Here is a 115,343-nt window from a genome sequence, read left to right on the forward strand (position 1 = left end):
CATCAGGAAGGGAATTGCATGCGACATTTGTGGGGAAGCATGCGCGCCATGAACTCTGTCTGCGACAGCTCAGCTATGGACTCAGCGCTAGAGCATCAGCGACAACACGAGAGACGAGTCAACGACGACCGAAGAGACCGCTCGCGACCAAGAAACACGCGCCGGCGACGAGGCCACTGACAGCAGCACCCATCAGCCGCGCGGGCGCAGCAACGCTACTCAAACCACTGGAATAATCTGCCGTCTTGCTCGCTACAACTGATACTTCGTCCGACCCAACAGACTTAGTCAGATCATCGACAACATCAGGAGGAACTTGCAAACTTACGGGCGAGGAGTCAGTTCTAGGTTCACATCCATCAATACACTTATCAAGTGATTCCTTTTCTGTACTAAAAGAGACGGGACGATCACAGTGATGTGGGGAAGCATCAGAATGTGTCACACCTTCACACTCACTTTCGCCAGACAACTTGCGTATAGAAGTACGAATAGAAGGAGAGACGATCCCAAACACGAACATTACAGCTAGAGCAGCAGCGTAGGAGACAGCCATTTCAAACAGCACGATACTACCGAGCTCACCTTCGCCACATTGCACCTCGTAGCAGTGAGCACGAAGCAGTGAATAGGAATCAAGCATTTTCGGAAGCAGGATTCCCACAATAATAAGAACACCACCGTGAAGCATATTCATTTCAGGACGTCGAGCTTCATTAGAAATGAAGGTAATTTGAAGCCCAGCTCCTACAACGAAAAGCGCCCATATAAAGAATGCTTCATAAACCGATACAAGTCCTAAAGTAGATGCTCCGATAGAAAACGCAAGGCTCTCTCCACCAAGCACATCAAAAACGATGCGGTATATTACTAGAAATATAGTAAATACCAGCAATTGCATCGTGACACAAAGACGCCGCCGCCCCCGACGAATCGACAATCCAAAAAAACAACAAGTCGCACTGAGAACAACAGAAGTCACGTACATCAACACGCAGGCTTCAGCAATCTCCCCATCAGCACGATGCGAAATAGCAGTGAGAGTTTTGCGGAAAAATACTGCAATTAATCCAAGCGAGAAACACCATAACACTCCATACATCACTGCAACTCGCCGTTGACGCAGCCACCCAAGAATTCGTTTACCCATTCGCCCAGTGTACCGCGGCGCACTTTACACTCTGAAGCCCGCCCCGTTGCTCACCGCCCCACGTCGGGCAGATTCGCCTCCACAAGAACAGGGTTTAAGCGCACCCACGCCACCGCCAGCTCCGTGATGTCGTCGACGGCCTGGTAGGACATCGAACGGGACTTGAGGGAGGCGACGGCGGCCTCGGCCCGAGCCACGGCGGCAGGCGGCATCGGCAGGCCCGAACGCACGACAGTCAGATACTGGTCCAGCAGCTTCCCGAAAGAGCGATCCCAGTTGATGCCACCGTTGTCGTACACCTCGTGGCCGACCCGCCCCGCAATGCGGATGACCTCGCCCTGCAGCGTCTGACACTGGCCACTGTCTGGGACCAGCTGGTCCCAGAGTCGGCTAAACATCTGGGTTGGCGTCGCACCCGCGTCGAAGGTAAGCCGCTCCCCCACGACAGGCGCGCGTTGCGCCTGGCGCTGCTCCACCCCGAACATGGCGCACAGCTCCGCCAACGCAGCCGAGGCCTCGTCGACCTGCGACTGCGAAAGGTGGTCCGGCAGCCCGTGCGTGATGAACGTGCAGCGCATCCGGTCCATGGCCCGCAGCGCGGTCGGCACACGCTCGCCGACAGGTGCCCCAACGGACAGAAGCAACCGAATCACCGCGAGTGCGCGCGGGGCGTCCAGGAAGTTGTGCCAGGACACCACGTTCTCGACAAGCGTCGCCTTCCCGTAGACCCGCGAGTCGGCAACAACCAGCGGATCCGCGCCCCACGAGATCATCCGCGACACGTCGGCAACGGGAAAACGCTCGACGACGCCGAACAGCGCCGTCTGGTCGGAGGTATCGCGCGCGTTAATGTCGCCTCCGCGAGCAATCAACAGCGGGATCTGATCGAGGCGCCGCGACCGCACGCGCGCGTGAATGGGAGTGCGCTGATACCGGTCACGCGAGTTGATGTCCTCGCCGCGGGCCAACAGGAAGTCCGTGATCTCCTCGGAGGCCGGGAAGTGCATGAGCCTCGGCTCGTAGACGGCCCCCCGAAGGTACGCGCCGATCTCGCAGCGCGCGACCGCGCGCGCGACGGCCTCGACGTCACCGGAGGCGATGATCTGCTCGATGTCCGCGGGCAGGGTCTTGCGCAGGCTCACACCCACCACTCTCCTCTCTGAGTTCCTGGCGCCAGTCTAACCGCGGACCTACTCCCCCTCAGACGACCCGACACCGTGCTTCGCGCGCTCCGTGAGCACGCGCTCGACGACGCGCGGCAGGCGGGTGGGGGTGTCGCGGTGGCGGCTCATGGCGAGGAACAGGCGGATGCGAGTCAGGGGCGAGACGCGCACGGATTCGGGCCAGCGCGCGGCCACGTACTGCACGGCGTCGGCGACCTCGAGGTGCCGCGTCGAGTTGCCGACGCGCACCCACAGCTCGGCCTCACCCTTGCCCTTGGGGCCCTTCAGGTACACGGGGCGCATGGACGGCGGGATCGTCACCCGGCATACCTCCTGGGGCCCGTAGCCCTCCTGGGGGTCCGAGGCCTCGGCGAAGTCAAGCAGCGGCAGCGCGGCCGCGTTGGTCCCCAGGCGCTGGCCCCACAGGTCGCGGATCCACAGCTCGAAGCGGTCGGCGTCCGGTGTCTTGAGGGTCGCGTAGTCGGGGCCCAGCCCGATGAGTCGCCCGTCGTCGTCCACGCCGATGAGCAGGGTGCCGCCGCCGGAGTTCATGAACGCGGCGACCGTCTTCGCAATGACGGTTTCCATGGCGTCGTCGCGCTTGCCGACGCGCATGTTCCAGCGGGCGCTCGACTTGAATTCGAGGGAGTCGGATTCGCCGCGCTTGGCAACCTCGGCGATGGGCTCGAGGCCGGGGCGCGGGTGCAGGTACGCGACGATCAGGGAGACGATGACGACCACGACGAGGGCCACCGCCGCGGCCACACCAATCATCGCGGGGCGCCACATGTCGGAGGAGGAGAAGATCCAGCCTGCGACCAGCAGGCCACCCCACAGGCCCCCGAGGCCGGTGAGGGTCGCCGAGGCCGTGGACATCGTCATGCGCGAGGCCAGGAGGCGCCGCACGACCATACCAATCACCCAAGCCAAGACAAGAAGCAGGACCTGAATGCCGATCCACCGCAGCAGGTCGGGGTTCTGGGGCGTGGCGCTAAACTGCGGCCCTCCAGCGGTCATAAGCGCTCCTCACAGACAAGTCGGCGGCGGGATCGGATGCAATAACCCTATCCCACCGCCGACTACCCCTCAGCGCATCACGCCATCAGCGCAAGGACGTGTGCTTCTCGATCGAGCGGGAGGCCCACGCGCCCAGGATCAGGGCGAACAGGGGCACGAGGACATAGGAGCCGATGCCGATGACGTTCGGGTGGCCGTCGGTTCCCATCGTCGCCCGGTACGAGGCCCACATGATCTCGGTGGAGAAGTGGCCGTCAGTCGTGACGGACAGCGGAAGGAAGAACGTGCCAACCGCGGAAAGCACCTGGTTGACGATATACACCAGCACGAAACCGATGATGGGCGCGCCGAAACCCATATGATTGAAGCGTCCTTCCGCGCCGATCGTCATAGCGGCGCAGGCCTGCACGACCCACGACATCGCAAGGATGAGCTGCGCGGCGATCATGAGGACCACGGTCAAGGTGGGCATTCCGGCCACGAGCGAACGCGGTCCGGCCGTGTACTCCGCGAGGCTGATGCCGTCGCTCCACGCGGCGGCCGACGCGACGGCGAGGATTCCGCCGACGGCCAGGGCGAGGGCCAGGAGGCACTCGATCGCGATGCGGGTGTTCTTCGCCCAGAAGATGACCTTTCCGGAGATTGGCAGGCTCATCGTGAAGTAGCCGCGCTGCCCGTAGAGGGTCTTCCAGTAGTCGGCCAGGGCCGCGATCGCGCAGGCGACCGGCGTGAGCGCGCACAGCGCGTAGGCGAGCACCGCGGTGGAGCCGCTGATCCCCGGCAGCCCCGCGGCGACGATTCCCGAGGCAACCGCGATCACAGCGATAAACGCCCCGAAGGAGCGCGCATCCGCCACGGCGCGCGACCGGATTTCGTAGGCTAGCAGTTTGGCGTACATCAGCGGTACTCCTTCCGGAAGATGGCGTCGAGGGAATCGCCGTGGGTGGCCCGCAGGTCGTCGGCGTCGCCTTGCAGGAGGACCTGTCCGTCCTTCATGAAGAGCGCGTAGTCGACGAAGTGCTCGATGTCGGAGATGAGGTGGGTGGACATGATGAGCAGTGAGGCGGGGTCAAATTCGCGCAGGATGCCGTCGAGGATGACGTCGCGCGTCGCCGGGTCGACGCCGCTGATGGGCTCGTCGAGCAGGTACACGCGGGCGCGCCGGGACATGATGAGGCTGATCTGGAGCTTCTCCCCCATGCCCTTGCTCATCTCACTGAGGCGGCGGTCGGTGGGCAGGCCGAAGAAGTTGATCATCGAGGCGGCCTTGTCGGCGTCGAAGTCAGCAAAGAACGTGGAGTAGACGCGGATGGCGTCCGCAGCGGTCCAGTCGGTGTTCAGGAAGTCGGCGTCGGGCAGGTAGGAGACGATCGCCTTGGTGGCGACGCCGGGTGCGTGCCCGTCGATGGTCACGGTTCCCTCGTAGTCGGAGAGGACACCGGCGAGGATCTTGAGCAGCGTGGTCTTGCCGCAGCCATTGGGGCCCATGAGGCCGACGATGTGGCCAGACTCGAGGCTCAGGTTGTAGTCGCGCAGGGCTGGGGTCGAGCGGTAGCTCTTCGTCAGGCCGGTGACCTCGACGAGGCCGGCGCCAGCCGCGCTCGCGCCTGTGGGTTGGGTGGTCATGAGAGTAGTTCCTCCTGGTTTACAGGTCCGCATTCCAGCGTTCATCGACGAGGCCGTGGGCACCTTCAACATCGACGCCGAGGGCTCGGCAGGCGCGGATGAATGCGTCGGCCGCGGCGCGGGCGTCCTCCTGGCGGAGGGTGCGCAGCGCGGTGTCGTCGGTGGCGACGTATCGTCCGGCCGTCCGTTTGGGGACGGTGAGTCCTTCGTCGTCGAGAGCGGCGAGGGCTCGTTGGACGGTGTTGGGGTTGGTGCCGGCCTCGATGGCGAGGTCGCGGACGGAGGGGATCTTCTGGCCAGGCTTCCACGTGCCGTCGGTGATACGGGCGCGGAAGCTGTCGGCCAGCTGGATCCAGATGGGGCGGGTGTCATCGATGCGCATCGATGTGTCCCTCCTGTCTTGCTGTATTAATACACTAATACAATGACACAGATGCCTAACTGTGTCAACCCACTAATACAGTTGGTTCACAGACCGATACAACCACATGTCTTCACGCAACAAGGGAGGCCCGGAACCATGCGGTTCCGGGCCTCCCCTACGCGATTGCGTCAGTCGATCGGCTCACCCTCGATGTGCCAGACCTCGCGAGCGTAGTCGGAGATCGTGCGGTCCGAGGAGAAGCGGCCGGAGCGGGAGATGTTCGCCCACACACGCTTATTCCAGGCCTTCTGGTCGCGGTAATCGGCGGCCATGCGATCCTTGGTCTCGCGGTAGGAGGCGAAGTCGCCCAGGACGTAGTACACGTCGGCCGGGTCGTATCCACCCTCGAGGATCGAGTGGCGGATGTCGTGGAACCAGCCGGAGTTGTTGTCATTGAGCGTACCGTCGATCAGGGCGTCGATGACGCGCTTGAGGCCGGGGACGTTCTCGTAGTGCCAACGGGGGTCGTAGTGGCGACGCAGCTCAGGCAGCTCATCGTCGGTCGCACCGAAGATGTAGGCATTGTCCGCACCCACGGCCTCGAGAATCTCAACGTTCGCGCCATCCAGCGTGCCCAGGGTGAGCGCGCCGTTCATCATGAACTTCATGTTGGACGTGCCCGAGGCTTCCTTACCAGCCATCGAGATCTGCTCGGAGACGTCGGCGGCGGGGATGATGTGCTCAGCGGGCGAGACGTTGTAGTTGTGGACGAAGACGACCTTGATGCGGCCATTGATGTCCTCGTCATTGTTCACCAGCTCCGCAATGGCGTTGATGAGCTTGATGATGGCCTTGGCGCGGATGTAGCCGGGGGCAGCCTTCGCACCGAAGATGAACACGCGGTTGGGGGTGTCCAGCGTCGGATCGTCCTTCATGCGGAAGTACAGGTCCAGGACGTAGAAGGCGTTGAGCAGCTGACGCTTGTACTCGTGCAGACGCTTGATCTGAACGTCGAAGATCGAGTCGGGGTCGATCTCGACGCCCTCGCGCTCCTTGATCCACGCGGCGAAGTCGACCTTGTTGGCGTGCTTGATCTCGCCCAGGCGCGTGAGCACGTCGTCGGTGCCGGCCTCGGTGAAGCCGGAGAGCACGGTGAGGTCACGGACCCACGCGTCGGAACCGGTGACCTCGTCGAGGAGGGCGGCCAGACGGGGGTTGCACTGCTTGAGCCAGCGGCGCGGGGTCACGCCGTTGGTCTTGTTGTTGAAGCGCTCGGGCCAGATGGCGTACCACTCCTTGAGGGTGTCGCGCTTGATGATCTCCGTGTGGAGGGCGGCGACGCCGTTGATGGAGTAGGACGCGTAGCAGGCAATCCAGGCCATGCGCACGGTGTTGCCCGAGACGGGGGCCATGTAGTCGATGGTGCCCTGGTCGAGGCCGCGCTCGGCCATGTCGATGCGGAAGCGGCGGTCGATCTCGCGCACGATCTCGGCGATGCGCGGGAACAGGCGGTCGAAGATGTGAATATCCCAGGTCTCGAGGGCCTCAGCCAGAACCGTGTGGTTCGTGTAGGCGAAGGTCTTGGAGACGACCGCCCAGGCCTCTTCCCAGCCGAGGCCGTGCTCATCCATGAGGATACGCATGAGCTCGGGGATAGCCAGGACCGGGTGGGTGTCGTTGAGCTGGACGGCGTTGTACTCGGCGAAGCCATTCAGGTCGGTGCCGTGGTGACGCACGTAGTTCTCGACGATCTCCTGCAGCGAGGCGGAGCAGAAGAAGTACTGCTGACGCACACGCAGGACCTTGCCCTCGAACGTGGTGTCGTTGGGGTACAGGACTCGGGAGATGTCCATGGTGCGCTCACGGTCGATGATTGCGTCGGTGAAGCGCTGGGAGTTGAAGGCGTCGTAGTCGAATTCCTCGATGGGCTCGGCCTTCCACAGGCGCAGGGTACCCACGTTCTTGGTGCCGTAGCCGGTGATCGCAATGTCGTAGGGGACGGCGCGCACGGTCAGGTCGGCGTAGGAGACGATGCGGGAGCGCTCTTCGCGGCGGGTGACGAAGGGGTAGCCCTCCTCCATCCACGGGTCCGGATGCTCGGTCTGGAAGCCGTTGTCGAAGAGCTGCTTGAACAGGCCGTAGCGGTACAGGATGCCGTAGCCACGCACGGGCAGGTCGAGGGTGGCGCAGGAGTCCAGGAAGCAGGCGGCAAGGCGGCCGAGGCCACCGTTACCGAGGGCGGCGTCCGGCTCCTCTTCGAGGACCTGACCGAGGTCGAGGCCGTAGGCGGCGAGGGCTTCGCGAGCCTTCTCGACGAGGCCGAGGTTCGACAGGTTGTTGAGCAGGGCTCGGCCCATGAGGAACTCGGCGGAGAAGTAGTGTTCCTGACGGCCCTTGGCGTAACGCTCCGTGGTGGCGGCCCAGTTATCCGCGATCTGATCGACGATTGCGGCGGACAGGCCCTGCCACACCTCCATCAGGGTCGAATCTTCAACGGGGCGTCCAGAGGTCGCACGCACATGAGAGGGCAGCGACTGCGTCAGATCCAGCGTCATACGATTTCCTTTTTTGTATCTGTGCCCTCTCGCCTCGCAGCGAACCCCAGGTAGGGGGCGGGCCTCACCTTAGAGATTACCGATACCTGCAGCTAATTCCCCGTTGTGAATCCCCTCTGGGAGATTCACCACCCCCGCCCACGTGACCGACTACACCACCACGAGACCCCCTATGACTAAAGACCCACCCAGCTCGTCGTGCGTCACACTGACATGCGATAACAGCTGCATCAAGACACGCGATTCACAGGCTAGAGGGCACCACAGGCCACCCAGACTCGTCCCACGTGACGACAACGGTCCTGTCACGAAAGATCCGTTCCAACAGATCGCATCGCCCGGCACCAGACGCCACCCGGATACAACATCACAAAAGATGCCAGGCACAGCACTCGACTCGGCGACCAGACCCGGACACGGGCGACAGGGAGCGCCCCTGCGGGGGCACTGCCCGCAGGGGCGCATACAGGAAAGTGGCACCCCTCGATGGAGCGGTGCCACTTTCCATCACCGGTTCAACATGAGGGCTCAATTCATGGTGACTTTCGGTACTTCCATTGTGCCTGTGACGCACGCATCAAATCAAGGCGAAACGGGTATCTTTCGGTGCAAATTCGGGGTTCTTAGGTGCACATTTGTGCACAAATCATCGTCGATCTGCGCAAACTAGACAAAACGCGGGCCCGCTCTTATCGAGCGGGCCCGCGATGCTTGTCAGGCGAGGACGCCTCAGTGACGCTTGCGAGCAATCACGAGGGTCACGCCACCAGCCAGTGCGATGACGCCAGCGCCAGCGGCGATCGAAGCGGCAGAACCGGTGTTCGCCAGGGTCGGGGCAGCCCCACCCTGGGCGCCGGACGAAGCCGGGGCGTTCGTGTTGCGGATGCCGCCACGAGCGGAAACGGGGGCCGGGCCATTGCCGGTCGCGATCTGGCCGCGGGTGGAGACGCCAGCGTTGCCGACGGGGCCGGAGGCCGCGCCTGCGCCACCCTGATCGGCGACGGGGGCGGGAGCCGGAGAATCGTTGGAGGGGGTCGGGGTCTCAGCGGAGCCACCGGTGTTGTTGTCGGCCGGGGTGGAGGGCTCGGGGGCCGGGTCCTCGGTGGCCGGGGTCGAGGGCTCGGGGGCCGGATCCTCGGTGGCCGGGGTCGAGGGGGTCTCGGTGGAGGGGGCCTCGGTAGCCGGGGTCGAGGGCTGCTCGGTGACGGGGGTCTCGGCGGCGAAAGCAACACCAGCCGAGGCAGCGATCAGGCCGAGCGCCGCAGTCGCGGCGAGCAGAGACGAGGTCGTCTTCTTCATTGTTACTCCTGGTACGGATGTGGTGAGGGATGAATGCGTGACCCTGACCAGTGCAGGCCGTGTCGTGTCACGGCGTTCTCCCCCACCCTACAACACTTCCTGACCGATACGCACAGATTTTCGCAAATCACCCCTCGGCGCGTCGCATACCACAGTGACACGGGAGCTTGACGGGCTCGAAACAACATGAAAATGCCCAGGTCAGCCCAGGTGAGCAGCCGCGATGAACTGGAAGATTCCCTCCATGATGAGCTGCGTCGCAATGGCTGCCAGCAGCAGACCAGAGATCTTTGTCAGCAACATGATGCCGCCGGGCCCCAGGAATCTGGAGACCACCAGGGAAAAACGCATGGTGAGCCACATGACGACATGGGCCAGGACAACGGCGACAATGACCGCAATCCACGAGCCGACGTTGGTGCCGGCCTGCCCGACGGCCACCATGACCGCGACGATCGAGCCGGGCCCCGCCAGGAGCGGCGTCCCCAGCGGCACGAGCGCGACGTTCACGCCCTCGTCCCCCGTATCCGGCGTCGACGAGTCGGTACCCATGAGGAGTTCCATAGCGACCAGGAAGAGCAGGACGCCGCCTGAGAGCTGCAGGGCCTCCATAGAAATATGCAGGAGGCGCAGGATCTGCCCGCCGAGGATCGCGAACGTCAGGATGACACCGAAGGAGACCAGCGTGGCTTGGACGGCGGCGCGACGCTGCTTCGGCTGCGTAAAGCGCGAGGTGAGCCCCAGGAAGATCGGGACGGTGCCGACGGGGTCCATAATGACCGTCAGCGTCGCGAAGGCGGTCGCGAAGAGGGTGACGTCGAAGAGACTCACGGCTCGACCACCTCAATGCAGCCCTGCGCGACAACCTCCGCGATGACCTGCGGGTCCGTCGTATTTTCGCCGATGCGGTTCGGCTTGCCCGTCCCGTGGTAGTCGGAGGAGCCGAACATCGCCAGGCCCATCTCCCGGGCCATGCGCTCGACGTCGGCGCGGTCCTCGGGCGCGTGGTCGCGGTGGTCGCGCTCGATGCCGAAGAGGCCCGCCTGGGCCATCTCGGCGATGACGGCCTCGGGAAGGAGCCGCTGGCGCTTGCGCGCACGGGGGTGGGCGAGGACGGGCACTCCCCCGGCCTCGCGCACGCAGCGCACGGCCTCGACCGGGTCGGGCGCCCAGTGGTGCACGTAGTACGGACCCGACGGGTGCAGGGCATGCACGAAGGCGGCGCTACGGTCAGGGAAAGCACCGGCGGCGACGAGCGCGTCAGCGATGTGCGGACGCCCCACAGGCCCGCCCTCGGGCGCGAAGGAAAGGACGTCCTCCCACGTGATCGGGTAGTCCGCGCTCAGGTTCTCCACCATGCGCGCGGCGCGCGTCTCGCGGTCCTCGCGGGTCCGACGGAAATTATCGACGAGGCCGGGGCTGGTCGGGTCGAAAAGGTAGGCCAGCAGGTGCACGGTGATCCCCGAGGACGAACACGACATCTCAGCACCACGGATGAGGCTCACGCCGGTGCTCGAGACGGCAGCTGCGGCCTCGTCCCATCCCGCCGTCGTATCGTGATCGGTCAGCGCGATGGCGTCCAGCCCGGCCTGCGCGGCGATCGCCAGGAGCTGCGCGGGCGTATCCGTCCCATCGGAATACGCGCTATGAGTATGGGGGTCAATTCGCTTCACCATTTGAGATTACCCCATTAATCCCATCACACAACCGCGCACGAGAGACGCCCCCACGAGCGCCGTCGTGCCTCGTCAAAAAACCGGTTTTTGCCCGATCTTGACCGTGTTTTCTGCACGTTCTCTCACCGCGGCCCACACGATGGTGGCCACCGGATCACCTGCAGCGATCAGCTGCCGACTGTAGGAAACTGACATCACACGGCCGTTTGGCCTCCCTCAACACCGATTGGAGTACATGCGTGTCTGACAAGGATCAGACCCAGGTGTCCACCGCGACCGACGCGGGAGATGCCGGGTACAACAAGGCTCTGAAAAACCGACACATCCAGATGATCGCCATCGGCGGCTCGATTGGCACCGGTCTGTTCCTGGGTGCTGGCGGCCGTCTGGCTCAGGGCGGCCCTGTGCTTGCGCTGTCCTATGCGGTGTGTGGCGTCTTCGCGTTCCTGATGGTCCGCGCCCTCGGCGAGCTGGCGGTCCGTCGCCCCTCGTCGGGCGCGTTCGTGTCCTACGCCCGCGAGTTCCTGGGCGAGAAGGGCGCGTTCGTCACCGGCTGGTTCTTCTTCCTGGACTGGGCGGTCACCGTCATGGCTGACATCACCGCGGTCGCCGTCTACATGCACTACTGGAATATGTTCAAGGCGGTCCCCCAGTGGGTCATCGCCCTCATCGCGCTGGCCCTCGTGTTCGTCCTGAACATGCTCAGCGTCAAGGCCTTCGGCGAGGCTGAGTTCTGGTTCGCGCTGATCAAGGTCGCCACGATCCTTATCTTCATGGGCGTCGCCATCTGGGCAATCCTCACGCAGGCGCCCGTCGGCGATTACTCCGCGGGTGTGCACAACATTGCCGAGTCCGGCGGCTGGTTCCCCGCCTCTCTGCCCGTTGTCTTCGCCCTGACCCTGGGCGTCGTCTTCGCCTTCGGCGGCACCGAGATGGTGGGCGTCGCGGCCGGCGAGGCCAAGAACGCCGCGACAATTCTGCCCAAGGCCATCAACTCGATGGTCATCCGCATTTTCTTCTTCTACGTCGGCTCCGTAACACTCTTCGCATTCGCGCTGCCCTACACCGCCTACTCTGGCGACGAGTCCCCCTTCACGACGTTCTTCTCCGGCATCGGCGTGCCCCACGCAGCTGACATCATGCAGGTCGTCGTCCTGACCGCCGCCCTGTCCTCGCTGAACGCCGGCCTGTACGCGACCGGTCGCACGCTGCGTTCGATGGCGCTCGTGGGTGAAGGCCCGCGCTTCGCGTCGCGTCTGAACAAGAACCACGTGCCCTACGGCGGCATCATCATCACCGCGTCGCTCGGCCTGCTGGGCGTCGTGCTCAACGCCTTCGTTCCTCAAAGCGCATTCGACATCGTCATGAACCTGGCGGGCATCGGCATCGCCGGCACCTGGGCGATGATCCTCATCTCGCACCTGGCATTCCTGCGCAAGGTCAAGCGCGGCGAGGCGGAGCGTCCCTCGTTCCGTATGCCCGGTGCCCCCTACACCAACTACCTGGCGCTGCTCTTCTTCGCGGTGGTCGTCGGCTCGAACGTCATGACCTTTGAAGGCCGCGCAACCCTCGCACTCTTCGGTGTGGTCGTCGTCCTCATGGTCGCCGGCTGGTACTTCGTGCGCGGGCGCGTCGGCAACCTGACCGACGAGGCCGCCGCCTCGCTCCAGGGTGACGAGACCCTGGTGTCGGGCGACTGATCGAAAGGACTGACCGTGCGTCTTCACGTCACGTATGCAGGTGGAACCATCGGCATGGTCGATTCCCCCGAGGGGCTGCGCCCCGGCGCTGACCTGCAGGGGTGGTTTGGATCCCAGCTGGAGGGCATCGAGCTGGCGTCGAACATTTCCATGTCGACGCTGGACCCGCTCATCGACTCCTCGGAGGCTACCCCCGAGGACTGGCAGGCCATCATCGACGACATTAACGCGCACGCCGACGAAGCAGACGCCTTCTTGGTCCTGCACGGCACGGACACGATGGCTTACTCGGCCGCGGCCCTGTCCTACGCGCTGGTGAGCATGGGCAAGCCCGTCGTCCTGACCGGCTCCCAGTACCCGCTCGGTGTCGTCGGCTCGGACGCGTCGGCGAACGTCACGGGTGCGCTACGCGCAGCGATTTCGCCGCGCGCTCGCGGGGTCATGCTGTTCTTCGGCCACAAGCTCCTGGCGGGCAACCGCGCCACGAAGACCTCGTCGTGGGCCTTCCGCGGCTTCGAGTCGCCCTCCGTGTCCCCGATGGCACGCACGGGTGCCCCCTGGCGCTGGTACGGCGCTCCCCATCCGGGTACCGGCTGGACCGATCCCAGCCCGTACACGCGCCAGGATGTCGCCGTCATCGACGTGGTTCCCGGTATGAGCGCCGCACGGCTGCGCGCGATGACGACGCCCCACCCCGATGCGGTCATCCTGCGCACCTTCGGCGTGGGTAACATCCCCGCGTCCGAGCCGGGCCTGGTGGATGTCCTGACCGAGCTCGCCAACGCGGATGTGCCGATCATCGTCGCCTCCCAGTGCTACCAGTCCGAGGTCATGCTCGGCCACTACGAGGCCGGCAACGCCCTCGCGCAGCTGGGCGCGATCGGCGCGCACGACATGACGCTCGAGGCCCTCTACGCCAAGACCGTCTTCCTGCTCTCGCAGGGCAAGCGCGGCGCGGACTTCAAGCGCTGGATGGACCTGTCCATCGCAGGAGAGCTCACCCTCCAGGACTGATCCTCTCCTACCTGACCTGCCCCGGCCTCGTCCCAGCGCCCACCGCGCGACCTGGGAACGAGGCCGGGGTTTGTCATGACCATCGGGTCCTCCCCCGGGACGAAGCGGCCGTAGAATAGTGACCATGAGTGAAGAAGCGTCCCAGTCCATGGCCGACCGCGGCCAAAACCGATCCCGCCAGCCTCAGTCCTCTGCCTTCCGCGACTTCATTGGCACCGGGTGGGGGCCTCGCCCCTCCGAGCTGCCCGAGCGCGAACGCGTCGCCGACTTCCTGACCGACCGCGCCCTCAAGGCCGGTGCCCCCTTCCCGGGCGAGCGCCTCGTCGTGCCCGCGGGGCCCTACAAGGTCCGCTCGAACGACTGCGACTACCGTTTCCGCGCGCACTCCGCCTTCGCGCACCTGTCGGGCCTGGGCGGCGAGAAGGAGCCGGACACCGTCCTGGTGCTGGAGCCGAACGAGGATGGCACGCACACTCCCCTGCTCTTCTTTAAGCCCCGCGCCTCGCGTTCCTCCAAGGAGTTCTACGCGGATCCGCGCTACGGCGAATTCTGGGTGGGCGCGCGCCCCTCGCTCGAAGAGGTCAGCGCGCAGACCGGCCTGGAGACCCGCCACATCGACACGCTGCGCGACGTGCTGGCAAAGGACGCCGGGACCGTGCAGCTGCGCATCGTGCGCGGCGTGGATGGATGCGTCGAGGCCATGGTGAACGAGGTGCGCACGCAGGCTTCGCTGCCCGCGGGAGAGGATGCGCGCAAGGAGGACGAGGCCCTCGAAGAACATCTCTCGGAGATCCGCCTCATCAAGGACGCCTTCGAACTCGAGGAGATGATCCGCGCGGTCGAGGTCACCAAGGCCGGCTTCGAGGACATCATCCGCGTCCTGCCGCGCGCCGTGGGGCATCGCCGTGGCGAGCGCGTCATCGAGGGCGCTTTCGCTGCCAACGCCCGCGAAGAGGGCAATGGCCTGGGCTATGAGACCATTGCGGCGTCCGGTAACCACGCGAACACCCTGCACTGGATCGACAACGACGGCGAGGTACGCGACGGGGACCTCGTGCTCGTTGACGCCGGCGTCGAGGTCGACTCCCTCTACACGGCCGACATCACGCGCACGCTGCCCGTCAACGGCCGTTTCACCGAGGTCCAGGCCCGCGTCTACCAGGCCGTCCTCGACGCCTGCGAGGCCGCCCTGGCACGCGCGAACGAGCCGGGCTGCCGCTTCAAGGACGTGCACGACGCGGCCATGAGAGTCATCGCCGCCCGCCTGCATGAGTGGGGCATCCTGCCCGTCACCCCGGAAGAGTCGCTGTCCCCCGAGGGCCAGCAGCACCGCCGCTGGATGCCGCACGGCACCAGCCACCACCTGGGCCTGGACGTGCACGACTGCGCGAAGGCGCGCGCGGAGCTCTACCAGGGCGCGCTGCTGGAGCCGGGCATGGTCTTCACGATCGAGCCGGGCCTGTACTTCCGCGCCGACGACCTGCTGATCCCCGAGGAATACCGGGGCATCGGCGTGCGCATCGAGGACGACGTCGTGGTGAACGCCGACGGCACCGTCACGCGCATCTCCGAGGACATTCCGCGTACGATCGCCGACGTCGAGGAGTGGATCACGCGCGTTCAGTCCCGCTGAGCCACGCGAAGACGCTGAGGTTACGCCTCGGTCTGGTCCTCTCGGGACGAGGCCGGGGCGTCCTCGCGTGCGGCGGGCGCGCTCTCGGGGGTGGTCACCGCGGGCGCTGGCGACTCGGGCGCGGAAGGCGTGGCCACGGCCTCGTGCGCATCGGTGTCGGGCGAGCCCCCGGGCACCTCCCCGTCCTTGGTCGCCGCGCCGAAGCGGGGGCGGCCATCGGGGAAGAAACCGACGGAATCCTTCTTCGGGCGCGCCTGCTCGCTGCGCGGGCGCACGACGCGCGCACGGTTTCCGGGGGTGCGCTGCAGGATCTGATAGGCGCGGTCGATGTCGGCCGAGGCCAGGACCGCGTAGCGCTGCGCGACAACCTGCTGGGAGGACACAAGGTCGCGGCTGCGTCCGCGAACGATGAAGGACAGAGCGGACAGAGCCATGCCGATCAGGGCACCGACGATGATGCCGCCAGCGACCCACGTTCCCGTGCCGCCCGCGCTCTGGCCAGCGGACATGAGCATGCCGCCCAGGGCTCCCCACAGGCCGCCGCTGGAGGCACCCGAGAGGGACGCGCGGGCAATCGTCAGGCGTCCTTTGACGCGCTCGACGAGGTGCAGATCGGAGCCAACAATCGTGATCGCGGAAACGTCGAAGCCGGCGTCCGACAGGAAATCAACGGCCGCACGCGCCTGGGCGTAGGTCTGGTAGGAAGCCACCTCCGTGCCCGTGGGCATCTGCGGGTCCGTCACGACAGCCATTTCTTCTCCTTCGTCCCCGGCCTCGGTGGCATGGAACGCATTGTTCATGCGGCGACCGGCTCATCAGTACGCATCTGTGGTCACCAGCCTAAGATGTAAGGGTGAGCATTGCATCTATTGAACTAGGCACCAAGGGCCGCCGCGTTTACATCGGGAAGCTCGCTGGCACTAGTGTTTTCGACCCTTTGGGCGACCAGGTCGGCAAGATTCACGATGTCGTTGTCATCTTTCGGCTGAAATCTGAAGCCAACGTCATCGGCTTCGTCGTCGAGGTCGGCCCGCGTAAACGCGTCTTCCTGCCGCTGACCCGCGTGACCTCAATCGAGTCTGGGTCGGTCATTACGACGGGCCTGCTCAACATCCGTTCGTTCACGCAGCGTCCCATCGAGACGCTCGTGCTCTCCGAGCTCTTCGACCGCGTCGTCACGATGAACGACGGCTCGGGGCAGGTGCGTATCCTCGACGTCGCGATGCGCCAGCGCCGCCCCAAGGACTGGGTGATCTCCACCCTGCACGTCCAGCGCGTGCGCACGTCCTCCCTCGGTTTCACGCGCAGCGGCGAGACCCTCACCGTGGACGTGTCCGAGGTCTCCGGCCTGCTCAAGACCGACTCCAACCAGGCGGCGACCGCACTCGTGCAGTACACGGAGGACATGCGCCCCGCGGACCTGGCGGACTTCATGCACACGCTCCCCCAGGACCGCAAGATGGCGGTCGCCATGCAGCTGACGGATGCCCGTCTGGCAGACGTGCTCGAGGAGCTGGGCAACGACGACCGTATCGCGATCGTCTCCGCGCTGGAAGCCGCCCGAGCCGCCGACGTTCTGGACGTCATGCAGCCCGACGACGCGGCGGACCTCGTCGCGGAGCTGCCGGAGGCACAAGCGCAGTCCCTGCTGGCCCTCATGGAGCCCGAAGAGGCCGAGGACGTGCGTCGACTCATGACCTACGACGAGTCGACAGCGGGTTCGCTCATGACCACCGAGCCCGTCATTTTCGGTCCCAACGCGACCGTCGCGCAGATGCTCGCAGCCGTGCGACGCGAGGACATCCCGGCCTCGATCGCGACCGTCGCCTTCATCGCACGCCCGCCCCAGGAGACGCCGACCGGCCAGTACCTGGGCATGGTCCACATCCAGCGCGCGCTGCGCGAGCCCCCACAGACGCTCCTGGGGACGATCCTGGACCGCGACATCGAGTCCGTGGACCCCAACGCGCACATCGCGACCGTGACGCGTCTGCTCGCAACCTACAACCTGACCGTCCTGCCCGTCGTCGATGAGGACGGGCACCTGCACGGTGCCGTCTCGGTCGATGACGTCCTCGACGAGCTGCTGCCCGAGGACTGGCGAGACTTCGACGACGACGTGACCGACCGCATGATGGCAAGGAGCATCGATGGCTGATCGTCTGGATAATCCCCTCGACAAGCGTCGGTCTTTCTTCCGCCGCTCCTCCGGTAGCGGCGACGGTTTCGGCCGCTTCGCCGAGGCCACCGCCCGCTTCATGGGTTCGCCCAAGTTCGTCCTCTACATGACGATCTTCGTCGTCGCCTGGATCAGCGCGAACCTTATCCTCGCGGGAATTAGCGAGAAGGCCGCCTGGGACCCCTACCCCTTCATCCTGTTGAACCTCGCGTTCTCGACCCAGGCCTCGTACTCGGCCCCGCTGATTATGCTCGCGCAGAACCGCCAGGATGCCCGCGACCGCGTCGTGGCCGAACAGGACCGCATTCGCGCCGAGCGTAACCTCGCCGACACCGAGTACCTCGCCCGCGAGATCGCAGGCCTGCGCCTGGCCCTCCAGGACGTCGCCACGCGCGACTTCGTGCGCTCCGAACTGCGCGACATGCTCGAGGACCTGCGCGCCGAGATCGCCGCGGACGCTGCCAACGCCTCGGCGCATGAGGATGAGACAGAGAGCGATCACGAGTCCGACGAAGCCCTTCGTCCCCTAGAAGATGGGCACACCGGCCAGTAGAGTGGAGTCCATGCCAGTCACGCTTGATTCCGTCATGGCGGCTCTCGGTGAGGTCATCGACCCCGAGATCCGCCGCCCCATCACCGACCTGAACATGGTGACCCCCGACCTGGTCACCATCGACGGCTCGTCCGTCGCGATCAAGGTCCTGCTCACCACGGCTGGGTGTCCTCTGCGCACCCAGATCACGAAGGATGTCACCGAGCGTGTCGGCGCCCTTGACGGCGTCGACAGCGTTTCCGTCGAGATGGGCGTCATGGACGACGCTCAGAAGAAGGCCCTGCGTGAGAAGCTCAACGGCGGTCGTCCCGAGCGCGAGATTCCCTTCTCACGCCCCGACTCCCTCACGCGCGTCATCGCCGTGACCTCCGGCAAGGGCGGCGTCGGCAAGTCCTCCATGACCGCGAACCTGGCCGCCGCGCTCGCCACGCAGGGCCTCAAGGTCGGCGTCATGGACGCGGACATCTACGGCTTCTCGATTCCTCGTATGCTCGGCGTGGACCACGACCCGCAGGTCATCGACGGCATGATGATCCCGCCCGTGGGCGCCGGCGGCGTTAAGGTCATTTCGATCGGCATGTTCGTGCCCGACGGCCAGGCCGTCATCTGGCGCGGCCCCATGCTGCATCGCGCGCTCCAGCAGTTCCTCGCGGACGTGTTCTGGGGTGACCTCGACGTTCTGCTCATCGATATGCCTCCGGGCACGGGCGACGTCGCGATCTCGATCGCGCAGCTGCTGCCGAACTCGGAGATCCTCGTGGTGACGACCCCGCAGGTCGCGGCCGCTGAGGTCGCCGAGCGCGCCGGTTCGATCGCCGCCCAGACGAACCAGAAGGTCATCGGCGTCGTCGAAAACATGTCCTTCCTGCCTCAGCCCGACGGCTCGCGTCTGGAGATCTTCGGCGCGGGCGGCGGCGAGTCCGTTTCGCAGCGCCTGACCGCCCAGCTCGGCTACTCCGTGCCGCTGCTCGCTCAGGTACCCCTCGATATCGCACTGCGCGAGGGCGGCGACCGCGGCGAGCCCGTCTCCGTCGCCTCCGGTCCCGCCGCCGAGGAGCTGACGGCCCTCGCCAAGCAGCTCTCCTCGGCCCATCGCGGGTTGGCGGGCCGCCCCCTGGGCGTCTCCCCCATCCAGCACTGAGCCCGCGTGCTCTTCCCCGGCCTCGTCCACCTGACGAGGCCGGGGTTTTGACTGCTCGTCACGCGCTGTTTTCGCTGGGAATCGGAGTGCCACCGCGCCCTGACGTCACGCCGCCTGTACGCTGATGCGTGGGGAGGGCGCAGCGCGTGCGTGCCTCTCGCCGAGGCGACCAATACGACGTGAGGATCAAGGCGATGGCGGACAAGGCCCAGACGTGGGTGTACACCGAGGACTATGTTGCGGAGAGCGACGCGCTGACCGCCGCACGCGCCGTCGCCACGGAAATGGGTGCCACTCCTGTCTCCCCGGGGACGGGTGCGGCCCTGCGCATGCTCGCCGCGGTGTCGGGGGCACGCGCCATCCTCGAGATCGGTACCGGTGCCGGCGTCTCGGGGCTGTGGATCCTCGATGGTATGGCCTCCGATGGCGTCCTGACGACGATTGACTCCGAGTCCGAGCTCTTGGGGCATGCGCGTCGCAACTTCGCCGCAGCGGGACTGTCCTCCCACCGCACGCGCTTGATCGCCGGGCGTGCCCTCGATGTTCTGCCGCGCATGGCCGCTCGCGGTTACGACATGGTCGTTCTCGACGGTGACCTGGAGGAGACCCCGCAGTACCTCGATCACGCCGTCCGTATCCTGCGCCCCGGTGGCACGATCGCCTTCGTGCACGCGCTGTGGCACGATCAGGTTGCCGATCCGGCTCGTCGCGACGCGCACACCGTTGTCGCGCGCGAGGTCATCAACTACCTGCGCGACTCCGAGGAGTTCGTGCCCGCACTGCTGCCCGTCGGCGACGGCCTGGCGGTCGCGGTCAAGCGCTGAGCCCACAGACAACAAGGAAGCGGTGGGACAGGAGAACCTGTCCCACCGCTTCTATGTATTGGATCAGATGGCTGCGCCGAGCGCTCTGGCGAGTTCCGTAGCTTCGTCCGGAGTCATCTCGATGACGAGACGCCCGCCCCCTTCCGTGGGAATCCGCATGACGATGCCGCGACCTTCAGCACTGACTTCCAGGGGGCCGTCCCCCGTACGAGGCTTCATTGCTGCCATGAGAGTACTCCTTCTCAGAGTTATGCCCGCGCCTCCACAGGCGGGGTAACATATCCATTTTACCGGAAAAGCGCCGTTTTTCCTTAACAGCTCGCAAAGAGAAATCAAAAGAAAATAGGCCGTCCGATCAATTAGGCCGATTATCGCAGCATTGAGCGCAATTCTCGGACCCTCAGAAAGAGGAACTAACTACTAGGCACCCGTCGCGAGACGAACCGCTTCCTCCGGATCATCAACGACACGCAGCAGGTCCACATCGCCCGGAGAGATCATTCCGGCCTCGACCATCGAGGAACGGATCCACTCCACCAAACCCGACCAGTACGCAGCGCCCACGAGAACTAACGGGAACGAACGAATCTTCCCCGTCTGCACCAGCGTCGCGGACTCGAAGAGCTCATCCATCGTGCCGAAGCCGCCGGGCATCACAATGAAACCCTGGGAGTACTTCACGAACATCGTCTTACGTGCGAAGAAGTAACGGAAGTTAACACCCAGGTTCACCCACTGATTCATCCCCTGCTCGTGGGGCAGCTCAATACCCAGCCCCACGGACGTGCCACCGGCCTCCCAGGCGCCCCGGTTCGCGGCCTCCATCATGCCGGGACCACCGCCGGTGACGACCGCGTAGCCACGCTCGACGAGCAGGTGGCCGATCCGCTGAGCGCACTCGTAGAGGGGCTCCTCGGGACGCGTCCGTGCGGACCCGAAGACGGAGATGGCGGGACCGACCTCGGCCAGCGCCTCGAAGCCCTCAACGAACTCGGACTGGATGCGCAGGACGCGCCACGGGTCCTCGTGCTTCCAGTCGGCACTCTGCTCGGACTGAAGCAGGGACGCGTCTGCCGTCAGGCGCGGAATCTGATCCCCGCGCAGGACGACGGATCCGCGGCGATAGGTGTGCGTCGGCTTGGTCATTCATGCCTCCTCGTGTGTGTCGGCGTCATCGCCGATCGATGCGAGCACGAACGCGCGCAGCGTGTCGTGCACTCTGACAATATCCGATACGGGCGCGTGTTCGTCGCGTGTGTGCGCCAGCAGCGGATCACCGGGGCCAAAGTTCATGGCGGGCACGCCGATCTCGCCAAAGCGCGCGACATCGGTCCACCCGACCTTCGCGCTGAGCTGGAGCTCGCTGCCCTGCGCGCGGGCCACGGAGCGCGCGACGGACAGGAACCGCTGGGCCAGGGGCGAGTCCGCGCCCGGCCTGGCGCCCTCACACAGGTCGTCGACCTCGATCGTGACGCCCGTCCCCTCGAAGAGCCCACGCACCCACTCCAGGGCATCCTCGGCACGCGTGGAGGGGGCGAAACGGTAGTTGACGGTCATCGAGGCCGCCTCGGGGATGACGTTGTTCGCGATGCCGCCCTCGACGCGCACGACCGACAGGGATTCACGGAATTGTAGTCCGTCGACCGTGACGACGGGGTTTGCGTACGCGGCGATGCGCTCAATGACGGGAGCCATCGCGTGAATCGCGTTGACCCCCATCCACGCGCGCGCCGAGTGAGCCGCGCGGCCCGGGAAGTGCGCGATGACGCGCAGCGTGCCATTGCAGCCGCCTTCCACGTGAGCGGCGGTGGGCTCACCCAGCAGCGCCAGGTCGCCCGCCAGCCACTCGGGATGGTTGCGCTGGACGCGCCCGAGGCCGTTGAGATGGGAGGCGACCTCCTCATGGTCGTAGAAGATCCACGTGACATCGGCATTCAACATGGCGTCGTTACCCTCGCGGATGGCCGCCCCGACCTCGCAGGCGAGTGCGAGGGCCGCCGCGCAACCGCCGAGCATGTCGACCGACCCACGCCCCCACAGGATCTCCTGCCCGTCGCGCTCCTCGAAGCGGCCGGGAACGTTGTCGGCAATGGGAACGGTGTCGAGGTGGCCGGCGAGGACCACGCGCTGGGTGAGGCCGAGCCGGGTCCGCGCACACACGGCATCCCCGTCGCGCAGGATCTCCAGGGCCGGAACCGACCCGAATCCGGCGCTTCGGAGGGCCTCTTCAACGCCGTCAGCCAGTGGGCCCTCATCTCCCGACACCGAGGGGATGTCGATCATCTGGCGTGTCAGCTCAACGGCATCCATCACGTTCGTCAGCTGCATGATTCCTCCTTCGTGGATGCCTCCAGGATACCGGCGCGGCCCCCCACCTGCGTCTTCCCGCCGTTGCATCAGGGCACGCCCACGCCTCGTTCCTGATACCGGTTTTTACGCAAGGCACCCACAGTGTTACCCTCAGCACATGACACGCTGTGCTAGCCCGTCGCTGTTTGCGGGTATCGCTTCTTTCCTGTCCGCGCGCACCGGCGGCCGTTTCCGCCTCATCATCGGCTTCGAGGCCCCCGAGGATCAGGACAGCGCACGCGACGGCGCGGCAATCATCGAAGCAGCCGGCGGACACGCCCTCCTCATGCCGCGCGCGCTCCCCGCTCCCCTCACGGCGTTTTCGGTGCGCATGGTCATGGCGGACGGCGCCGTGTACGTGCGCGCGTCGGGCGAGGCGCTCATCTACCTGGGCGGACGCGCGATCGACCGCTCGCGTGAGGGCGCGCTGGCCCCCGACGCTGAGCTCGCTCTCATTGACGAGGCCGTGGCCACGTTCGGGGATGAGGCGTCCCTCCCGCGTGCCGAGGACGGCTGGGAGTCCGTGGGCGATGGGATGATCGGTGCTTACGTCGACCGCTGCGCATCGCGTATCGCATCTGTGGAGGCGTCCGGCACGCGTCCGGCATCCGTGTCGGTCGACGAGGCCTCGGGCCTGCTGGTGACCCTCCTGGAGCGCCTGGGCGTTCCGGTTGTCGAGGAGGGTGCCACCCTGTCTCTCGCCGTCTCCGCAGATGGACGTACCCTTACGACGTCCCTACCTGAACAGGATGTCCGCACGGCGCTGGCCGATGCTTTGACCACCTCACCGGCCGTCCCACACGGCCCGGGCCTGTACTGCGTGGACCCGGCCTTCGTCCTCGACGCGGACGCACTGTGCGCGGGGGCCGCGCTGGCCACACTGGGAGACTAAGACCGCACTGAACAGTTGTGCCCCGGGGACGCGTCCCCGGGGCACAACGATCTCTTCGATCAACTCACACGTCGAAAGGCGTGGAGATGACCATGCCGCCCGTTTCGATCTGACCGGCCATGTCGGACAGGCCCAGCTTCAAGTCGGAGGACAGCATCGGCGTGTAGGCACCGAATCCGGTGAGGATGACACCGCCCGAGGCCAGGGAGACCGGCACGACGGACGCCTGAGCGCCCGCGTTCGCCTGCTCGATGAGCGTCTCCATCGCACTCTGGTAGTCGACGACGATGCCCGTCAGCACGGGCGCACCGATGGCGGAGCGGACCTCGTTGGAGATCTGGATGTAGCTGAACGCATCCGCGAAGGACTGCGTGTCGGCCTGCTGCGTCGCCGTCACGCCGGATTGACCGGACATCGGCGCGGTCTCGGCCGACTGGGCCTCGTCGCGGGTCAGGCCCTTGAGATCGGCCTTCGTCAGGCCCGACCACACGAGGCGAACCATCGGGTTGGCCGCCTCGGTGACGGCGCGCGCGGCACCCTCGTTCGCATCGCCAGCGAAAGGCACGATGATGTCAGCCCCCCGGGCGATGAAGTCGGCAGCCGCGCCGCGTACCTCGTCCGCGCTGCCCGCGTAGGTGCCGTCGCTCGTCGCCGGGTTCCAGCCGAGCACGCTGATCGACGTTCCGTTCGCCAGGTTGTAGGCGTCCACGCCCTGCGAGAACGCGGACATCTGCGAGCTCGTCACGTTGTCGCGCGCACCACCGATGACCGCGAGCGTGCCCGTGGTCGTCATGCCCGCCGACGCGTAGCCGGCCAGATAGGCAGCCTGCGAGGCATCCACGTCGACGATGGACCCGTTCTTCAGGGAGGTTGCGGCTCCCTTGCTATCGACGAAGGATGCGCCCACGAGGGCGAAGCGCACCTTCGGATTGGCGCGCGCGGCCTCGGAGATCGACGATGCCGTCGTCGAATCCGCGCCCACAATCAGCGTGCAGCCGGAGGCGACGAGCGAGGCGGGTGCCTCCGCGCCACTAGCAGCCTCGAAGGCGACCGATGCGTCGTTAGCAGCGCCCGCGAGCGCGGCCGCGACGGGGTCCGCGGCGGCGTCGCCGTGGGCTCCGGAGATTGCGGCGCAGACCTTCGCGGAGGCCGCGGGTGTGGCGGCGGGCGTGGTCGAGCAAGCTCCAAGGGCCACAGTAACCGCGGTCGCGGTGGTTACGAGGGCGGCGATGGTCCGCTTGTTCACGTGTGATGCCTTTCGTCGGGGCTTCTTGCTCCCAATCACGCTACCAGCCCCACGCCCCCACGCGGTGGGCGGGGCGGCGCACCTCACCCGAGAGCGAAGGCGGCGCGACGAGGCCGGCCCCTCATGGGAGCTGCGCCGACGGTTGCGGGGGCGGCGCGGAAACGACGCGTCAGAGCAGGTCGGAGCGTCCCTGTTCGGCGAGTTGGTCGACGACTGCCTTGACGGATTGAGCGTGGTCGCGGCGCGTGACGAGGATCGCGTCGGGGGTGAGCGCGAGCGCTACGTCGGGCACGCCGACGAGCGCTACGAGCGGCCCCTCGCTGTCGTCTCCCAACGAAGCGAAGACGGCCGCGCCGTCGGAGTCGACGCGCAGCGCCTCACCCAGGTTGCCCGCCTCCGCGACGATGCCGGTGAGGGCCTCGAAATCACCCAGGTCCGTCCAGCCCAGCTGCGCGTCGGCGGGAACGACGGCCACTCCCCCGTCGGCGGCGACGGGTTCGGCGATGGCATGGTCGATCGCGATCTTCGTCAGGTGCGGCCAATTCTCCGCCAGCGTCTCCTCGAACGCGGGGGTGCCCCACGCGCGCGCAATGGTCTCCAGGCGCGCGTGCATGTCGGGCAGCAGGCGGGCCAGATGGGAGGCGAGCACGCCAGCCGACACGATGAACATGCCCGCGTTCCACAGGTAGCCCGCCGCCACGTAGCGGGCAGCGGTATCTGCGTCCGGCTTCTCCACGAACTCGGCGACCCGGCGGGCGCCACGCTCAGCGTCGGCAGCCCCGGCCTCGTCGCCATCGTGAAGCGCAGGGCCGGGCGCGATGTATCCGTAGGCGGTCGAGGCCTCGGTGGGCGTCAGGCCGATCGTCACAACGTAGCCGTCGCGGGCGGCGCCGATCGCCGTCTCGACGGCGTCACGCAGCAGCTCCGGACGGGCGATCAGATGATCGGCCGCGAAGGAACCGACGATCGCGTCGTCCCCGAAGCGCTCGCGCACGACGTAGGCGGCCAGGCCGATCGCGGCCATGGAATCGCGGCCCGACGGCTCGATGAGGAGCGTGCGATCGTGCGAGGAAGCAAACTCGGGCAGCTGGGCGAGTACGCCGTCACGGTGCGCCTGGCCGGTCACGATGCTCACCGACGAGGCCAGCTCCTCCAAGCGGTCCACCGTGCCCTGCAGGAGGGTGCGTCCCGTGCCCGCCAGGTCGAGGAGGAACTTGGGACGACGGCGCCGCGACAGCGGCCACAGGCGGGTGCCGGCTCCGCCGGCGGGAATAATCACGTGGAGGTCACTCATGCCCCCAGTATCGCAGATACGACGAGGGGGCGAGGCACCAGCCCCGCCCCCTCGTGGAAAGCGTGTGCTACGCGAGTGTCACTCGGCGTCGCCCTCGGCGGCGGCCTCAGCCTCGCCCTCAGCGGCTTCCTCGGCCTCCTCAGCGGCGGCTTCCTGAACGGACACGATGACCGTCTCGGGATCGAGCTCGACCTCAACGCCAGCGGGCAGCTTCAGGTCGGAGACGCGCACGGCGGAGCCGGCCTCGAGACCCTCGATGGAAACCTCGAGATTTTCGGGGATGGAGGTGGCGGGAGCCTTCACCAGGATGGTGAACTCATCAAGCGAGTGGACGGTGCCGGGGGTGGGCTCGCCGACAACGACGACGGGGACCTCAACGTCGACCTTCTCGCCGGCCTTGACGGCCAGGAAGTCGGCGTGCAGGATGTCGCGGCGCACGGGGTGAACCTGAACGTCCTTGACGAGGGCCAGCTGGGTCTTGCCCTCGATCTTCAGCTCAACGAGCGCGTTCTTGGTGCCGCGAACGATGAGGAAGAGGTCGTGGCCGGGAACGTCCAGGTGACGGGGCTCGGCACCGTGGCCGTAGAGGACCGTGGGGACCTTGCCGGCGCGGCGGGCGCGGCGGGCAGCACCCTTACCAAACTCGGAACGAGCTTCGGCAATCAGGACGGGGTTGTCGCTCATGTGTCTTTCCTTCGTTTCTCAGGCCCGGCGTCGGTGTCGGCAGAGTGAAGGAAACGCGCAGCATTTCGATTCAGGCCCTGTCGATAACGGCGGATACGGATCCGCCCTCGCCGGAGCAACCCCAATAGGTTACCTCACGACGAGGGCGGATGTGAAGCGGGAGCCGCTCAGTTAAAGAGCGATGTGACCGAACCGTCTTCGAAGACCTCGCGGATCGCGCGAGCCAGGAGCGGCGCGATGGAGAGGACGGTGAGCTGATCGAAGCGCTTCTCAGCGGGGATCGGCAGAGTGTCGGTGACGACAACCTCGGCGGCGCCGGACTCGGACAGGCGACGGGCCGCCGGGTCAGAGAGGATACCGTGCGTGGCCACGACGATGACCTTCTTCGCACCGGCGTCCATGAGGACCTTGATGGCCTCGGTGATCGTGCCGGCGGTATCGATCATGTCGTCCACGAGGACGCATTCCTTGCCGGCAACGTCGCCAACGACGCGGTTCGCGACGGCGACGTTCGGGCGCGTGGTATCGCGGGTCTTGTGGACGAAAGCCAGGGGCGTGCCACCCAGCTTCTTCGACCACTTCTCGGCGACGCGGATGCGGCCCGCGTCCGGGGAGACGACAGCGGTGTTGGACAGGTCGACGCGGCCGCGCACGTAGTCCACGAGGACCGGCATGGCGAAGAGGTGGTCGACCGGGCCGTCGAAGAAGCCCTGCTCCTGCGAGGCGTGCAGGTCGACGCTCATGATGCGGTCGGCACCGGCAGCGCGGTACAGGTCAGCCATGAGGCGAGCGGAGATAGGCTCGCGGCCCTGGTGCTTCTTGTCCTGACGCGAGTAAGGGTAGAAGGGAGCGACGACGGTGATGCGCTTGGCGGAGGCACGCTTGGCAGCATCGATCATGATGAGCTGCTCCATCAGCCACTTGTTGATGTCGCCCGCGATGGACTGCAGGACGAACACGTCAGCGCCACGAACGGACTCGTTGAAGCGCACGTAAATCTCGCCGGAGGCGAAGTCGTAGGCCGTCACCGGCGAGACCCCACATCCGATTTCCTCGCCCACGGCGTGAGCCAGGTCCATGTGAGCTCGTCCAGAAACGAGGACGAGGTTCTTCTCTCCGGTGGTCACCAGTCCGCTCATGCGGTTGTCTCTCCTTGTGTTGGATCAGGCGCGGGGCGCCGCGATCAATGTGCCGATGGTGCTATATGGCGCAACCATCGTATCGGCTGCGACGCAGCCCTGACCGATCCACGCGGTGGGAACCACACTGCGGTCCCCGATTTCCGCATCAATCAGCGTGGCGCTAGGACCGATTTCACAGTCGGACCCAACGACGGTCGTCCCCCGCAGGCAGGTGCCGGGGTAGATGGTGGTGTCCGCGCCGACCGTTACGTCGACGTCGATCCAGGTGGAGGCCGGGTCGACGATCGTCACGCCGGCGCGCATGTGCGCCTCGCAGATGCGACGGTTCATCTCGGCGCCCAGCTCGGCCAGCTGAACGCGGTCGTTGGCGCCCGCGCTCTGCCAGTGGTCGGTGAGCTCGAGGGCACCCGCGGTGCGTCCGGCGGGGGCGGCTGCCGCGAGGACGTCGGTCAGGTAAACCTCGCCCTGATCGTTGTCGGTGCCGAGTGACGCCAGGGAGGCGCGCAGGAAATCGGCGTCGAAAGCGTAGATGCCCGCGTTGATCTCGTTGATCGCGGCCTGCTCAGGCGTGGCGTCACGCTGCTCGACAATGGCGGTGACGGTACCGGAGGCGTCGCGGATGATGCGGCCGTATCCGGTGGGGTCCTCGACGCGCGAGGTCAGGACGGTGACAGCGTGGCCGGCGGCCTCGTGGGTGGCGACCAGCTCGGCCAGGGTGTCCGTGGAGAGGAGGGGAACGTCGCCGTAGGTGACGACGATGGTGCCGGAGACGGGCTCGACGGCCTGATCGAGCGCTTCCAGGCCACACTGGACGGCGCGGCCGGTGCCGGGGATCTCGTCCTGATCAGCGATAATCGCGCTGGGCAGGACGCGCTCGATTTCGGCGGCGACGACGTCGCGCTGGTGGCGCACCACGGCAACCAGGTACTGAGGGTCGAGGCCATGGGCGGCGCGCAGGGCATGTCCGATCATGGACAGGCCAGACAGGGGGTGAACGACCTTCGGGAGAGCGGATTTCATGCGCGTTCCCTGACCTGCGGCCAGGACGATGACGGCGGCGGGGCGAGACATGTTCCTCCTCGGGGTCTGCGGTCCCATCGGGACCGGTCGCTCCGCCCCTAGGATTCGAACCTAGACTAAAGGCACCAAAAACCTCTGTGCTGCCGTTACACCAAGGCGGAATGCGTCCACTGTGATGATACCTGCACCCCGCGTGCGCTTTCAAACGCGGCCACGCGCCCGCGGCGTGGTCTGCACATGGCCCAGCCCAGGCCTCGTGTGATACTGGGGTCATGGCTGAGAAGAGGACACGAATGAGCGGCTTCGCGCGCCGCGAGCAGCTGGTGGCCGTGGGGCGCTCTCTGTTTGCCGAAAAGGGCTTCGGCGCGACCAGCGTCGAGGAGATCGCAGCCCGCGCGAAGGTCTCCAAGCCCGTCGTCTACGAGCACTTCGGAGGAAAGGAAGGACTGTACGCCGTCATCGTCGACCGCGAGGTGCAGGCGCTCATCTCTTCCCTGCAGACGTCCCTGGAGTCCTCGCAGCGCCCACGCCTCATCCTGGAGAACGCGACCCTGGGCCTGCTCGACTACATCGAGCGCAACACGGACGGCTTCCGCGTGCTCGTGCGCGACGCCCCCTCGGATCGCGCGGCGGGTTCGTTCTCCTCGGTCATGGGCGACGTGGCGACCAGCGTCGAGCACATCATCGCCGAGCAGTTCAAGCGCTCGGACTTCGATACGACCTGGTCCCCGCTGTACGCGCAGATGCTCGTCGGCCTTATCGCGCAGGTCGGCCAGTGGTGGCTCGATGACCGGCGCATGAAGAAGGACGAGGTCGCCGCCCACGTCGTCAACCTCATTTGGAACGGCCAGCGCGGCCTGCGCCCCCACCCCACGCTGCGGGTGCGCTCGGGCGAGGGACGCTGACTTTTTCTTTCTTTCCATACGACGAGGCCGTGGCGGGTCATCCCTGCCACGGCCTCGCCGATGAGTGAGACTCAGCGCGCCTCGAAGGAGAGGCAGTCAGCGGTGCCCGCGCCGACCGAGATGGCGGCGGCGGTGCACTCGAGTGCGGAGTTGTGGACGCAGTCGGCCTTCTGGCAGGCACCAACGAAGGTCTCGGACTTGCCGAGGCCGCCCTTGACGGTCAGCGGGATGAAGGTCGTGCAGGAGGTCGAGTAACCGACGGTGATAGCGGCGGCTCCGCAGTTCTTCTCCTTGTTGTAGGAGCAGGAGGTGACGGAGCAGTCGAGGATGCGGGGCATATCTGCCATGAGAGTGTCCTTTTCAACGTGGCCCCGTGGGGCCTGAATGTAGCCGGTCGCGACCAGGTTGGCCGCGCTGTTGACACCAGTGATACGCCTTTTCGCAACACTTCCCAAACGTGGCGAGTTTTCGTTGCAATTCCAACGATGCTCTCGGGGTATGACGGGGTTATTTTCGCATTCACACCGTCACTAATTACGCAAATAAATGCGGCATTTCCTTTGCGTAATTCGGGTAGGTGAGCCTGCGCTGCACCGGTATGGCACACCTACCCCGATGCACGTCAGGGCAAGGAAACGCCCGCGCCACCACAAGGCAGCGCGGGCGAATCCGACACAGAGCCGCTGGTCAGGAAGCGATCACTTCGCAGACCAGAAACGGACCACAATCGTGGTGCCATCGTCGGCCGGCTGCGAGCGCTCCAGGTCCGCAACATAGTTGTAGGAACCGGAGAAATCGGTCGTCGAGACGGGCAGGTACTCGGGCAGGTCGCCGAGCGTCACGTTGTAGACCCGCTTGCCGCCCTCCACGGAGTACTCCATGTCGGGGGTGATGGTCAGGCCATCCGCCTTGGACACCCAGTAGCGGTTGATCGTGCCGTCATTGCCGCGCTCGTCGCGCTGGTACCAGTAGAGGCTGTAGTTCTCAGACTCGGGAACGGTACGCACAACCTGGTCGCCCACGAGCACGTAGTTAACAACCTTCGCCTGCGCGGTGTCCATGGCCTCGTCGTCACGCTTGTTATCGCGCAGCGTGATGCCGCGAGCGGACAGGGCATCCTGACCCAGACCGAAGTCCGCGCGAATCTCCTCGGCGTAGGGGCGCACGATGAGATTGTCCGAAACCGTGACATTACGGATTTCGCCCTTCGCTTCCTGGAAATCAATCGCGCCGCGAGTCTTTCCATAGAAGTCATCCGTCGTACCGGAACGCACCAGCTTGTTGTGGGCGATCGTAATGCCCTGATCCGTGTTGAGGTCGAAGTTATGACCATCGAACACAGTGTTCAGGCGAATGCCCGCGCCGGAGAAGTTGTTGACAATGAGGTTGTCCTTGATGACGTGGGACTTGCCACCGAAGATGCCAATGCCCGAGGCTCGCCAGCCCAGTTCAACCGTGTTGCCAATGAAGGAGTTACCCTCGGCCACACGTGCCTCACTGTGCGAATACGTGTCGATGCTCGCCCAGGAAGCCAGACCATCGTCACCATTGCCACGCACGGAGGAGTTACGAACCGTGGAGTCCTTGGTGCCCTGCGCGAAGTTCACGCCATCGGCCAGGTTGTTACGGATGCGAGCGTTCTCAATGACCATGCCGTTGGTGTAGAGCATCTGGCTGGCGTCCACGTAGTCGCCCATCCAGAAGCCGCACTCGAAGTGCTCGACCCACACGTTAGCAACTCGGGTATTGTCACCGGCTTCACCGGAGAATCCCTTGTACTGAGCCTCCTGGTTGTAACGAGACTTCAGGTTCGAGGACATGGCGAAGTCGGTCAGCGTCTCTTTGCTCGCACCATGATTGAAGACGATGCCGCCACCCTTCGCCTGATCGGAGGTGAAGAAGATGTTGGTGTACCACAGGCCCGCGCCCTGGAAGGTCAGACCGGGGTGGCTAATGCCAATCTTGCCAGAGAATTCCCAGGTTCCTGCGGGAATGTAGACCGTCTTGGACGCGGTGTTCGCAGCCGCGTCCATGGCGGCGGCGAGAGCCGCGTCGTCAGCAACGCCATCGCCGGGTCGCGCATTGTTGTAGTCGGCAATGCTCACGGCGCCTTCGGGGCGCTCGATGGCCGATGCGGCCTGCTCGAGCTCAATGAAGTCGATGCCGTAGGAGTTCTGATCGTCGCCAACCTTGACGATCTGAATATGATCACCCTTCTGGACCTGACGGCCGAGCAGAGTGTGAACCTCGTCGAAACGGAAGCGCGCCCTCAGGCCGGCTCCCGACTCGTCGTACACGCTGCTGCCGCCAACGTACTGCCAGGCGCTCTCGGAGGAGAGGTCGAGGGTAGCGACCGTCTCGTTGTTGACGCGCACATCAACGCGACCGGAGGTGTGATCCGGCAGCGTGAAACGCAGATCGAGGGCATTGGCAGCAGCCGACGCCGTGAAGTCGACAGAGGAGTTCTTGTCATTCAGGGCCACGTAGGACTGGCCCGAGGCCTCAATAGCCGTCGATTCGAGGTCATCGGAGCGCTCGAGCGTCGTCCCGTCGGAGCGGCTCGCCTCCTCGGCCTCGTATCGCGTGTAGGGGACGCTCGCACCGTACTGATCGTTGGCGGCAACCGCACTGGGGACGAGTGCAGGCACCAGCGCGACAACGCCGAGCAGAGCCGCCCCTGCGATGAAGGGTCCTCGTTTCATATGTCTCTCAAGCCTCTTTTCATGCCCTGAAGCGCGCTCACGGCGTCACTTCGCTCCTATGCTCCGCCCTATCGGCGGAACCCGGGCACATAGTAGCCGATTTTTACCACTGTCAAAGAGTTGCTGAGAAATTTTCGCGGTGAAGAAACGCGGAATACTGCTGAATAGACCGACAGCCAACATTTGCACTGTAATTATAAATATGAGATTCCGATAGCGTGGCAGGGATTGAAGATGAGGCGCCGAAGCCTCGGCTACTGCTATGCCGAAGGCGGTTGCTGGCGGCGCGACGCGTCAGCGACGCCCCTCCTGGCACGATTGCTATCACCTCAGATAGCGACGCCCAAGCCACTGACGAAGCAACGGCCCACCGTCGGGAAGCATGTACGCGTTGAGCAGCTCGGAGGGAGTCACGTCGTAGAGCCAGGCAAGGGACACGCAGTAGGACGGAGCTCCCGCCTCGAAATCAAGACGCTCCCCATGAGGACCATCCAGCCGGTCGTAACGAGCAGCCGCCGCCTTATGCAAAGACCACCCCTCCGGGAGCTCCTCAACTTTCGTCGGAACACCCAACGCTGGGAAGCCCAAACTATGGCGCAAGATCGAGACCGTGTAGTTGACCATTACCTTCTGCGTCAACTCAATCGATGCCGACGCAATAATGCCCCCCTTGACCACCTTTCCACGTTCTTCCTCGTCGAAGCAGTATTGCCCGTCCTCCAACCATAGAAGCATTCCTGAACCGAAGCCGTCATCGATCGACAGGCCGGTGCCCCCTCGTTTGAAGCCGTTGTACACCTTCAGTCCGGTATGCCGGTTCATGACCGCCGCATACTCGTCCAGGAAGGCCATCGGGGCATTCCTATCCCCTGAGCCTCCCCTCCCGAAGAGCCGTCCCAACGTGTTCAGCACTGTCTTCCTCCTCTGGGGTAGAAACTACAGATCTTCTCGTCTGCGACACCACACCTTCGCTCCGATACGTATGCTGGCCCGCTTCAGCATGATCTCGCCATAGTCACTGAGTTCATCATCGAATATACGGACGCCCGAGCCAGCGACGAAGCAATGGGCCACCGTCGGGAAGCATGTACGCGTGCAGCAGGTCAGACGGAGACACACCATCGAGCCAAGCGAGCTGGACACACAGTCGAGCATCTGCAGATTCGAGTTCTACCATCCGAAGACCATCCTTCATCAGACAGTCGTAATAAGAATAGGACTTCTTGTGCAGACTCCATCCATCCGGCATCTCATCAATAGAAATCGGCACCCCGATAGAAACAAATCCGAGCGAGTTACGCAAGATTGACACGGTATAGTTCAGCATAACTTTCTGAAGCTGATCGAACGCCCCAGAGTTGAACATTCCACCACTCTGCACACTACCGCGTTCCTCTTCATCAAAACAATAGACACCATCTTCTAACCACAACACCGATCGCGCACATGGGCTATAGGTCAGCACAAATCTATCTTCACCCACATCAAAACCATTATATGCCCTAACTTGGGCGTAGCGGGTCAAAATTTCCGCAAATTCATTTAGGAAGTCCAATTGGCTTATCCTTTCCCTTTAGCATTCCCTCATCAAGCAGTTTGCTAACTGGAACAGCTCTCTAATTTTTGTCAAAAACTTGCAATCGAGTCGCTCCGTCCGGCTTCCCAGCCGCTCCAGCCGGACGCTGAACTCTTTTGTAACGACCACGCGATACTCTCAAAATCAGACCCACGATCACGCATTGCAGCTATCCACACACGGATAGCAGCGGGATCAGCAACGATTCCAGCATTGAGCGCGTGGTCCGCAACGTCATTCAGATTCCCAGTCGTATCTTCCTCCGCCGCTACGAGCACTTCATCGATCGAGATCAGATCCTGCATAGCGCGCTCCAGGTCAGCCTCGCGCGTGTTTCCGCCCTCTCCCCGCTTGTGCCGAGTGCGACTAAGAATGGATAAATACAGTCCACTCACTCGAGCAAATCCGCCGCCTCGAGCCAGGCTTCCTCCAGCTCGTCCATCTCGGCCAGGACGTCCTGGTGGGCCGCCGAGACCTTCGTCAGCTCGGACACCGCCGAGGGGTCCGAGGCCACCTGGATCGACAGCTTCTCCAGCTTCGCCTCCAGGTTCGAGGCCTCGGCGCGCAGGCGCTCCAGCTTGCGTTCGATGCGAGCCACTTCCTTCTTGGCCGCGCGCCGTGCCGCAGCGTCACTCACGCCGCCGCGAGCGCTCCCCTGCCCCGCACTCTCCTCTCCCGAGGAGGCGTCCGCGGGCTGCGCAGCGGAGCGGGAGGCGGAGCCGGCCTCGTCGGCGCGAGCGGAGGCACCAAACGCCCCGAAGTCGCCGGAGGCGCGCATCTGCAGGTACTGCTCGACGCCGCCGGGCAGCGCGCGGATCTGGCCGTCGCCGAGGAGTGCGACCTGGTGGTCGGTGACGCGCTCGAGGAGGTAGCGGTCGTGCGAGACGACGACGAGCGTGCCCGGGAAGGTGTCGAGCAGGTCCTCCATGGACGCCAGGGTGTCGGTGTCGAGGTCGTTCGTGGGCTCGTCGAGGAGCAGCACGTTCGGCTGACTCATGAGCAGGCGCATGAGCTGGAGGCGTCGGCGCTCGCCGCCCGAGATCTCGCTGATGCGCGTGTAGGCGCGGGCGCGCGTGAAGCCCATGCGCTCCGTCATCTGGGAGGCGCTGACCTCCTTGCCATCCACGATGACGGTCTGGGCGACGTCGGCGACGGCCTCGACGACGCGCATGTCAGCCAGGGCGTCAAGCTCGTGCGTGTCCTGGGAGAGGGTGGCGACCTGGACGGTCTTGCCACGCTTGACGCGCCCCGAGGTGGGCTCGAGGTCGCCGCGCAGCAGGTTGAGGATCGTCGTCTTGCCGGCACCGTTGACGCCAACGATGCCGACGCGCTCGGCGGGAGCCAGGCGCCAGGTAACGTCCTGAAGGATGTCCAGGCGCGACCCATCGGGGCGCGTGAAGGACACGGAGACGTCCTCGAGATCGATGACATCCTTGCCCAGACGAGCGGTCGCCATCTTGACCAGCTCGACGGTGTCGCGCGGGGGCGGCACGTCGGCGATGAGGGCCTCGGCGGCGGCGATGTGGAACTTCGGCTTGGAGGTGCGGGCGGGTGCCCCGCGGCGCAGCCACGCGAGCTCCTTGGTGAGCAGGTTGGCGCGCTTAGCGGCGGCCACGTCAGCCTGGCGCACTCGTTCGGCACGGGCCAGCGTGTACGCGGCGTAGGAGCCGTCGTAGATTTCGACATGCCCGGCGATCTGCGGACGGTCACCACCCGGGTCGACGCCGGGGACGACCTCCCAAATGTGCTCGCACACGGCGTCGAGGAACCAGCGGTCGTGGGTGACGGCCAGGAGCGCGCCGGACGCGCCGGGGCGGGCGAAGCGGGCGTTCAGGTGCGCGGCCAGCCAGGCCACGCCCTCGACGTCGAGGTGGTTCGTGGGCTCGTCCAGGCACACGATGTCGGCGGGGGCCGCGAGGACTCGGGCGAGCGCGACGCGGCGGCGCTGACCGCCCGACAGGGTACCGACAAGGGCCGCGGGGTTGATGTCGGCGAGGAGGCCGGCGTGGATGTCGCGCACAGCCGGGTCGGACGCCCACTCGTACTCCTCCATGCCGGGATGCACGGCCTCGATGACGGTGTCCTCGGGGTTGAGGGTATCCGCCTGGGTAAGGACGGCGACGCGCACGCCGTCGCGTCGGGTCACCACTCCCCCGTCGGGCTCCTGCGTGCCGGCGACGATGCGCAGGAGCGTAGACTTTCCCGCGCCGTTCGGGCCGAGGATACCGACGCGGCTGCCGTCGTCGAGGCCGACCGTGACCCCTTCGAGGAGCTTGCGCGAGCCCGCGAGGGCGCCGACGTTCTGAGTTCCGAGCAGGTGCGCCATCAGATGGCCTCCGTCGATTCAATGCGGGCGCCACAGACGGGCCCGTGGGTGGGGATCGCGCGCGCGACCGTGGGCGTGTCGCTGAGGGTGGCGGCGAGCGCTCGGGCGTGTGCGGCGTCGCGCGCGAGGGCGGCGACGGTCGGGCCGGACCCGGACAGGGTGACGGCCAGGGCTCCCGCACCCTTCGCGGCGGCGATCGTGTCGGCCAGTTCGGGGCGCAGGCGCAGGGCGGGGGCCTGCAGGTCGTTGACGAGGCAGTGGCTCAGCTCCTCGGGTCCCCCACACAGGGCGGCGACGTCCTCGGGCGTGGGTTCGGCGAGGGCGGGCGCACCGACCGCGTCCACCCGGTCGAACTCGCGGAACACCTCGGGGGTGGACAGGCCTGCGTGGGCCAGGAGCATGACCCAGTGGTGCTGGCCCTCCTCGTCCCCCTCGCGCAGGACGCTCATGTGGTCGCCGCGCCCGGTTCCCAGCGCGATGCCGCCCGCTAGGCAGGCGGGGACGTCAGCGCCCAGCGAGCGGCCGATCGCCTCGAGCTGCTCGGCGCCCAGCCCCAGCTCCCACAGCTCGTTGCAGGCCACCAGGGCGGCGGCCGCATCGGCCGATCCGCCGGCCATGCCACCGGCGACGGGGACGCGCTTGTCGACGCGAATGCTCAAGCCCGCGGCGGTGGACGCCCAGGGGCCCGCGGCGGCGAGGCGCTGGAGGACGCGTGCGGCGCGCACGGCCAGGTGGGTCTGCGGGTCAAGGTCAGCCATGGCGCGGGTCGTGGCCTCATCGATGCTCCCGTCGGGCAGGTACGCGGTCGTCTCGACGCGCACGCCCGGCGTCTTCGAAGTGCGCACAGTAACGGTCTCGCGTAGGTTCAGGGCCTCGAAAACCGTGACGAGCGGATGGTAGCCGTCGGGCGTGGGCGCGCCGACGCGCAGGGTCAGGTTGACTTTTCCGGGCGCACTGGCGCGCACTTCACGCATGGCGTTCCTTCTTCCTGCCGATTGTCTTCCCAGCGGCCGTCAGCGGGCCGCGGTCGACGCCTCGAGGGTGCCGTTGGCGCGGGCCTCGATGACGGCGCGCCCCAGCTCGACGAACTCGTCGATCGAGAGAGTCTCACCGCGGCGCGTCGGGTCAATGCCGGCGGCCGACAGGAGAGCCTCGGAGGCCTCGGGGCCGCCCGCCCAGTTCTTGAGGGCCGCGCGCAGGGTCTTGCGACGCTGCCCGAAGGCCACGTCGGTGACCTCGAAGGTGGCGCGGCGCAGCTCGTCGTCCCCGCGCGGGGTCTCAAGGCGCGTCAGGCGCACGAGGGCACTATCCACGCCGGGCACCGGCCAAAACACCGAGCGACCAATCGTCCCCGCGCGCTCAACCGAGCCATACCAGGAGGCCTTCACGGAAGGCACCCCGTACGTGCGCGATCCGGGGCCGGCGGCCAGGCGGTCCGCGACCTCGGCCTGAACCATGACGACGACGACCTGGATAGAGGGGAAGGCCTCGAGCATATTGAGCAGAACCGGCACGGCCACGTTGTACGGCAGGTTCGCGATGAGCTTCGTGGGGGCTGGCCAGTCCACGCCGAAGTCATCGACGCCGCTGATTTCCGTGGCATCCATGGTGACGACGTGGAAGCGGTCGGCGGCCTCGCCCATGCGGGCGCGCACAGTCTCGGGCAACGCGGCGGCCAGGGGCGGGTCGATCTCGACGGCACGCACGCGCGCGCCCACTTCCAGGAGCGCGAGCGTCAGGGAGCCGAGGCCCGGGCCGACCTCGACGACCTCGTCACCTTCTTCGACACCGCCGACTGCGACGATCTTGCGTACCGTGCCCGCGTCGTGCACGAAGTTCTGGCCCAGCACCTTCGTGGGGCGGATACCGAGCGCCTCGGAGATGGCCTTCACTTCGAGAGGGCCGAGGAGGCCCGTCTCAGAGGGGACGGCACCCTCGGGCAGGGTCGGGTCGAGGCGGCGGCGCGCATCGCGCTGGTTGCGGGGAGTGGAGGATCGGCTCACGGTGGCAAGTCTAGTGCACGGAATGGACGAGGCCGGGGCTAGGCACCCTGTGGGGCGCGGCCCGCGTATGGCACGATGTCCGCCCGGTGAGGTTCAGCTCCCTGAGATGATCAGCCCCTTGAGAGCATCAGCCCCTTGAGAGCATCAGCCCCTTGAGAGCATCAGCTCCTTGAGAGGCTTAGAGCATCACTGACGCGTGCCCAAATTTCACCTTACCCAACAATGTTGCATGTAATTTAATCTGGTCAGATTTTAGGCATGGCTTAAAACCGCATGATTCCAACGCCTGAAGTTCAGATCATGAAATACTCGACGGGGAATTGCATGCGAAATTGCGGCAGCACGGCACAGGGAGGCCTCATGAACCCGCGCGACGGGCGATGACAATCGCTCTACGCGGATAGGTTCCAGGCATCCGGATAGGTTAGCCACATCCGGATAGGTTAGCCGCATCCCGATAGGTTAGCCGCATCCCGATAGGTTAGCCGCATCCCGATAGGTTAATAAGCTATCCGGATGCTCATTACCTATCCATATCTTCACAACCTATACGCATGTGCACGCCCCGAGGGCCAGCCCTTCGCGCATCACATCCCTGACAACAAGGACGGGCATGGCGCGAGCCGCAGCGCGAGGCTCCGGCTAGGCGCTCTGTGAGGCTCGGAGCGTCACTGAGCGGGGGCGGGCGGCAGGACGACACGCACCTCGTACTTGCTGGCCTGCTCACCCAGAACGGCGCTGACCTGCTTCTTCGCGACGTCTTCCACACGCCCCTGCGCCTTGTCCAGCAAGCCCTTGGAGACAGCCTCGTCTTTCGCGGCAGCCTCTCGATCAGCCAAAAAGGAGGTAACCTCTCCAACCTCAATCTGGTTAACGGGGGAGAAAGACTGGTCGTAGGTCTCGACCGAGGCAGGGTCAATGGACGCGGAGAGAATTTCGACGGCAGGTACGGTCACCGTCACAACATGACCTGCCTCGTCAACCTCGACCTGAATCTGGCTCACGTCGGCCACTCCAGCCTTGACCTCTCCCGAATACGTGATGAGGTAATGGGAGCCTGTGCCCGGCACTTCCATGCCGAACACCTTGGTTCCCTCCTCAGAGTATTTCCCCACCTGGGTGAAGTTGTAGGACTCTGTGGCAAGTTCGCCAATGTCGGCGAAAGAGTTCTTCACAAGAGTCGTGTCAACGGTAACAACAGGTTCCGTCCCCTGGTCCTGTGCCGACCCCAGGCCGAATACCGGAGCAGCCTTCATGCCACCGGCGAATCCTGCGCCTGCGATCACCAATGATGCAGCCACTTTAGCAACGGTGGAAAAACCCATGATGACCTCACTGACACAATCACGATGAATATTAGGTAACCTTCATGGGAATTGTAGAGTAAGTGTCAAGGTGCCACAACACCGACGCTACGCGGCTAGGCTGCACACCGCGGATAGATTCGCCCGATCCGGATAGGTTAGCCGCATCCGGATAGCTTAATAACCTATCCACATGTTCGTTACCTATCCGGATGTTCGTTACCTACCCACATGCGCATAACCTATCCGCAAACCGACGGCGAGCCAGATTCTCACCTTCCCCAACAATCTCGCACGTAATTTAACCCGTTCAGTTTCTAGCCACGGCTCAAAACCGCATGATTCCAACGATGCGATTTCAAATCTTGAAACAGCTGATAGGGAATTACGTGCGAAATTGCGGTGGGAGTGCACCGACACACCACGACACCGACGCACCGACGCACCACCACACCACCACACCGACGCACCGACGCACCGACGCACCACCACACCACCACACCACCACACCGACGCACCACCACACCGACGCACCTCCGACACAAAGGGCCGGGCCCGACAACCGTCGTTGTCAGACCCGGCCCCAAACAGCTCTCAGACTTAGTACCAGCCCACCGTGTTCGAGTGCGCCCACGCGGAGCACGGCGTGCCGTAGCGGCCCTTGATGTAGCCGATGCCCCAGTTGATCTGGGTGATCGGGTTGGTGCGCCAGTCAGCGCCGACCGAAGCCATCTTGGAACCGGGCAGGGCCTGCGGAATACCGTAGGCACCCGACGACGCGTTCTCGGCGTAGGGATTCCACTGCGACTCACGGTTCCACAGGAGGACCAGGCACTGGTACTCGCTGTCGCCCCAGCCCTGGGCTGCGACGAGAGGCTTGGCCAGCGAACGTGGATCCTCGCCCGAGTAGGTTGTCGGCACAGCACCCGCCGCGGCGGCAGCAGCCGCAGCAGCGGCGGCAGTGGCCGAGTCCGCGTTCTTCGTGTCGGCAGCGATCGCGGCGATCTCTTCCTTCGTGGAGATCGTTCCGAGCTTCGCGCGATAGCGCACGGAGGTGGTGCCGTCCGCCTCGGTCTTCTCCTCAAGGGTGGCCTTGGGATCAATGCCTGCGGCAACGAGGGCGGCCGGGGTCGCTTCCTTCGTTCCTTCACTGCGCACCTGGGTGACAGGCTGCGAGGTCGAATGCTCGGTGATCGGCACGGAGGTCAGGACCTCGTCGCCATTCTTTTCCTGCCACACGGTCCACGTCGTCGCACCATTGACGCCGGCAGTGGTCACCTGGTACTCGCCCACGAACAGGTCGGCGCTGGTCGTCGTCGTCTCGCTGAAGGGGATTTCAACGGTTTCGGTGGCTTCGCCGCGGGTCACGCGACTCACGTTGATCGTGAGTTCGCCGGTGGGGCCGTTGGAGACGGTCACGCGGTCGAGGGGGTGCACGGAGACTCCGGCGGCCTCGAGAATGGCGCGCGCGTCCTGGCCGGGACGTGCGGCGACTTCGCGGGTCGAGCCGTCCACCGTGACCGAGACGTTGCGGGCGCGCGAGACGAGCGGGGTCAGCTCATCGCGGGACGAGGAGCGGTCCGCCGCGAGCGAGACAGCCGAGCCGAGCGGCGCAGCGTCGGCGAGGATGCTGTCCGCTGAGGAGGCCGTGGTCCACAGGGTGCGCGTCTGCCCGTCGACGCTGACCGTGTAGGCCTTCGAGGTGCGCACGACGATCGTGTCGCCGTCGCGCACGGCCTCACCCGGGCCGGGCTGCACGAGGTCGTTGCTACCAACGCTCACGCCGGCGGCCTTGAGCGCATCGCCGACAGTGTTGCCCCACGAGGTGACAGGGCGGGATACGCCGTTGACCTCGAGCATGACGGAGGTGTGCGAGGAGGCGACGCCGACGCCAGCGATAGCGAAGACGCCTGCCGAGGTCAGGGCCGCGGCTCCGAGAACGACGCGCGGGGAGGGTGCAAAGGAGCGCAGCCGGCCACCGAGGACGTGCAGGGCGCTGGCGGCGGACGCACTCAGGGAGGTGCTCAGATGATGGCTCACAATTCTCCAGTTACTCGCTCTTGGTGCTGCTGGTCAGCTTAGCGTGAGCGCCCGCTGGCACGCCAGGGTCCTGGCGCGCCAGCGGGCAATGTCACGTCAGACGAGGCCGAGCTTGTAGGCGCAGCCCCACTGGCCCCAACCGGAGCGCTGCTGGAGCATGCGCGCACGCATGGTCTGCTCCTCGGCGGAAGCATCGGAGGGCAGGCCGGATCCACCCACGGAACGCCACGTCGGCAGCGAGAACTGGTACATGCCGTAGTAGCCGTTGCCCGTGTTGATCGAGGGGTTACCGCCGGACTCACACTGAGCGATGGCGGCCCAGATCGCCGCATCGTCGCCGGAGACGGCGGCAGGAGCAGAGCCGGACGAGGATGAGGAGGAACCTGAAGAATCAGACGAGGAGGACGACTTCGAGGCGGTATCCTCAGCCTTCTTGGCCTTCGTGCCCTTCGACACGATGCGCTTGGTGGGCTCGGTGCGCGTGGTGGACAGGACGGCGGAGACAGTGACGTTGCCGTCGACGGTCTCCTGATAGGTCTCGGTCACCTCAGACCCGGCCACGCCCTCCTGGACGGTCTTCTCGGTGCCTTCTTCGGCCTCGGCGTCCTCACGCTCTTCGGTCTCGTAGGGGATCTCGGTCGTGGAGGACACGTTGCCGCGCACGACGCGCGCGACGCGCAAGGTGGCCTCGCCGCCGTTATGTTCCAGGGTCACGCGGTCGATCGGACCGGCGCTGATGCCGGCCTTCTCGAGGATCGCGGTCGTGCCCTCGTCGGAGGAAGCGACGACGTCGGTCGTGGCACCATCGGCGATGACGTGGATCGTCTCGCCGGCCTCGGCGACGGGCATCTCGGCGCGGGTGTAGGAGCGGTCGGCGGCCATCGACGAGGCGGACGCCGGCAGGGCCGCGAGCACGCCGTGGATGGACGAGGCGGTGGACCAAGCGGTGGTCTGGTTGCCGTCGACGGTCACGTTGTATTCGGTGGCGGTACGCACGACGACGGTATCGCCGTTCGCAACACTCTGATCGGAGGCGGGGGCGACGAGGTCATGAGCGCCGACGGAGACACCGGCCGTGCTCAGGGCGTCGCCTGCGGTCGTGAAGAAGCCGGATACGTCGTGGGTGACGCCGTCAACTTCGACGGTCACGTGACGATAGGAGGTGCCGATGGCGGTAGCAGCGGTGCCGGCCACCAGGAGGGCCGTCGCGGCGGCGACGGAAATAACGGTTGTGCGGGAGGGCTGAACGCTCACGTGTCTCCAGACGTTGAAGGTTCCGCTTCGAGGGTCACATCACCGCATGTGCCGCAGGACGGGGCGCGTACGGGCGAGTCGCTCGAATTGGACTGACACACCCACCGTAACCAATTTGTTATCGTTGTGCGACCATTTTGACGCAATTCACCAGCATGTGGGCACCGTTCGACACGACGCGAAGGCCTCGTCAAACCCGCGTCATCACGGGAGAAAAGGCCCCTCACCAGCTGCCGTAGACCGCCTCAGTGTTCGCGCGTAGCTGGTCGCACGCCGCAGCTTCGCTGACGCCCCACTGGTCCGCAATGAAACGCACGGTGTGCGCCATGACGTAGGAGGCGTTGGGGCATCCGCGCCACGGGACGGGCGTCAGGTAGGGAGCGTCGGTCTCGACCAGGACGAGCTCTCGCGGCAGGACCGCGAGCGCGGCACGCAGGTCGGAGTTCGCGGGGTAGGTGATGGGGCCGGCGAAGGAGGCGTACCAGCCGCGCTCGGCGAGGTGCTCGGCCATGGCAGCATCCCCCGAGTAGCAGTGGAAGACGATGCGCTGGTCCGAGCTGGCGCACTCGCGGAGGATCTCCAGCGTGTCTTCGTGTGCATCGCGGTCGTGGATCTGCAGCGGCAGGCCAACTCTCTGAGCCATCTCGATGTGCGCGCGGAAGGATTCCTTCTGCGCCTCGCGGCCGGGTTCGGCCGTGCGGAAGTAGTCCAGGCCGCTCTCCCCCACCGCGACGACCATCGGGTCGCCGAGGCGCTTCTCGACCTCGACCAGCGCCTCGACGAGGGGAACGTGATAGTCGCGCACGGTGGGAACCAGCCCGTCGGGCGAGGGCTCGGCGCAGCCCGCGTGCAGGGCAGCGTCGTTGGGGTGGATCGCGATCGCGACGCGCACGCCGTTGTGGGCACGCGCCAGCTCGATCATCGGGTCGAAGTCGGGCAGCTCGCAGGCGCTCGAAATCATGCGGGTGACGCCCACCTCGCGGGCACGGTCCAGCTGCTCCTCGAGGCTGAGCGCCACGCCCTCGCGCTTGGGGATCTCACCGACGTGGGTGGGCAGGTGCGTGTGGTTGTCCACCACGGGCGCCGCCAGGGGTGCGGGCACGTCGGGCCAGGGACGAGGCTTACGCGGGCTCATGCGGAAGAAGGGTCCTTTCGAGGGGGGGGGCGAGGCGGGCGTCAGCGCGTGAGCACGACGCCGCGGGAGACCTCTTCGGCGGCCTCGTCGCCCAGGAGCTGGCGCACGAGTTCGAGGCCGAGTTCGAGGGCGGTTCCGGCACCTCGGCTGGTCATGATGAACTCGTCGGCGACGACCGGGTTCTCGTGAACGATCGCCCCGCCGGAGGCGATGGCCTTGACGAACGCGGGGTTGGCGGTCGCGTGGCGGCCGTCGAGGACGCCCAGCTCGGCCAGGATTGAGGGCGCCGCACAGATCGCTGCGATGGGCTGGGACTCGTCGGAGCGACGCAGCACCTCGGTCTGGATCGCGGGCGTGGCCTTCAGGTTCAGGGTCCCGGGCATACCGCCGGGTAGGAAGAGGACGGTGTAGGTGGACAGGTCCACGTCCTCGAGCATGAGGTCGGCGACGACGCGGATACCGTGCGAGCTGGTCACGTGGCGCGCGTCGGTCACGGAGATCAGGTCCGAGCGCACACCGGCGCGGTACAGGACGTCGGCGACGGCCAGGGCCTCGACCTCTTCGAAGCCATCGGCCAACATGATGGCGACGGTGGCGTCGGTGGCAAGCTTCTCGGGAGTGGGCATGATTCCTCTTTCCTCACGGCTACAACAAGCGTTACGTCCAGGTTAGCGCAGGCGAGCCCACCCCGAAAACGCGCCACGGCCTCGCCCCACAGTGGGACGAGGCCGCGTGTCTCACTCGGAGCGCAGGGCCTCGACCGGGTCCTGACGCGAGGCGCGTGAGGCCGGGATGATACCGGCGATGACGGTCAGGCCGACGGAGACGCCGATCAGGACGAGCGCCGTGACGGGCGAGAGCTGGGCGATGTTGTCCACGTTGAAGGAGGAGTGAGCGATACCGTTGGCGATCGCGCACAGCCCGTACGTCACGCCCACGCCCATCACACCGGCCAACAGACCTTCGATGACGGTCTCGGCGTTGAAGACGCGCGACACGTCGCCCTTCGAGGCACCGATCGACCGCAGGATACCGATTTCCTTGCGGCGCTCGAGCACCGAAATGTAGGTGATGATCGCGATCATGATCGAGGAGACCACGAGAGAGATCGACACGAAGGCGATGAGCAGCCAGGAGATGATGTCGACGATCTTGGTCACCGAGCTCATGAGCGCACCCATGACGTCGGAGTAGGTGATGACCTTATCGGTCGCGCCCGCCGCCTTGTTGTCGGCGTTGTAGGCGTCGAGGGCGGCCTTCACCTTGTCCTTGTCCGCAAAGGACTTGGGGTAGATGGAGATGTTCGACGGAGAAGCAATGTCCGCCCAGCCCAGGTTCCTCAGGTTCGTCTCCAGGGTCGGCACGTTCGTGGAGAACATGGTCGCCATGAGGGCCGCGAGGGACTTCTCGTCCAGGTTGGAGTGGAAAGCATCGGCGAACGCCTGCGGGTCCATGGAGAAGGCGCTCGACATGTTGGTGGCGAACTGCTCCATGGTGGCGCCAATCTGGTTGCCGATCGTGGTCGACAGCTGCGTCATCATCGAGGTCATCGCGTTGGTCATTGCTTCCTGCATGACCTGGCCGATGACGGCGCTCACCCCCTTCGTGAGGGTGGTGCCCAGCTGGGCGGCGATCTGCGCGGAGATCGCATTCATGACCTGGGTGGACACGTCGGTGCCGATCTGGGCCAGGGCTGGATCGTCCCCGAGGGCCTTCGTCAGGTTCGCGGCGAGTTTCTGGGAGTCGACGACCTGGTCGGAGGAGACGGCCGCTCGCAGCTGCTCCATCACCTGGGGCTGGGAGAAATAGGCCGAGGCCAGGGTCGCGAAGTCCGTCGAGCCTCCCGCCTCGATCTGCTCGCGGGCGTAGTCCTGGAACCCCTGGGCGATCTGGGACGCCTGCGCGCTCAGGTAGTCGGCGGCGCCATCCTTGACGGCACCGTCGGCCAGGGCCGAGCGAATAATCGTCGGGAAGTCCACGTTGGCCAGCTGCGGCAGGTCCTTGCTCAGCTCCCCGAAGTCGAGGCCGGACAGATTAAAGGTCATGCCCGACTGGGCACCGGACTGTGCGCCTGACTGTGCGGCGAGGGCCGACAGGTCGATGGTGGACAGGTCCAGGCCCGACATGTCGAGGTTCGAAAAATCGAGGCCGGACAGGTCCATGCCGGAAAAATCGAGGCCCGACAGGTCCATCTGCATCTTCTCGGGGTCGATCTGGAAGGCAGCGGAAAGCTTGGACTCGTCCACCGTGAACAGGGAGGACATGTCGAAGCCGCCGGACTGGCTCTTCTGATTGTCCGCCAGTTCCTTGAAGGTCTTGCCAGTGAACACGTCGACGTCGGGCTTGGCTCGCTGCGCCTTGACGATCGGGCTGGCGGCCGCCTCCTCGATGATCTGGTAGGTCAGGGCAGGCGTGTAGGCGATGCCCTGACGCAGGGCGCCGCCCTTGTCGGAGTTGGGCTTGACGATGCCGGAGATCGTCAGCTGCTGGCCACCATCCACGAGCTTCTTCATGAAGTCCGAGTCGGAGGAGCGGTCGGTCCACACCTTGTAGGTGTCGTCCCACGTGTACTTGTCGAAGGCGTTGACGCGGCGGAAGGTGGTGCCCAGGATCGTAGAGTAGTCGTAGGTGGCGGTGCTCGCCCCCGACTGGGTGCCCGACTGCGCGCCGGACTGGCTCTTGCCCGTGAGAGCGCCCTGATAGTACTGACGCATCAGGTCATCGAATTCCTTGTGGTTCTTCAGGCCAAGCGTGTATTCGAAGAGGTTGGGGATATTGCCGTCCTCGTCGAGGACGAGGACCACCTGGTTCGCGCCGGTCGGCCAGGAGCCGGCGACCACGTCGTACGCGGAGGTGTACAGCGAGGTCGTGGCGGGCATCTGGTAGAAGGCGTTGGTGACCATCATCGAGGAGAATGCCCCCGATCCGAAGCCTGTCTCCATCTGCTTCATCGACTGGTCGGGGCTAACCTGCACGGTCTCCTTGGACGTGTCGGACTGGTAGATCTGCGGGACGATGTCGTAGTCGTATTCGATCGCGTTGACCATCGAGTTGATGTCGCCGCCGTTGTTGTCCAGATAGGTTTTCAGCGAGGCCAGGTCGTTCGTCTTCGCGTCGCGGATCGTGTCGGCGAAGGTGCGCAGCTTGGAGACGCCGACCTTGCCGTCGGGCGCGGGCTTGGAGTCCTGGGAGTCCGAGGCCGACACGGACAGCGCGGCGGTCATGTCGATGCCGGTCTTTTGGATTGTCAGCGGATACGCGCCCAGCGTCTCTTCTTCGGTCTTGGCGATGTATGCGTTCGTGCCGTTGGCCAGCGCGAGGATCGCGGCGATGCCGATGATGCCGATGGACCCCGCGAAGGAGGTCATGAGGGTGCGGCCCTTCTTCGTCATCAGATTATTGAAGGAGAGGGACAGGGCCGTCAGGAAGCCCATCGACGTGCGACGCGCGGGCTTGGCCTCGCGCCGGTCTTCGGCGGCGGGCACGAAGGGGTCGGAGTCGTCGACGATGCAGCCGTCGGCCAGCTCGACGATACGAGTCGCGTACTGGTGGGCCAGCTCGGGGTTGTGCGTGACCATGATGACGAGGCGGTCGCGGGCCACGTCGCGCAGCAGGTCCATGACCTGCACGCTCGTCTTGGAGTCGAGGGCGCCGGTCGGTTCGTCTGCCAGCAGGATCTCGGGGTCGTTGATGAGGGCGCGCGCGATGGCGACGCGCTGCATCTGGCCGCCCGACATCTGCGAGGGCTTCTTGTTGACGTGGTCCTTCAGGCCGACGCGTTCAAGAGCGTCGAGGGCGCGCTTGCGGCGCTCGGAGCGGGAGACACCCGAGAGGGTCAGGGCCAGCTCGACGTTCGCGAGAACGCTCTGGTGCGGGATCAGGTTGTAGGCCTGGAAAACGAAGCCAATGCGGTTGTTGCGGTAGGCATCCCAGTCGCGCGCCTTGTAGTTCTTCGTCGAAATACCGTCGATGACGAGGTCGCCGCTCTGGAAACGATCGAGCCCACCGATGACGTTGAGCATCGTCGTCTTGCCGGAGCCAGACTGGCCCAGCACGGCCACAAACTCGTTGTCGCGGAACGCCACGGAGACCTTGTTGAGCGCCACCTGCACGAGGTTGGCGGTCTGGTAGGCCTTGACGATCTCCTTGAGCTCTAGCACGCTTCATCCTCACATCTGCTGTTGATTGTGCCTACAAGTCTAGGCGAGCGGGCGCTCGGCCCGACAGCCGCTGTTCACCCACTGGGCCCTGATCGTCCCCTGACCCGACCCTGACGACAGTTCCGCACGCCACAGTCCCTTGGTCGAAACCCCGCCCCGGCCTCGTTCATCGGGCCCACTCCCTGGAGGCAACAGACCAAGCGAGTAGACTGGTTCCATGACCGACCTCACCCAGATTCCCGTGCCCAACGAGGGTCCGATCGCCGACAAAGTTACGGAAATCTACGAGCGGTCCTTCCCGCCGGAGGAACAGGTCCCCCTTCCCGAGCTGGCGCAGAGCGCCATGCGCGACGAGGTCGATTTCCTTGCCTGGATCGATCCGTCCCTCCCCGCGGGCGAGGACGGGGCCGGCAACGTGGTCGCCCTGACGTTCTCCTTCGCTTTCCCCGACCTGTTCTACCTGGGCTTCCTCGCGGTGGACGGTCGCACGCGCAGCGCAGGCTACGGCTCGCGCATCCTCACCCGCTTCCGCGAGCGCTACGGCGACGTGCCGCAGCTGCTCGAGATCGAGCCCCTCATTCGCGAGGCCGGGAACTACCAGCAGCGCGTGCGACGCCTGGCGTTCTACGAGCGCAACGGCTTTACGGTGACGAACATGCTCACGCACGAGGCCGGCCAGACCTACCGCGTCCTGGCGCGCGACGGCGTCGTCACCCCGCAGCGCCTGGAGGAGGCCCTCAACTCGGTGAGCGAGAACCCGGCTTACGCCTCGCGAGTGACGACGGACTGACGTCTGCACGCTCAGTGGCCGACGCCGCCGCTGGAGACCAGGAGGATCTCCTCGTTGTCGAGTCGCGCGAGAGCGCCTTCCAGTGCCGCCGAGGAGAAGATGCCCTCGTCGCGGGCTTGCAGGAGCGCGTCACGCTGGGCGTGGATCGCCTCCAGCGCCAGTTCACGGATCTGGTCGCGCGTGAAGGAGCGCTCAACCTCTTCCTCGCTCATGTCGACGGTATCGCGCGCCTCGTCATCACCATCACCGGCTGCGTCCTGGAGGACGTCCGTGAGGACACGATCCGCGGCGCGCCCCACCCGCGCATGCTCGTCTATCGCCTCGTCAGTGAGCGCATGTCCCAGCCGGGACAGTGTGCGCGAGACGCCGGCGGAGAGCAGGGTCTGGCCGTCGACCTCGTGGATCGCCTGGGCGAGGGCCGTGTCAACCAGCGCGGAACCCATCACCTTCAGGAGCTTGCCGCGCTCCTCCTCTGAGATATCGCCCGTCGCCATCTTCGGCTTGACGATGCGGATGAGGGCGGGCAAGGTCAGACCCTGGATGACGAGAGCGCCGGCCGCGATGAACAGCGCGATCGAAAGCAGGAACGCACGCATCGGGGCGTGCGTCGAGATTGTCTGCGCGGCCGCCAGGGTGATGGCACCACGCATACCCGCCCACACGATGACGCTGCCCTCGCGCGGACCCAGCGGCTCGTTCTCGAAGTAATCCAGGTCGGAACCGCGCATGGCGTTGCGGCGCGCGCGCCGCTTGAGGCGTCGGCGATAGTGGGCGAGCGCGTTCTCCCAGTGCTCGGGGCTCAGGTCGCGGGCCTCGAGCATGTCAGCGTCGACTTCACTCGCCTCGTGCATGCGCTTTTCGAAGCGTTCGATGCGCGCGGCCTCGGCCTCGTAGCGGCGCTGACGGCGCTTGTGCCGGTGGTCCAGCCAGGCGAGCATGAACGCGATGAACACGGCGCGAATCACCATGATGAGCGCGCCGAGCGTGACGGCGAGGAACGCGGCGAAGGCCAGACCTCCGGAGAACGCGGCGGTCTCCTCGACGATGCCGAAGGCCTGCAGGCCCATCGTCAGGAAGATCCCGCTCTCCAGGACGAGGGTCATGGTCTGCCAGTTCTGCTGAGAGAAACGTCGGTTCGTCGCCGAGATCGTGGCGGCGCGTCGGCGCGAGACGACGAGGCCGGCGACGACGGCCGCGACGAGGCCGGATCCTCCCAGGTGCTCGGCGGGGACCGATGCGATGAAGGGCATCGCGAAGGAGAAAACCGTGTCGGCCGAGGGATCCTTGATGAGGGCGCGCAGACGCACGCCGACCTCGCCGACGACCCAGCCGATGGCGGCCGCGATACCGAGCGCAAGGGCGACCTTGCCGAAGAGCAGACCCGGGTTGAGCGCATGCTCGTCGGCCGCCAGGCCGGCGCTCATCGCTGCGGAGAGCATGACCAGCGAGGTCGCGTCGTTAAAGAGCCCCTCGCCTTCGAGGACCGTAATGATGCGGTGGGAGACGCCGGAACGTTTCGCAATCGAGACGGCGACCGCATCCGTCGGTGACAGCACCGCCCCCAGGGCGACGCCCCAGGGCAGGGAGATGGCGGGAACCAGCCAGTTGATGACGAAGCCGACCGCGAAGGCGGACAGGAACACGAGGGGAATCGCGAGCATCGCGACGGCCTGCATCTCGCGCCGGAAGTCCATGGTCGGCATACGCACGGCCGCCGAGAACAGCAGCGGCGGCAGCACGATCTCAAGGATGAGATGCGGCTCAATCTCGATGGCCCCCACCTGCGGCAGAAACCCGATCGCCAAGCCGACGACCAGCAGGATCAGGGGGGATGCCACGCGCACCTTGGGCGCGATGAATTGGCATGCCACGATGATGAGCATTCCGGCCACGGCAATAAGAAGGGGTTCCACAGGTCAATTGTATTGCGAGCAACCCCACCAGCGCCGTTGCCATCTCACTACAGCGGCTACGCGCGCCGCGAACTCGCGCGGCGTACCACGCCCCGCCCGCATGGCCTCGACACCATCCCCGAATGTCCAACAGATCCACATGAGCAGAGCACGTTGTACAATCGACGCATCGTTTCAAGGAGGTTCTCATGACCGCTTACAACCACTCGTCGGGGTACACCTACGGCACCGATGCCGTCCCCACATCCCCGCTCACACTCGAGGATCTACGCCAGATCGAGGCCGCCGCACACGTCCAGCCCGGTGACGCAGAGCTGCTCTCACGAGCAGAACCCATCCTGGCGCCACACGCTATGGAAATGGTCGACACGTGGCGCGGAATTCTGGCTCAAAAGACGTATCTGGCAGCACATTCCGCGCACCCGGACGGGCAGCCAAACCCCGAGTACGCGCAGGCGTCAAAGCCGCGCTTCGCCCAGTGGATCATCGACATGTGCACGCGCGAGCGTGACCAGGCGTGGTTGGACTACCAGTACCTGATCGGCGCACGGCACATGTCCGCAGCGAAGAACGCGGCGGATGGGGCGGACTCGACACCATTCGTGCCCCTGCGCTACGTGCTCGCCTTCATCGCGCCCACTGTGGAGGTCGGTCACCGTCTCCTCGCGGAGGGCTTCGAGGGTGACGAACTGAGCGCCGTCCGTGATGCCTGGACTCGCGCTGTGACTGTCGCCGTGACAGTGTGGGCGTATGCCTACCGAGAGCACCCCGAGCAGTTCTGATCCGGCACTCGCCACCTACGACTCCCCCATCGGCAGCCTCACGCTGGCCGCGCGGGGCGGTGCGCTCATCGGCTTGTGGGGGGCCGGGCAGCGTTTCTTCGGCTCCCCCTACGGCATCGACGAGGCCGTGGCGCGCTCCGCGCTCAACCTAACCTCGCCCGTTTCCCGGGATGTTATCCTCGCCGAGGCCGGGTGGGGCGAGGCGGACGCGCGGGCTCTGGGCGCGGCGATGTCCTGGCTCGACGGATACTTCGCGGGCGAGGCCCCCTCCCCCGCCGCCGTCCCCCTCGCGAGCGCGGGCACGGACTTTCAACAGCGCGTGTGGGACGCGATGGACGCGATCCCCTACGGCGCGACGCGCACGTACGGGCAGATCGTCGCCCAGCTGCGGTGCGCGGGCATCGCCGCGTCAGCCCAGTCGGTCGGCGGCGCGGTCGGGCGCAATCCCCTGCTCCTCATCCGTCCCTGCCACAGGGTCGTGGCGGCGGGCGGCCCGGGCGGCTACGCGGCGGGCGGCGACGTGAAAGCCTGGCTGCTCGCGCATGAGGCGGCCACGGCCTCGTCGGTCGGCTGACTCAGCCGTTCGCCCGGTCGGCCTCGATCGCTTCCTCAACCAGGGCCTCGTCGACGGGCAGGGCCGCGCGAGCGTAAGCGGCGGCATCATCCTGGGTGTCCGCGATCTGCTCGGCGATCGAGTCGGCCTCGCGGCGCAGCTCGGCCCCGTCAACGACCGAGGCCTGGGCGAGGGTGCGGGCCTGGGCGCGGTGCTCGTCCGTGTACTCCAGGTCGTCGGCGTGCTTGCGCACGAGGACGCGGATGAGCTTGCGGCGCAGGTTCTCCTCGCGCAGGACGGCGGAGCGCTCGCGCAGCCAGCCGACCGCAAGGACGACGAGGAGGGCGACGCCCAGCCAGCCGATGATCGGGTACATGCCGCCGATCAGCTTCTTGAAGCCCATGAGCGAGGCCGCGTAGCCCACGGCGACGACACCGACGAGGACGATGCGCATGCGAGTGGTCGACCCGCCCGAGAAGCGTCGCGCCGTCGAGTAGAACAGCGAGAAGACCGTGTTGTAGATGAGCGCGAAAATGATGAGCGTGTAGACGAAGGCAAAGGCGGGGTGGATCGCGCGGGCGATCTCGAGGGCGGGAACGTTCACGTCCCAGACGCGATCCATGTTCAGGTACAGGCACAGGGCGTCCGCGCCGATGACGAGAGCGATGATGGTTCCGCCGATGCGCCCGGCGCGGCGGGCCTCGCCGATGCGCAGCACCGAGCCACCGAGCACGAAGGCCATCGCGATGCCGTTGACGACGCACAGCGCGAAGTAGTTGATCGTGGAGAGCCACAGGCCCGGCAGCGCCGGGGTGACCTGGGTGGCGGCGGCGTTGAGTTCGGCGACGCCCGGGTGCGGGGTGGCCAGCGAATAGATGGTGAGGATCGTGATCGCGACGATGATCATGGGCGTGAAGACACCGATCACCTTCATGATCCGGTCGAAGTCCAGGAAGGCCGTGAGAATGACGAGCACCGCGCACAGGGCGCTGCCCGCCCACGCGGGCAGGCCGAACTGCTGCTCGAGGTTCGCGCCCGCGCCCGCGAGCATCACGAATCCCATCGCGAAGCCCGAGAAGACGAGCACGACGTCGATGACGCGGCGCAGCGCCGGGTGGGTGATGCGTTCGAAGACCTCGTCGTGGTGGCCGGATCGGTAGTAGGAGCCGAGCTGGAGCGCGACCACGCCGAAGATGACGTTGAGGACGCCCAGGACCGCGATGCCGATCAGGCCCTTCGCACCAAAGGACAGGAAGTACTGGAGCAGGTCCTGGCCACTCGCCAGGCCCGCGCCGATGACGACTCCCACGTAGGCGAAGGCAACAGAGAGGTACTTCTTGGACATAGGGTCCTTCCGATTGCGAACGTTTCACGAGGCCGGGGCCTCGTTCCACGGTAGACGCTCCCCCGGGCGTCAGGTATGTCCGTGGGAAATTGTTCACGCTCACGATGAGTAACAGAGGCGTAAATGTGTACACATTGTACTAAAATGACACTATGAACACACTTGCCACGACACTCTCGACTCGCGAGCTGCGCGCGAACCTCTCCGACGTCCTCGGGAGAGCTTCATACGGCGGCGAGCGTATCGGAGTGACGAAGAACGGCCGCCTCACTGCGATCGTGATCGGCGTCGAGGACCTGCTGGCCTTGGAAGAGCTCGAGGACGCGCGCGACCTCGAAGCCTTCCGCGAGGCGGTTCGCAACGACGACGGGCAGCGCGTCAGCCTGGCAGACCTGCGCGCTGAGCTCAACGACTAGCGATGTACCGCGTCGAATTCACCTCGGCGGCGGCGCGCCAGGTCCGCAAGCTCGATCGCCCGGTGCGCGCACGCCTGCTCGATGCCATCGAATCGCTCGCCACTTCTCCTCGCCCCGACGGAGTCAAGAAGCTCGCGAGCACGGAGAACGCGTGGCGTATCCGCGTCGGCGACTACCGGATCATCTACTCAATCGAGGACGACGTCCTGGTCGTGACGGTCGTGCGCGTGGCACACCGCCGCGAGGTGTATCGCTCGTAGCGTCACTTGCCTTCGAGGAGCTGGATCGGCGGGCGCGGGGCCTGCATCGCGTTGATCGGGGCCTCGGGATCCGCGTAACCGAGCGCAAAACCCGTGATAAGCCGGTAGCCCTCGGGGATCTCAAACTCGGCTTCGACGGGCTCGCGCCAGATGGCAAGGAAGCCGATCGGGCACGAGTCAACGCCGCGCGACTTGGCGGACAAGAACAGGGTTTGGAGCATGAGGCCAGCGTCCATGGCGCTCCAGGGCAGCATGTCCTCGTGGACGAAGACGAAACCCATGACGGGCGCATCGAATGCCGTGACGTTGCGGCGGTTGACACGGTTGCGCCCCTCGATGTCGGCGCGCTCGATGCCGTGGATGCCGTAGAGGAGCTTTGCAACCTCGATCTGGGCGGGTCGCACCTCGTCCGGGTAGCGCTTGCGCACCGGGAAATCACCGTCTGACACGGGGATCTCCACGGTCGGATCCTTGGCCTTGCGGGCGTGGGCCTCGATCTCCTCGTCGAAGAGGCGGCCGTAATGCTCGCGCAGGCGAGCGGCGCGCTCACCCGTGGCCAGGGCGACGCGGAAGGCGCGCGTGTTAGACCAGGACGGCGCGGTCGTCGCATCGGCGAGGATCGCGTCGAGGAGCTCGGCGGGGATCTCCTGGTCTGTAAAGGCGCGCGTCGAGCGGCGCGAGGCGGTCAAGGCGGAAAAGTCGTTCATCTCTGCGTTGAGTGTCATGCAGCCAGGCTAGCCCGGCCTCGTTCCCCGATCCACCCGGCCCACCCACCGGACAGCGACAATTCCTTCCTCGCCGACAACTGATGGCTAGTTGTCCGAACGCTCATAGGGGACCCGGAAGTAATCGAGCATCACCGCGAAACGGTCCTGCGCACTCAGGCACGTATCCATGAGGAAACCATTCTCGTCACCCCACCTCTCCAGACCTCGGTAGTAGAAGGCCTTCAGATCGTCGGTGATGATGAACGGGACGACTCCCGCGGCGAGGCACTGCTGAAGCATGAGGAGCCTACCAACCCGCCCGTTACCATCCTGGAAAGGATGGATGCGTTCGAAGCGCACATGCCAGTCCAGGATCTGCGTGAGAGAATCAACATCGTTGACGCACTCGAACAGAGGCCGCATATGCTCAGCAACATCAGCGGGCGCGCTCGTCTCACGCATTGCGACCTCGTTCGGCAGACGCTTGTAATCGCCGACGGCAAACCAATCAAGATCAGCCTGGATGCTCCCCTGCTTCAGTATGCGATGCAGATCCTTCACATATTCCTCGCCGATAGGAGTTCCGGCGCATTCGATGACGCGATCGATAGCGCGGAAGTGGTTCCGCGCCTCGATAATGTCATCGACTCTCAGGCCCTCGCCGCCAACAGTTGCCGTCTCGAAGATAAGACGGGTCTGTTCCTCGGACAGCTGAGAACCCTCAATGTGATTGGAGTTGTAGGTCATCTCCACCTGTAGGCGGTGGTAGACGCCCCCACGCACACCTGCATCTTTTTCGTCGCGAAGCCGCATCAGCAGCGCCGAACGAGGCGCACCGATCTCAGTTTCGCTCACGACAGGGCCTCCTTTTGCATGACATTATACGTGCAAGACCTCTCGTGAGGCTCATAACAGTAGGCGCATCGGAGGGCCAGCCCATGGCGACACACGACAGCACAATCAACCGGGACTCGCGAGCCTATTGGAATAGACGCGCGGCGACGTTCACGAGAGACGCGACCAGCGACTACGAGCGGTGGCTCATGGATCTGCTCGCGCTCGAGGCGGGCGAGGAGATTCTCGACATGGGATGCGCGACGGGCACGCTCGCCGTCCCCCTCGCCCGCGCCGGGCACCGGGTGCACGGCTGCGACTTCGCCGAGGCGATGCTCGCGATCCTCGACGAGCGCGCGGCAGCAGAGAACCTGCCGATCACCTCCCACCTGCTCGCGTGGGAGGACGATTGGGAGGAAGCGGGCTTGGGTGAAGACAGCGTGGACACCGCTTTCGCCTCGCGTTCCCTCATGAGCGGGGACGTCTTCTCTGCCGTGCGCAAGCTCGATGCGGCGGCACGCTCGCGGGCGGCTGTCGTCGTGCCGGGCAGTCCCCTCCCCTCTCGCGACCCACGCATCCTCACGTACCTGGGGCGCTCAGCGCGTCCCCCGCGCGTCGTCCGCGACGTGACACGAGCGCTCGCTGCCCTGGGACGCGTCCCGGTTTTCGCGACCACGCAGACCTTCCGTCCCATGCGTTTTTCTTCCTTCGACGAGGCACGCGCGGACCTTCGACGTCTAGCTGGCCCCGAGCCGTTCACCGTGCGCGAGCAGCGACTTTTCGACGCGTATGCCGCTCAGCATTTCGCTCGCGAGGACGCCGCTACCACCTCGGAAAAGGCAGGGGAACAATGGGTCCTGGACTACCCTCTGCCCGTCACCTGGGTGTTTATCGGCTGGCGCACCGACGGGAGCGCGTGGGCGTAGGCAGCCCCGGCCTCGTTCTTCAAAGCCGCCTTCTTAGTCCGCGTCCGGGCGGCGCCTGCGCGCCTTGATCTCCGAGCGCCTCTTCTTGTCGGCGAGGCGGCGCAGCTTTGACGCGCGTGTCGGCTTCGTCGCCCGACGAGGCGTGGGCGGGGTGAGCGCTGCACGCAGGACGTGCGCGAGGCGTTCACGCGCGGCGGCGCGGTTGCGGCGCTGAGAACGGTGCTCGGCGGCGGTGATCGTGAGGAGCGTTCCCGTCAGGCGATCCCCGAGAACGGACAGGGCACGCTCGCGCTGCTTCTCGTTCAGAGCGACCGTCGTCGCCAGATCCAGGCTGAGTTGGACGCGCGAATCCGCCGTGTTGACGCCCTGGCCGCCGGGGCCCGAGGCGTGAGAGAAACGCTCGATCAGCTCCCCTGCGGGCACGACGAGGCCGCGCGGGCAGCCGGGCCCGGCGGGAATGCGCAGATCGTCCATGGGACTAGTGTGCACTACCCGCCCGGGCCTCGTTACTTCATCAGCTCAGCAACCCGCTTCTTCAGGTCGGGCAACACGTCAGTGTCGAACCAGGGGTTCTTCTTCATCCACATCTGATTGCGCGGCGAAGGGTGAACCAGCGGGAAGTACGTGGGCAGGTAGTGCTTGTAGTCACGCACGACATCCGTAAGGGAGGCCGAGGACTTCAGGTCCAGGTAGCGCCTGGTCGCGTACGCGCCGACGAGGATCGTCATATCCAGGTGCGGCATGAGCTCGAGCAGGCGCGGATGCCACTTGTCGGCAAAGTCCTTGCGCGGTGCCAAGTCACCGCTCTTACCGGTGCCCGGGAAGTAGAAGTCCATGGGGATGATCGCGAGCTTGCCCGAGTGATAGAACGCGTCGCGGTCGATGCCCATCCAGTCGCGCAGCCGGTCGCCGCTGCGGTCGTTCCACACGATGCCCGTCTCCTCAGCGACGCGCCCGGGCGCCTGGCCGACGATCATGATGCGACAATCGGGGCCCGCGTAGAACAGCGGGTCGATTCCACGCTTCGTAAACGAGGCGTTCTCGGGATCATTTTTGATATCGTCAGCGATTTTCTGGAAGCGCGGATCCGTGATCTCCGGTGTCATACCCCCAGCGTATGCCACGTCCGCAGACAAACCGCTACCAACACGTCGGAGGTCACACGCTAGTCCAAGTCTCCGGCGCGGGCGACATCAGCGCTCGCGCTCGACGCGAGGCCCCCGCTCTCCAGGGCGGCCTCGCGTGCCTTCTTGCCGAGGCGCTCCAACTCGGCCACGGTGTAGCTGAGGTGAGAAACGCCTTCGTTCAGGCCTTGCCTCAGTTTCTTCTCGTCTTTTTCCTTCGCGCCCTTCAGAGCATCAATCGTGCGCTCGTCCGCGTCAATCGCTCGTTCTAAGCGCACCTTCAACTCCTCGATGGCCCTCAGTGCCTGCGCCGGGCTTTCCTCAAGAAGCACCGAACACTGGGCGAGCCACTCGACACACCCCTGCTTCACTCGTTCTGCGTAGTCCTTGCTGAGAGCCTCCACCAGGGCCGCTCCACTCGACGCCGCCGTCAGGCCAAGAACCGCGCCTCCTCCCGTGATGATCGCGGTTCCACCCGCCATACCGAGGCCTCCCGCAGCAAGGGAACCACCGCCTACCCACGCGAGGCTCGCACTCGTCAGCGCAGCACCGCTCAGTCCAACCACGGCCTCGCCGGCTAGGACGGTCGCGATCGCGGGAGCTGCCACGGCCGCCACCCCACCCGTGGCAACGGTTGCAGCCACAGCCGCAGCACCGCGCACCGCCCACTTCGTGTAGGTACCTGAGAGCCACCGGTCGTAGGACGCACGCGCGCTCTTCAGCCGCTTGAGCGTGTCCGAATCGATAACATCCTGGTCGGCGATGAAGACATCGGTGAGCCACGTCTGGGAGAGGGAGAGTTTCTTTTCCGTGGCGTAGGGGCGGTACGCGAGCAATTGCTGGGCAACAGCCAGGCGAATGAGTTCCCCATCCTCCCCTGAGCACACCGCTTCCAACTCGCGGTAGGCATCGGCGGCGTCAAGGAAGTACTCCCCCTGGCTCTCGTCGTGTGCGATACGCTGCCTGCGCACCCAAGCGCCAATCAGCACTTCTTTGCGCTCACGCTGTTTGTCGTTCTTCTCGCGGCGACAGTCGTCCTCGAGCCACAGCATGCGTAGCGACTCGACGACACGCTGAACCTCCTCACCCATGGGCGCATGCACGGCCACATCTGTGCCCATCTTGCTCGCCTGACACCGCTCCCACCACCGTTCGACATCCTCGTAGATGTAGGAGCTGTCTGCCCACAGAGCGAAAGCAAAACGTCCGATCCCGACATAGTTGAGGCGCATGAAGAAAAGCGGGACTGCTCCCACCTCGCCACTCGCAGCCCCCTCGACCGCCGCACGCACAGCTGCGATAGAGGTATTGATGACCACGAAGGAACCGGAGGCAACCGTCAGCATACGCGTCAGCGCCCGGCTATTGAGGGGCAGGAATCGTGAGGGATTAATGCGTCCCAAGTCCTTGACGCTGGACACATCAGCGCGTCTGAGTTCATCGATGAAGCGCGTGATCGTGTAGAAGCCGCGGACAATGCACTCGTTGGCGAGGACGGCGGGAACCTGCGTGAGGATCTGACTCGCCAGGCCAACCTCGGTCCGCAGATCGAAGCGCAGGGGGTTTCCGTCCTGGTCCTTCAGGAGAGTACCGTTGAATGCCTTCGACACCCACTGCGAGAAGGTGGCGACCTTGTCCTCGTGCGCGATAGTCATGTCCCGGAAGAATGGCAGGGCCGAGGCCTCCTTGAGGAAGGAGAGAATCGGGCCAGGAATGCCCGTGCCCGCGCCGGGGGTCGAGCTCGAGCCTGCCATGTCGCTGATGAGGTGGAACACCCATTTGAGGGTTCCATAGAGGAACTTTTCCTCGACATTCCTGCCGAATAGCCTTCGATCCTTCAGAGCCTCGGCAGGCAAGTCAAAGATCGCGAAGCTCCCATCCGTCGTGGTTCCAAACCCTTTGCCGGTGAATTGCATGAGGATGGAGCACACGAGCCCCACGGGCGAGGGATGGTGGGAAAAGTCGCGCAGGTGGTGCTGGAGACCACCACCGAACTCCGGAGTGAGCTTGTCACCAACGAAAGGAGAAGTCTTTTCGAGGAAACGGATCGCGTCTGCGATACTCGGATTTTCCTTCCTGGGATCCAGCCGCTGGGCTACTTCAATGACGATTTTCTCGATTTTTTCGGCCCCGTACTTGCGCGCGTCCGCCAGGTTGAAGTCCTTTTGCCACAGGACACTGAGTGCTCCCATGAGAGTGCCGCTCGCTGCGGCAAAGACGTAATCTCTGGCTTGTGCGGGCGAGGTGTTGGGATCAAATTCGAACGCTTCGACCTCGTCCGCCTCGCCGCCCTCACTCAGGCTGACCTCATACGTCCCCTCGACTCGAACGTCCGTCAGCTGAGGAAGGGGGGTTTCAGAAAACTCCAGGCGCTCGTTGTCGCCACGACGGATCAGGTCCCGGGTCATGTTTGCTCCCATGCAACTCGCGATAGATACCGGGAGACTATCACGGTAACCATCCGCACATGTCGACTCTCACTCAGCACTTCCCTACTCCTCCCCACTCTGCCCCTCCCCCAAATTCCGCACGTAATTCCCCGCGCTCCCATTTCACCAATCCCCCAGAAACCCCGGAATTTCAACGATCACAATTCACATCTTGAAAGATCGGCGAGGGAATTACGTGCGAAATTGGTGGGGAAGGACGTGCGAGGTTCAAGCGAAACGACGAGGGGACAATAAGGGGACGACAAGGGCTAACGACAGGGGGAAGGACCACACCGATTGGTAGCGGCACATCAAGCGGGCATAGAGTGGAGCGCATGAGGACAGCTGAACGCATGACGACGAACGGGCTGAGGCGCAGCCAGTGACAACACGACTCGTACGACAAAACAATAGGTTCCGCATCACCGCCATCATCGCGCTGTGCCTGCTCGCCCTCGCGGGGGTCACGGCGTTCGCGCTCAACCGCTCGGGCAACGGACAGAAAGACCCCACGGCCATTGCCTATGAAGAGGACGAGGACCCCCTGCCCGAGGGCGTCGCCTCACTCATGGACACGGCCAAGTCTCTGCACGGCACGATCGACACGATCACCTACGAGCAGAGCTATGAGGGGACGACTTACACCAAGCAGGCCTACGTGTACGTTCCCGCGTCCTACGCCTCGGACACACCCGCGAACGTCCTCTATCTGACGCACGGCTGGTGGGGGAACGCCGCCGGTCTGGCTGACGGCGTTGCGCCCGTCGTCGACGAGCTGGAGAGCACCGGCAAGGCTGCACCGACGCTGGTCGTTTTCGCGACCTACTATCCGGATCGCTCGTTCGCGACGGATGACTACGAGGAGGACTACACCCTTAATCGCTTCTTCGCGACGAGCGAGATCGATACTCTGATCGACACCGTCGAGTCCCACTACACAACGTTCACCCACGGCGACACCTCCGACCAGTCGCTGCGAGCCTCGCGCAAGCACCGCGCGTTCGGCGGTTTCTCGATGGGCGCGACGACCACGTGGGATGTTTTTGCTTTGCGTCCGCAGTACTTCTACGGGTATATGCCGATGGCCGGTGAGTCGTGGATCGGGCGCGAGGAGGACGCGGATTCCCCGCGCATCGCCGAGCTGGTGACCGCCGGCGTCGAGCGCGCCCACTACGGGCCACGCGACTTCCTCATTCTCGCGTCGGTCGGCTCGGAGGACCCAGCCCTGTGGGATATGACCCCGCAGATTGATGAGCTCCGCGAGGACTATCCCGACGTCATGACCGAGGACAGCCTGCAGCTGTGGATCGACGACGGCGAAACCCACTCAATGACCTCGATCGCCAACCAGGTCGAGCACAACTTACCGCTGCTTTTCCCGGGCAAGTAGGGCGCACCGCCCACGCGGCGTGAGCGCGACACACGCAGCCCCGGCCTCGTTCCTTTTCTCAGGGACGAGGCCGGGGCTGGCTTGCAGATCAGAGGGTCTTATGCGCGGGGCTGGCGCTCCGCCCACTCGCCGAGGCTCACGCGCGGACCCGTGAAGAACGGGGTGTCCTCGCGTACGTAGAGGCGCGCCTCGGTGTAGCGCTGGGCGTGCATGACACCCTCGAGGCGATCCAGGGTGTCGGCCTCGAAAGCGAGCACCCACTCGTAGTCGGAGAAGCCGAAGGCCGACAGGGTTGAGCCCTTGACGTCCGGGTACTGCGCGAAGCCGTTGCGGCCGTGTTCAGCCATGATGCGGGCGCGCTCTTCGGGGGCCTTGAGGTACCAGTCGTAGGAGCGCACGAAGGGGTAGACCATCGCCCAGTCGCGGGGGGCGACGCCGCCGAAGCAGGCGGGAATGTGGCGCTTGTTGAACTCGGCGGGGGTGTGCAGGCCCATGCAGGACCACACCGGGTCGAGGAACTTGCCGAGCGCGCTGGCACGCAGGCGGTGGTAGGCGTCCTGCAGGACCTCGGGGTCGTCGTCGAGCCACCAGACCATCAGGTCCGCCTCGGCGCGGAAGCCGGACACGTCGTAGAAGCCGCGGATTTCCGCTCCCGCGCCCTTCACGTAGTCCAGGGATTCGGCGATGATGCGGCCGCGCTCGCCATCGTCGGCGGGCAGGGACTCACCGAGCGCAAACACGGAGTAGAGGGCATAGTGCTGCTTGTTGTTGACCTCGTCGAAGTCAATATCGGTCGCGTCGCGCGGGTCGGTGACGCGGACGTGAGCGGCATGCGAGTGGGGCGTCGCCTCGGTGCCCGCGTGGCGGGCCTGGTGGCGCGCGGCATGCTCACCGACGCGGTCCGGCACTCCTGCGGGATGTCCCGGGTTTTCCGGGTTCTGCTCGGGCGGCCGGGCGGCGTGGGGATGCGGGGTAGACATGGAGTCCTCCTGGGTTGGGGCTGGTTGACCGGCGGCTCGGGCGGGCGCGCCGGAAGAATGAGGGGCTGTGCCGGGGTGGGTGCTGGCACCAGCGGACGAGGCGTGCCCGGGGCGCGCCGGGGAGAGGCAGCAGTCGCTCGGGCAGACGGTGTGGAAGGGGCCGGTGCCGGTCACGGTGACGGGCGAGGGATTCTCGCCTCGCGCCTGGGCCGCGCGTTCTTCGAGCACGTCGACCAGGGAGGACACGAAGCCCGGGTCGGTGGAGACGGTGTCAGCGCGCTCGTAGGGGATCCCCAGGCGCGCGGCGGTTTCCTTCGCCTCGGTGTCGAGGTCGTAGACGACCTCCATGTGGTCGCAGATGAACCCGATCGGAACGACGACAGTGCCGGTCAGCGGCGTTGTGTCGGCCGCGATCTCCTCGAGGAAATCGTTGATATCGGGCTCGAGCCAGCGGGCCTGCGGGGGTCCGGACCGCGAGCAATAGACGAGGTCGTAGCCCAGATCCGCGCGGCCGAGGACGCGGCGCAGCTCGGGCATGATCGCTTGGATGAGGGCGTGATGCTGGGCGACGTAGCTGATTTCGGTTGCAGGGGTTCCCGTTTGCGACGAGGCCTCACTCCCCCACTGCTCGGCGCGACCGCCCGAGGCCGCCACGGCCTCGTCGATCGAGGGACGGAAGGGGAAGGGCGAGGACCCAGCTTCCATGCTCACGGGGATGGAGTGGGTGACGAAGATCAGACGGATCCCGTCCGCATCGACGCCGCGCGCCGCGAGGGCCTCCCACGCGCGCCGGATGGATGCGATCTGCGCGCTCGCCATGCCGGGGGCCGAGTAGTAGGGGCGGACCTTGTCCAGGATGATGTCGGCGTCGGGGTTGTCGGCACTGTCCTCGGCGCCCAGGACGATGGTGCCCCACTTCTCGCGCAGAGCTTCGGCGGCCTCGGCGAGGTCTTCGCGGTACTGGCGACACCCCGAGTACGAGGCGTAGGCGGAGGTGGGCAGGACGAGGATGCGGCGGGCGCCCGCCTGGGCGAGCTCGTCGAGGCCTTCGGTCACGAAGGGGTGCCAGTTACGGTTTCCCCAACCGACGGGAATGTCGTGCCCACGGCGAGCGAGCTCGGCAGACAAGTCCGCGATCAGGCGCTGGTTGCAGGCATTGATGGGCGAGACGCCGCCGAAGCGCTTGTAGTGCGCAGCGACCTGGAGCAGACGCTCATCCGGGATTCCGCGACCGCGCGTCGCGTTGCGCATAAACGGCAGGACGTCGTCCGGGCCGTTCGGGCCACCGTAGGACAGCAGCATGATCGCGTCGTAGGTATCCATACCTGGCACTTTCAGTCCTCCTTCAGGCCTAGCGTGGACAGTGTAGGGCCGCTTGCCTCCCCCACGCAGCGACAGATTGTCAGAAAAACGCAGCAAATCAGCATTTTTCCCCGGCACACAGCACCGCCTTGCACCCACAAGTTAACACTGTTAACCTTACTCGTGACACAAAGTTAACAGCGTTAACCGATGGGAGATTCACCGTGTCACACCCACACTCACCAGCCCTGGACGCCCGGGGAATCCGCAAGAGCTACGGCTCTCACGAGGTCCTGCGCGGGGTCGACCTGCGCGTCGAACCCGGACAGGTCCTCGGCCTGCTCGGAAGAAACGGGGCAGGCAAGTCCACGCTCATCACGATCCTGAGCGGGCTGCGCCGCGCCGACTCGGGGACCGCATCCATCTGCGGCCACCGCCCCGCATCCGCCGAGGCCGCACGGTCAATCGGGTACGCACCCCAGGAGCTGGGTATCTACCCCGACCTGAGCGTCGCCCAGAATCTGGCGGCCTTCGGCGAACTCAACGGACTCGGCCGACGCGAGGCCGCCTCCCGCGCGGGCGAGGTCATGGAGCTCCTCGGCCTCACAGAGAAACGAGGCCAGCGCGCCTCACACCTGTCGGGCGGACAGCAACGCAGACTCCACGCGGGCATGGCGATCATGCACCGTCCGCGCCTGGTGTTCATGGACGAGCCGACCGTCGGCGCGGACGTGGAGGCGCGCAGCCAGATCCTACGCGCGGTCTGCCAGCTCGCAGACGACGGAGCGGCCGTCGTCTACACCTCGCACTACCTGGCGGAATTCGAGGAGCTCGGCTCCGACATCGCGATCCTGAACGAGGGACGCATCGTCGCGAGCGGCACGCTCGAAGAGATCGTCTCTCGCCACGGTCGGGCCGAGGTCACGCTCGAGTTCGATCGCCCCATCCCCTCGATCGACGGATGGAACACCGACGGCAGGCGCCTGACACTCATCGGGGACGAGGCCGACCCGGGCTCGCGGATCGGCGAAGCCCTGGCCTCGCCCGCCCTCAAAGGCGCGCGCCTGACGGACGTGCGCATCACGCAGGCGAGCCTGCACAACGCGTACCTGCAGATCATCAAGGAGAGTGACCATGTCGCAGCTTAAGCAACTCGGGGCAATGACCCGACTGAACATCCGCCTGCAGCTCACCGACCCGGCACCCACGCTGATCCTGACGGTCATCCCCCTCGTCTTGATTCCCTTCATGATGCCGGCGTTCAAGTCGATGCTTCTGGCCGACGGCTACACGGGCGTCACCGGCGCCGAGCAGGCCGTCCCGTCGATCGCGATCCTCTTCTCGTTCCTGGCCGTGCAGAACATCATCGGCTCGTTCTTCAACGAGCGCTCGTGGGGCACGTGGGAGCGCCTCGCGGCCTCCCCCACCTCGCGCGCGTCCATTCTGACGGGCAAAGCGCTGGTCGCCTTCCTCATGCAGACCGTTCAGATCGCGGTTGTCCTCGCGCTCGGCGCTCTCATTTTCGGCTATCGGCCGACCGGATCCCTCGTCGCACTCGCCGCGATTCTCCTCAGTTTCTCGGCGGTTCTGTCGGCGCTCGGCGTCGCGCTCGCGCTGTGGTCGCGCAGCCGCGACGCGGCCCTGTCGTTGTCGAACATCATCGGCATGCTGGCGGCGGGAATCGGCGGGTCTTTCTCCACGGTCTCCTCGTTCCCCGATTGGGCGCAGCACGCCGCGCGCCTGTCCCCCGCGTACTGGGCGATTACCGCGATTCACGAGGTGAGCCTGGACGGGGCAAGCCTGTCGGACGTCGGGGCGCGGATCGGCGTCCTGTGGGGTTTCTTCGCCGTGATCGCGGGGCTGGCACTGGTACAGTTCCGTTATCACAGGGAGTAACGTCCATCGAAGCGGAGAGTCCATGCCGTCGTCACGCCAGCGCGCACTATCGCGAGACATCATCTTGTCGACCGCGCTCGACCTGGTGGACGAGGAGGGACTCTCCGCTTTGTCTCTGCGGTCCTTGGGAAAGCGCCTCGGCGTCTCCCAGGCCGCCTTTTATCGCCATTTCCCCGACAAGGCGGCGCTCCTGGAGGGCATCGCCGAGCAGGTCTGGCGACTCACGTTCGAGTCCTTCCTGGACCGCGTCGACGACGGAACGGTCGGCGTGGCGGCAACACCGACGAACGAGGCATCGGTACCGACCGAGGGCGCCCCGGCCTCGCCCCTGCTGACCTACATGCGCGCCTACGCGCACTGCCTGGCCTCCACGCTGCGTTCCCACCCGGGCGCGGTCATGCTGCTGCTCACGCACCCGATGTCGACGCCCGAGCAGCTTGCGCTCCTGGCGCGCGTGTTCGTGACGCTCGCACGGCGCGGTTTCACGCCGAACGCGGACATGCTGGGGCTGGTCAACGCCGTGTCGATCTACACGACAGCCTTCGTCGCCGCCGAGGTCGTCCCGCCCGTGGGCGGCTCCCCCGAGCAGCCGGTCGACCTGTCGGCCGCGAGCGCCGCACTCGACCCCGAGGACGCGCAGGCCCTGCGCCCGCTCATCGAGGACCTCCTGGACGGCCGCTACGACTTTAACGCGCAGTTTGAGCGGGGCCTCGAGGCGATCCTGCGCGGCTGGCACTGAGGCTAACGGACCAGTTCCTCAACCTCACGGACGATGCGCGCGGCTCCGCCGAGCGAGGACAGTTCCGCGCGCAGTCCTCGGATTCCCGAGGTCAGGGCGGGTTCATCGACGAGGCGTCGGGCAGCGCGCGCGATGAGCGCCGGCTGGGAAACGCGCACGGTCAGGCCGCAACGCGCGTTTTCCACGGCCTCGGCGTTGAATTGGCGCTCGAAGACGCGCCCCGGGACGATGACCTGCGGGACCCCATAAGACAGGGCGTCCATCATCGAGTTTTGCCCGCCGTGGTGCACGAAGACGCGGGCGCGTGGCAGGAGATCGGCGACGTCGAAGCGGGGCGCGCAGCGCACCGTGTAGTCGCCTGAGGCGTGGATAGCCTCGGGCGCTCCCGCGACGTACACGTCGCATCCGAGGGCTTCGGCGACCTCTCGCCCGGCACGCACGGCCACGCCCGCGGGGACGCTGCCCGCGCCGAGGTAAACGAGGGCGCAGTCGCGAGGCTTACCTGTGGGGGCGGGTGGCTCGTCCAGGAACCCGCAGTAGACAGCCCGCTCCCCTGCCCGCGGTTCCAGGGTCGGGCAGCTCAGGATGAAGCGGCGCCTCATCCCCTCCAGGATTGTCAGGGACGAGGCCGGGGCGGGGATGCCCATCTCGCGCAGCAGGCGTCGAATCCCTGCGGATTTGCGCGGGTTGGAAGCGTAGGAGGGGGTCGTCGGCTGCGAGCCGCTGCCCACGCACGGGATGCCCTCGGCGCGGGCGGCGATGACGGCAGCGAGGCTGAATTCCGAGTAGACGACGTCGGGGCGGATGGCTCGCATATGGGCGCGGAGCGCGTCGACGGCGGCGCGCGTGTAGTGCTCGTCGAGGGCACCGGTCAGCCAGAGGACCTCCTCGAAGCTGCGCACAGGCTTGCGACCCATGAGGCCGAGGCGCGAGGCCAGGGGGAAGGTGTGGCGCGCGATGGCCTCGGGAAGACCGAGAGGCGAGGGCACCGGAATCTCGAGCGTCGGAGCAACGGGATTGGCACAGTTGCCGTCGTCTCCCCACGCGAGCACGACCTCATGGCCAGCGTCGCGGAACGCACGTGCGACGCGCTGCGCGCGCGACCACGGCCCGCCCATCCGCGAGCGCGCCACCATGGGAACGACGAGAACCTTCACAATTCAAGGGTACGCGGACCACAGGCTCTTCAAAACACGGACAGGTAAGCTAAGCGTGGTCACCATCCGAACCCACGCGAGGAGGCATTCATGGACAAGCGAGATCGCATCCGAGGGGCAATGATCGGCTGCGCCGCTGGAGACGCGCTGGGCTACCCGGTTAAAGTGCTATCAGAGGCCGCGATCGTCGAACGCTACGGCCTGCGCGGGATCACCGCCTACGACTTGGACGAGAACGGAACCGCGTGCTTCACCGCGGACACGCAGCTCATGCTGATCAGCGCAAATGGGATCCTCTTCGCTCACACGCGAGGGGCCCTGCGCGGGATCATGGCCCCTGTGTACCAGTATTTCGACGCTTTCTACATGGACTGGTACCGGTTGCAGACAACCGAACGCGCATCCCGAAGTCGGGTGGGATGGATTAACGCCTACCCTGCCCTGTCCGCGAAGCGCGCCCCTTCTCCCACCTCCATGAGGGTCTTTAGTTCCGACAAGTTCGGCTCGATGGACGAGCCCGTCAACGATTCCAAAGGCTCCGGATGCCTGCTGCGGGCCGTCCCCATCGGCCTGTCCTACTCCGACGACCCCGCCTATATTCTCGACTTGGCGGCAAACACGGCGGCCCTCACGCACGGCAACGAAGTTGCCTGGGTGGCATCGGGGGTACTAGCCCTCATCATCTCACTCATCATTCACCAGGAGCTCTCCATCGCCGAGGCCGTCAACGAAACACTGAAGTCTCTGGACAAGTCCTTCCCCGATTCCCGCAAGGCCGTGCACGAACTGTTGTCCTCCATCTGGTCCGCCAGGCCGCTTGCTACCTCAGCCTCAAGCGACCTGGATGCCATCCACGCCCTCGGCGAGGGGTGGGTCGCCAACGAGGCCCTGGCAATTGGCATCCTCTGCGCACTACGCTACGAGAACGACATCGCGGGAGCGATGACGTTCGCCGCCAACCACGGCGGAAACTCCAACGCCACAGCGGCAATCGCGGGAATGCTCGTCGGAGCACGAATCGGTTTCAATGCGATCCCCGACAGGTTCGTTGACAGGCTCGAACTCGTCGACGTCATCCTCGAGCTGGCCGACGACGTCACCACGGATTGCCCAATGTCCGATTGGGGCCCGAGTAATCCTGTGTGGGAACACAAGTACATCTATGAAGACTACGCCTATTGGCGCAGGCGCACCCCGGAGGCCAAGGAAGACAAGGAAGACAAGGAAGGCGAGGCCAAGCAGACTGACTAGTCCAGCGACCCTGTGGAGCTACAACTCCAGCCTCATGTGCACGAGCTCCTGGTAGCCAGCGGCCGCAGACCGGTAGCCTCGGGGGTTGCGCCCATACTCCTCGAACCCCGCGCGCCGATAGAGGGAGACCGCGCGTTGATTGTCAGCCACTACCTCGAGCTCGAGTTGGACATAGCCCGCCCGGCGCGCACAGTCGATGCACGATTCCACAAGTACTCGGCCGATCCCCAGTCCCCAATACTCCTGGAGCACGCTGATCCCGAAACGCGCCCGGTGCGCAACCTTGCGCCGACTGCGCACTGCTGAAACTCCTGCGCTCCCCACGATCCACCCGTCGATGACGGCGACGAGCTCGACCTCATTGCCACTGCGTTCTGCTTCTTCCAGAGAGCAGGCCTCTTGCTCGTCGTCGACGCTCTGCTCATCCGGGTAGGACAGCAGGTAGTCGGTCTCCGCATGGGTACGTTGCGTGGTCTCACGCAACGCGCGGGCGTCCGAGGCAACGGCGTTCCTCACGAGGAGTTCCAGCCCGCACTTTAATTCCACCGCCCTGACATACCTCATTGTCGGCCCCCCTATCCCCTAGGAATTAGCCAAATTATTGTCGATGTGGACAATCCACAAACCCGCACGGGGACTCCCCTGGCGCTCGAGCACGCCTTCTTCCTTGAGCTGTGCGACGATGCGCTCAGCGCTCCTCTTCGAGCACCCAAGGTGCTGCGCGAGCTGGGCGACGGTGGAGCGCGTGTTGTCACGGAAGAAAGCGAGCGCGCGGGCTCGCTCCGCGTCCGCTGCACTCTCTGGCTGTGCGTACGGAAGTATGGCTTCCCTGATTGCTTCGAGCATGAACTCCACGAAACTCTCACACGAACCGTTCGCACCCGAGCGGGCCAAGGCCTTGTAATAGTCCGCCTGCCGCCTCCTGATCGCGGACTCAACGGGCAACCACGCCAACTCCGAACGCCACCTAGACAGGAGCAGAGTCTGCCAGAGACGTCCCGTCCGCCCATTCCCGTCAGAAAAGGGATGACAGAACTCGAACTCGAAGTGAAAGACACACGAAGCGAGCAGCGGGTGCATACGCGTCGTACGCAGCCACTCGAAGAGGCCTCCCATGACCTCGGGGACGTAGGCCGCCGGAGTCCCCGCATGGATGAGGGTATCTCCGTTGAACACGCCGACATTGCCCGACCGAAAGCGCCCAGCATCGGGGACGAGGCCACCCATCATCACGCGGTGAACGCATAGCAGATCCTCTAGCGAATGAGGATCGAGCTCAGGAATAAGGTCGTAGGCGGCGCGCGCGTTTTCGACTTCGAGGATGTCGCGCCGGTCTCCGAGAACCCGCTTGCCGTCGATAATCGCGCTCACCGCGCGCTCATCAAGCTTGTTGCCTTCGATGACGAGGGAGGAATAAATCGTCTGGATCCGCAGCTCGCGACGCAGTGTCGGGCTGGTCGACAGAGGGGCTTGAGGCGACAGCATGCCGACGAGCTCAGCGATCTCCATGCACAGTGCATCGATGAGGTCGGTGCGTTCAAATGACGGTTTGTAGGCCATGACCACCCCCTATTACCGCCATAATTATACCGCCACTGGCGGTAATCAAGGAGCAGTACCCACAATTAGCACCACCCGCTAGAGACAACACCATTGCACATTGACATCAGAGAGAACTAGAATACATTGTATTCAGCTCTAGGAGGCCACCATGCCCACCATGACCATGCGCCTTGACGAAGCAGACGCCGAAGTCGTGCGCAAGTACGCCGAATTTGAAGGAAAAACAATTTCCGACTTCGTCCGAGATGCCGTCTTCGAGAAGATCGAGGACCAGCAGGACCTTGCAACTCTGCGCGAGGCGATCGCTGCAGACAACGGCGTTCGCTACACCCACGAGCAGGTACTCGCGCAGCTGGGCCTGTAAATGTCCTACCACGTCGAGTACAGCGACGCAGCCCTCAAGCAACTGAAGAAAATGGACCGATTCAACGCGCGACTCATTACGTCATGGATCGGCAAAAACCTCGAGGGCTGCTCCAACCCCCGCATCCACGGCAAAGGCCTCAGCGCCAACCGATCAGGCGAGTGGCGCTACCGGATCGGCAACTACCGCGCCCTGTGCATCATCGAGGATAACCGCCTCATCATCGAAGTCTTTTCCGTCGGACACCGCCGACACATCTACCAGTGATCACCCGGCCACACCGACGTCATCCAGCATTACCGCCAGATTTATACCGCCACTGGCGGTAATCGCGTGACTATCAAGGAGAGCTGACCGATAAACGGCAGGAGGCCTCGTCGATTGACGAGGCCTTGGCCGGGAGAGCGCATCGGGTTCAGTCGGTCCCATGAAACGCCCAGGCGCGACCGCGCACGCCGCGCGCGATGTAGCTGGCCCCCGCCAGGGTCAGGGCGAGACCGAGGCCAGTGTAGAAGAAGGCGATGAACCAGTCAGGGAAGAGCCCTGCGGCGCGCATGCCGATACCAAACGACATCATGATCGCCATCATCATGTAGCTCTTGCGGTCAAAGAAGCGGACAACGTGGTGACGCTCCCCCTCCAGGTCGGCGATGCGCTGGGCGTTCTTCTGAACGAGCTTGCTGAACATGGGGTGGAAGGCGCAGAAGATGGCGACCGCGCCGCCCGCGAGCGCAAGGAGGACGATCGCGGCGAGGCCGCGCACGTCGATGGCCGCGCGCACGCCGAGGATCGCGACGTTCAGGCCGGCGAGCAGCCAGACGATGCCGGCGACGGCGATGAGGGGCTGTTTCTTGATGCGGAATCGACTCATGACTTTGTTTCCTTTTCGTGTGCGGTATCGTCGTACAGGGCGGCGTCGAGGAGGGCGAACAGAGTCTCGCACTCGCCGCCATCCATGAGCGAAGCGAAAATACTGCGCAGCACGTAGCGACACAGGGCCTCGGCGCTCATGGGACCGACGAGCCGGGAGCGAACCACGGCCTCGTCCGCGTCGAGGACGCGCCCGAGCCCGCGCTCGATGTGGGCGAGCATGGGGGCGCGCACGGCCTCGAGGGCTTCCTGTTCTGCGCTGGGGAGGCGGCGCATCTCGGCGAACCAGTCGACGCTCATGTCGGCGCGCGCGGCGCACAGGGCCTCGCGGAAACGCCGCAGGTAGGAGGTGAAGCGCTCACCCGGGCGCACGGCGCACAGCTCGTCGGAGAGGTTCTCTTCGAAGAAACGGGTGAGCACGGCTGCGGTCAGGTCTGCCTTGGTTGGGAAGTAGCCGTAGACCGAGCCGACCGCGATGCCGCACGCGGTGGCGACCTTGCGCACGGAGAGCGCGGAGATGCCGTCGCGCGAGGCGATGGCGTAGGCCTGGCTGACCAGTTTCTCGGGGTCGATCACTTGTTTGGGCACGGCTTCCTCTTGTCCTACTACCTACGACAATCCATAATGAACAGTGTTCAGTATAGGCCTGAGCAAGCCCTCGTCAATCGCAGAACCGAGGGATACAGCGCTCCTGACGCCAACTCGTCACATGTCACACGCCTACACGCGACCGTCGTCAGGCATGCCTTCCCGGGATGACTATAGGCTGACAAGCAGCGGCGTCCGCGCAGCTCGACTACCGCACTGCCGTTCCAGCGCACGCCTCTGATGAGAACGAAGGAGCTCACATGGACCTCATCACCCTGAACAACGGCGTCACCATCCCCCAGGTCGGCCTCGGCACTTACCTGCTGGAGCCGGACGACGCACAGTCGGCTGTCACCTACGCGCTGGACAACGGCTACACGCTGATCGACACGGCGAACGTCTACGTGAACGAGCGCGCCGTCGGGCGCGGAATGCGCGCGTCCTCGAAGGCGCGCGAGGAAGTTTTCCTCGAGACGAAGCTCTGGCCGTCGTTCTTCGAACGCGCCAGCGCCGTCGACGAGACGCTCGAGCGCCTGGGCACGGACTACATCGACCTGATGATCCTGCACCAGCCCGCCGGCGATACCGTCGCGGGGTACCGCATCCTCGAGAAGGCGCATAAGGAAGGCAAGATTCGCGCGATCGGCCTGTCGAACTTCGACGTTGCCCAGACGCAGCGCATCCTCGACGAGTGCGAGGTTATCCCCGCGATCAACCAGGTCGAGTGCCACCCCTACTTCCCGCAGACGGAGCTCAAGGAACTCCTCAAGGAGCACAACATCGCGCTGCAGGCGTGGTACCCGCTGGGCGGACGCGGCAACGACTCGATCATGACCGAGTCCCTCGTCCAGGGCCTCGCCGAGAAGCACGGCAAGTCCCCCGCCCAGGTGCTGCTGCGTTGGCACATCCAGCAGGGACACATCGTGATCCCGGGCTCGAAGACGCCGTCGCACATCGCTCAGAACATCGACCTGTTCGACTTTGTGCTGACCGACGAGGACATGGCCCAGATCGATTCCCTCGACAAGGGGAAGCCGTTCTTCGAGCACAACGACGAGGTCTTGGCCGGGTTCCTCGCATACGTGCCCGACGTGGAGGGCCAGAAGTAGTCCCACTACCGCGCACTGAGCTGAACGCACGACTATTTCGGTAGCGACACCAGGCGCACATAACGAGGCCTACCCTGCCAGGCGGGGTAGACCTCGTTACACGACAGCGATGTTATAGTCATCGCGAGCCAATGAAGCCCTATGAAGAAAGCTGCTCATGGACAGAGTCGCACGCATCGCCGCACCGCTCCGGCCAACGCGTAGGACGCCTATCCCTCCATGTTCGCCGCGGTCACTCCATCGGCCAGAGTTCCGTACGCGGTGACGCAGTGGCCGAAGAACATATCGTCGTCATCGAAGTATGCGGAAAATGAACCGTCCGGATCCATCGCGATGCTGCGCAGCTCGATCCGGCGAGCGAAGCTCTCTTCCGTAATCTCGGGGACCTCCTCGTCGGCGGACTCGCGCCACTCGCACGCAAGTTCGGTCAGCTCACGTGCGGCGCTCGTGCGCATGTCACGGTCCCAGCGATCCTGCTCCACCAGCATCACCTTCATCGCCCGCCTGGCATCGGCCCAGGTGTCCTCATCCGCCACATCAACCTCGAGCACCAAGAAGATCTGCTCACCGCGCCACAGGACCTCCCCCTCGAACGTGTCGAGATCCTTGTCGAGAGTGAGTTCTCCGAGCACCTCGTCGGTCACCACGACCGGCCTGCGGTATTCGGCCAGCACCTCTTCCAGGGCGGGGCACGGGGGATCCTCTTCCAGGACCTCAACGATCAGGAACTCGTTCTGCGAGGAGGCGGTCACGCCCTCGGGAACCTCGTGCGGAATCTTCTTGCGGGCCTTGAGGCGGCACACCGCCTCCCGACGGAAGCGATCGAGGATTCCTCCGGCATCGTGCTCCTCGTCGCTGACGGGATAGACGATCCGGCCGTCACCCGTGTGCAGCGCGCCGGTCTGGCAGTCCACATACGCAATGAAGTAGTGCGAGACGTCCCAGAATCCGCTCCTCTTGCCCGCCCCGCCACCGCCGGCGAGCAGGACGAGGATCTCCCTAGCCTCGTCCTCAAAGATGCGCTCCCATTCGGCCTGCGTCATGTTGTTTTGCGAGCGCATGTATTCGAGCAGATCCACGTGCCATCCTCCTTGATTCGGGGTTGCCGCTTCGTTACGACGAACCCTACTCCACCACAAGCATCGCGACGGCCGGATCGACAAGACGCCCCGGCCTCGTCCCACGAATCAGGGACGAGGCCGGGGACACCGACAGCAAATCAGCCCATCTAAGCTCATATAGAACCCAAACCGTACCCGGTTCGGGCCTATAATAGAGGTATCGAAAGGAGCGACCATGCCGACGATGCCCCGCACAGCTGAGGTGAAGACCCGCACGACCGCACAGATTAAGGCCGATGCCGCAGCCGTCTATGCACGCTGGGGAATTAGCCTCTCGGACGCAATCAACATCTTCCTCGCGAAGTCGATCGAAGTCGGAGGCCTCCCCTTCGACATGCGCCCCGAGACTCCTACGTTCGACGGACTCGAGCGCTACGCCTACCGCCCCACGATGGACTCAAACGGCGTTGCGCAGCTCCCGGGAGACTGGGATGACGGCGACTGAGGGAGCACCCACACCATGGGAGATCTGGCACGCGCGCTTTAGCTTCGACGACCGCGGCTATAAGTTTCGCCCCGTCCTAGTTCTAGCTCACTCACCCACCGGGTTCCTGACTGCGATCATCACCAGCTTTACACTCAATTCACGAACAAATTCCTACGCTCTCCAGAACAGGGTGAAACGTTAGCGTAATGAATCTACAGCTCCCGCAGTATGTCACTTAGCTTTCTCGAAAAGATCTCAAGACCTTCTTTATCATCATGATATGAAAATACGCGCCTCGAGCTGAAATCGAAAGGTAACTTGCCAATCGGACCCGCATGAATCAGAATCGGCTTCTTTCCAAGCCCATCCGCAAATCCGAGTTCATACAGCACGTTCGAATTAAGATCAGTAAGATCAACAATCACCCCATATGAAGAGCGAATAAGATTCCTAACATCATCTGGAATATCGGTTGGAGTGTTGAGTTCATCAACACGACGCGCAGTCTTCCCTACCGCTTCAACCCCATTCCGAATAGCCTCAAACACTGGATCCACGGAGTGATGCCCTCTATTAAAAGGCATCATCACTGCAATCATTGTTTCATCAATGGGCAAAGATTGGACCTCTTTCGCCGCTCCCGGAAAACCATCTCCAAGCAAAATACGAAATGGATCCCCTTCAAAAACACTCCAACGTGTACGATGACCAACCCACTCCAGTTGCCTCGGAGTATAGCTCTTATCCCCCAAAACCTGTTTCTCAATCAATAAATCTGAGGAAAATTGAAGAATCGGATTCTTCATTGTCGGACACATAGATGGAGCGTCGATATACCCGATACGTGCAATTTGCTTCCCAGTATCCGGCCCAAACTCTTTCACCATAATAGTAGGCAAATCACAGAGCGCTTCCAGATCCGGTTCGTCATCGCACGTAAATCGCTGCCTGATAGCACGGTTCGTATTCTCGAACATCCTGTCGGATTCAATCTCTCGAGATTCATCATACCTAATGATGAGATTAAAATACATGACTACTCCCACTTAATAGTTAAAAAGTTTCGTATTTTCTTCAGTTTCAATTCCAGTTCGCCATTTTTCGGAATTTTGCGCTGCATGAAACTAAATTCTCGAAAATCCATGTTGTCATATTTCTATCACGAGGCATTTTGATATGACAGACGGTGGCAAAGGTAGCGGGTGGCTTGCAGGCCCGCAGGTGTGAGACCTCCAAACCGCCTGAAGATTTGTCGGGGCAGGGCGGGGTAGAGCGGTCATTGCAAACCCTCCCCTAACCTCTATAGCGTGAACAGTTGGATTACATCTTTAACGAGCTTCTCTGTTCTCGCTGTGATTGCTGCTTCGTCCCAATCGTTTCTTGAAGCAATATCTTCGTTGATCTTCAAGCCGTTGAGGTAGCCAACAGGGTTGCCATCTTTATCCTTCCTGAACTTCTTTTCCTGGAAGGAAAGATTGCTCAAGGTTGAGTTGTAACCAGTCAAAGTTAGGTTGCCGAGCTCATGGACATGATCGTTCTGAATCTGGGCGGCGAGCGCCTTGTCTCCACCGGCAATCATGGTGACCCAAGCGTCAGGTAGGTTCTTCCCCTGGGGAAGAACGTGTTCGATGGTCCAAACGTATGTACCAGAAGGAACGCGCTCCCAAAGGCCCTTCATCTCCTTGGTAACCGACGGCGTAGCCAAGCTCGTCAAAATGAACCTAGCCGTGTCAGGATTGGATTCATAAAGCGGGCCTGCAAGCATCTCGGCAAATCGATTATCGTCTGCCGAGACCGCCAGAAGCTTGGCGCGCACGAACTGCACGAGATCGTCACCAGTTTTCTTTTCATCTTCGATGCCCTCAACGATGTTGATGAAGATCCTGGTAAGGTCGCGCGTTGGAGGAGCGTCGGTAAGGTTACGCCTTACGAAGAACTTGACCAAAAGATCATTTACCTGGACCAGATGCTGATCCGTGAGCGAAAGGCTGTCCGCTCTCCGCATCAAGTGGAGCAGGAGCACATACGAGGGAACGCCCTGAATCCTTGAAAGGTTCATAAGCGACTCTTCCAAGTCGCCAGAGATGCCATCCGTGTCCACAAGCGCGATCTTCGTGTACTCCTCCGCGTTCTTGAGCAACCAATCGAGCATGCCGGCTGCATCGTTCTTAATCTGCTTCTCGTAGATGTGGAGGAGGTTTGACCTGGTTGCTACGGCTCCGAGAGGGTACTGAGCGGTTCCGGTGATGAACGGCTTGTTCACCTCTCGCCTGAACGCAGCGTATGCCTGTCTGAAGAAGCGCTCCTGAGTCTTGTAGTCCTCTCCAAGCAGGGAGAGCATGCGCTGCCACTGGTTGAAGTGGTCGTTCAGGTCCTCCTCGGTTGCGTCCTTAAAGCTGGAGAGCAGGGTGTTCTTGATGAGGTCAACCGCGCTCAAGGCCTGGCCCCTATTGTTAAGGGACTCGAACAGGGTATAGGCCTCGGATGCGTTGGAAACGCTGATCTGGACTATCACTGCGGAAAGCACTTTGTCGAGGAAGTTGCTGAAGGCCTCGTAGGCGTTGTTCGGGTGGGTTCTCTCAGGCGCTTCGACCATGGCCTCTAGTCGGGACTCGAAGTATGCGTATGCCTTATAGATCTTCCTGTTGCCTGCGTACTTGGGCCTCGTGTCCTTAATTTGATTGGAGACCCGCTCTCCCATGAGAGCCCTGTAGTCTTGGAGGTTCTTGCCTTGGACCTGGGGAACCACGCGCGTCTGCCCCTTGGACTTCTTCATGATGAGGCGGTTCTTGAGGTTGATGAGTTCGACGTTGACCTCATCTTCGTCCTCCTCGGCATCATCTTTGTGCTTGCTGAGCTGGTCGTACAGTGCAGCAAGCAGCAAACTGACGGTGGTGAGCCTCTGCTGGCCGTCGATAAGCTCGCATTGGGTCACGCCCTTTTCTGCGTTGTAGCCATGGTCGATGACGATGATAGAGCCGAGGAAATAACCCTTGTCATTGTCGGAAATGTCGTCGAAGAGGTTCTCCCAGTCGCGCTTGGCCCAGGTGTACTCGCGCTGGTAGCGAGGCACATTAAACATGAGGGGTGAGTCCGTAGAGAATAGCTCGCCGATAGTCGGTTTGATTACGTCGTTGATCAACGAGATCACTCCTATTGGCCTGGTCTGGTTTTGTGGACCGGGTGTTGTGAGGGTTGTTTGTTGTTATTGGTGGTGTTGTGCCCATTGGCGTGCGTACTGGTTGGGTGAGAACCAGCCTAGCGCGCTGTGGGGGTGCTCTTCATTGTAGCGCTGGGACCAGGCGCCGATCAGGGCGCGCGCATGATCGGGCCCATTGAACATGTTGTCCTCGAGGAGTTCGTCGCGCATGCGGTTGTGCAAGGACTCCACGAATCCGCCCAGCCACGGCTGGCCCGGGGGTATGAATGCTTGGAACGTGTCGTGCTCGCTGGCCCAGCGTCCCACGGCTGCGGCGATGAATTCAGGCCCGTTATCGGCACGCAGCACCTGGGGTGCACCATGTGCCAAGGCAGCCAGGTCAAGCATTTCGATCACGTCGACGGCTCCCATGCGCCGCTCAACGTGCAAAGCCAGGTGCTGGCGCGTGAACTCATCAATGACGTGACAGACCTTCAAGACACGCCCCTTCCAGTCCGAGTCGAACTGGAAATCAATGGCCCACACCTGCCCAGGAGCGCTAGCCCGCACCAGGTGCTGTAGGTGCGGCGCGGTGCGGGGCTTGTGGGCTTTGCGCGGGCACCCGCGCAAGACGCTGAGAAAACCCCTCCCTGGCCGATCAGGTGGCTTTGCCGTGAGTCGCATACGAAACGAAACTCAGCGGCACGTTGCAGCACTTAAAAGCGCAGGTCAAAGCCCTATCTTCCTACTCCCACTCGATGGTGGCCGGGGGCTTGGAGGTCACGTCGAGGACGACGCGGTTGACCTCGGGCACCGAGTTGGTGATGCGCGTGGAGATGCGGGCCAGGACGTCGTAGGGCAGGCGCGTCCAGTCGGCCGTCATCGCATCCTCGGAGGACACGGGGCGCAGCACGATCGGGTGGCCGTAGGTGCGGCCGTCACCCTGGACACCCACGGAACGGACGTCGGCGAGCAGGACGACCGGGCACTGCCAGATCTCCTGATCCAGGCCGGCCGCAGTGAGCTCCTCGCGGGCGATCAGGTCGGCGGCGCGCAGGATGTCCAGGCGCTCGCGCGTGACCTCGCCGATGATGCGGATGCCGAGGCCGGGGCCCGGGAAGGGCTGACGGTTCACCAGGTAGTCGGGCAGGCCCAGCTCGCGGCCGACCGCGCGCACCTCGTCCTTGAAGAGGGTACGCAGGGGCTCGACCAGCTCGAAGGTCATGTCCTCGGGCAGGCCGCCCACGTTGTGATGGCTCTTAATGTTGGCCGCGCCCTCACCGCCGCCAGACTCGACGACGTCGGGGTACAGGGTGCCCTGGACGAGGAACTTCACCTCGCCGCCAGCGGCGCCAACCTCTTCGATGACCTGCTTCTGAGCGGCCTCGAAGGAGCGGATGAACTCGCGGCCGATGATCTTACGCTTCGCCTCGGGCTCGGTGACGCCGGCCAGGGCGGACAGGAAGCGCTCGGACTCGTCGCACGTGATGACGCGGATACCCATGCCGCGCGCGTAGTCGTTCTCCACCTGCTCACGCTCGCCCGCGCGCAGCAGGCCGTGATCGATGAAGAAGCAGGTCAGCTGATCGCCGACAGCCTTGTGCACGAGCGCCGCGGCCACGGAGGAATCCACGCCGCCGGACAGGGCGCAGATGACCTGCGCGTCGCCGACCTGCTCGCGGATCTTCTCGACCTGCTCATCCACGATCGAGCCAGCGGTCCACGTGGGCTTGATCCCCGCACCCTCGTACAGGAAGTTCCTCAGCGCGTTCTGACCGAACTGGGAGTGGCCCACCTCGGGGTGCCACTGCAGGCCGTAGAGGCGACGCTCACGCGACTCGAAGGCTGCGACGGGGGTCTCGGTGGTCGACGCGGTGACGGTGAAGCCCTCGGGCGCGCCCTGGACGGCGTCGCCGTGGCTCATCCACACGATCTGGTCGTCAGGAGTGCCGCCGAACAGGCAGGAGTCACCGGCAACGGTGGCCTCGGTGTGCCCGTACTCGCGGGTGCCCGTGCGACCCACGGTGCCACCGAGGGCGTGGGCCATCGTCTGGAAGCCGTAGCAGATGCCCAGGACGGGCACACCGGCCTCGAAAATCGCGGGATCGACGGAGGGCGCACCCTCCTCGTACACGGAGGACGGGCCGCCGGACAGGATGATGGCGGCGGGCTCCTTGGCGAGCATGTCCGCCACGCTCATGGTGTGAGGGACGATCTCGGAGTAGACGTTGGCCTCACGCACGCGGCGCGCGATCAGCTGGGCATACTGTGCGCCGAAGTCGACGACGAGGACGGGATGCATGTCAGAAGCGTTCACCCTCCCCATGCTACCCGCGCTCACCCCGCCCCGTCGCGCTCCATTACGCATGTCACCACGGCGCAGCCCGGATACGACGACGGCCCCGCCCCCACAGAGGGACGAGGCCGACTCTCGTTGCGCTGGAGCGCTCGGCTCAGCGGAAGATGGAGCGCAGCACCGGAAAGGCGCCGGTGGCCACGGCGGCCTTCAGCAGGTCGCCGATGATGAAGGGCACGAAGCCCTTCATCAGACCCTGCTCGATCGTCATGTGCGCGAAGGGGATCATCCAGGCCAGGCCCAGGATGTACACAGAGAACAGGGACACGACGGCGGTCGGCGCCATGGTGAGGACGCGGCGGTCGGCGCCGCGCTGGGCGGCCAGGCCCGCGATCGCGGCGACGAGGAGGTAACCGAGGATGTAGCCGAAGGACGCGAAGGCCCAGCCGACGTTCGTGCCAGTGAAGACCGGGGCGCCCGCAACGCCGAGGAGGGCGTACGCGGCGACGGAGACGAGGCCTCGGCGCGCACCGAGGGTCGCACCGACCGAGAGAGCACCAAGCGTGCCGAGCGAGACGGGCACAGGCGTGAAGGGCAGCGGGACCGAGATACGGGCCAGCACGATCATGGCGATCGTACCCGCGGCGATCAGGGCAATCTCGCGAACGATCGTGCCGCCGAGGCGGTCGGCGAGGACGCGGTTCTCGCGCGCGGCGACGGGGGAAGCGGTCAGGGCGGTCATACGACACCTTTCAACTGGGCCAACGGCCTTTAATTCAATACTTGAACGATATGCTGTGTGCCACTCCCTGTCAAGCACACCCGAGCACATCACAGGGGGCGAGCGCCACACCGGCGCTCGCCCCCTGGAGCCCATGAACGGGAATGATCAGTGCGCGAAGTGGCGCGTCCCCGTCAGGTACATCGTGATGCCCGCGGCATTCGCCGCGTCAATCGACTCCTGGTCACGCACGGAACCACCGGGCTGGACAACGGCCTTCACGCCCGCATCGATCAGCACCTGCAGTCCGTCCGCGAAGGGGAAGAACGCATCGGACGCGGCAACCGCGCCGATGGAACGCTGCTCGGGAGCCTCGGCCACAACCTCGGACGCGCGAGCGCCGCCCGCACTGTCCACGTTGGATGCCGCCGCGTCACCCGTCGAACGCGAACCGAGCGTGTTCGCGCGCTCAACCGCCAGCTTGCACGAGTCCACGCGGTTCACCTGGCCCATGCCCACGCCCACAGAGGCGCCATCCTTGACCAGCAGAATCGCGTTCGAACGAACCGCACGCACCGTGCGCCACGCGAACTCCAGGTCCGCCAGCGTCGCCTCGTCGGCGGGAGCGCCAGCCGCGAGCGTCCAGTTCTCCGGGGAATCGCCGGGCGCGTCGATGTCGTCGCGCTCCTGGACCAGCAGTCCGCCGCTGATCTGCTTGAACTCGTACGAGCCGCGAGCCGGGGGCTCCACCTGCAGGACGCGCAGGTTCTTCTTGGCACTGAGCACCTCGAGCGCGCCTTCCTCGTAATCGGGGGCCAGCACGACCTCGGTGAAGATCGGGACGATCTGGCGAGCAAGCTCCACGCTCACCGGGCGATTCACGGCGATCACACCGCCGAACGCCGACACCGGGTCGCAGGCGTGCGCCAGGCGGTGCGCCTCGGCCACATCATCAGCCACCGCGATGCCACAGGGGTTCGCGTGCTTGATGATCGCCACGCAGGGACGCTCATGATCGTAGGCGGCGCGCAGAGCAGCGTCGCCATCCGTGTAGTTGTTGTAGCTCATGGCCTTGCCATGCAGCTGGCGCGCGTTCGCGATACCCGGCACCAAGGCCTCGTCGTCGGCCTCCTCATCCTCGAAGGACTCGTCGATCTCACGGTAGACGGCCGCGCCCTGATGCGGGTTCTCGCCGTAACGCAGGGACTCCACGCGCTCAAACGCGTCGGCCACGAAGACGGGCATACCCGAGGCCTGTCCCTCCCCCTCGGGGACCTCCACCACGTAGTCTTCCTCGGTCTGGTAGCCCAGCGACTCCAAGAACGCCGCGTCGGAGGCGTCCAGGTGGGTTTCGGCAGCCTCGTCGAGGGTCTCACGCACGTCCTCAAGATCCAGCTCGTCGGCAAACCAACCGGCGATCGCCAGGTCGTAGGTCGCCGTGTGCGCGAAGGCCTCGGCGGCCAGCTCGCGGCGCTGCTCAAGGGTGAAGCCCTCCCCCGCCGCAGCCTCGGCGACATCCGCGTAACGCTCCGGCGAGGTCACGACCGCGACCGACGGATGATTCTTCGCGGCAGCGCGCACCATGGACGGGCCGCCAATATCGATCTGCTCGACGCACTCATCGAAGGACGCGCCCGATGCGACCGTGTCCTGGAAGGGGTACAGGTTGCACACGACCAGGTCAAACGCCTTGATCCCCAGCTGCGCAATCTGCTCGCGATGCGCGGCCTTACGCTGGTCGGCCAGGATGCCGGAATGAATGAAGGGGTGCAGGGTCTTGACCCGGCCCTCGAGCACCTCGGGAAAACCGGTCACGTCGTCGACCGGGGTGACGGCCACGCCAGCCGCCGCAATGCGAGCGGCCGTGGAGCCCGTGGAGACGATCTCCACTCCAGCCTCGCCCAGCGCACGCGCAAGGTCCTCCAGGCCCGTCTTGTCATACACAGAAATCAGGGCCCGCTTAATCGGGCGCACGTCAATGGGTTCCAGGTTGTCCAGTGAGACGGACATAGTTCCTCCAGGTTGAGACCAAACCCAGGCGCCCAGGCGGGCGACGCCTCGCGGGAAATGCGGCCGCTCCCCGGTGGTCATCCACCCTCGCCAGTCGCGGCACCTCCCAGTCTAGTTCAGGCCCTCGCGCCGCGTCGCCCTCGTCTCGGGGTCATCCGCGTCACCTTCAACCTGCGCGGACTCATCGTCCACGGGCTCGTCCGCGGCCGTTTCGTCTGCCTCCTCGGGCATCTCGTCCGCTTCTCCCCCTTCGGCCACCGCTTCGAGATTCTCAGCCCCGGCCTCGTCCGTGCCTTCGGCCCCGGCGCTGTCCTCAGCGGAGTCGGAGGCCTCAGCCCAGGCCTCGTCAGTCGTCGAGGCGGCTGTGCCCACACGGGAGGCACGCTCGGCGGCGCGGCGACGCAAGGCCTCGCCCTCGTTGCGCACGCGGCCCGCGCCCTCGCCGAGGAGCGCGCGCGTCGTCGGGTGGGTCGCCAGGGCGATGATCAGCGCGGGCAGGGCGATCTCAAGCACGAGCGCCAAAGTCGCCCACCCGACGCGCGGCCCCATCGACGCCAGGCGCACGGAGCCCATGCTCATCGTCGCGCTCCACATCCACAGAGCCGTCACGGCCGCGACGATCAACGAGGCCAGAACACCCTGCGCGCTCTGGTGCAGCAGGTGCTCACGACGGAACGAACGCGCCGCGACGACGCCCAGGCCGACCCCCAGCGCGATCGGCGCGAGAACCACCCACATGCCGGGAGCCGTCTCCGGAACAGCACCCAGGAGCGGAATGGGCGGGATCGGACCAGTGCCCGCCACCGCGGGAGAATGCAGCGAATCCGTCGCCGTCAGGAAACCCGCACCCGACCACCACGAAGCCGCCCACGCCATGACCGTCGGCGCAAACGCCAGCTGGGCGCCGACAATAAACGCCGTATCCGCGCCCGAGGCCGCCCCCAGAATCTCCTGGATCCCAGCCATCCGACTCCACCCAGCCACAAGCGCAACGATCGACGCAACGAACGACGCGCCCACGAGTACCAGAACCGACAGGCCCCCCAACTTCAGGCCGCCCGAAATCCAGTGCTGCATCGTCGGAGCCTCGTGATCGCGCGCATACCTCGACGCAACAAACCAGACCGAGCCAATCAACGGGATCAGCACGCCGCCGATCGTGCCCGTCCACCAGTGCGCATGAGTGCCCGACGTGCCCGCGAGCAGCCAGGACGTCAAAAGAAAACCGGGCACAGCAAACAGCGCCGCACTGCGCGGGAAACCAGCCGTATTGCGCAGCAGGAGGCGCACGAGGACGATCAAGAGCGCGCCCACCAGCGTCGGGATCGCACGGTAATACACTCCCCCAACCACCGACGTACCGCCAATGACAGCCGCCCACAGGTCGCCGCCCAATCCGAGCGCGTCGCGCGGCGTCGTATCATTCATCCACGTATTCGAGCGCAGCGTCAGGTAGGCGATCATCGCGCACACCGTGATGAGCGCCCAGCCCGCGAAGGCTGCCTCAACACCCGCGATCACTCCGCGCGCCCACCCCTGCGGGACAGCAACACGGATCGTCGCCCGATCCGCCACGTACGTGGTCGTAGTCCGCCGGGGGCTGGGTACTTCTCTGATGCGCTCGCTCACAGGCCCATAGTGTCAGAATCGGCCCGGGGCCGCGACGCTGCGCGCCGACCCCGGGCCGATTCGTGCTGTGACGTTAGCGCGAGAGGATCTCTCGAGCGATCTGCGCCGTCTGCGAAGGAGTGCGACCCACGCGCACGCCCACGGCCTCGAGCGCCTCCGCCTTCGCGGCAGCCGTGCCGGACGAGCCCGACACGATCGCGCCCGCGTGACCCATCGTCTTACCCTCAGGCGCGGTGAATCCCGCGATGTAGGCGACAACGGGCTTCGTCATGTTCTCCTGGATCCACGCGGCCGCACGCTCCTCGGCGTCGCCGCCGATCTCACCGATCATGATGACGAGATCCGTATCGGGATCCGCCTCAAAAGCCGCCAGCGCATCGATGTGGGTGGTGCCCACGACCGGGTCACCACCGATGCCCAGGCACGTCGTGAAACCGAAGTCACGCAGCTCGTACATGAGCTGGTAGGTCAGCGTGCCCGACTTGGAGACGAGGCCGAGGCGGCCCGGTCCTGTGATATCCGCTGGGGTGATGCCCAGGTTCGCCTGTCCGGGCGAGATGATGCCAGGGCAATTCGGGCCGATCAGGCGCACGCCCGCCTCGAGCGCACGCTCAACGACGATGGTCGAATCCTGGACGGGGATACCCTCGGTGATGAGGACGATCGTCTCGATGCCCGCCTCGATGGCCTCGAGGGCCGCGCCCTTCGCGAATGCCGGGGGCACGAAGATGACGGAGGCGTTCGCGCCGGTGACCTCGCGGGCCTCGGCGACCGTGCCGAAGACGGGGACCTCAACCTGGCCGTCCGTGACCTTGTCGGCGCCCGGGCCGTAGCCCTGCACATCGAAGGTGACGGTCGTGCCGGCCTTGCGCGGATTCGTGCCGCCCACGATGGTCGTGCCCGAGCTGAGCATGCGCTGAGTGTGCTTGCGGCCCTCGGCGCCGGTCATGCCCTGGACAATGACCCGGGTGTCAGAGTTGACGAAGATAGTCATGATGATTCTCCTGGAATTCTCGGGTCGTTACTTCGACGAGGCCTGGGCTGCGAGCTCGGCCGCACGCCGGGCCGCGCCGTCCATCGTCTCTTCCATGTGGACGAGCGGGTGCGCGGCCTCGGCAAGAATCGCACGACCCTCCTCGACCTTGTTGCCGTCGAGACGCACGACGAGCGGCTTCGAGGCCGCATCGCCCAGCGTCTCGAGCGCGCCGATGATGCCTCGGGCGACCTGATCGCACGCAGTGATGCCACCGAAGACGTTGACGAACACGGAACGAACCTGCTCGTCGCCGAGGATGATATCCAGGCCCTTGGCCATGACCTCGGCCGACGCGCCGCCGCCGATGTCGAGGAAGTTCGCGGGCTTCATGCCGCCGAACTCCTCACCGGCCATCGCGACCACGTCGAGCGTCGACATGACGAGGCCCGCGCCGTTACCGATGATGCCGACCTGGCCCTCCAGACGCACGTAGTTGAGACCAGCAGCCTTCGCTGCGGCCTCGCGCGGATCCTGCGCGGCTACGTCCACGAGCTCAGCGTGGCCCGGGTGACGGAAGCGCGCGTTGTCGTCGAGAGTCACCTTGCCGTCAACCGCCCACACGGAGCCGTCGGGGCTGGAAACCAGCGGGTTGACTTCGACCAGGGTCGCGTCCTCGTCGCGGTAGACGGTCCACAGGGTTTCGAGGACGGGGGCGATGGCCTCGGCCGTGGCCTCGTCAAAACCGGCTTCCTTCGCGATGCGTCGGGCAACCTCGGCGTCGATGCCGACAACCGGATCCAGCGGGACGCGGGCGAGCGCCTCAGGGCGTTCCTTGGCGAGGGTCTCAATATCCATGCCGCCCTCGCGCGAGCACATCGCCAGGTGGCGGCGGTTCGAGCGGTCCAGCAGGATCGAGAAATAGTATTCGGCGGCGATGTCCGCGCCGACAGCGATCATGACCTTCTTGACGATATGGCCCTTAATGTCGAGGCCGAGGATCGCCTCAGCCTTCTCGTAGGCCTCGTCGGCGGTGTGGGCGAGCTTGACGCCGCCAGCCTTGCCGCGGCCACCGGTCTTCACCTGAGCCTTGACAACCAGCAGCGACGCACCCTCCGCGAGCAGCTCGCGCGCGCCCTCGCGCGCCTCTTCGGGGGTCGACGCCAGGCGGTAGTCGAGCACGGGCACGCCGTGCTCCTTGAACATCTGCCGGGCCTGGTACTCGTAGAGATCCACCTTATTCCCTCCGTTGAACGTGGTGTGGTCAGCGCAATAATTCTACCGTGCAACCGGCACAAACGTGCCATTTCCTGACATTATGAAGGCTTGTCAACTCCTTGACCCGAGCGCACTGTTCCTTTGACGTTGCTTTGCGTTGCGAGGTGGGTTGCCCGGGTGTGGTCCGGGGTGTGGTCCGGGGTGTGTTCCGGGTGGGTTCCGGGTGGGTTCCGGGTGGGTTCCGGGCGTCGTGGGGTCGGGTTGTCGACCTCGTTGGGGCAGGTTCTCGACCTCGTTGGGGCAGGCAGGGCGTTCCCACTGCCCCACTGCCTCACATGCTCACTCCCACGGCGACGAGGCCAGCTCTCACGACGCGACTCGGCCTTATGCGGGTCCTACCAATTTGCACGTTAACCCGCTAATACGAGCCGGGTCCCTCTCATGCGCACGTTAACCCGCTAATACGAGCCTGGGCAGCCCCGCTCACGCTCTCAATAGCGGGTTTGCGTGCGATAGAGCGGGTTAACACTCGCAATAGCGGGTTCACGTGCGAGCACGCACACCATGCCAGACACCGTTGTGCCCACAACGCAGACCACTTCGCCACTAGCAGCCCGTTTTCAGTGTTTTTCACCGAGGTGGTCTGCGATTTGAGCGCCACACCACTGCAAACCACGGCCGCGCCGCTACCAAACGGGGGGAATTGCGCCATGCAAGGGTGCGACACGCTGGCGACACGCCGCCAGAGGGCTTCGCATGGCGCAAAACCCCCACCGCCACCAGTGTCGAGCGCGCTGCAGGGGCCGAGGGTCAGGCTGGGGCGCCGGTGGGTGGCGGAAGCCCGGCAACTGCACACACGGAAGGTGCCACGGCGAAACAAATCTCGCCCAACAAGAACCACGCCGCGCCGCTTCGGTACAAAACTCTCCCAGCACACCCCCTCGCACCGCATGTGCGGTACAAAACTCTCCCAGCACACCCCTTCCCACCGCATGTGCGGTACAAAACTCTCCCAGCACGAGCCGCACGGCCCCACTTCCGGTACAAAACTCTCCCAGCACACCCCTTCCCACCGCATGTGCGGTACAAAACTCTCCCAGCTCACCCGAAATGGCTCGATTTGGCGCTTTTTCTACATGCAGGGAGAGTTTTGTACCGTTGTCACCACCAAGAAGCTGCGCAGGGAGAATTTTGTACCGAACGGCAGAGTTGGGGCTCGCCAACAGCACACCAAGCCCCACCTGTGTGGAGGGCGGCGGCAGGGCCTGGTCCAGACAAATTTCGCATGCAATTCAAAAACACAAGTGACACAACGTCGCAGACCGATACGAACTAGCGCGATGCCGGAGGGGAATTGCATGCGAAATTGACAGGGCGACGTCGGGGCCCGGCTTCGATGGCGGTGGGCGGCGGCAGCGCCTGGTCCAGACAAATTTCGCACGTAATTTCCGACGGTCATTTTTTGAGACCGCCTAAAAACGTTGCAATTCCAACGGCACAAATTCAATATTTGAAGTAACCGCAGGGGAATTACGTGCGAAATTACTGAGCGGCGGGGCGAGTCGATCACAGTGCTGACGAGTAGAGGGACAGCCATAAGCTACACAGGTCCCACCGGTGTGGTGGACACCGACAGGGCATGGTCCAGACAAATTTCGCATGCAATTCAAAAACACAAGTGACACAGCGTCGCAGACCGATACGAACTAGCGCGATGCCGGAGGGGAATTGCATGCGAAATTGACAGGGCGGTGGCGGGGCCTGGCTGCAGTGCCAATGGATAACGGGACCCGGACACAGTATCCACAAACAACAGCAACACCCGGCCCAAGCAAATTTCGCATGCAATTCCCCCACGACACGAATCGATGCACGCTCAAAAACCGCAAAATATCAACGATTAGATTTCAATACTTGAAATACGCTCAGGGGAATTGCATGCGAAATTCAGAAATGCAGTCAGGACTCAGCACCATGCCACGACCAGCCCACAGGCATGGAGGGCGCCGGAGGGTCCGGAGGGCCTGGCTGCGGTGCCCGTGGGCGGTGGCAGGGCCTGGCCGGACAACGAGTCGACGCGCCGAGCGAAGCTCGCGGAGCGGACGGCTCGCGGGCGGGCCGCCGCCCACGGGTGCATCAAGCAGCCCGGCCCAGCAGGGCACACCAAGCAGCCCGGCCCCCTATCAAGGCTCAACAGGGCCCGAAAAACATGCGAGGCCACGGAGCAACACCACGCCCACGGGCGCACCAAGCAGCCCGGCCGACGAGACAGGCCACGCGGTGCCCGGAAAACCGGCAGCGAAACGCTACGAAATCTTTTCCATCGGCGCCATGCGCACAAGGAGGCGCTTCTCGCCCAGGCCGAAACGGATGCGAGCCACGGTGCGCGGCCCCTCACCTTCGATGCCGGTGACGGTGCCGGTGCCCAGGGTGGCGTGCTTGATGCGGTCACCGACCTTGAGGGCCAGGACAGGCTTGTCGTCGGCGGGCTTCGCGGCGGGTGCAACGCCCATGCGCGTCACCTTGCGAACACCCGCGGGCTGGGCGGAGGCACCGCCACGGCCGGAGCCGAAGGCACCCGTATCGGTGTCACCCCACGGGTCGCGCCCCTCGCGGCTGCGCGAACGCCCGTAGGAACCCGAGCCGTAGGAACCGGAACTATACGATCCGGACCCGTAGGATCCGCCGTAGGAGGCTCGCATGCGCTCCCCCGACGTGGCCGCGCGGCGTACGTCGAGTAGCTCGGCGGGGATGTCGTCGAGGAACCGTGAGGGCGGCATCTCCTGCGGCGTCCCCCAGGCGCTGCGCACGGCCGCGCGCGTCAGGTAGAGGCGTTCGCGCGCACGCGTGATCGCCACGTACGCCAGGCGGCGTTCCTCTTCCAGCTCGCTCTCGTCGCCGAGGCTGCGCTGGTGCGGGAAGGTGCCGTCCTCCATGCCGGTGACGAACACGACGGGGAATTCGAGGCCCTTCGCGGTGTGCACGGTCATGAGGGTAACCTGCCCGCCGCGCTCGCCCTCTGCGGGCACCTGGTCCGAGTCGGCCACGAGGGCGACGCGCTCGAGGAAGTCCGCGAGGGTTCCACCCGGAGCGTCCGCCGCGAAGGCTCCCGCGACCGAGTGCAGTTCCGCCAGGTTTTCCACGCGCGAGGCGTCCTGGGGGTCCTCGCTGCGGCGCAGCTCCGCCAGGTAGCCGGTGCGGTCCAGGACCTCTTCGAGGATGTCGGCCTGGGAGGCGCCGCGCGCCTCCGCGGCGCGCAGCGTTTCGATGAGTCCCCAGAAGGCCGCCGCCGACTTCGCGGCACGCGGGGTGATCCCCAGGACCTCGGGCGCGCTCTCAGAGGAGGATGACGAGGCCGGGGCAGCCACGCTCTCAGCCGCAGAACTGCTCTCACCAGCAGTCCCGCCCGCAACCGGAGCCTCCTCCGCCGCCCCACCCGAGGAAAGGGGAGCCGAAGAATCAGCCGAGGCCTCGTCCGCGGAAACGGGAGCGGCGAGCGCGTCGACGTCGATTCCCTCCCCCTCACCGGCCGGGCAGCCAGCGCGCAGCCACAGGTGGCGCAGCGCCGCGCCGAAGGAGATTCCGTAGTGGGCGGCGTGCGCGGCGATGGCCTCTTCGGCCTTCGCGCCGATGCCGCGCTTGGGGACGTTGAGGACGCGGCGGGCCGCGACCGTGTCGTCAGGGTTGGAGATGACCTGCAGGTACGCCAGCGCGTCCTTGATTTCGCGGCGCTCGTAGAAGCGGGTGCCGCCGACGACGCGGTACGGGATGCCCTGGCGCACGAGGAGTTCCTCGAGTGCGCGGGACTGCGCGTTCGTGCGGTAGAAGACCGCGATGTCACCCCATTCGACGCCGGAGTCCGCGAGGCGGTCGATCTCGCCGACGACGAAGCGGGCCTCGTCGTGCTCGGAATCGGCGGCGTCCAGGGTGATGAGCGCGCCGTCGCCCGAGGCCGTCCACAGGTTTTTCGCGCGGCGCCCCGTGTTGCGGGCGATGACCGCGTTCGCGGCAGACAGGATGTTCTGTGTGGAGCGGTAGTTCTGCTCGAGCAGGATCGTGCGAGCGCCCGTAAAGTCGCGCTCGAACTCCTCGATGTTGCGGATCGTGGCGCCTCGGAAGGCGTAAATCGACTGATCCGAGTCGCCCACGACCGTCAGCTCCGCGGGGGTCACCCCGTCGGATCCATCCCCCACGAGGGCGCGCACGAGGACGTACTGCGCGTGGTTCGTGTCCTGGTACTCGTCCACCAGGATGTGGCGGAAGCGCCGGTGGTAGTGCTCGGCGATCAGCGGGTTGTCGCGCAACAACTCGACCGTGCGCATGATGAGGTCGTCGAAGTCCAGCGCGTTCGAGGCGCGCATGCGCTTGTCGTACTCAACATAGGCGTCGGCAACGATGCGCGAGACCGGGTCCTTGCCCGCCGTTTCCGCGTAGCGCACCGGGCCGATCAGCTCGTTCTTCGCGTCCGAAATGCGCGCCGCCACCATCTTCGGGGTGAAGCGCTTAATGTCCACGTCCTGGGCTTTGAGGACCATCTGGATGAGGCGCTGGGAATCCTGGGCGTCATAGATCGTAAAAGACGAGGACAGGCCCGCCGCCTCGTGCTCGTAGCGCAGCAGGCGCACGCACGCCGAGTGGAAGGTCGACACCCACATGCGGCGCGCGTCGTCCCCGACGAGGGCGCCCGCACGCTCGCGCATCTCGGCGGCCGCCTTGTTCGTGAAGGTAATCGCCAGGATCTCCCCCGCCCGCGCGCGGCCCGTGGCCAGCAGGTAGGCGATGCGGTGCGTCAGCACGCGGGTCTTACCGGAGCCAGCACCCGCCAGGATCAGCAGCGGCGAGCCCGCGTGGGTGACGGCCTCGCGCTGGCGATCGTTGAGGCCGCGCGTCAGCGACTCCGGGTCCACGCTCGGACGCGAGGAGCGCTCCCAGCCGGACGAAAAACCACCCGAGGACGCGGGAGGCTCCCACGCCGACGGTGCACCCGACGCCCCGCCCGGCACGGCGATCTCCGGCCACGCGTCAGAACCCAAGGCGTCCTCCACATCAAAGGCGGGCACCTCCGGCGGCACGTAGTCGTCCTGAAAACCCCCGTCGGGGCCGATCAGGAAACCAAGGTCAGGCAAAGAAGTCGCGTCACTCATCGCCTCCAAGGGTAAACCGACCCACCCTCACCTGCGACCCCCGCCCCGGGTGGCGCCAACCACGAAAGGCGGCACACGACGAGGCCGGGGCCTCCCCGCGCTCGTAAGCGACAGACAAGCCCCGGCCTCGTCGAAGCGATTACTTCTTGCGGTACAGCGACTTCGTCGCGTACACCGGCTCGGTCGTCACCTGAATGCCGAGCGAGCGGAAGATGCCCTCGTCGACGGGACCCAGGATCACCGACTCGTGCACGTCGCAGTCGCGCAGCGAGCTGAGCTTATCCAGGGCGCGGCGCGCATTGTCGTCGCCGTTGGCGCTCACCGCGAGCGCGATGAGGACCTCGTCGGTGTGCAGGCGCGGGTTGCGCGAGCCCAGGTCGTGGGTCTTGAGGCGCTGGATCGGCTCGATGGACTGGGGAGCCAGCAGCTGGACCTCGTCGGGCAGCCCCGCGAGCTTCTTGAGGGCGTTGAGCAGCATCGCCGAGGAGCAGCCCAGCAGCGCCGACGTCTTGCCCGTGACGATCTGGCCGTCGGGCAGCTCGATCGCTGCGGCCGGCTCGCCCGTGGCCTCGGCCAGCTCAAGGGCGGGACGCACAACCGGGCGGTCCATGCGCCCCACACCCACGCGGCTCATCAGCAGGGAGATGCGCGCCGACTGCACGGGCTCGCTCATCTCCTTCTTCTCGGTGACGAGCGCCTTGTAGTAGCGGCGGATGATCTCCTGACGCGAGGCCTCCGCGCAGGCCTCGTCGTCCACGATGCAGTGGCCCGCCATGTTGACGCCCATGTCCGTGGGGCTCTTGTAGGGGGAGGAGCCGAGGATCTTCTCGAACAGGCGGTTCAGGACGGGGAAGATTTCCACGTCGCGGTTGTAGTTGACCGTCTTGATCCCGTACGCCTCCAGGTGGAAGGGATCGATCATGTTGACGTCGTCGAGGTCGGCCGTAGCCGCCTCGTAGGCAATGTTCACCGGGTGATCCAGCGCGATATTCCAGATCGGGAAGGTCTCCCACTTCGCATACCCAGACTCGATCCCGCGCTTGTGGTCATGGTAGAGCTGTGACAGGCAGGTCGCCATCTTGCCGGAGCCCGGGCCGGGGGCGGTCACGACGATCAGGTCGCGGGTGGTTTCCACGTACTCGTTCGCGCCGTAGCCCTCATCGGAGACGATGCGCTCGACGTCCGAGGGGTAGCCGGGGATCGGGAAGTGCCGGTAGACGCGGATGCCGAGCTTCTCGAAGCGTTCCTTGACCTCGGCGGCCGCCTTGTTGTCATCCGTCCACTGCGTGATGACGACGGACCCGACGTACAGGCCGCGCTCACGGAACTCGTCGATCTGACGCAGGACCTCGTCGTCGTATGTGGTGCCCATGTCGGCGCGCACCTTGCGGCGCGCGAAGTCCTTGGCGTTGACAGCGACGATGATCTCGACCTCGTCGGCCAGTTCGCGCAGCATGCGCACCTTGTTGTCGGGGGTAAAACCGGGCAGAACGCGCGAGGCGTGCATGTCGTCGATCAGCTTGCCGCCAAACTCGAGGTAGAGCTTGCCTCCGAATTCGCTGCGTCGCTGGGCGATGTGTCGAGACTGCATCTCGACGTACTGATCACTGTCAAAACCGATGCGGTGCATGCATCCTCCGAGGTCGCGGAAATAGAAGAGGCCGTCCGTGCGGGGCGGGCAGGCGCAGTCGCGCCCTCGGGGTTCCATTGTAAGGGCGGCGGCGTGCCACTTTACGGATGGCACGCACGAAAGGGGTCCGACCTCACACGATGTGTCGCTGCATCGCCCAACGCGTCAGCTCGTTGCGGTTGGAGAGCTGGAGCTTGCGCAGGACCGCGCTCACGTGGGTTTCCACAGTCTTAATGGAAATGAAGAGGTCGTGGGCGACTTCCTTGTAGGTGTAGCCGCGGGCGATGAGGCGCATGACTTCCTGTTCGCGCGCCGACAGCAGGTCCAGCTCGCTGTCGGTCGTGGAAACCTCACCGGTCCCGAAGGCATCCAGGACGAAGCCGGCCAGGCGCGGGCTGAAGGCGGCGTCCCCCGCGGCGACGCGTCCGATGGCCTCGACGAGGTCCGGGGTGGAGATCGACTTGGTGACGTACCCTCGGGCACCCGCACGGATGACCTGGACAACATCCTCGGCGGCGTCGGAGACGGACAGCGCGAGGAAGTGCAGGCCCTCAATGTCACGGCAGGAGCTGGCGACTTCGGCGCCGCCTCCGCCATTGCCACCGGGCAGGTGCACGTCGAGGAGGGCGACGTCCGGGGTGAGCGCGCGGCAGGCCGCGATGGCGCCTTCGACGTCGGAGGCGTCCCCGACGACCTCCAGGTCAGCCCCGGAATTTTCAAGCTCGGCGCGCACTCCTGCGCGCACCATGGGGTGGTCGTCGATAACGAGGATGCGGATGGTCACTGTGTCCTCCCGGTGGGCGCTGTTTCTTCCAGGATATCGGAGCGCGGCATGCTCAGAGCAATTTCGGTTCCGCGGGCGAGACGCCTGATCGTGGCGCTTCCCCCTGCTCGGCGCATACGCCCGACGATAGAGTCGCGCACGCCGTGACGGTCGGCGGCGATGGTGGCGGGGTCGAATCCTTCGCCGTTGTCCTTGACGAAGGCCTCGATGGCTCGAGGGCGCACTTCGACGTAGACGGAGACAGGCGGGGCGCCGTGACGCACGGCGTTTTGGCAGGCCTCGGCCAGAGCCGCGACGAGGGCAAGCTCACCGGGACCCGGGCGCATGTCGCCGACGACGACGACGCTGATCGGCACGCCGTAGCGGCTCTCGACGCCGACGACGGCCTCGGTGACGGCTGCTTCGAGGGAATCGGCGGCCTGGGCGTGTCCCGTGTAGAGCCACGCGCGCAGTTCGCGTTCCTCAGTGAGCGCGATGGCGCGGACGCGGGCCGGGTCCTCGGCGGAGGCGCGGATCAGAGTGAGGGCCTGGAGCACCGAGTCGTGCAGGTGAGCGGCAATGTCGGCGCGCTCGGCTTCTCGCACGCGCTGCGCCTGAGCCTGTGAGAGATCCTTCGTGGTGCGCAGCCACAGGGGCATGAAAGCGAAGAGGATACCCGCCACCAGGGCCGCCCCAATGAGACCGCCGCGCAGCAGGATGACGGGCGGGTTATCGCGCGAGGCGACCATCACCACGCCGAGGCTCAGCAGCACTATGCCGCCGAAGACAGCGCCGACGAAGCGCAATGACCGCCAGGAACTCACGTTGCGGCTCTGGCTCCACACGAGCGCAATGCCCGAAATAATCGAGACGATAGCTCCCATGTCGCGCCAGTCCAGAGTGCCCGTCGCGTTCAGGATCGTGCCGACGATCGCGGCCACGATCAGGGCCACGCCGACGACGATCAAGCGATTGCGCGACACCTGGGCGGCGCGTTCCTCACGCAGTCGGACGAGGCCGGGGCTGAGCGCGCCCTCCCCGCTTCGCTCCGGGGAATCCTCGGGGACCGTCACCCACAGCCACAGGTAGACGCCGATGCCGACGCCGAACGCGGCCAGGCAGACGAACAAGACACGCACGAGCGCGACCGGCAACCGCAGGTGCACGGCCAGACCCGAGCACACGCCACCCAGCCAGGGGGGCGGCATGTCCGGGCTCGAGGCGGTCGCGCGCACGAGCGGGGGCCCGCTGGGAGGCACCGGAATCGGCGGAGTCCACCCCGGACGGGGGGAGTTCACGGGTCTGCTCACGTTTCCATTGTGGCATGGCTCGGGGCAGTCCCCGGGATACCCCCAGCATAATCAGGGGTCATTCAGGGGGTCCCCTACTGTCGCGGTGCCCCCATTCTTTGGTTGAGTAGTGGTATCGATCCATGCCACGTGGATCCCATCGAGAGGAAGTGCATGATGAGTTGGTCGAACGGCACAACAGATCCGAGCGCTCAGTACCAGCAGCGCCCGCCCCGCAGCGGTTTCTTCGAGTCCATCCGAGGCTCCGGGTGGTACCGCGCGAAGCCCCGCGTTCTCGGAGGCGTCTGCTCGGGAATCTCCGCCCACCAGGGGTGGGACCTGTCGCTCGTGCGCGTCCTCGTGGTGGTCACTGCGTTCTTCATGCCGCTCGTTGTCCTCGCCTACGGGCTGGCCTGGCTGCTCCTGCCCGAGGCTGAGGACGGCCGTATTCACGTCGAGGAGGCTATCGAGGGGCGCTTCGACATCGCCGTCATCGGCGGCGCCCTGATGATTCTCGCCGCCCTGTCCTCGATGTTCTCCGATGTCGGCATCTTCGGCATCATGGGGATCGGCTGGTTCACGCTCATCATCGTGGCCCTCTCCTTCTCGGGCATCGCAGCCGCCATCGTGGGCCTGTCGCTCTCTCGCAACCGGAACGCGGGCCAGCAGCGCCCCTCCTACGGGGCGGCCCACTACGAGGCTCCACGAAACAACGCCCCGTCGGCTGCTCCCACCCCGAACGCGACGGGCGCCTCCGCCCCTTTTGCGGCGGCTTCCCCGGCCGCTGACGGCACGGGGGCACCGGATCCCGGCCTAAAGCCCGAGCAGGGACCCGCAGGTTTCCCCGCGTACGGCGTTCCGAGCGACTTCCAGTCCACCCCCACCGCCGCCAGCCCGCAAGCCGGACCGCGTCCGGCCGCCGCTACCACCTCCGCGCCCCACCCCGGCTGGACGCCTCCCGCGAGCGCGCCCACGCCTCGTCGATGGAACGTTCCGCCCACGCCGACGCATCGCCCCCGCACCGTTTCCGGTCGCGTGAACCTGGCAATCACGGGCCTGCTGGTGCTCATTACGGCTGCTGTTTTCGCCGGACTGTACTGGGCGGATAAGGGCCTGTCGATCCCCTTCATTACCGGCGAAACGGCCGATCAGACGATCGCCCGCATCATCACCATTGGTGGCGGCGTGTGCCTGCTTGTCGTCGGGCTCTCCCTGGCGGTTGCTGCCCTGCGCGACCGCAGCGCGGGATGGCTCACCGCCCTGTCGGTCATCGGCATCATCATGGCGTTTCCCACCGCGGCCATCGGCACCCAGGCCGCCCGCCCGACCGATTTCCACATCAACGTTCGCCCAGGAATCGTCGGCACTCAGACGACGCTCGACTGGACGGTCGACAAGGTCAGCGGAGGCAATCCGGCCGGCACGACGCTACTCGACCTGAGTGGAGCCCCCGTCGGCACCACGAAGACAATCATCGTCGACTGGCAGGCCTGGAGCAGGCTGACCATTCAGATGGCCGAGGGCCAGCCCGTGCAGATCATCTGTCAGTCCAGCATCGACGACCTGTCCACCAACATGGACGGCGACGGCTGGGCGTCCGCGCTGAACAACTGCGCGGGGGCGACCGCCACCTCCCCCTCCTGGGGAAAGCCCTCCCTCGGCGGCATCACGATCCTCATTACCGACGACGCGGACATCGACACGCTGACGATCGTGCAGTCCCCTGACGCCTCGGGCACCTGGGGTTCCACGCCGACCCAGACTCCGAGCGCCACGCCGTCCGCCACGCCCTCTACGGCCCCGAGCGCTACCCCATCACCCACCCCCACCGGCTCTCAGTCGGGTAACTGAGGAAGGAACACGACCATGACCACCTCGAGCGACGACCTCACCGCTGAACTGCCCGAATTCGACACAACGACACCGCTGCCGACGACCCCCGCGCCGATCGTCGGCGCTGGATCGGACGAGACCACGGAGCTTCCGACCTCTTCGCCGGATCTGTCCTCGGATCCGCTGGCAGTCTTCCGCGAAGCACCGACTGCCCAGATGCCCACCGATCCCTTTCGCTCAGACGCTGGGACTGCGAGCCCGGCGGGCGCATCGGGCACGCAGGGGCCGCATGCGCAGGCAGGCTCTCCTGCCGGCTCCGTAGGGGCGGGCGGGCGCACCGCCTTCGACCCGGCCTCCACGGGTGAGTCCATTCCCGCAGGGCACGAGGCCGGGGCACCCCATCGTCGTCAGGAGCCTCTGGGTGCGACCGGCGCGGCGCCGGGCCCGACCCCGGGCGTTCACGCCACGTGGAGCGCGCCGGCAGGCCCCGTCGATGTGCGCACGCTGCCCGAAGCACCGAGCAGGGGCGTGCGGGTCGGTTCCTTCGTGTGGGCGCTCCTTGTGTGCATGGTGGGGGTTTTCCTCATCGCCGAGGCCTACGTGACGAACTTCAACCTGCCGATCCTCGGGATCAGCTCGATCGCAGCGCTGGGTGTCATCTTGATTCTCACCGCGCTCTTCTCTGGACGCTCCAAGAAGAATTCTCAGAAGGGAGCCCCGTCGGCGACATCGAATCCGGCGGACGCGATCCGCAGGGATTGACGCGGCGTCGCAATACGCACAAACGGGGTGGGCCCGGGAACCGCTTGGTTCCCGGGCCCACCCCGCTATGCGTCAGAAGCGTCGAATCAGAGCAGATCCAGCATCGCCGGAGCCACCAGCTTCAGGACGTTGTCACGGCCTTCCTTCGCGTTGGGCGCATCCACCGCGTAGGCCGCCATCTGCTGGCAGGTCGCCAGGTCGTGCATACGCAGGGCAGCGCGCACGGCGTTGACCTTCGAGGGCGCCATCGACAGGGAGGCAACACCCAGGCCCGTGAGGACCAGGGCCAGCAGCGGGTCGCCGCCGGCCTCGCCACACACGCCGATCGGCTTGCCCGTCGCGCGACCACCGTTGCAGGCGGTGCGGATCATCTCGAGGACCGCGGGCTGCCACGGATCCAAGAGAGTCGCCAGGTTGCCGTCCAGACGGTCGGCAGCCATCGTGTACTGCGTCAGGTCGTTCGTGCCGATGGACGCGAAATCCACGATCGACAGGAGCTGCTCGGCACGCAGGGCGGCCGCGGGCACCTCGATCATGATGCCGACCTTGGGCAGGCCGTAGCCGCGCGCCTTGTCGGCGAACCACTTGGCCTCGTCAGCGGTCGAGACCATGGGGGCCATGACCCACAGCTCAGCACCCGTCGCCTTGTGAGCGGCGGCCAGCGCCTGCAGCTGCGTATCGATGAGGTCCTCGCGCACCTGGCACAAGCGCAGGCCGCGCACACCCAGGGCCGGGTTCTCCTCGGCACCCAGATCAGCGAAGCTCAGCGGCTTGTCCGCGCCCGCGTCGAGGGTACGCACGACCACGCGACGCGACCCGAAGGCCTGCAAGACCTTCGTGTAGGTGTCGGTCTGTTCCTCCAGCGTCGGGGCCTCCGAACGTTCCAGGAACAGGAACTCCGTGCGGAACAGGCCCGAACCCTCGAGGTCAAACTTCGAGGCCTTCATCGCGTCATCGACCGTGCCGATGTTGGCCAGGAGCTTGACGGGGTAGCCGTCGTAGGTCGCGCCCTTGCCGGTCGAGCCCGCCAGGGCGAGCGCGCGGCGACGCGAGCGTTCCTTGAGCAGGTCCACCTCGTTATCGGTGGGGGCGACGATCACCTCGCCGACGCCACCATCGAGGGCCAGCATCGTGCCTTCCTCGACAGCCATGATGCCCGCGGCCTTGACGATCGCGGGAATACCCAGCTGGGCAGCCAGGATCGCCGTGTGCGACGTGGGGCCGCCGACCTCGGTGATGATGCCGAGAACAGTGTCGGGGTCCAGCGTCGCGGTCTCGGCGGGAGCCAGATCGTGGGCCACGAGGACGACGGGGCCATCGAAAGCCGGGACGCCGGGCTCGGGCAGGCCACGCAGCTCGCAGATCGCGCGATCGCGCACGTCGTACAGGTCGGTCGCGCGCTCGGCCATGTAGCCGCCCAGGCCGCGCAGCATCTGCGCGTAGTCCTCAACCGCGTCATGGAGGGCCTGGGTGATACCCAGGCCCTTCTTCAGCTTCTTGTCAACGGCCTTGGCCAGGCCGCGGTCACCCGCGAGCTGGGCGGTGGCCTTCAGGATCGCCTTCGTCTCCTCCGGCGCATTCGCGGCGCGCTCTTTCAGGCGGGTGGAAACCGCAGCGAGCGCCTCGCGGACACGCGCGCCGTCGGCGGCAGCGTCAACGCTGCCCGGCTCCGTCGTGTCAACACCGGGGGCGGGCTGGACGATCGCCGCGGGGGCTGCTGCGGTACCGGCGGAGACGCCGATGCCGTGCAGGACGTCGTGCGTCGCCATCAGTTCACTCCTGGTCGAGGTCGCGCGAGAGCAGCTCGACGAGCGAGTCGAGCACCGCACCCGCGGAATCGTCCTCGGTGGACAGGGTGACGACGTCGCCGTGCTTGGCGCCCAGGGTCATGATTTCGAGGAGCGACGCAGCGTCAGCTTCCTCTCCACCCAGAGAGATGGTCACGTCGACGCCGGAGTCGTCAACGGCCTCGGCAAGAATGTTCGCAGGACGCGCGTGGAGGCCAACGGAGGAACCAATTGCAACGGTGCGGGAAATCATGGTTGTTCCTTTCAAGTGCGGGTATGTCCATCGTGAGACACAGGTGCCCGTAGTGCCCATGGTATCGGGCTGGCATACCCGCGCAAAACCCGATATCACGGACCGTGACATGGGATACATCACCCTCATAAATGCCGATAAACCACGGAATGAACGCCTCGCGCGCCCCCGCGTAACAACACCCTTTCGCGCCCCTCAGCCCCGGCCTCGCCGACGTGACGCACGGCTCCCTCCCAGGTCACCAACTACAATGGAGAAATACCGAGGGAAGGAAAGGAAACCCCGCATGAGTTCGCGCGAACCCACGCTGGCCGACGTCGCCGAGCTGGCCGGAGTGAGCCTGACGACCGTGTCGCGCGTCCTCAACAACCGCGGATACCTCTCGGAAAAGACGAAGCAGAACGTCGCCGACGCGATCAAAACGCTCGGATATCGCCCTAATTCCCTGGCGCGCGCCCTGCACGGCAAGCGCACGCAGACGGTCGGCCTCATCGTTCCGGCCGTGTCTCTCCCCTTCTTTGGCGAGCTGGCCGTCGAGGTCGAAAACGCCCTCGCCGACGCCGGATATCGCATCCTTATCTGCAATTCCATGGGTCGGGCGGACCGCGAGCGCGAATACCTGTCGCTCCTCGTGGGCAACCGCGTCGACGGAATCATCTCAGGCGCCCACAACGAAGGCCTGGGCGAATACGACACGATCCGTATGCCGCTGGTGACGATTGACCGCGAGCTGAGCCCGTCCATCCCGAACGTGCGCTGCGCGAACGAGGAGGCGGGAGCCATGGCAACGCGCGCGCTCATCGAGGGCGGATGCCGCCATCCCCTGCTGCTCACCTCACGTTCGGGTCCGCGCAACCTGCGCGAGGCAGGCTACCGCGCCGAGGTGACACGCGCCGGACTGACCCCGCGCGTGGTCACCGTGCCCTTCGATACGCCGACGCCGCAACGTTTCGCGATGGTGCGCGATGCCCTGGATGAGGCCCGCGCCTCCTCCCCCATCGACGGCGTTTTCGCGACCGACGACCTGGCAGCCGCCGAGGTCCTCGAGTGGGCGCGCACGCGCGAGCTGTCTGTCCCCACGGATCTATCCGTCATCGGCTTCGATGGCACGGAGACGATGCGCCGCGCTCTGCCCCACCTTGCAACAATCCGCCAACCCATCGCCGCGATCGCACAGGAGGCGGTGTCGATCCTCCTCGATCAGATCGAGGGCAAGGCGCCGCGTCCCTCATCCGACGAGGCCGGGGCACCCCACGCCCAGACGGTCGAGTTCCCGGGGACGCTGATTCCGGGGCGCTCGATCAACGTCTGAGTGCGTCACGCGGCGCGAGGCTCCCACCAGCCACGATTGTCGCTGTCCCGCGTCATTTTCTTAACCCCCGCGAGCGCCCGCAGCTACGCACGCGGATAGGTTGTCCGCATATGGATAGGTTATCCGCATATGGATAGGTTATTGACATGCGGATAGGTTAATAAGCTATCCGCATCGTCATAACCTATCCGCATGTTCGGCCCTGATGTGCGAGCAGGCCCCCGTCCACAGGTTCAGCCCTTTGCTGCGGGCAGATCGCCTACCCGCGAGCGCACATCAACACACCCGGTACAAAACTCCCCCAACACGCCCCCGCCAGCAGCCCAACCGGTACAAAACTCTCCCAACACGCCCAAAAAGGCCCATTTCAGCCAGTTTTGCACGAGCAGGGAGAACTTTCTACCGCACCCAGCACCACGACCCCCAGCAGGGAGAACTTTGTACCGCGCCCAGTGCCAAACCCGGTACAAAACTCTCCCAGCGCCCCCGTTCTACAGCGGTTCCGCGAAAAAGTTCGCCCAGCACACCCCACACCACAACAGAACCGCGAAAAAGTTCGTCCAGCACACCTAAAAACGGCGTTATTCGCCTCTTTCGCGCCTGCAGGGCGAATTTTTTCGCGCTCACACCCACATCAGGCCGAGCAGGGCGAACTTATTCGCGCAGAGGACTTGACCGGACGCGATGACGGGGCGACTTTGAAACCGCCAACACCTTTGTTCACCGTCGACAGGCCTCGCAGCAGCCACAGACTGTACGGTCGACACCCGCGCCCGAGAACACGAGCTCCCGACAACGAGTGTCACCACAACGAAACGCGCATACGACTCCGCCGGTTCAACAGACGCGTGGGCGGCACCAGCGCACTGCTGATGCCGCCCACGCGTTATGTCGAGACTGACTCCCGGAAGGCTCAGGCCTCCTTGGGGGCCACGTCGAGCAGCGCGTCGCCGCGCTGGATCTGCCCGCTCGCGACCGGGGTGATCGCACCGAGCTTCTTCTTGTTCGTCACGACGACGGGCGTGATGGTCTCGTAGCCGGCCTCGCGGATCACGTCGAGGTCGACCTCGGCGAGCACGTCGCCACGGCGCACGACGTCGCCCTTGGCGACGCGGGGCGTGAAGCCCTTGCCGTCCAGCTTGACGGTGTCCATACCAACGTGAATGAGGACCTGGACGCCGGAAGCGGACTTGAGGCCGTAGGCGTGGCCGGTCGGGAACGCGACGGTCACGGTGCCATCGAAGGGCGCCACGACGAGGCCGTCGGCGGGCTCGATGCCAATGCCGGGGCCAAGCATGCCCTTGGCGAAGGACTCATCCTTGACCTGCTCGAGCGGAATCGCGGTGCCCGCAAGGGGCGAGGAGACCGAGAGGTCGGCCAGCGCCTCGTCGCTGAAAGACGGGGCGGGCGCAGGAGCAGCAGCCGGGGCAGCAGTGGCAACCGCAGCGGCCACGGGATCGGCAGCCTTGGCGGCGGGCGCGCGGCCCTCCATATCAGCCTTGCCGCGCGTCATGGCGTAGGCGAAGGTGATGCCGAAGGACAGGACGAACACGAGGACCTCGAGGGCCAGGTACGCGGGGATCGACTTGGGGATGATCGACACGAAGCCGACGAAGCCGGCGGCACCCAGGGCCTGACCGCGCACGTTCAGCAAGGCGACGCCCGCAGAGCCGATGGCGGACGCGACCATGGCGCAGTAGAAGGGCCAGCGCAGGCGCAGGTTGACGCCGAAGATCGCGGGCTCGGTGATTCCGAAGACTGCGGAGACGCCACCGGCGCCGGCCAGACCCTTGAGCTTGGCGTCACGGGTCTTGAAGAAGACAGCCAGGGCAGCCGCGCCCTGCGCGACGTTCGCCATGGAGGCAATCGGGAAGATGAAGTCGCCGACGCCACCGTTGGAAGGAAGCAGCGGGATTTCAATGGCGGGGAAGGACTGGTGCAGACCGGTGACGACGATGGCACTGTAGAAGAAACCGAAGATGAGTCCGCCGAAGACACCGAGCGTCGTGTACGCCCAGTTGATGCCGTAGGTCAGGTAGTTGGAGAGCTCGCGGGTCACGGGGCCGACGATGACGAAGGCCAGGAAGCCGGTGATCAGCAGGGTGATGAGCGGGGTCAGCAGGAAGTCCGCGGTGCCCTTAAGGACCTTGTGCAGGCTCTTTTCGATGAGACACATGATCCAGGTAACGACCAGGGTGGGGATGACCATCGCCTGGTAGCCGACCTTGGTGACCTCGAGGCCGAAGAGATTCCACACGGAGGACTGGTCCGTGTAGGCCCAGAACTTGGCGGCGGCCGCGGCGTCCGTCATGGAGTAGGCGGACAGCAGCGACGGGGATACCATGGCTGCGCCCATCGCGGCGCCCAGATAGGTGTTGCCGCCGAAGCGCTTCGCAGCGGAGAAGCCGACGAGGACGGGCAGGAACGCGAAGGCCGCGGAGGAGACGAGGTTGATGAGCGCGTCGTAGTCGGTCAGCGCCGGGTACATCTGGATGACGGACCGCTCGCCAAAAAGCCCCTCGGCCGTCAGGACCGAGTGGAGGGCCATGAGGAGACCACCGGCGATCAGGGCCGGGAGGACCGGGACGAAGATGTCGGCGATCATCTTGATGAAGCGCGAGAAGATGTTGCCGCCGGCCTCGGCCTCTTCCTTGGCCTCGTCCTTGGAGACCTCGCGCACGCCGTGGTTGGCCACCATGTTGGCGTACACCTGGTCGACATCGCCGGGTCCGACGATGATCTGGAACATGCCGCCGGCGGCGAATGTGCCCTTCAGATCTTCGTTGTCGTCGAGGGCCTGCTGGTTGATCTTGGATTCGTCCGCGATCACCAGGCGGAGACGGGTTGCGCAGTGTGCTGCTGCGCTGATGTTGGAGGCGCCGCCGACTGCTTCGACGACTTCTCCTGCCACCTTGGCGTGATCCATCGCTGATCACATTCCTTTCTGAAAACCCCACGCGCAACGCCATTGTTACGCCGCGCTGGGCGGTGTGTAGCAATCGATTGACATACTACGGGTGGCAGAGTCCTCTATGCAAGGCGCGTCGGACATCGTCTCAGGTCAGGGGATGAGAGACCGCACACATACGACGAGGCCGTGGCCACTGTGAGCAGCCACGGCCTCGTACGCGGGTCGCTCAGTCGGCGCGCGCGGCGCTCACGTTCGTCACGGAGGCGGCGCCCACGAGCGTCACGCCGGAGCCGTCGCCGTTCAGGAAGCTGCGGGTCGTGAAGACGCGCGAGCCGTCGCCCAGGTAGATCTCGGTGATCGACCGATCATGGAGGATCTCGACGCGGCCGGCCTCCCCCGGCTCCAGGGTGACGATGCGGCGGCCGCCGTGGGGGTAGCGCGTGTCCGTCAGGTCGACGCTCAGGCGTCCGTCTTCCAGAGTGATCGACAGGCCGGAGCCGGAACCGATCTGGACGGACAGGGGCCCGTCGTAGGAGGCGTCGAAGGCGAGGCGCCACGAGCGCGAGCCGGCGAGTTCCGCGATCCGAGCCCCGGCCTCGTCCCCGGGGGTTCCCTCGAGCGTGGCGGGCGCGAGGGGCAGGCCCGGCAGGTACGGGCGGGCGATGACGCGGCCCCCGCGCAGGGTCAGGGCGCGCGGCGCGGTGAAGCAGTGCACCCAGCCGCCGGTCGCGATGGAGGGCTGGTCGTCCTCGCTGGCGTTACCCGCCCAGCCAAAGAGGAGGGTCGGCGCGTCCGGCGGCGTGGAGGCGGATCGCGCCATGATCTGGGGAGCATAGAACTCGGTGCCGCGGTCAAGCTCCTCGAAGGAGCCGTCGGCACCACGCAGCTCGGTCCCGACGAGCTCGCCGACGACGGCGACGCACGAGAAGATGTTCTCGAAGCCCTCGCGATCAGGCGAGATGCCCTGCGGGCAGAAAATCAACACATCGTGAGCTTGGCCGGTCTCCTCGTCCGTCAGGCGCACGAGGTTCGGGCACTCCCACATGTAGCCGAACGCGTCGAAGGTGCCGCCGGCGTCGGGAAAAGTCATCTCCCCCTCGCACTCCCACGCGCGCAGGTCAGTCGAGCGGTAGAGCAGGGCCGCGCCGGTGAGGTTCTCGCGCTGGACGCCCAGCAGCATCCGATACGAGCCATCCGCATCGCGCCAGACCTGCGGGTCGCGGAAGTGGGCGGTATACCCCTCCGGCTGGTGGCCGATGATCGGGGGCACGCGCTTATCGAAGTGAACCATGTCCGTCGTCGTCACGACGCACTGGGTGGCCTCGCGCTCCCCCGTCTCGGGATCCTTGTAGTTGCCGGTGTACCACAGCTCGACGTGGTCACCGACCTCGATCGCCGTACCCGAGTAGGCACCGTTGGCGTCCTGGTGGGTGTCGGGCAGGATCGCGGGGGCATGGTAGTCCCAATGAGTCAGGTCACGCGACGTGGCGTGGCCCCAGTAGACGAGCTTGCGAGGGTGCTCGGGCGTGTACTGGAAGAACGCGTGATACGTCCCGCCGATCTCGATGAGGCCATTCGGGTCGTTCAGGCGGCCCACCGGGGGCGCGACGTGAAAGAGCGGGTAGTCGGGATCTTGCTGGGCGCGCGACGAGGCCTCGGCAGCGAGGGCGGACGCGAGAAAATCTTCGGCCATGACCTCACGGTAACACCCCGGGACAGACGAGCGCGCGGGCGGGACGCATCCGTCCCACCCGCGCGCGCTCACACGTCCGTCACACTCATCAAGAGTGGCGACATATCACGGAAAAACCAGATCAGGCGCCCGTCACGTCGTCGGGGTGAGCGTCCGCGTAGCGGGCAAGCTCCTCCTCGACGATGGATTCATCCAGCTTGACGAACACCGGCGTGGGCTTGGCGATCGGGGTGCCGGGCGTGATCGCGTGACGCTCCCAGGTGGGCACGTTCGTGTAGTCGCCCGTGATGATCGGGTAGCCGTCGCGCCCCTCGAAGTCGGCGGGCAGGACCTGCGGGTCGAGCTCGGCGACCTCTTCGATGCGAGGCATGGGCGCGATCTCGCCCTCGCCGCCCATGACGCGGTCGATGTCGTTGGCAGCGTGGGGCAGGAACGGGGAGAGCATGAGGTTGAGGTCCGTCACCGCCTGGGCGAGGGTCCACAGGACCGTCGCGAGGCGCTCACGCTGCTCGGGGGCCTTGAGCTTGAAGGGCTCGGTGTCGGTCACGTACTTGTTGGCCTCGCCCACCAGGCGCATGGCCTCGGACAGTGCCGCCTTCTGACGGTGGTGGCGGATGAGGTTGCCGACGGTGGCAAAACCGGCCTCGACGGCGTCCAGGAGCGCGCGGTCGATGTCCTCGAGCTCACCCGGGGTGGGGATCTCGCCGAACTTCTTGGCGATCATGGAGGCCGTGCGGTTGACCAGGTTGCCCCAGCCGGCGACGAGCTCGCCGTTGGTGCGGCGCACGAACTCGGCCCAGGTGAAGTCGGAATCCGAGGTCTCGGGGCCGGCCGCGCTGATGAAGTAGCGCAGGGCGTCGGCCTGGTAGCGCGAGAGGAAGTCGCGCACGTAGATGACGATGCCGTGCGAGGAGGAGAACTTCTTGCCCTCCATGGTGAGGAACTCGGAGGACACGACCTCGGTGGGCAGGTTGAGGACGCCCAGGTCGCCGGGAGCTCCACCCTTCGAGCCCTGGCCGTTGTAGCCGAGCAGCTCGGCGGGCCAGATCTGGGAATGGAAGACGATGTTGTCCTTGCCCATGAAGTAGTAGGACAGGGCCTCGGGGTCGTTCCACCACTTGCGCCAGGCCTCGGGGTCGCCGGTGCGGCGCGCCCACTCGATGGAGGCGCTCAGGTAGCCGATGACGGCGTCGAACCACACGTAGAGGCGCTTGGTGGGCTGGTCCTCCCAGCCGGGGACCGGGATACCCCAGTCGATGTCGCGCGTCATCGCGCGGGGGCGGATGTCCTCGAGGAAGTTCTGGGAGAACTTGATGACGTTGGGACGCCAGGTGCCGGACTTTTCGCGCTCGTCGAGCCAGGCGGACAAGGCCTCGGCGAGGGCGGGCAGGTCGAGGAAGTAGTGGACGGACTCCACGAACTTGGGGGTCTCACCGTTGATGCGCGAGTGCGGGTTGATGAGCTCGGTCGGGTCCATCTGGTTGCCGCAGTTGTCGCACTGGTCGCCACGCGCGCCCTCGGCGCCACAGATCGGGCAGGTGCCCTCGATGTAGCGGTCGGGCAGGGTGCGGCCGGTGGACGGGGAGATGGCGGCGCGCGTGACCTGCTCGATCATGTAGCCGTTGTCGCGCACGGTGGCGAACATGTCCTGGACGACGCGGTAGTGGTTACCGGCGGTCGTGCGGGTGAAGAGGTCGTAGGACAGGCCGAGCGCCACGAGGTCCTCGACGATGAGGCGGTTGTTGCGGTCGGCGAGTTCGCGAGCGCTCATGCCTGCGCCGTCGGCGGCCACCAGGATGGGGGTGCCGTGTTCGTCGGTGCCGGAGACCATGAGAACGTCGTGGCCGGCCATTCGCATGTACCGGGAGAAAACGTCGGAGGGGACACCGAATCCCGCAACGTGGCCAATATGACGGGGGCCGTTGGCGTAGGGCCATGCGACGGCGGACAGAATACGACTCATAGCCCCTAACAATACTGCGTAGCGCTCGCAAACGGGGAACCGGCCGCATTGCGAGGATTTGAAACAGCCCTTGGGCGAGTGTGACCGGGGTGATATTCTTGAGGAAATTACTGAATTTTCTGGGAGGTCCCATGCCCCGCGCTCTCATCATTGTCGACGTTCAGCCCACGTTCTGCGAAGGCGGTGCCCTCCCGGTGACGGGCGGTAACGCCGTCGCCGAGGCCGTGGCCGCCTACGTGGACGCGCACCGCGACGAGTACCAGCTGATCGTCACCACGCAGGATTGGCACATCGATCCGGGCGAGCACTTCTCGGAGAACCCAGATTTCGTGGATACGTGGCCCCCGCACGGCGTGGCAGGCACGGACGAGGCCGAGCTCCACCCGGCGCTCGCGAACGTGAACGCGGACGTGACGGTCAAGAAGGGCCAGTACAAGGCCGCCTACTCGGGCTTCGAGGGAACCACCGAGGATGGGAAGACGCTGGAGGAGGCGCTGCGCGACGCCGGCATCACGGACGTGGACGTCGTGGGCCTGGCCGAGTCGCACTGCGTCGCGTGCACGGCCGTGGACGCTGTCCACGCGGGATTCCCGACGCGTGTCCTGCGCGAGCTGACCGCCCCCGTGACCGAGGAACTGGGCGCGGTGGCTCGCGAGTGGATGACGACGGAGGGCGTCTTGCTCGTCTGAGCAAATTCCCTGACGCCGCCCAGGCCTCGTTGCCGTCCTGGCCTCGTCACTTCGCGGCGAGGGCGGCCTTGTAGAGGTCGTTCTTGCGCGCGCCCGTCGCCGCGGCCACCTCGGCTGCGGCGACCTTGAGGCGCATCCCCTCCGCCGCGAGCGCGAGGACGGCGCCGACGTGGTCTTCGGCGCGCGCGCTTCGCGCATATCCGGCGACGACGATCGTCACCTCGCCGAGCACGTCCTCGGCACCCGCCGCGAGCTCCCCGAGCGTTCCACGGCGCACCTCCTCGTAGTCCTTCGTGAGTTCACGGCACAGCGCGGCGGCGCGGTCGGCGCCAAACACCTCGGCCATGCGTGTCAGCGTGGCGGCCGCGCGACGGGGTGACTCGAAGAAGATGAGCGTGTGCGGGTCGGTGGCCAGGCCTTCCAGGTAGCGCGTGGCATCCCCGTCCTTGCGCGGCAGGAACCCCTCGAAGGCGAAGCGGTCGGAGGGCAGGCCGGACAGGGCCAGGGCGACGAGCGGCGCGGAGGGGCCGGGCAGGACGGAGAGGGGGACGCCCGCGTCGATGGCGGCGCGCGCCAGGCGGAAGCCCGGATCGGAGACGGTGGGCATACCCGCGTCGGACACGAAGACGACGCGCGCCCCTCCCCTGGCGGCCTCGACGATGCCCGAGGCCTTGTCGGCCTCGTTGTGGTCGTGCAGGGCGACGAGGCGACCGCCCAGCTTGATACCCAGGCGCGAGGCCAGGGCGAGCGCGCGGCGCGTGTCTTCCGCGGCGATGATGTCTGCGCCCTGCAAGGCTTCGACGACTCGGGGCGACGCGTCGCGCACGTCACCGATGGGGGTCGCGGCCAGCAGGATCGACCCTCCCGGCTGACGGTAGGGGTCGCTTCCGCGCTCGTCGCGCGGATTCGGGGACGAGGCCTGGGCACTCGTCGCGGGTCGGGTCGAGTCGGTCGCGGCTTCCATGCCCGTATCGTCTCACTGCTTGTCCGCGCGCGCACGGCGCGCCCCGTTCGATCCGGCCACCCATTGGGGAATCCGCGAGGCGAGGACGCACGCGGCGCACAGGAGCGCGATGGTTCCGCCCGCGCTCAGGCGCGCGGGGACGGCGATCGCGAGGCCGGAGATCCCCAGGAGCGCGCCCAGCAGCGGGCAGCCGATGAGGAAGGCGCGCGAGCTGCGCACGAGGGGCGCGAGCGCGGCGGCTGGCGCGGCGATGAGCGCGATCGACAGGATCGTGCCGACCGCTGGGATCGCCACGGTGACCGAAGCGAGGATGAGGCCGAGGATGACGAGCTCGTGACGCCCGGCGCGCGAGGCGGCGGCTGGGTTGGCGGGGTCGAAGCAGTGGGCGATCAGCTGGCGCCCACCCAACGTCACGACAAGCAGAGCGACCACGAGCACTCCACCCGCCCAAGCGACGTCGGCGGGCGAAACCGTCATGACGGATCCCGTCAGGAAGGAATTCACCGCGAGGGGCAGTGGCTTGAACCAGGTCGCCAAGAAGTAACCGGAAGCAAAACCCGCGGTCAGAACGATGCCGGCCGCGCCTTGGCTCGAGATGCCGGGGATCGTGGCGAGCCAGCGCATGAGGGCCACGAGCGGGATCGTGCCAAGGAACGCGCCGACGTAGAGAGCCGCCGACATTCCGGAGTGCCCGAAACCGAAGGCGGCGGCGATGACGACGCCGAGGACCGCGCCCGGGAAGGTTCCGTGCGTGACGGATTCGGCGAAGAAGATGCGTCGGTCCAGGTAGGCGAAGGCGCCGACGAGGCCACCCAGAGCCCCGATGATCGTCACGTGCAGTGCGGGGTACAGGAGGAGGCTGGCGATCACGAGGCATCCCCTCCCCCGGCCGCGATCGTTTCACGCGCCGTTTCACGCGCGGGGACCATGGAGTGCGCACGGCGGGCTCGGATTTCACGCAGCGCCAGTGCGGCGACGAAGCAGACGAGGACCCCCATGGCGACGCACGCCTGCGGGGAGAGCGGGCGGGGAGCGCGCAGGAGTGAGACGCCGAAGCCGCCCCATCCGCCGACGAGCGCGCAGGCGCCGGCCAGTAGCACCATTGAGCGCGGGCCCGCGGCGAGCAGTCGACCGAAGGCTCCGGGCACGATGAGGTATCCGACGACGAGGAGGACCCCGACGGCCGTCGACGCGGCGACGACGATCGCGCCGAGCGCCGCGTTGAACGCGATGTCGATCCAGGTGACCGGGACGCCGCTGACCCGCGCGGCCTCACGGTCGAAGGCCACCGCGACCTGCGCGCGCCAGGTGAGCGCAAGGAGGGCGGCCGCGACTACGAGGACGAGGGCGCTCGTTGCCATGCGCGACGGGGTGATATCCAGGAGACGGCCGAACATGAGGGATTCGAGCTGCCCGGACATGTCCCCGATGCGCAGGGAGATGACGATGCCGAGGGAGAAAAAGGCAGTGAGCAGGACCGCGGTCGTCGCCTCAGAGTGGCGCTGTTTGCGAGAAGCCACCGTCAGTGCCGCCGCGATGAGAGCCGCGCACACTGCGCCGCCCGGGATAATCGCTTCACGCCCGCCAACCGCCATGCCGACGACAATGCCGGGAAAGACGCCGTGGACCATCGTTTCGGCGCTGAACTCGGCGCGACGCAGGTTGACCAGCGTCGAGGCCGGTCCCGCCGCGAGCGCGAGCAGGCCCAGGACGATGATTGGGCGCAGCAGGTAGGGGGAGATCATGACAGGGCCGCAATCGCCTCGTCGGCGCTCGCCCCGTAGGCGCGCGCCAAGACCTTGGGCACCAGGACCTCGTCGGTGGGGCCCAGGGCGACGAGGCGGGAGGCGAGCACGCAGGCCTGGGAGCACACGTCGCGCGCGAGGGAGAGGTCGTGCGTGGACACGATGACGCCGACACCGTCCGCGGTCAGCTTGGCGATGAGGCCCGTGATGATGTCGCGGCTGGGAGCGTCCAGGCCGTTGAAGGGTTCGTCCATCATGACCAGCTCGGGGCGCGCAACGAGGGCGCGCGCGACGAGGACGCGCTGGCGCTGCCCGCCGCTGAGCGTCCCGAAACGGTGGGAGGCCCGGTCACTCAGGTTGACGCGCTCGAGGGCGGAGCTCACCCGCGCGCGCATGTCGGCGTTGATGCGCTTTCCCCACCCGGCCTCGGCGATGAGCCCCATGGTGACGACCTCGGCCGCGCTCACGGGAAAGGTGAGGTCCAGGTCGGCGCTCTGCGGCACGAGGCCGATGCGGGCCACGTCCACGTCGACGGTCCCGGAGAGGACCTGGCAGCCGCCGACGATGCCACGCATGAGGGTGGTCTTGCCGCCGCCGTTGGGGCCGACAAGGGCGAGGGCCTGGCCCCCGAACACGTCGAGGGTCAGGCCGGTCAGCGCTGGGGTATGCGCGTACCCCAGCACGGCATCTTGAAAGGAGACGAGCCTGCCCATCACTGGTCCTTCAGGCGCTCGGGCAGGTCCGGGACGGTGCCGCCCCACGCCTGTGTCACGGCGCGCACGTTGTGGATGATCGAGCCGACGTAGGTGGCTCCCTCGGATCCATCGGGTCCCAGCGAGTCGCCGTACATCGCATCCTCGCCCACGATCGGGGTGACGCCGGCCGCGCGGGCGATCGCCTCGATGGACTTGGAGTTGTTGGAGTTTTCGGCGAAAAGCGCGACCGCGCCGGATTCCTTGACGGCCGCGACGGCCTTGGCGATGTGGTCGGCGGTGGCGTCCTGCTGCTCGTTGAAGTCGGACAGGGCGGCGCCGATGAAGCGGATCCCGTAGTCCCGCGAGAAGTAGCCGAAGGCGTCGTGGGAGGTGAAGAGGACGCGCTGTCCTTCCGGCACGGTCTTGATGGCCTCGGCGGTCCACTGATCGAGGGCGTCGATGTCCTCCAGGTACGAGGCCGTGGCCGCGTTGATCGAGGACGCAGCGTCGGGCGCCGCAGCGGCGAGGCCCGCGCCGAGGTTAGCGACCTGGACGCGGGCGCCCTTCGGCGAGGTCCACACGTGCGGGTCGAAGCGGAATTCGGGTTCCTCGCCCGCTTCCTCCGGCGGGAACGGCCACGGGGCGACGTCCACGCGCTCACTTCCGCGATCAATCGTGTAGGCACCCTCGGGATCGGGAGTACCCGGGTTGTCCACGTCTGCGGCCGTCAGGACGCCAGAGGTGACGACCATGCGTCCCTTGAAGCCGGAGGAGACGACAGCGTCGTCGAGGAAGTGCTCGAGGTCCACGCCCGAGACCGCCATGACGTCGGCCTGCGCAAGCGCCGATGTCTGCGCCGGGGTCATCTCATGCTCGTGCGCGGAAGCGTTGGGGGCGAGCAGGCAGGTCAGGCTCATGGTGAGGGCAGCGCCGTCCTTCTGCGCGCCGACGTGGCTGCTCTTTCCGGCGGCGTCGGTCTTGTCGAGGGAAATATCGGCGGACCGCGCCGCGATCTGAGTGACGTAGTCGCAGATCTGGGTGGTCGTGGCGACCACGCTAAGGCCGTGGGCCGAGGAGGAGGGCGCGCACGCAGCCAGCGAGGCGGTCACCAGGGCCAGCCCAGCGGCGGCTGCTACGCCGCGCGTCGTCGAAGAAAACATTATTGCTCCTGCGTAATTTTCGGGTACACGAAATTATAGCCACAAGCGAGAACAATTCTCAAGAGGCTTTCGCCGCACATCCTCCCCGGGCGCGAGAGCGAATGTGCACCGCAGTTTTTGTGCCGCGAGGAGGCCGCTAGACTCGGATGCGATGGATACAGCGAACGCACACAACGACATGATCGACGAGGCTGCGCAGCCCCTCGAGCAGGGAACGACGGACGGTGCCTCAGTTGAGAAACAGCACCCAGAGGCCCCTGACGCCGACTCGACGACCACGCCCACTTCCGGCAGCCCCCTTCCCCCATACCATCCGCGATGGTCGGATCGCCTGACCACCCCGGCGGCCGGATGGGTCGCCACCGCGATCGCGACGATCCTCGCGGCCGCCATTAGGCTCCCCGGCCTCGATAATGTCCGAACGCTCATCTTCGACGAGACCTACTACGTGAAGGACGCCTGGTCCCTTCTCACGCTCGGGTACGAGGGCACGTGGGCCAAGGACGTCGACGCGGCATTCGCCACCGGCGACGTCTCCGGCCTATCCACGGTGGGTGGCTACCCGGTGCACCCGCCCACAGGGAAGTGGCTGATCGCGCTGGGCATGAAGATTTTCGGCCAGTCAGACCCCGTCGGTTGGCGCATCGCTGCGGCCATCTGCGGCATCATCACCGTCTTCCTGCTATGCCGACTCGCCCAGAACCTCTTCCACTCACCGGCGCTCACTCTTCTGGCCGGCCTCTTCCTGGCGACCGACGGCATGGCGATCGTCATGAGCCGCACATCCATCCTCGACGGCTTCCTCACGATGTTCGCCCTGGCCGCGTTCCTGTGCGTCGTCAAGGACCAGGAGACGTCCCGGCCGCGACTATTGGCCAAGCTACGCGAATGGGACGGCCTGGGCGCGCCGAGGCAGGGGTGGCCAAGCCTGCGCGCCTACCTCACCCGCCAGGACCGACGCCCCTTCGCGATCGGCCCGAATGCGGGCAACCGCCCATGGCTGCTCGCCACAGGAGTCCTGGCAGGCCTCGCCTCCTCCGTGAAGTGGTCGGGCATCTACGCCCTCGCCTTCCTCGGCCTATTCGTCGCACTCCGGGAAGTCACCTGCCGCTGGCGCGCCGGTCACCCCTCCCCCATCCGCGGTGCCCTCCTCGCCGATATCTGGTGGGCATTCATCCTCATGGTCCCCACAGCGATCCTGACATACATCGCCTCGTGGTTCGGGTGGTTTGCTCACCCCGCCGCGCACGGGCATGGTCGATCAGGAATCCCCGGCTTTGCGGGCTCGCTCGCAGACCTGTGGCTCTACCACAAGGAAATGTGGACATTCCATAACGGGCTGAGCACCCCGCACACCTACCAGTCCAACCCCTACACGTGGCTCGCGCAGTACCGTGCGACCTCCTTCCACTGGGCGAACGGACCGGAAGTCACGGGATGCGCATCGGAGAAGTGCGCGACCGACGTCGTTGCGCTCGGCAATCCGCTCCTGTGGTGGATCGGGATCGGCGCGCTCATCATCGTCCTCTGGGCAACGGTCCGTTACCGCAACTGGCGCACCGGCGTTATCACGCTGGGCTACATCGCCCTGTACGTTCCCTGGCTCGCCTACGCACACCGCACGATCTTCACGTTCTACACCGTAGCCTTCGCGCCTTTCGTGGCACTCGCCGTCGCCTGGCTCATCGCCGTACTGGCGGGGTGGGTCACCGCCGACGGCCAGCCCCTCGCTGCCCCACTCCCCCGCCGCACCGAGCTAACCGGCTGGGTGCTCGCGGCGCTCCTAACAATCACGATCCTCGCGTGCGCGGCATACTTTATGCCCCTCTGGCGCGCGGACATCATGGACTACAGCTTCTGGCGCGCACACATGTGGCTCCCCTCGTGGATCTAGTGACGCGCCAGTGACGCCGTCAAGAAAAAGGGTGGGGCCCGGCTTGGTAGCCGGGCCCCACCCTTTCATCCTGAACGCCCCCATCTCGGCTGCGCATTCAACCACTCA

Annotated in this window: 99 protein-coding genes, 1 tRNA gene and 1 riboswitch; of the genes, 29 read left to right on the plus strand and 71 right to left on the minus strand. The window is 65.5% G+C overall.

All coding sequences use genetic code 11. The features are described from left to right. Positions 1–118: 118 nt before the first annotated feature. The 10 genes from O3656_RS02595 to O3656_RS02640 all read right to left on the minus strand — a co-directional run bounded on the left by O3656_RS02595 (position 119) and on the right by O3656_RS02640 (position 10,850). On the minus strand, positions 119–1,150 hold the full coding sequence (locus tag O3656_RS02595) for a hypothetical protein (protein WP_500062499.1): 1,032 nt from the start codon (positions 1,148–1,150) through the stop codon (positions 119–121). Between the two features lie 50 nt (positions 1,151–1,200). Further along, the gene (locus tag O3656_RS02600; protein ID WP_500062500.1) at positions 1,201–2,292 is read right to left on the minus strand and encodes an ankyrin repeat domain-containing protein; all 1,092 of its coding nucleotides are present in this window, start codon (positions 2,290–2,292) and stop codon (positions 1,201–1,203) included. 48 nt (positions 2,293–2,340) lie between these two features. Then, complete coding sequence (locus tag O3656_RS02605) at positions 2,341–3,330, minus strand: AlbA family DNA-binding domain-containing protein (protein ID WP_500062501.1); 990 nt, start codon at positions 3,328–3,330, stop codon at positions 2,341–2,343. An 85-nt stretch (positions 3,331–3,415) separates the two neighbouring features. Beyond that, positions 3,416–4,228 (minus strand): hypothetical protein, encoded by an 813-nt coding sequence (locus O3656_RS02610; RefSeq protein WP_500062502.1) that lies wholly within the window; start codon positions 4,226–4,228, stop codon positions 3,416–3,418. Then, positions 4,228–4,956, minus strand: coding sequence for an ABC transporter ATP-binding protein (locus tag O3656_RS02615; protein WP_500062503.1), 729 nt, complete (start codon positions 4,954–4,956; stop codon positions 4,228–4,230). Before O3656_RS02615 ends, O3656_RS02610 begins: the two co-directional genes overlap by 1 nt. 19 nt (positions 4,957–4,975) lie before the next feature. Continuing rightward, positions 4,976–5,338 carry a GntR family transcriptional regulator gene (locus O3656_RS02620; protein ID WP_500062504.1) on the minus strand — a complete coding sequence of 121 codons (363 nt, stop codon included), beginning with the start codon at positions 5,336–5,338 and terminating at the stop codon, positions 4,976–4,978. A gap of 170 nt (positions 5,339–5,508) precedes the next feature. After that, positions 5,509–7,875 (minus strand): glycogen/starch/alpha-glucan phosphorylase, encoded by a 2,367-nt coding sequence (locus O3656_RS02625; RefSeq protein ID WP_500062505.1) that lies wholly within the window; start codon positions 7,873–7,875, stop codon positions 5,509–5,511. A 729-nt stretch (positions 7,876–8,604) separates the two neighbouring features. After that, complete coding sequence (locus O3656_RS02630) at positions 8,605–9,174, minus strand: LPXTG cell wall anchor domain-containing protein (RefSeq protein ID WP_500062506.1); 570 nt, start codon at positions 9,172–9,174, stop codon at positions 8,605–8,607. Positions 9,175–9,375: 201 nt separating this feature from the next. Further along, positions 9,376–10,005: a MarC family protein gene (locus tag O3656_RS02635; protein ID WP_500062507.1), complete on the minus strand. Its 630-nt coding sequence runs from the start codon at positions 10,003–10,005 to the stop codon at positions 9,376–9,378. Next, a complete protein-coding gene (locus O3656_RS02640; RefSeq protein ID WP_500062508.1) occupies positions 10,002–10,850 on the minus strand; it encodes a PHP domain-containing protein in 849 nt (282 codons plus the stop codon). The genes O3656_RS02635 and O3656_RS02640 overlap by 4 nt, the downstream gene beginning before the upstream one ends. Before the next feature lie 239 nt (positions 10,851–11,089). Between O3656_RS02640 and O3656_RS02645 the strand changes: the two genes are divergently transcribed. From O3656_RS02645 to O3656_RS02655, 3 genes are all read left to right on the plus strand, one after another. Continuing rightward, positions 11,090–12,550 carry an amino acid permease gene (locus O3656_RS02645; protein ID WP_500062509.1) on the plus strand — a complete coding sequence of 487 codons (1,461 nt, stop codon included), beginning with the start codon at positions 11,090–11,092 and terminating at the stop codon, positions 12,548–12,550. A 15-nt stretch (positions 12,551–12,565) separates the two neighbouring features. Further along, complete coding sequence (locus O3656_RS02650) at positions 12,566–13,564, plus strand: asparaginase (RefSeq protein WP_500062510.1); 999 nt, start codon at positions 12,566–12,568, stop codon at positions 13,562–13,564. Between the two features lie 124 nt (positions 13,565–13,688). Continuing rightward, a complete protein-coding gene (locus tag O3656_RS02655; RefSeq protein ID WP_500062511.1) occupies positions 13,689–15,197 on the plus strand; it encodes an aminopeptidase P family protein in 1,509 nt (502 codons plus the stop codon). A gap of 20 nt (positions 15,198–15,217) precedes the next feature. Here O3656_RS02655 and O3656_RS02660 read toward each other — a convergent pair whose 3' ends face one another. Then, positions 15,218–15,949: a YflT domain-containing protein gene (locus O3656_RS02660; RefSeq protein ID WP_500062512.1), complete on the minus strand. Its 732-nt coding sequence runs from the start codon at positions 15,947–15,949 to the stop codon at positions 15,218–15,220. A 101-nt stretch (positions 15,950–16,050) separates the two neighbouring features. Here O3656_RS02660 and O3656_RS02665 point away from each other — a divergent pair, with 101 nt between their 5' ends. The 4 genes from O3656_RS02665 (at position 16,051) to O3656_RS02680 (ending at position 19,894) form a co-directional block, all read left to right on the plus strand. Beyond that, positions 16,051–17,355 carry a magnesium transporter MgtE N-terminal domain-containing protein gene (locus O3656_RS02665; protein WP_500062513.1) on the plus strand — a complete coding sequence of 435 codons (1,305 nt, stop codon included), beginning with the start codon at positions 16,051–16,053 and terminating at the stop codon, positions 17,353–17,355. Further along, positions 17,348–17,929, plus strand: a complete 582-nt coding sequence (locus O3656_RS02670; protein WP_500062514.1) for a DUF1003 domain-containing protein — start codon at positions 17,348–17,350, stop codon at positions 17,927–17,929. Before O3656_RS02665 ends, O3656_RS02670 begins: the two co-directional genes overlap by 8 nt. 10 nt (positions 17,930–17,939) lie before the next feature. Beyond that, a complete protein-coding gene (locus tag O3656_RS02675; protein WP_500062515.1) occupies positions 17,940–19,070 on the plus strand; it encodes an Mrp/NBP35 family ATP-binding protein in 1,131 nt (376 codons plus the stop codon). A 194-nt stretch (positions 19,071–19,264) separates the two neighbouring features. Beyond that, entirely contained in the window at positions 19,265–19,894 is a 630-nt protein-coding gene (locus O3656_RS02680; RefSeq protein ID WP_500062589.1) for an O-methyltransferase, read from the plus strand. Positions 19,895–19,957: 63 nt separating this feature from the next. Here O3656_RS02680 and O3656_RS02685 read toward each other — a convergent pair whose 3' ends face one another. The 3 genes from O3656_RS02685 to dapE all read right to left on the minus strand — a co-directional run bounded on the left by O3656_RS02685 (position 19,958) and on the right by dapE (position 22,222). Then, positions 19,958–20,122: a DUF3117 domain-containing protein gene (locus tag O3656_RS02685; protein ID WP_500062516.1), complete on the minus strand. Its 165-nt coding sequence runs from the start codon at positions 20,120–20,122 to the stop codon at positions 19,958–19,960. A 192-nt stretch (positions 20,123–20,314) separates the two neighbouring features. Next, positions 20,315–21,040, minus strand: coding sequence for an LOG family protein (locus O3656_RS02690; protein ID WP_500062517.1), 726 nt, complete (start codon positions 21,038–21,040; stop codon positions 20,315–20,317). Then, a complete protein-coding gene (gene dapE, locus O3656_RS02695; RefSeq protein WP_500062518.1) occupies positions 21,041–22,222 on the minus strand; it encodes a succinyl-diaminopimelate desuccinylase in 1,182 nt (393 codons plus the stop codon). It abuts the gene before it with no gap. A 139-nt stretch (positions 22,223–22,361) separates the two neighbouring features. On the opposite strand from dapE, the gene O3656_RS02700 reads away from it, so the two are divergent. Further along, complete coding sequence (locus O3656_RS02700) at positions 22,362–23,135, plus strand: phosphomannomutase (RefSeq protein ID WP_500062519.1); 774 nt, start codon at positions 22,362–22,364, stop codon at positions 23,133–23,135. Between the two features lie 64 nt (positions 23,136–23,199). On the opposite strand, the gene O3656_RS02705 is transcribed toward O3656_RS02700, so the two are convergent. The 6 genes from O3656_RS02705 to O3656_RS02730 all read right to left on the minus strand — a co-directional run bounded on the left by O3656_RS02705 (position 23,200) and on the right by O3656_RS02730 (position 28,682). Continuing rightward, positions 23,200–24,381, minus strand: coding sequence for a BMP family ABC transporter substrate-binding protein (locus tag O3656_RS02705; RefSeq protein WP_500062520.1), 1,182 nt, complete (start codon positions 24,379–24,381; stop codon positions 23,200–23,202). 169 nt (positions 24,382–24,550) lie between these two features. Further along, positions 24,551–25,675 carry a mannose-1-phosphate guanylyltransferase gene (locus tag O3656_RS02710; RefSeq protein WP_500062521.1) on the minus strand — a complete coding sequence of 375 codons (1,125 nt, stop codon included), beginning with the start codon at positions 25,673–25,675 and terminating at the stop codon, positions 24,551–24,553. Positions 25,676–25,753: 78 nt separating this feature from the next. After that, entirely contained in the window at positions 25,754–26,359 is a 606-nt protein-coding gene (locus tag O3656_RS02715; protein WP_500062522.1) for a 50S ribosomal protein L25/general stress protein Ctc, read from the minus strand. Between the two features lie 167 nt (positions 26,360–26,526). Next, the gene (locus tag O3656_RS02720; protein ID WP_500062523.1) at positions 26,527–27,498 is read right to left on the minus strand and encodes a ribose-phosphate diphosphokinase; all 972 of its coding nucleotides are present in this window, start codon (positions 27,496–27,498) and stop codon (positions 26,527–26,529) included. 24 nt (positions 27,499–27,522) lie between these two features. Then, positions 27,523–28,572, minus strand: a complete 1,050-nt coding sequence (locus tag O3656_RS02725) for a bifunctional UDP-N-acetylglucosamine diphosphorylase/glucosamine-1-phosphate N-acetyltransferase GlmU (protein ID WP_500062524.1) — start codon at positions 28,570–28,572, stop codon at positions 27,523–27,525. A 39-nt stretch (positions 28,573–28,611) separates the two neighbouring features. Then, positions 28,612–28,682: transfer RNA gene (locus tag O3656_RS02730), tRNA-Gln, on the minus strand. 111 nt (positions 28,683–28,793) lie between these two features. Between O3656_RS02730 and O3656_RS02735 the strand changes: the two genes are divergently transcribed. Continuing rightward, on the plus strand, positions 28,794–29,426 hold the full coding sequence (locus O3656_RS02735) for a TetR/AcrR family transcriptional regulator (protein ID WP_500062525.1): 633 nt from the start codon (positions 28,794–28,796) through the stop codon (positions 29,424–29,426). A gap of 71 nt (positions 29,427–29,497) precedes the next feature. On the opposite strand, the gene O3656_RS02740 is transcribed toward O3656_RS02735, so the two are convergent. From O3656_RS02740 to O3656_RS02805, 14 genes are all read right to left on the minus strand, one after another. Further along, the gene (locus tag O3656_RS02740) at positions 29,498–29,773 is read right to left on the minus strand and encodes a DUF1540 domain-containing protein (protein ID WP_016461454.1); all 276 of its coding nucleotides are present in this window, start codon (positions 29,771–29,773) and stop codon (positions 29,498–29,500) included. Between the two features lie 351 nt (positions 29,774–30,124). Continuing rightward, a complete protein-coding gene (locus O3656_RS02745; RefSeq protein ID WP_500062526.1) occupies positions 30,125–32,128 on the minus strand; it encodes a glycosyl hydrolase family 28-related protein in 2,004 nt (667 codons plus the stop codon). Positions 32,129–32,452: 324 nt separating this feature from the next. After that, on the minus strand, positions 32,453–32,980 hold the full coding sequence (locus tag O3656_RS02750) for an Imm61 family immunity protein (protein ID WP_500062527.1): 528 nt from the start codon (positions 32,978–32,980) through the stop codon (positions 32,453–32,455). Between the two features lie 175 nt (positions 32,981–33,155). Further along, complete coding sequence (locus O3656_RS02755) at positions 33,156–33,683, minus strand: Imm61 family immunity protein (protein WP_500062528.1); 528 nt, start codon at positions 33,681–33,683, stop codon at positions 33,156–33,158. Positions 33,684–33,754: 71 nt separating this feature from the next. Continuing rightward, positions 33,755–34,009, minus strand: a complete 255-nt coding sequence (locus tag O3656_RS02760; protein ID WP_500062529.1) for a hypothetical protein — start codon at positions 34,007–34,009, stop codon at positions 33,755–33,757. An 86-nt stretch (positions 34,010–34,095) separates the two neighbouring features. Next, complete coding sequence (locus O3656_RS02765; RefSeq protein WP_500062530.1) at positions 34,096–36,030, minus strand: ABC-F family ATP-binding cassette domain-containing protein; 1,935 nt, start codon at positions 36,028–36,030, stop codon at positions 34,096–34,098. Next, complete coding sequence (locus O3656_RS02770) at positions 36,030–37,004, minus strand: 4-(cytidine 5'-diphospho)-2-C-methyl-D-erythritol kinase (RefSeq protein ID WP_500062531.1); 975 nt, start codon at positions 37,002–37,004, stop codon at positions 36,030–36,032. Before O3656_RS02770 ends, O3656_RS02765 begins: the two co-directional genes overlap by 1 nt. Before the next feature lie 39 nt (positions 37,005–37,043). After that, entirely contained in the window at positions 37,044–38,033 is a 990-nt protein-coding gene (gene rsmA / locus O3656_RS02775) for a 16S rRNA (adenine(1518)-N(6)/adenine(1519)-N(6))-dimethyltransferase RsmA (RefSeq protein ID WP_500062532.1), read from the minus strand. Positions 38,034–38,701: 668 nt separating this feature from the next. Then, a complete protein-coding gene (locus tag O3656_RS02780) occupies positions 38,702–39,334 on the minus strand; it encodes a DUF4230 domain-containing protein (protein ID WP_500062533.1) in 633 nt (210 codons plus the stop codon). A gap of 603 nt (positions 39,335–39,937) precedes the next feature. Beyond that, complete coding sequence (locus tag O3656_RS02785; protein WP_500062534.1) at positions 39,938–41,377, minus strand: aggregation-promoting factor C-terminal-like domain-containing protein; 1,440 nt, start codon at positions 41,375–41,377, stop codon at positions 39,938–39,940. Positions 41,378–41,473: 96 nt separating this feature from the next. Continuing rightward, a complete protein-coding gene (locus tag O3656_RS02790) occupies positions 41,474–42,631 on the minus strand; it encodes a resuscitation-promoting factor (RefSeq protein WP_500062535.1) in 1,158 nt (385 codons plus the stop codon). Between the two features lie 223 nt (positions 42,632–42,854). Then, positions 42,855–43,766 (minus strand): TatD family hydrolase, encoded by a 912-nt coding sequence (locus tag O3656_RS02795; RefSeq protein ID WP_500062536.1) that lies wholly within the window; start codon positions 43,764–43,766, stop codon positions 42,855–42,857. Between the two features lie 41 nt (positions 43,767–43,807). Beyond that, positions 43,808–44,392 carry a DJ-1 family glyoxalase III gene (locus O3656_RS02800; protein WP_500062537.1) on the minus strand — a complete coding sequence of 195 codons (585 nt, stop codon included), beginning with the start codon at positions 44,390–44,392 and terminating at the stop codon, positions 43,808–43,810. A gap of 111 nt (positions 44,393–44,503) precedes the next feature. Then, a complete protein-coding gene (locus O3656_RS02805; RefSeq protein ID WP_500062538.1) occupies positions 44,504–47,926 on the minus strand; it encodes an ATP-binding cassette domain-containing protein in 3,423 nt (1,140 codons plus the stop codon). Between the two features lie 217 nt (positions 47,927–48,143). Here O3656_RS02805 and O3656_RS02810 point away from each other — a divergent pair, with 217 nt between their 5' ends. Next, positions 48,144–48,716: a GNAT family N-acetyltransferase gene (locus tag O3656_RS02810; protein WP_500062539.1), complete on the plus strand. Its 573-nt coding sequence runs from the start codon at positions 48,144–48,146 to the stop codon at positions 48,714–48,716. Between the two features lie 11 nt (positions 48,717–48,727). Here the strand turns inward: O3656_RS02810 and O3656_RS02815 are convergent, their stop codons facing one another. Continuing rightward, positions 48,728–50,599, minus strand: a complete 1,872-nt coding sequence (locus tag O3656_RS02815) for a cation:proton antiporter (protein ID WP_500062590.1) — start codon at positions 50,597–50,599, stop codon at positions 48,728–48,730. A gap of 218 nt (positions 50,600–50,817) precedes the next feature. On the opposite strand from O3656_RS02815, the gene O3656_RS02820 reads away from it, so the two are divergent. Further along, positions 50,818–51,411 carry a protoglobin domain-containing protein gene (locus O3656_RS02820; protein WP_009055343.1) on the plus strand — a complete coding sequence of 198 codons (594 nt, stop codon included), beginning with the start codon at positions 50,818–50,820 and terminating at the stop codon, positions 51,409–51,411. Continuing rightward, positions 51,380–51,985 (plus strand): methylated-DNA--[protein]-cysteine S-methyltransferase, encoded by a 606-nt coding sequence (locus tag O3656_RS02825; RefSeq protein ID WP_500062540.1) that lies wholly within the window; start codon positions 51,380–51,382, stop codon positions 51,983–51,985. Before O3656_RS02820 ends, O3656_RS02825 begins: the two co-directional genes overlap by 32 nt. Position 51,986: 1 nt before the next feature. Here O3656_RS02825 and O3656_RS02830 read toward each other — a convergent pair whose 3' ends face one another. Beyond that, positions 51,987–53,309, minus strand: coding sequence for a YkvI family membrane protein (locus O3656_RS02830; RefSeq protein WP_500062541.1), 1,323 nt, complete (start codon positions 53,307–53,309; stop codon positions 51,987–51,989). 152 nt (positions 53,310–53,461) lie between these two features. Between O3656_RS02830 and O3656_RS02835 the strand changes: the two genes are divergently transcribed. After that, on the plus strand, positions 53,462–53,725 hold the full coding sequence (locus O3656_RS02835; protein WP_285098566.1) for a type II toxin-antitoxin system prevent-host-death family antitoxin: 264 nt from the start codon (positions 53,462–53,464) through the stop codon (positions 53,723–53,725). 2 nt (positions 53,726–53,727) lie between these two features. Then, entirely contained in the window at positions 53,728–53,985 is a 258-nt protein-coding gene (locus O3656_RS02840) for a type II toxin-antitoxin system RelE family toxin (protein WP_256126674.1), read from the plus strand. A gap of 2 nt (positions 53,986–53,987) precedes the next feature. Here O3656_RS02840 and O3656_RS02845 read toward each other — a convergent pair whose 3' ends face one another. Both O3656_RS02845 and O3656_RS02850 read right to left on the minus strand, forming a co-directional pair. Next, on the minus strand, positions 53,988–54,710 hold the full coding sequence (locus O3656_RS02845) for a nitroreductase (protein WP_500062542.1): 723 nt from the start codon (positions 54,708–54,710) through the stop codon (positions 53,988–53,990). Positions 54,711–54,797: 87 nt separating this feature from the next. Continuing rightward, on the minus strand, positions 54,798–55,547 hold the full coding sequence (locus O3656_RS02850; RefSeq protein ID WP_500062543.1) for a Fic family protein: 750 nt from the start codon (positions 55,545–55,547) through the stop codon (positions 54,798–54,800). Positions 55,548–55,630: 83 nt separating this feature from the next. On the opposite strand from O3656_RS02850, the gene O3656_RS02855 reads away from it, so the two are divergent. Then, positions 55,631–56,452 carry a class I SAM-dependent methyltransferase gene (locus O3656_RS02855; RefSeq protein ID WP_500062544.1) on the plus strand — a complete coding sequence of 274 codons (822 nt, stop codon included), beginning with the start codon at positions 55,631–55,633 and terminating at the stop codon, positions 56,450–56,452. A gap of 33 nt (positions 56,453–56,485) precedes the next feature. Here the strand turns inward: O3656_RS02855 and arfB are convergent, their stop codons facing one another. The 3 genes from arfB to O3656_RS02870 are packed head-to-tail and all read right to left on the minus strand — an operon-like array spanning position 56,486 to position 59,984. Continuing rightward, entirely contained in the window at positions 56,486–56,926 is a 441-nt protein-coding gene (gene arfB, locus O3656_RS02860; RefSeq protein ID WP_500062545.1) for an alternative ribosome rescue aminoacyl-tRNA hydrolase ArfB, read from the minus strand. A 32-nt stretch (positions 56,927–56,958) separates the two neighbouring features. Next, on the minus strand, positions 56,959–57,558 hold the full coding sequence (locus O3656_RS02865) for a uracil-DNA glycosylase family protein (RefSeq protein ID WP_285098578.1): 600 nt from the start codon (positions 57,556–57,558) through the stop codon (positions 56,959–56,961). A gap of 59 nt (positions 57,559–57,617) precedes the next feature. Continuing rightward, positions 57,618–59,984 carry a hypothetical protein gene (locus tag O3656_RS02870; protein ID WP_500062547.1) on the minus strand — a complete coding sequence of 789 codons (2,367 nt, stop codon included), beginning with the start codon at positions 59,982–59,984 and terminating at the stop codon, positions 57,618–57,620. A 403-nt stretch (positions 59,985–60,387) separates the two neighbouring features. Here O3656_RS02870 and O3656_RS02875 point away from each other — a divergent pair, with 403 nt between their 5' ends. Beyond that, on the plus strand, positions 60,388–61,395 hold the full coding sequence (locus O3656_RS02875) for an alpha/beta hydrolase (protein WP_500062548.1): 1,008 nt from the start codon (positions 60,388–60,390) through the stop codon (positions 61,393–61,395). A 98-nt stretch (positions 61,396–61,493) separates the two neighbouring features. Here the strand turns inward: O3656_RS02875 and hemQ are convergent, their stop codons facing one another. Further along, positions 61,494–63,698 carry a hydrogen peroxide-dependent heme synthase gene (gene hemQ / locus O3656_RS02880; RefSeq protein ID WP_500062549.1) on the minus strand — a complete coding sequence of 735 codons (2,205 nt, stop codon included), beginning with the start codon at positions 63,696–63,698 and terminating at the stop codon, positions 61,494–61,496. Positions 63,699–63,901: 203 nt separating this feature from the next. Between hemQ and O3656_RS02885 the strand changes: the two genes are divergently transcribed. The 3 genes from O3656_RS02885 to O3656_RS02895 are packed head-to-tail and all read left to right on the plus strand — an operon-like array spanning position 63,902 to position 66,312. After that, positions 63,902–64,825 carry an ABC transporter ATP-binding protein gene (locus tag O3656_RS02885; RefSeq protein WP_500062550.1) on the plus strand — a complete coding sequence of 308 codons (924 nt, stop codon included), beginning with the start codon at positions 63,902–63,904 and terminating at the stop codon, positions 64,823–64,825. Beyond that, positions 64,812–65,573 carry an ABC transporter permease gene (locus tag O3656_RS02890; RefSeq protein ID WP_500062551.1) on the plus strand — a complete coding sequence of 254 codons (762 nt, stop codon included), beginning with the start codon at positions 64,812–64,814 and terminating at the stop codon, positions 65,571–65,573. Before O3656_RS02885 ends, O3656_RS02890 begins: the two co-directional genes overlap by 14 nt. A 22-nt stretch (positions 65,574–65,595) precedes the next feature. Further along, the gene (locus O3656_RS02895) at positions 65,596–66,312 is read left to right on the plus strand and encodes a TetR/AcrR family transcriptional regulator (RefSeq protein ID WP_500062552.1); all 717 of its coding nucleotides are present in this window, start codon (positions 65,596–65,598) and stop codon (positions 66,310–66,312) included. Between the two features lie 2 nt (positions 66,313–66,314). On the opposite strand, the gene O3656_RS02900 is transcribed toward O3656_RS02895, so the two are convergent. Beyond that, positions 66,315–67,448 (minus strand): glycosyltransferase, encoded by a 1,134-nt coding sequence (locus O3656_RS02900; protein WP_500062591.1) that lies wholly within the window; start codon positions 67,446–67,448, stop codon positions 66,315–66,317. Positions 67,449–67,559: 111 nt separating this feature from the next. Between O3656_RS02900 and O3656_RS02905 the strand changes: the two genes are divergently transcribed. Further along, positions 67,560–68,720 (plus strand): ADP-ribosylglycohydrolase family protein, encoded by a 1,161-nt coding sequence (locus O3656_RS02905; RefSeq protein ID WP_500062553.1) that lies wholly within the window; start codon positions 67,560–67,562, stop codon positions 68,718–68,720. A gap of 18 nt (positions 68,721–68,738) precedes the next feature. On the opposite strand, the gene O3656_RS02910 is transcribed toward O3656_RS02905, so the two are convergent. Together O3656_RS02910 and O3656_RS02915 are read right to left on the minus strand one after the other, a co-directional pair. Next, entirely contained in the window at positions 68,739–69,284 is a 546-nt protein-coding gene (locus O3656_RS02910; protein WP_500062554.1) for a GNAT family N-acetyltransferase, read from the minus strand. Positions 69,285–69,302: 18 nt separating this feature from the next. Further along, positions 69,303–70,280 (minus strand): Fic family protein, encoded by a 978-nt coding sequence (locus tag O3656_RS02915; RefSeq protein ID WP_500062555.1) that lies wholly within the window; start codon positions 70,278–70,280, stop codon positions 69,303–69,305. A gap of 151 nt (positions 70,281–70,431) precedes the next feature. On the opposite strand from O3656_RS02915, the gene relB reads away from it, so the two are divergent. Then, the gene (gene relB / locus O3656_RS02920) at positions 70,432–70,647 is read left to right on the plus strand and encodes a type II toxin-antitoxin system RelB family antitoxin (protein WP_500062556.1); all 216 of its coding nucleotides are present in this window, start codon (positions 70,432–70,434) and stop codon (positions 70,645–70,647) included. After that, positions 70,648–70,914: a type II toxin-antitoxin system RelE family toxin gene (locus tag O3656_RS02925; protein ID WP_500062557.1), complete on the plus strand. Its 267-nt coding sequence runs from the start codon at positions 70,648–70,650 to the stop codon at positions 70,912–70,914. It begins immediately after the preceding gene. Positions 70,915–71,062: 148 nt separating this feature from the next. On the opposite strand, the gene O3656_RS02930 is transcribed toward O3656_RS02925, so the two are convergent. Both O3656_RS02930 and O3656_RS02935 read right to left on the minus strand, forming a co-directional pair. Further along, positions 71,063–71,518 carry a hypothetical protein gene (locus O3656_RS02930; RefSeq protein WP_500062558.1) on the minus strand — a complete coding sequence of 152 codons (456 nt, stop codon included), beginning with the start codon at positions 71,516–71,518 and terminating at the stop codon, positions 71,063–71,065. Then, a complete protein-coding gene (locus O3656_RS02935; protein WP_500062559.1) occupies positions 71,515–72,105 on the minus strand; it encodes a TetR/AcrR family transcriptional regulator in 591 nt (196 codons plus the stop codon). Before O3656_RS02935 ends, O3656_RS02930 begins: the two co-directional genes overlap by 4 nt. A gap of 260 nt (positions 72,106–72,365) precedes the next feature. Here O3656_RS02935 and O3656_RS02940 point away from each other — a divergent pair, with 260 nt between their 5' ends. Next, positions 72,366–73,214 carry an aldo/keto reductase gene (locus tag O3656_RS02940; RefSeq protein ID WP_500062560.1) on the plus strand — a complete coding sequence of 283 codons (849 nt, stop codon included), beginning with the start codon at positions 72,366–72,368 and terminating at the stop codon, positions 73,212–73,214. Between the two features lie 209 nt (positions 73,215–73,423). Here O3656_RS02940 and O3656_RS02945 read toward each other — a convergent pair whose 3' ends face one another. Continuing rightward, entirely contained in the window at positions 73,424–74,293 is an 870-nt protein-coding gene (locus tag O3656_RS02945; protein ID WP_500062561.1) for a DUF2262 domain-containing protein, read from the minus strand. A 217-nt stretch (positions 74,294–74,510) separates the two neighbouring features. Here O3656_RS02945 and O3656_RS02950 point away from each other — a divergent pair, with 217 nt between their 5' ends. Beyond that, positions 74,511–74,780 carry a type II toxin-antitoxin system RelB/DinJ family antitoxin gene (locus tag O3656_RS02950; RefSeq protein ID WP_500062562.1) on the plus strand — a complete coding sequence of 90 codons (270 nt, stop codon included), beginning with the start codon at positions 74,511–74,513 and terminating at the stop codon, positions 74,778–74,780. A gap of 194 nt (positions 74,781–74,974) precedes the next feature. On the opposite strand, the gene O3656_RS02955 is transcribed toward O3656_RS02950, so the two are convergent. The 13 genes from O3656_RS02955 to O3656_RS03015 form a co-directional block, all read right to left on the minus strand. Continuing rightward, complete coding sequence (locus O3656_RS02955) at positions 74,975–75,796, minus strand: hypothetical protein (RefSeq protein ID WP_500062563.1); 822 nt, start codon at positions 75,794–75,796, stop codon at positions 74,975–74,977. A gap of 266 nt (positions 75,797–76,062) precedes the next feature. Continuing rightward, positions 76,063–77,904: a DUF262 domain-containing protein gene (locus O3656_RS02960; protein WP_500062564.1), complete on the minus strand. Its 1,842-nt coding sequence runs from the start codon at positions 77,902–77,904 to the stop codon at positions 76,063–76,065. A 63-nt stretch (positions 77,905–77,967) separates the two neighbouring features. Then, a complete protein-coding gene (locus O3656_RS02965) occupies positions 77,968–78,585 on the minus strand; it encodes an integrase core domain-containing protein (protein WP_129582490.1) in 618 nt (205 codons plus the stop codon). A gap of 61 nt (positions 78,586–78,646) precedes the next feature. Next, complete coding sequence (guaA, locus tag O3656_RS02970) at positions 78,647–80,203, minus strand: glutamine-hydrolyzing GMP synthase (RefSeq protein WP_500062592.1); 1,557 nt, start codon at positions 80,201–80,203, stop codon at positions 78,647–78,649. Between the two features lie 151 nt (positions 80,204–80,354). Next, on the minus strand, positions 80,355–80,939 hold the full coding sequence (locus tag O3656_RS02975) for a biotin transporter BioY (RefSeq protein ID WP_500062565.1): 585 nt from the start codon (positions 80,937–80,939) through the stop codon (positions 80,355–80,357). Between the two features lie 147 nt (positions 80,940–81,086). After that, positions 81,087–82,928 carry a bifunctional phosphoribosylaminoimidazolecarboxamide formyltransferase/IMP cyclohydrolase gene (purH, locus tag O3656_RS02980; protein WP_500062566.1) on the minus strand — a complete coding sequence of 614 codons (1,842 nt, stop codon included), beginning with the start codon at positions 82,926–82,928 and terminating at the stop codon, positions 81,087–81,089. 23 nt (positions 82,929–82,951) lie between these two features. After that, positions 82,952–83,036, minus strand: a riboswitch (ZMP/ZTP riboswitch). Positions 83,037–83,039: 3 nt separating this feature from the next. Further along, positions 83,040–84,557, minus strand: a complete 1,518-nt coding sequence (locus O3656_RS02985; RefSeq protein ID WP_500062567.1) for a cell division protein PerM — start codon at positions 84,555–84,557, stop codon at positions 83,040–83,042. Between the two features lie 73 nt (positions 84,558–84,630). Continuing rightward, positions 84,631–85,551: a succinate--CoA ligase subunit alpha gene (gene sucD / locus O3656_RS02990; protein ID WP_500062568.1), complete on the minus strand. Its 921-nt coding sequence runs from the start codon at positions 85,549–85,551 to the stop codon at positions 84,631–84,633. A gap of 27 nt (positions 85,552–85,578) precedes the next feature. Next, positions 85,579–86,766 carry an ADP-forming succinate--CoA ligase subunit beta gene (sucC, locus tag O3656_RS02995; RefSeq protein ID WP_500062569.1) on the minus strand — a complete coding sequence of 396 codons (1,188 nt, stop codon included), beginning with the start codon at positions 86,764–86,766 and terminating at the stop codon, positions 85,579–85,581. A 2,288-nt stretch (positions 86,767–89,054) separates the two neighbouring features. Beyond that, positions 89,055–91,892 (minus strand): UvrD-helicase domain-containing protein, encoded by a 2,838-nt coding sequence (locus O3656_RS03000; protein WP_500062570.1) that lies wholly within the window; start codon positions 91,890–91,892, stop codon positions 89,055–89,057. Between the two features lie 139 nt (positions 91,893–92,031). Continuing rightward, entirely contained in the window at positions 92,032–93,522 is a 1,491-nt protein-coding gene (locus tag O3656_RS03005) for a DUF1846 domain-containing protein (RefSeq protein ID WP_500062571.1), read from the minus strand. A gap of 133 nt (positions 93,523–93,655) precedes the next feature. Then, positions 93,656–94,306 (minus strand): LuxR C-terminal-related transcriptional regulator, encoded by a 651-nt coding sequence (locus tag O3656_RS03010; RefSeq protein WP_500062572.1) that lies wholly within the window; start codon positions 94,304–94,306, stop codon positions 93,656–93,658. Beyond that, positions 94,303–95,493 carry an ATP-binding protein gene (locus tag O3656_RS03015; RefSeq protein ID WP_500062593.1) on the minus strand — a complete coding sequence of 397 codons (1,191 nt, stop codon included), beginning with the start codon at positions 95,491–95,493 and terminating at the stop codon, positions 94,303–94,305. The genes O3656_RS03010 and O3656_RS03015 overlap by 4 nt, the downstream gene beginning before the upstream one ends. Before the next feature lie 258 nt (positions 95,494–95,751). Here O3656_RS03015 and O3656_RS03020 point away from each other — a divergent pair, with 258 nt between their 5' ends. Together O3656_RS03020 and O3656_RS03025 are read left to right on the plus strand one after the other, a co-directional pair. Then, positions 95,752–97,425: a PspC domain-containing protein gene (locus O3656_RS03020; protein ID WP_500062573.1), complete on the plus strand. Its 1,674-nt coding sequence runs from the start codon at positions 95,752–95,754 to the stop codon at positions 97,423–97,425. Positions 97,426–97,440: 15 nt separating this feature from the next. Next, the gene (locus O3656_RS03025) at positions 97,441–98,169 is read left to right on the plus strand and encodes a hypothetical protein (protein WP_500062574.1); all 729 of its coding nucleotides are present in this window, start codon (positions 97,441–97,443) and stop codon (positions 98,167–98,169) included. Positions 98,170–98,255: 86 nt separating this feature from the next. Here O3656_RS03025 and ptsP read toward each other — a convergent pair whose 3' ends face one another. Both ptsP and O3656_RS03035 read right to left on the minus strand, forming a co-directional pair. Further along, a complete protein-coding gene (gene ptsP / locus O3656_RS03030; RefSeq protein WP_500062575.1) occupies positions 98,256–99,938 on the minus strand; it encodes a phosphoenolpyruvate--protein phosphotransferase in 1,683 nt (560 codons plus the stop codon). 4 nt (positions 99,939–99,942) lie between these two features. Next, on the minus strand, positions 99,943–100,209 hold the full coding sequence (locus O3656_RS03035; RefSeq protein WP_500062576.1) for an HPr family phosphocarrier protein: 267 nt from the start codon (positions 100,207–100,209) through the stop codon (positions 99,943–99,945). A gap of 286 nt (positions 100,210–100,495) precedes the next feature. Between O3656_RS03035 and O3656_RS03040 the strand changes: the two genes are divergently transcribed. Then, a complete protein-coding gene (locus tag O3656_RS03040; RefSeq protein WP_500062577.1) occupies positions 100,496–101,521 on the plus strand; it encodes a LacI family DNA-binding transcriptional regulator in 1,026 nt (341 codons plus the stop codon). Between the two features lie 913 nt (positions 101,522–102,434). Here O3656_RS03040 and O3656_RS03045 read toward each other — a convergent pair. The 3 genes from O3656_RS03045 to metG all read right to left on the minus strand — a co-directional run bounded on the left by O3656_RS03045 (position 102,435) and on the right by metG (position 108,088). Next, positions 102,435–104,447, minus strand: coding sequence for a sucrose-specific PTS transporter subunit IIBC (locus O3656_RS03045; protein ID WP_500062578.1), 2,013 nt, complete (start codon positions 104,445–104,447; stop codon positions 102,435–102,437). A gap of 211 nt (positions 104,448–104,658) precedes the next feature. Beyond that, the gene (locus O3656_RS03050; protein WP_500062579.1) at positions 104,659–106,125 is read right to left on the minus strand and encodes a glycoside hydrolase family 32 protein; all 1,467 of its coding nucleotides are present in this window, start codon (positions 106,123–106,125) and stop codon (positions 104,659–104,661) included. 121 nt (positions 106,126–106,246) lie between these two features. Further along, positions 106,247–108,088 carry a methionine--tRNA ligase gene (gene metG, locus O3656_RS03055; RefSeq protein ID WP_500062580.1) on the minus strand — a complete coding sequence of 614 codons (1,842 nt, stop codon included), beginning with the start codon at positions 108,086–108,088 and terminating at the stop codon, positions 106,247–106,249. Between the two features lie 131 nt (positions 108,089–108,219). On the opposite strand from metG, the gene O3656_RS03060 reads away from it, so the two are divergent. Further along, positions 108,220–108,777 (plus strand): isochorismatase family protein, encoded by a 558-nt coding sequence (locus O3656_RS03060; RefSeq protein ID WP_500062581.1) that lies wholly within the window; start codon positions 108,220–108,222, stop codon positions 108,775–108,777. Between the two features lie 46 nt (positions 108,778–108,823). On the opposite strand, the gene rsmI is transcribed toward O3656_RS03060, so the two are convergent. From rsmI to O3656_RS03085, 5 genes are read right to left on the minus strand one after another with little or no spacing between them, the layout of a single operon-like run. Beyond that, entirely contained in the window at positions 108,824–109,741 is a 918-nt protein-coding gene (gene rsmI, locus O3656_RS03065) for a 16S rRNA (cytidine(1402)-2'-O)-methyltransferase (RefSeq protein ID WP_500062582.1), read from the minus strand. A 12-nt stretch (positions 109,742–109,753) separates the two neighbouring features. Next, the gene (locus O3656_RS03070; RefSeq protein ID WP_500062583.1) at positions 109,754–110,611 is read right to left on the minus strand and encodes a metal ABC transporter permease; all 858 of its coding nucleotides are present in this window, start codon (positions 110,609–110,611) and stop codon (positions 109,754–109,756) included. Next, positions 110,608–111,486: a metal ABC transporter permease gene (locus O3656_RS03075; protein ID WP_500062584.1), complete on the minus strand. Its 879-nt coding sequence runs from the start codon at positions 111,484–111,486 to the stop codon at positions 110,608–110,610. Before O3656_RS03075 ends, O3656_RS03070 begins: the two co-directional genes overlap by 4 nt. Then, positions 111,483–112,199, minus strand: a complete 717-nt coding sequence (locus O3656_RS03080) for a metal ABC transporter ATP-binding protein (protein ID WP_500062585.1) — start codon at positions 112,197–112,199, stop codon at positions 111,483–111,485. The genes O3656_RS03075 and O3656_RS03080 overlap by 4 nt, the downstream gene beginning before the upstream one ends. Then, positions 112,199–113,341, minus strand: a complete 1,143-nt coding sequence (locus tag O3656_RS03085) for a metal ABC transporter substrate-binding protein (RefSeq protein WP_500062586.1) — start codon at positions 113,339–113,341, stop codon at positions 112,199–112,201. Before O3656_RS03085 ends, O3656_RS03080 begins: the two co-directional genes overlap by 1 nt. A gap of 151 nt (positions 113,342–113,492) precedes the next feature. Between O3656_RS03085 and O3656_RS03090 the strand changes: the two genes are divergently transcribed. Then, positions 113,493–115,235, plus strand: a complete 1,743-nt coding sequence (locus tag O3656_RS03090) for a dolichyl-phosphate-mannose--protein mannosyltransferase (protein ID WP_500062587.1) — start codon at positions 113,493–113,495, stop codon at positions 115,233–115,235. The last annotated feature ends 108 nt before the right edge of the window (positions 115,236–115,343 follow it).

The sequence above is a fragment of the Pauljensenia sp. 27098_8_83 genome, from assembly GCF_041432695.1.
GTDB lineage: Bacteria > Actinomycetota > Actinomycetes > Actinomycetales > Actinomycetaceae > Pauljensenia.

What these genes read in the sequence shown, in the direction of transcription:
- O3656_RS02595 (WP_500062499.1), bottom strand. Translation starts at nt 1,150, where the DNA reads ATGGGTAAACGAATTCTTGGGTGGCTGCGTCAACGGCGAGTTGCAGTG.
- O3656_RS02605 (WP_500062501.1), bottom strand. Translation starts at nt 3,330, where the DNA reads ATGACCGCTGGAGGGCCGCAGTTTAGCGCCACGCCCCAGAACCCCGAC.
- O3656_RS02610 (WP_500062502.1), bottom strand. Translation starts at nt 4,228, where the DNA reads ATGTACGCCAAACTGCTAGCCTACGAAATCCGGTCGCGCGCCGTGGCG.
- O3656_RS02615 (WP_500062503.1), bottom strand. Translation starts at nt 4,956, where the DNA reads ATGACCACCCAACCCACAGGCGCGAGCGCGGCTGGCGCCGGCCTCGTC.
- O3656_RS02620 (WP_500062504.1), bottom strand. Translation starts at nt 5,338, where the DNA reads ATGCGCATCGATGACACCCGCCCCATCTGGATCCAGCTGGCCGACAGC.
- O3656_RS02625 (WP_500062505.1), bottom strand. Translation starts at nt 7,875, where the DNA reads ATGACGCTGGATCTGACGCAGTCGCTGCCCTCTCATGTGCGTGCGACC.
- O3656_RS02630 (WP_500062506.1), bottom strand. Translation starts at nt 9,174, where the DNA reads ATGAAGAAGACGACCTCGTCTCTGCTCGCCGCGACTGCGGCGCTCGGC.
- O3656_RS02640 (WP_500062508.1), bottom strand. Translation starts at nt 10,850, where the DNA reads ATGGTGAAGCGAATTGACCCCCATACTCATAGCGCGTATTCCGATGGG.
- O3656_RS02655 (WP_500062511.1), top strand. Translation starts at nt 13,689, where the DNA reads ATGAGTGAAGAAGCGTCCCAGTCCATGGCCGACCGCGGCCAAAACCGA.
- O3656_RS02660 (WP_500062512.1), bottom strand. Translation starts at nt 15,949, where the DNA reads ATGGCTGTCGTGACGGACCCGCAGATGCCCACGGGCACGGAGGTGGCT.
- O3656_RS02670 (WP_500062514.1), top strand. Translation starts at nt 17,348, where the DNA reads ATGGCTGATCGTCTGGATAATCCCCTCGACAAGCGTCGGTCTTTCTTC.
- O3656_RS02675 (WP_500062515.1), top strand. Translation starts at nt 17,940, where the DNA reads ATGCCAGTCACGCTTGATTCCGTCATGGCGGCTCTCGGTGAGGTCATC.
- O3656_RS02680 (WP_500062589.1), top strand. Translation starts at nt 19,265, where the DNA reads ATGGCGGACAAGGCCCAGACGTGGGTGTACACCGAGGACTATGTTGCG.
- O3656_RS02685 (WP_500062516.1), bottom strand. Translation starts at nt 20,122, where the DNA reads ATGGCAGCAATGAAGCCTCGTACGGGGGACGGCCCCCTGGAAGTCAGT.
- O3656_RS02690 (WP_500062517.1), bottom strand. Translation starts at nt 21,040, where the DNA reads ATGACCAAGCCGACGCACACCTATCGCCGCGGATCCGTCGTCCTGCGC.
- dapE (WP_500062518.1), bottom strand. Translation starts at nt 22,222, where the DNA reads ATGCAGCTGACGAACGTGATGGATGCCGTTGAGCTGACACGCCAGATG.
- O3656_RS02700 (WP_500062519.1), top strand. Translation starts at nt 22,362, where the DNA reads ATGACACGCTGTGCTAGCCCGTCGCTGTTTGCGGGTATCGCTTCTTTC.
- O3656_RS02710 (WP_500062521.1), bottom strand. Translation starts at nt 25,675, where the DNA reads ATGAGTGACCTCCACGTGATTATTCCCGCCGGCGGAGCCGGCACCCGC.
- O3656_RS02715 (WP_500062522.1), bottom strand. Translation starts at nt 26,359, where the DNA reads ATGAGCGACAACCCCGTCCTGATTGCCGAAGCTCGTTCCGAGTTTGGT.
- O3656_RS02720 (WP_500062523.1), bottom strand. Translation starts at nt 27,498, where the DNA reads ATGAGCGGACTGGTGACCACCGGAGAGAAGAACCTCGTCCTCGTTTCT.
- O3656_RS02725 (WP_500062524.1), bottom strand. Translation starts at nt 28,572, where the DNA reads ATGTCTCGCCCCGCCGCCGTCATCGTCCTGGCCGCAGGTCAGGGAACG.
- O3656_RS02735 (WP_500062525.1), top strand. Translation starts at nt 28,794, where the DNA reads ATGGCTGAGAAGAGGACACGAATGAGCGGCTTCGCGCGCCGCGAGCAG.
- O3656_RS02740 (WP_016461454.1), bottom strand. Translation starts at nt 29,773, where the DNA reads ATGGCAGATATGCCCCGCATCCTCGACTGCTCCGTCACCTCCTGCTCC.
- O3656_RS02745 (WP_500062526.1), bottom strand. Translation starts at nt 32,128, where the DNA reads ATGAAACGAGGACCCTTCATCGCAGGGGCGGCTCTGCTCGGCGTTGTC.
- O3656_RS02750 (WP_500062527.1), bottom strand. Translation starts at nt 32,980, where the DNA reads ATGGCCTTCCTGGACGAGTATGCGGCGGTCATGAACCGGCATACCGGA.
- O3656_RS02760 (WP_500062529.1), bottom strand. Translation starts at nt 34,009, where the DNA reads ATGCAGGATCTGATCTCGATCGATGAAGTGCTCGTAGCGGCGGAGGAA.
- O3656_RS02765 (WP_500062530.1), bottom strand. Translation starts at nt 36,030, where the DNA reads ATGGCGCACCTGCTCGGAACTCAGAACGTCGGCGCCCTCGCGGGCTCG.
- O3656_RS02770 (WP_500062531.1), bottom strand. Translation starts at nt 37,004, where the DNA reads ATGCGTGAAGTGCGCGCCAGTGCGCCCGGAAAAGTCAACCTGACCCTG.
- O3656_RS02795 (WP_500062536.1), bottom strand. Translation starts at nt 43,766, where the DNA reads ATGAGCCCGCGTAAGCCTCGTCCCTGGCCCGACGTGCCCGCACCCCTG.
- O3656_RS02800 (WP_500062537.1), bottom strand. Translation starts at nt 44,392, where the DNA reads ATGCCCACTCCCGAGAAGCTTGCCACCGACGCCACCGTCGCCATCATG.
- O3656_RS02810 (WP_500062539.1), top strand. Translation starts at nt 48,144, where the DNA reads ATGACCGACCTCACCCAGATTCCCGTGCCCAACGAGGGTCCGATCGCC.
- O3656_RS02815 (WP_500062590.1), bottom strand. Translation starts at nt 50,599, where the DNA reads ATGCTCATCATCGTGGCATGCCAATTCATCGCGCCCAAGGTGCGCGTG.
- O3656_RS02820 (WP_009055343.1), top strand. Translation starts at nt 50,818, where the DNA reads ATGACCGCTTACAACCACTCGTCGGGGTACACCTACGGCACCGATGCC.
- O3656_RS02825 (WP_500062540.1), top strand. Translation starts at nt 51,380, where the DNA reads ATGCCTACCGAGAGCACCCCGAGCAGTTCTGATCCGGCACTCGCCACC.
- O3656_RS02830 (WP_500062541.1), bottom strand. Translation starts at nt 53,309, where the DNA reads ATGTCCAAGAAGTACCTCTCTGTTGCCTTCGCCTACGTGGGAGTCGTC.
- O3656_RS02835 (WP_285098566.1), top strand. Translation starts at nt 53,462, where the DNA reads ATGAACACACTTGCCACGACACTCTCGACTCGCGAGCTGCGCGCGAAC.
- O3656_RS02840 (WP_256126674.1), top strand. Translation starts at nt 53,728, where the DNA reads ATGTACCGCGTCGAATTCACCTCGGCGGCGGCGCGCCAGGTCCGCAAG.
- O3656_RS02845 (WP_500062542.1), bottom strand. Translation starts at nt 54,710, where the DNA reads ATGACACTCAACGCAGAGATGAACGACTTTTCCGCCTTGACCGCCTCG.
- O3656_RS02855 (WP_500062544.1), top strand. Translation starts at nt 55,631, where the DNA reads ATGGCGACACACGACAGCACAATCAACCGGGACTCGCGAGCCTATTGG.
- arfB (WP_500062545.1), bottom strand. Translation starts at nt 56,926, where the DNA reads ATGGACGATCTGCGCATTCCCGCCGGGCCCGGCTGCCCGCGCGGCCTC.
- O3656_RS02865 (WP_285098578.1), bottom strand. Translation starts at nt 57,558, where the DNA reads ATGACACCGGAGATCACGGATCCGCGCTTCCAGAAAATCGCTGACGAT.
- O3656_RS02870 (WP_500062547.1), bottom strand. Translation starts at nt 59,984, where the DNA reads ATGACCCGGGACCTGATCCGTCGTGGCGACAACGAGCGCCTGGAGTTT.
- hemQ (WP_500062549.1), bottom strand. Translation starts at nt 63,698, where the DNA reads ATGGATACCTACGACGCGATCATGCTGCTGTCCTACGGTGGCCCGAAC.
- O3656_RS02890 (WP_500062551.1), top strand. Translation starts at nt 64,812, where the DNA reads ATGTCGCAGCTTAAGCAACTCGGGGCAATGACCCGACTGAACATCCGC.
- O3656_RS02895 (WP_500062552.1), top strand. Translation starts at nt 65,596, where the DNA reads ATGCCGTCGTCACGCCAGCGCGCACTATCGCGAGACATCATCTTGTCG.
- O3656_RS02900 (WP_500062591.1), bottom strand. Translation starts at nt 67,448, where the DNA reads ATGGTGGCGCGCTCGCGGATGGGCGGGCCGTGGTCGCGCGCGCAGCGC.
- O3656_RS02905 (WP_500062553.1), top strand. Translation starts at nt 67,560, where the DNA reads ATGGACAAGCGAGATCGCATCCGAGGGGCAATGATCGGCTGCGCCGCT.
- O3656_RS02910 (WP_500062554.1), bottom strand. Translation starts at nt 69,284, where the DNA reads ATGAGGTATGTCAGGGCGGTGGAATTAAAGTGCGGGCTGGAACTCCTC.
- O3656_RS02915 (WP_500062555.1), bottom strand. Translation starts at nt 70,280, where the DNA reads ATGGCCTACAAACCGTCATTTGAACGCACCGACCTCATCGATGCACTG.
- relB (WP_500062556.1), top strand. Translation starts at nt 70,432, where the DNA reads ATGCCCACCATGACCATGCGCCTTGACGAAGCAGACGCCGAAGTCGTG.
- O3656_RS02925 (WP_500062557.1), top strand. Translation starts at nt 70,648, where the DNA reads ATGTCCTACCACGTCGAGTACAGCGACGCAGCCCTCAAGCAACTGAAG.
- O3656_RS02930 (WP_500062558.1), bottom strand. Translation starts at nt 71,518, where the DNA reads ATGAGTCGATTCCGCATCAAGAAACAGCCCCTCATCGCCGTCGCCGGC.
- O3656_RS02940 (WP_500062560.1), top strand. Translation starts at nt 72,366, where the DNA reads ATGGACCTCATCACCCTGAACAACGGCGTCACCATCCCCCAGGTCGGC.
- O3656_RS02950 (WP_500062562.1), top strand. Translation starts at nt 74,511, where the DNA reads ATGCCGACGATGCCCCGCACAGCTGAGGTGAAGACCCGCACGACCGCA.
- O3656_RS02955 (WP_500062563.1), bottom strand. Translation starts at nt 75,796, where the DNA reads ATGTATTTTAATCTCATCATTAGGTATGATGAATCTCGAGAGATTGAA.
- O3656_RS02965 (WP_129582490.1), bottom strand. Translation starts at nt 78,585, where the DNA reads ATGCGACTCACGGCAAAGCCACCTGATCGGCCAGGGAGGGGTTTTCTC.
- guaA (WP_500062592.1), bottom strand. Translation starts at nt 80,203, where the DNA reads ATGCATCCCGTCCTCGTCGTCGACTTCGGCGCACAGTATGCCCAGCTG.
- O3656_RS02975 (WP_500062565.1), bottom strand. Translation starts at nt 80,939, where the DNA reads ATGACCGCCCTGACCGCTTCCCCCGTCGCCGCGCGCGAGAACCGCGTC.
- purH (WP_500062566.1), bottom strand. Translation starts at nt 82,928, where the DNA reads ATGTCCGTCTCACTGGACAACCTGGAACCCATTGACGTGCGCCCGATT.
- sucD (WP_500062568.1), bottom strand. Translation starts at nt 85,551, where the DNA reads ATGACTATCTTCGTCAACTCTGACACCCGGGTCATTGTCCAGGGCATG.
- O3656_RS03000 (WP_500062570.1), bottom strand. Translation starts at nt 91,892, where the DNA reads ATGAGTGACGCGACTTCTTTGCCTGACCTTGGTTTCCTGATCGGCCCC.
- O3656_RS03005 (WP_500062571.1), bottom strand. Translation starts at nt 93,522, where the DNA reads ATGCACCGCATCGGTTTTGACAGTGATCAGTACGTCGAGATGCAGTCT.
- O3656_RS03015 (WP_500062593.1), bottom strand. Translation starts at nt 95,493, where the DNA reads ATGCCGCCCCCCTGGCTGGGTGGCGTGTGCTCGGGTCTGGCCGTGCAC.
- O3656_RS03020 (WP_500062573.1), top strand. Translation starts at nt 95,752, where the DNA reads ATGAGTTGGTCGAACGGCACAACAGATCCGAGCGCTCAGTACCAGCAG.
- O3656_RS03025 (WP_500062574.1), top strand. Translation starts at nt 97,441, where the DNA reads ATGACCACCTCGAGCGACGACCTCACCGCTGAACTGCCCGAATTCGAC.
- ptsP (WP_500062575.1), bottom strand. Translation starts at nt 99,938, where the DNA reads ATGGCGACGCACGACGTCCTGCACGGCATCGGCGTCTCCGCCGGTACC.
- O3656_RS03035 (WP_500062576.1), bottom strand. Translation starts at nt 100,209, where the DNA reads ATGATTTCCCGCACCGTTGCAATTGGTTCCTCCGTTGGCCTCCACGCG.
- O3656_RS03040 (WP_500062577.1), top strand. Translation starts at nt 100,496, where the DNA reads ATGAGTTCGCGCGAACCCACGCTGGCCGACGTCGCCGAGCTGGCCGGA.
- O3656_RS03045 (WP_500062578.1), bottom strand. Translation starts at nt 104,447, where the DNA reads ATGGATCACGCCAAGGTGGCAGGAGAAGTCGTCGAAGCAGTCGGCGGC.
- O3656_RS03050 (WP_500062579.1), bottom strand. Translation starts at nt 106,125, where the DNA reads ATGGCCGAAGATTTTCTCGCGTCCGCCCTCGCTGCCGAGGCCTCGTCG.
- metG (WP_500062580.1), bottom strand. Translation starts at nt 108,088, where the DNA reads ATGAGTCGTATTCTGTCCGCCGTCGCATGGCCCTACGCCAACGGCCCC.
- O3656_RS03060 (WP_500062581.1), top strand. Translation starts at nt 108,220, where the DNA reads ATGCCCCGCGCTCTCATCATTGTCGACGTTCAGCCCACGTTCTGCGAA.
- rsmI (WP_500062582.1), bottom strand. Translation starts at nt 109,741, where the DNA reads ATGGAAGCCGCGACCGACTCGACCCGACCCGCGACGAGTGCCCAGGCC.
- O3656_RS03075 (WP_500062584.1), bottom strand. Translation starts at nt 111,486, where the DNA reads ATGATCTCCCCCTACCTGCTGCGCCCAATCATCGTCCTGGGCCTGCTC.
- O3656_RS03080 (WP_500062585.1), bottom strand. Translation starts at nt 112,199, where the DNA reads ATGGGCAGGCTCGTCTCCTTTCAAGATGCCGTGCTGGGGTACGCGCAT.
- O3656_RS03085 (WP_500062586.1), bottom strand. Translation starts at nt 113,341, where the DNA reads ATGTTTTCTTCGACGACGCGCGGCGTAGCAGCCGCCGCTGGGCTGGCC.
- O3656_RS03090 (WP_500062587.1), top strand. Translation starts at nt 113,493, where the DNA reads ATGGATACAGCGAACGCACACAACGACATGATCGACGAGGCTGCGCAG.